103 protein-coding genes and 3 tRNA genes (2 of these 106 cut by a window edge) are annotated in these 115,343 nt (G+C 40.7%); 44 read left to right on the forward strand and 62 right to left on the reverse strand.

Features of this window, described 5'->3' with window-relative positions:
• On the reverse strand, window positions 1-1,502 hold the 5' portion of the coding sequence (locus F565_RS0113555) for a T9SS type A sorting domain-containing protein (RefSeq protein WP_020213783.1). Its footprint begins 781 nt before the window's first position; only the first 1,502 of its 2,283 coding nucleotides appear in the window; it begins with the start codon at window positions 1,500-1,502; its stop codon lies beyond the left edge, outside the window.
• Window positions 1,503-1,625: 123 nt separating this feature from the next.
• On the opposite strand from F565_RS0113555, the gene F565_RS0113560 reads away from it, so the two are divergent.
• Window positions 1,626-2,267 carry an O-methyltransferase gene (locus tag F565_RS0113560; RefSeq protein WP_020213784.1) on the forward strand — a complete coding sequence of 214 codons (642 nt, stop codon included), beginning with the start codon at window positions 1,626-1,628 and terminating at the stop codon, window positions 2,265-2,267.
• Here F565_RS0113560 and F565_RS0113565 read toward each other — a convergent pair.
• From F565_RS0113565 to F565_RS0113600, 8 genes are all read right to left on the reverse strand, one after another.
• Complete coding sequence (locus tag F565_RS0113565; RefSeq protein ID WP_020213785.1) at window positions 2,226-2,840, reverse strand: phosphatase PAP2 family protein; 615 nt, start codon at window positions 2,838-2,840, stop codon at window positions 2,226-2,228. The two genes, F565_RS0113560 and F565_RS0113565, sit on opposite strands and share 42 nt — an antisense overlap.
• Before the next feature lies 1 nt (window position 2,841).
• The gene (locus tag F565_RS0113570; RefSeq protein ID WP_020213786.1) at window positions 2,842-3,135 is read right to left on the reverse strand and encodes a Sec-independent protein translocase subunit TatA/TatB; all 294 of its coding nucleotides are present in this window, start codon (window positions 3,133-3,135) and stop codon (window positions 2,842-2,844) included.
• Window positions 3,136-3,254: 119 nt separating this feature from the next.
• The gene (locus F565_RS0113575) at window positions 3,255-3,551 is read right to left on the reverse strand and encodes a type II toxin-antitoxin system RelE/ParE family toxin (RefSeq protein ID WP_020213787.1); all 297 of its coding nucleotides are present in this window, start codon (window positions 3,549-3,551) and stop codon (window positions 3,255-3,257) included.
• A complete protein-coding gene (locus F565_RS21665; RefSeq protein ID WP_020213788.1) occupies window positions 3,532-3,765 on the reverse strand; it encodes a hypothetical protein in 234 nt (77 codons plus the stop codon). Before F565_RS21665 ends, F565_RS0113575 begins: the two co-directional genes overlap by 20 nt.
• A 58-nt stretch (window positions 3,766-3,823) precedes the next feature.
• Entirely contained in the window at window positions 3,824-4,840 is a 1,017-nt protein-coding gene (locus tag F565_RS0113585; protein WP_020213789.1) for a T9SS type A sorting domain-containing protein, read from the reverse strand.
• A gap of 131 nt (window positions 4,841-4,971) precedes the next feature.
• Entirely contained in the window at window positions 4,972-7,239 is a 2,268-nt protein-coding gene (locus F565_RS0113590; protein WP_020213790.1) for a M1 family metallopeptidase, read from the reverse strand.
• Window positions 7,240-7,244: 5 nt separating this feature from the next.
• Complete coding sequence (locus tag F565_RS0113595) at window positions 7,245-7,748, reverse strand: DUF6702 family protein (RefSeq protein WP_020213791.1); 504 nt, start codon at window positions 7,746-7,748, stop codon at window positions 7,245-7,247.
• A 290-nt stretch (window positions 7,749-8,038) separates the two neighbouring features.
• Window positions 8,039-8,620: a MiaE family protein gene (locus F565_RS0113600; protein WP_020213792.1), complete on the reverse strand. Its 582-nt coding sequence runs from the start codon at window positions 8,618-8,620 to the stop codon at window positions 8,039-8,041.
• 201 nt (window positions 8,621-8,821) lie between these two features.
• On the opposite strand from F565_RS0113600, the gene F565_RS0113605 reads away from it, so the two are divergent.
• Both F565_RS0113605 and F565_RS0113610 read left to right on the forward strand, forming a co-directional pair.
• Window positions 8,822-9,058, forward strand: a complete 237-nt coding sequence (locus F565_RS0113605; protein ID WP_020213793.1) for a hypothetical protein — start codon at window positions 8,822-8,824, stop codon at window positions 9,056-9,058.
• Window positions 9,040-9,339, forward strand: a complete 300-nt coding sequence (locus F565_RS0113610) for a type II toxin-antitoxin system RelE/ParE family toxin (RefSeq protein ID WP_020213794.1) — start codon at window positions 9,040-9,042, stop codon at window positions 9,337-9,339. Before F565_RS0113605 ends, F565_RS0113610 begins: the two co-directional genes overlap by 19 nt.
• A 34-nt stretch (window positions 9,340-9,373) precedes the next feature.
• On the opposite strand, the gene hutF is transcribed toward F565_RS0113610, so the two are convergent.
• The 8 genes from hutF to F565_RS0113655 all read right to left on the reverse strand — a co-directional run bounded on the left by hutF (window position 9,374) and on the right by F565_RS0113655 (window position 16,690).
• On the reverse strand, window positions 9,374-10,756 hold the full coding sequence (gene hutF / locus F565_RS0113615) for a formimidoylglutamate deiminase (protein ID WP_020213795.1): 1,383 nt from the start codon (window positions 10,754-10,756) through the stop codon (window positions 9,374-9,376).
• Entirely contained in the window at window positions 10,756-11,553 is a 798-nt protein-coding gene (locus tag F565_RS0113620) for an N-formylglutamate amidohydrolase (protein ID WP_020213796.1), read from the reverse strand. The genes hutF and F565_RS0113620 overlap by 1 nt, the downstream gene beginning before the upstream one ends.
• Window positions 11,554-11,978: 425 nt before the next feature.
• A complete protein-coding gene (locus F565_RS0113625) occupies window positions 11,979-12,785 on the reverse strand; it encodes a hypothetical protein (RefSeq protein ID WP_026300059.1) in 807 nt (268 codons plus the stop codon).
• Window positions 12,786-12,880: 95 nt separating this feature from the next.
• Entirely contained in the window at window positions 12,881-13,645 is a 765-nt protein-coding gene (locus F565_RS0113630; protein ID WP_020213798.1) for a hypothetical protein, read from the reverse strand.
• Complete coding sequence (locus tag F565_RS21670; protein ID WP_020213799.1) at window positions 13,642-14,382, reverse strand: hypothetical protein; 741 nt, start codon at window positions 14,380-14,382, stop codon at window positions 13,642-13,644. Before F565_RS21670 ends, F565_RS0113630 begins: the two co-directional genes overlap by 4 nt.
• A 134-nt stretch (window positions 14,383-14,516) precedes the next feature.
• The gene (locus F565_RS0113645; RefSeq protein ID WP_020213800.1) at window positions 14,517-15,257 is read right to left on the reverse strand and encodes a hypothetical protein; all 741 of its coding nucleotides are present in this window, start codon (window positions 15,255-15,257) and stop codon (window positions 14,517-14,519) included.
• Window positions 15,250-15,960, reverse strand: coding sequence for a hypothetical protein (locus F565_RS0113650; protein WP_020213801.1), 711 nt, complete (start codon window positions 15,958-15,960; stop codon window positions 15,250-15,252). The genes F565_RS0113645 and F565_RS0113650 overlap by 8 nt, the downstream gene beginning before the upstream one ends.
• Window positions 15,961-15,967: 7 nt before the next feature.
• Entirely contained in the window at window positions 15,968-16,690 is a 723-nt protein-coding gene (locus F565_RS0113655) for a hypothetical protein (protein WP_035642445.1), read from the reverse strand.
• 110 nt (window positions 16,691-16,800) lie between these two features.
• Between F565_RS0113655 and pepE the strand changes: the two genes are divergently transcribed.
• The gene (gene pepE, locus F565_RS0113660) at window positions 16,801-17,508 is read left to right on the forward strand and encodes a dipeptidase PepE (RefSeq protein WP_020213803.1); all 708 of its coding nucleotides are present in this window, start codon (window positions 16,801-16,803) and stop codon (window positions 17,506-17,508) included.
• Window positions 17,509-17,534: 26 nt separating this feature from the next.
• Window positions 17,535-18,083: a 3'-5' exonuclease gene (locus tag F565_RS0113665; protein ID WP_020213804.1), complete on the forward strand. Its 549-nt coding sequence runs from the start codon at window positions 17,535-17,537 to the stop codon at window positions 18,081-18,083.
• 38 nt (window positions 18,084-18,121) lie between these two features.
• Here F565_RS0113665 and F565_RS0113670 read toward each other — a convergent pair whose 3' ends face one another.
• The 5 genes from F565_RS0113670 to F565_RS0113690 all read right to left on the reverse strand — a co-directional run bounded on the left by F565_RS0113670 (window position 18,122) and on the right by F565_RS0113690 (window position 20,276).
• Window positions 18,122-18,421, reverse strand: coding sequence for a hypothetical protein (locus F565_RS0113670; RefSeq protein WP_020213805.1), 300 nt, complete (start codon window positions 18,419-18,421; stop codon window positions 18,122-18,124).
• Between the two features lie 180 nt (window positions 18,422-18,601).
• A complete protein-coding gene (locus F565_RS0113675) occupies window positions 18,602-18,892 on the reverse strand; it encodes a hypothetical protein (protein WP_020213806.1) in 291 nt (96 codons plus the stop codon).
• Window positions 18,893-18,982: 90 nt separating this feature from the next.
• Window positions 18,983-19,489, reverse strand: a complete 507-nt coding sequence (locus F565_RS0113680) for a hypothetical protein (RefSeq protein WP_020213807.1) — start codon at window positions 19,487-19,489, stop codon at window positions 18,983-18,985.
• 14 nt (window positions 19,490-19,503) lie between these two features.
• Window positions 19,504-19,842, reverse strand: coding sequence for a hypothetical protein (locus F565_RS0113685; protein WP_020213808.1), 339 nt, complete (start codon window positions 19,840-19,842; stop codon window positions 19,504-19,506).
• Window positions 19,843-20,205: 363 nt separating this feature from the next.
• Window positions 20,206-20,276: transfer RNA gene (locus tag F565_RS0113690), tRNA-Gln, on the reverse strand.
• Window positions 20,277-20,421: 145 nt separating this feature from the next.
• Between F565_RS0113690 and F565_RS0113695 the strand changes: the two genes are divergently transcribed.
• From F565_RS0113695 to F565_RS0113710, 3 genes are all read left to right on the forward strand, one after another.
• A complete protein-coding gene (locus F565_RS0113695) occupies window positions 20,422-23,700 on the forward strand; it encodes a glycosyltransferase family 117 protein (RefSeq protein ID WP_020213809.1) in 3,279 nt (1,092 codons plus the stop codon).
• A 400-nt stretch (window positions 23,701-24,100) separates the two neighbouring features.
• Window positions 24,101-27,382: a glycosyltransferase family 117 protein gene (locus F565_RS0113705; protein WP_020213811.1), complete on the forward strand. Its 3,282-nt coding sequence runs from the start codon at window positions 24,101-24,103 to the stop codon at window positions 27,380-27,382.
• Between the two features lie 304 nt (window positions 27,383-27,686).
• On the forward strand, window positions 27,687-28,325 hold the full coding sequence (locus F565_RS0113710) for a polysaccharide deacetylase family protein (RefSeq protein ID WP_020213812.1): 639 nt from the start codon (window positions 27,687-27,689) through the stop codon (window positions 28,323-28,325).
• Here the strand turns inward: F565_RS0113710 and F565_RS0113715 are convergent.
• From F565_RS0113715 to F565_RS0113725, 3 genes are all read right to left on the reverse strand, one after another.
• The gene (locus F565_RS0113715; RefSeq protein ID WP_020213813.1) at window positions 28,315-28,617 is read right to left on the reverse strand and encodes a thioredoxin family protein; all 303 of its coding nucleotides are present in this window, start codon (window positions 28,615-28,617) and stop codon (window positions 28,315-28,317) included. The genes F565_RS0113710 and F565_RS0113715 overlap by 11 nt on opposite strands.
• Window positions 28,618-28,705: 88 nt before the next feature.
• Window positions 28,706-29,938 carry a metallophosphoesterase gene (locus tag F565_RS0113720; protein WP_035642468.1) on the reverse strand — a complete coding sequence of 411 codons (1,233 nt, stop codon included), beginning with the start codon at window positions 29,936-29,938 and terminating at the stop codon, window positions 28,706-28,708.
• Between the two features lie 65 nt (window positions 29,939-30,003).
• Window positions 30,004-30,369 carry a winged helix-turn-helix transcriptional regulator gene (locus F565_RS0113725; RefSeq protein WP_020213815.1) on the reverse strand — a complete coding sequence of 122 codons (366 nt, stop codon included), beginning with the start codon at window positions 30,367-30,369 and terminating at the stop codon, window positions 30,004-30,006.
• 349 nt (window positions 30,370-30,718) lie between these two features.
• Here F565_RS0113725 and polA point away from each other — a divergent pair, with 349 nt between their 5' ends.
• Window positions 30,719-33,553 (forward strand): DNA polymerase I, encoded by a 2,835-nt coding sequence (gene polA / locus F565_RS0113730; protein ID WP_020213816.1) that lies wholly within the window; start codon window positions 30,719-30,721, stop codon window positions 33,551-33,553.
• A gap of 254 nt (window positions 33,554-33,807) precedes the next feature.
• The gene (locus tag F565_RS0113735) at window positions 33,808-35,130 is read left to right on the forward strand and encodes a serine hydrolase domain-containing protein (RefSeq protein ID WP_020213817.1); all 1,323 of its coding nucleotides are present in this window, start codon (window positions 33,808-33,810) and stop codon (window positions 35,128-35,130) included.
• 135 nt (window positions 35,131-35,265) lie between these two features.
• Here F565_RS0113735 and F565_RS0113740 read toward each other — a convergent pair whose 3' ends face one another.
• From F565_RS0113740 to F565_RS0113755, 3 genes are all read right to left on the reverse strand, one after another.
• Window positions 35,266-35,601: a DMT family transporter gene (locus F565_RS0113740; protein WP_020213818.1), complete on the reverse strand. Its 336-nt coding sequence runs from the start codon at window positions 35,599-35,601 to the stop codon at window positions 35,266-35,268.
• 576 nt (window positions 35,602-36,177) lie between these two features.
• On the reverse strand, window positions 36,178-36,744 hold the full coding sequence (locus F565_RS0113750) for a Crp/Fnr family transcriptional regulator (protein ID WP_020213819.1): 567 nt from the start codon (window positions 36,742-36,744) through the stop codon (window positions 36,178-36,180).
• Between the two features lie 17 nt (window positions 36,745-36,761).
• Entirely contained in the window at window positions 36,762-37,796 is a 1,035-nt protein-coding gene (locus F565_RS0113755) for a LacI family DNA-binding transcriptional regulator (RefSeq protein ID WP_020213820.1), read from the reverse strand.
• Between the two features lie 474 nt (window positions 37,797-38,270).
• Between F565_RS0113755 and F565_RS0113760 the strand changes: the two genes are divergently transcribed.
• Both F565_RS0113760 and F565_RS0113765 read left to right on the forward strand, forming a co-directional pair.
• Window positions 38,271-39,032, forward strand: coding sequence for a ferritin-like domain-containing protein (locus F565_RS0113760; RefSeq protein WP_020213821.1), 762 nt, complete (start codon window positions 38,271-38,273; stop codon window positions 39,030-39,032).
• A 26-nt stretch (window positions 39,033-39,058) separates the two neighbouring features.
• Entirely contained in the window at window positions 39,059-39,895 is an 837-nt protein-coding gene (locus F565_RS0113765; RefSeq protein ID WP_020213822.1) for a ferritin-like domain-containing protein, read from the forward strand.
• Between the two features lie 264 nt (window positions 39,896-40,159).
• Here F565_RS0113765 and F565_RS0113770 read toward each other — a convergent pair whose 3' ends face one another.
• The 4 genes from F565_RS0113770 to F565_RS0113785 form a co-directional block, all read right to left on the reverse strand.
• Window positions 40,160-40,984, reverse strand: a complete 825-nt coding sequence (locus tag F565_RS0113770; protein ID WP_020213823.1) for a T9SS type A sorting domain-containing protein — start codon at window positions 40,982-40,984, stop codon at window positions 40,160-40,162.
• Window positions 40,985-41,442: 458 nt separating this feature from the next.
• Entirely contained in the window at window positions 41,443-41,916 is a 474-nt protein-coding gene (locus tag F565_RS21675) for a hypothetical protein (protein WP_154652611.1), read from the reverse strand.
• A gap of 189 nt (window positions 41,917-42,105) precedes the next feature.
• A complete protein-coding gene (locus F565_RS0113780; RefSeq protein WP_020213825.1) occupies window positions 42,106-43,431 on the reverse strand; it encodes an HTTM domain-containing protein in 1,326 nt (441 codons plus the stop codon).
• Window positions 43,432-43,437: 6 nt separating this feature from the next.
• Complete coding sequence (locus F565_RS0113785) at window positions 43,438-44,370, reverse strand: bifunctional riboflavin kinase/FAD synthetase (RefSeq protein WP_020213826.1); 933 nt, start codon at window positions 44,368-44,370, stop codon at window positions 43,438-43,440.
• Window positions 44,371-44,562: 192 nt separating this feature from the next.
• Here F565_RS0113785 and F565_RS21680 point away from each other — a divergent pair, with 192 nt between their 5' ends.
• Window positions 44,563-47,244: a T9SS type A sorting domain-containing protein gene (locus F565_RS21680; protein WP_020213827.1), complete on the forward strand. Its 2,682-nt coding sequence runs from the start codon at window positions 44,563-44,565 to the stop codon at window positions 47,242-47,244.
• 335 nt (window positions 47,245-47,579) lie between these two features.
• Here F565_RS21680 and F565_RS0113795 read toward each other — a convergent pair whose 3' ends face one another.
• Together F565_RS0113795 and F565_RS0113800 are read right to left on the reverse strand one after the other, a co-directional pair.
• Window positions 47,580-48,188, reverse strand: coding sequence for a 50S ribosomal protein L25/general stress protein Ctc (locus F565_RS0113795; protein ID WP_020213828.1), 609 nt, complete (start codon window positions 48,186-48,188; stop codon window positions 47,580-47,582).
• A 33-nt stretch (window positions 48,189-48,221) separates the two neighbouring features.
• Entirely contained in the window at window positions 48,222-49,163 is a 942-nt protein-coding gene (locus F565_RS0113800; RefSeq protein WP_020213829.1) for a ribose-phosphate pyrophosphokinase, read from the reverse strand.
• Window positions 49,164-49,321: 158 nt separating this feature from the next.
• Here F565_RS0113800 and F565_RS0113805 point away from each other — a divergent pair.
• Window positions 49,322-49,401 (forward strand) — tRNA-Leu (locus F565_RS0113805).
• Between the two features lie 508 nt (window positions 49,402-49,909).
• Here F565_RS0113805 and F565_RS0113810 read toward each other — a convergent pair.
• A complete protein-coding gene (locus F565_RS0113810; RefSeq protein WP_020213830.1) occupies window positions 49,910-50,350 on the reverse strand; it encodes a hypothetical protein in 441 nt (146 codons plus the stop codon).
• A 326-nt stretch (window positions 50,351-50,676) separates the two neighbouring features.
• Here F565_RS0113810 and bioB point away from each other — a divergent pair, with 326 nt between their 5' ends.
• The 4 genes from bioB to F565_RS0113835 all read left to right on the forward strand — a co-directional run bounded on the left by bioB (window position 50,677) and on the right by F565_RS0113835 (window position 55,946).
• Window positions 50,677-51,786: a biotin synthase BioB gene (gene bioB / locus F565_RS0113815; RefSeq protein ID WP_020213831.1), complete on the forward strand. Its 1,110-nt coding sequence runs from the start codon at window positions 50,677-50,679 to the stop codon at window positions 51,784-51,786.
• Window positions 51,787-52,368: 582 nt separating this feature from the next.
• Complete coding sequence (locus F565_RS0113825) at window positions 52,369-55,041, forward strand: T9SS type A sorting domain-containing protein (protein ID WP_020213833.1); 2,673 nt, start codon at window positions 52,369-52,371, stop codon at window positions 55,039-55,041.
• A gap of 157 nt (window positions 55,042-55,198) precedes the next feature.
• The gene (locus tag F565_RS0113830) at window positions 55,199-55,771 is read left to right on the forward strand and encodes a hypothetical protein (RefSeq protein ID WP_020213834.1); all 573 of its coding nucleotides are present in this window, start codon (window positions 55,199-55,201) and stop codon (window positions 55,769-55,771) included.
• Window positions 55,772-55,872: 101 nt separating this feature from the next.
• A tRNA-Ile gene (locus F565_RS0113835) sits at window positions 55,873-55,946 on the forward strand.
• Between the two features lie 362 nt (window positions 55,947-56,308).
• Here the strand turns inward: F565_RS0113835 and F565_RS0113845 are convergent.
• The 3 genes from F565_RS0113845 to F565_RS0113860 all read right to left on the reverse strand — a co-directional run bounded on the left by F565_RS0113845 (window position 56,309) and on the right by F565_RS0113860 (window position 60,024).
• Complete coding sequence (locus F565_RS0113845) at window positions 56,309-56,749, reverse strand: hypothetical protein (protein ID WP_020213835.1); 441 nt, start codon at window positions 56,747-56,749, stop codon at window positions 56,309-56,311.
• A 372-nt stretch (window positions 56,750-57,121) separates the two neighbouring features.
• On the reverse strand, window positions 57,122-59,020 hold the full coding sequence (locus F565_RS0113855; RefSeq protein WP_020213837.1) for an amidophosphoribosyltransferase: 1,899 nt from the start codon (window positions 59,018-59,020) through the stop codon (window positions 57,122-57,124).
• 74 nt (window positions 59,021-59,094) lie between these two features.
• Window positions 59,095-60,024, reverse strand: coding sequence for a PfkB family carbohydrate kinase (locus F565_RS0113860; RefSeq protein WP_020213838.1), 930 nt, complete (start codon window positions 60,022-60,024; stop codon window positions 59,095-59,097).
• Between the two features lie 159 nt (window positions 60,025-60,183).
• Between F565_RS0113860 and F565_RS0113865 the strand changes: the two genes are divergently transcribed.
• On the forward strand, window positions 60,184-60,960 hold the full coding sequence (locus tag F565_RS0113865) for a DUF1444 family protein (protein ID WP_169336028.1): 777 nt from the start codon (window positions 60,184-60,186) through the stop codon (window positions 60,958-60,960).
• A gap of 2 nt (window positions 60,961-60,962) precedes the next feature.
• Window positions 60,963-61,394: a UPF0158 family protein gene (locus F565_RS0113870; RefSeq protein ID WP_020213840.1), complete on the forward strand. Its 432-nt coding sequence runs from the start codon at window positions 60,963-60,965 to the stop codon at window positions 61,392-61,394.
• Between the two features lie 408 nt (window positions 61,395-61,802).
• Here F565_RS0113870 and rnhA read toward each other — a convergent pair whose 3' ends face one another.
• The 3 genes from rnhA to purN form a co-directional block, all read right to left on the reverse strand.
• Complete coding sequence (gene rnhA, locus F565_RS0113880) at window positions 61,803-62,279, reverse strand: ribonuclease HI (protein ID WP_020213841.1); 477 nt, start codon at window positions 62,277-62,279, stop codon at window positions 61,803-61,805.
• 72 nt (window positions 62,280-62,351) lie between these two features.
• Complete coding sequence (locus F565_RS0113885; protein WP_020213842.1) at window positions 62,352-62,969, reverse strand: hypothetical protein; 618 nt, start codon at window positions 62,967-62,969, stop codon at window positions 62,352-62,354.
• A 24-nt stretch (window positions 62,970-62,993) separates the two neighbouring features.
• A complete protein-coding gene (gene purN / locus F565_RS0113890) occupies window positions 62,994-63,560 on the reverse strand; it encodes a phosphoribosylglycinamide formyltransferase (protein WP_020213843.1) in 567 nt (188 codons plus the stop codon).
• Between the two features lie 176 nt (window positions 63,561-63,736).
• On the opposite strand from purN, the gene F565_RS0113895 reads away from it, so the two are divergent.
• The 7 genes from F565_RS0113895 (at window position 63,737) to F565_RS0113925 (ending at window position 70,209) form a co-directional block, all read left to right on the forward strand.
• The gene (locus F565_RS0113895) at window positions 63,737-63,973 is read left to right on the forward strand and encodes an acyl carrier protein (RefSeq protein ID WP_019037482.1); all 237 of its coding nucleotides are present in this window, start codon (window positions 63,737-63,739) and stop codon (window positions 63,971-63,973) included.
• 206 nt (window positions 63,974-64,179) lie between these two features.
• Window positions 64,180-65,433, forward strand: a complete 1,254-nt coding sequence (fabF, locus tag F565_RS0113900; RefSeq protein WP_020213844.1) for a beta-ketoacyl-ACP synthase II — start codon at window positions 64,180-64,182, stop codon at window positions 65,431-65,433.
• Between the two features lie 15 nt (window positions 65,434-65,448).
• Window positions 65,449-66,195 (forward strand): ribonuclease III, encoded by a 747-nt coding sequence (gene rnc / locus F565_RS0113905; RefSeq protein ID WP_020213845.1) that lies wholly within the window; start codon window positions 65,449-65,451, stop codon window positions 66,193-66,195.
• Between the two features lie 133 nt (window positions 66,196-66,328).
• Window positions 66,329-66,799 (forward strand): IPExxxVDY family protein, encoded by a 471-nt coding sequence (locus tag F565_RS0113910; protein ID WP_169336029.1) that lies wholly within the window; start codon window positions 66,329-66,331, stop codon window positions 66,797-66,799.
• 4 nt (window positions 66,800-66,803) lie between these two features.
• The gene (gene pyk, locus F565_RS0113915) at window positions 66,804-68,234 is read left to right on the forward strand and encodes a pyruvate kinase (protein WP_020213847.1); all 1,431 of its coding nucleotides are present in this window, start codon (window positions 66,804-66,806) and stop codon (window positions 68,232-68,234) included.
• Window positions 68,235-68,554: 320 nt separating this feature from the next.
• Window positions 68,555-69,409: a helix-turn-helix domain-containing protein gene (locus F565_RS0113920; protein WP_020213848.1), complete on the forward strand. Its 855-nt coding sequence runs from the start codon at window positions 68,555-68,557 to the stop codon at window positions 69,407-69,409.
• 302 nt (window positions 69,410-69,711) lie between these two features.
• Window positions 69,712-70,209 (forward strand): DUF2306 domain-containing protein, encoded by a 498-nt coding sequence (locus tag F565_RS0113925; RefSeq protein ID WP_051087094.1) that lies wholly within the window; start codon window positions 69,712-69,714, stop codon window positions 70,207-70,209.
• A gap of 326 nt (window positions 70,210-70,535) precedes the next feature.
• Here F565_RS0113925 and F565_RS0113930 read toward each other — a convergent pair whose 3' ends face one another.
• The 6 genes from F565_RS0113930 to F565_RS0113960 all read right to left on the reverse strand — a co-directional run bounded on the left by F565_RS0113930 (window position 70,536) and on the right by F565_RS0113960 (window position 80,690).
• Window positions 70,536-73,307, reverse strand: a complete 2,772-nt coding sequence (locus tag F565_RS0113930) for a PD-(D/E)XK nuclease family protein (RefSeq protein ID WP_020213850.1) — start codon at window positions 73,305-73,307, stop codon at window positions 70,536-70,538.
• 68 nt (window positions 73,308-73,375) lie between these two features.
• Window positions 73,376-74,767, reverse strand: coding sequence for an OmpA family protein (locus F565_RS0113935; RefSeq protein WP_020213851.1), 1,392 nt, complete (start codon window positions 74,765-74,767; stop codon window positions 73,376-73,378).
• A gap of 110 nt (window positions 74,768-74,877) precedes the next feature.
• Window positions 74,878-76,071 carry a glycine C-acetyltransferase gene (gene kbl / locus F565_RS0113940; RefSeq protein WP_020213852.1) on the reverse strand — a complete coding sequence of 398 codons (1,194 nt, stop codon included), beginning with the start codon at window positions 76,069-76,071 and terminating at the stop codon, window positions 74,878-74,880.
• A 462-nt stretch (window positions 76,072-76,533) separates the two neighbouring features.
• Window positions 76,534-79,671: a UvrD-helicase domain-containing protein gene (locus tag F565_RS0113945; RefSeq protein WP_020213853.1), complete on the reverse strand. Its 3,138-nt coding sequence runs from the start codon at window positions 79,669-79,671 to the stop codon at window positions 76,534-76,536.
• Window positions 79,672-79,704: 33 nt separating this feature from the next.
• Window positions 79,705-80,334, reverse strand: coding sequence for a hypothetical protein (locus F565_RS0113950; protein ID WP_020213854.1), 630 nt, complete (start codon window positions 80,332-80,334; stop codon window positions 79,705-79,707).
• A 116-nt stretch (window positions 80,335-80,450) separates the two neighbouring features.
• On the reverse strand, window positions 80,451-80,690 hold the full coding sequence (locus F565_RS0113960) for a hypothetical protein (protein WP_020213856.1): 240 nt from the start codon (window positions 80,688-80,690) through the stop codon (window positions 80,451-80,453).
• A gap of 207 nt (window positions 80,691-80,897) precedes the next feature.
• Here F565_RS0113960 and F565_RS0113965 point away from each other — a divergent pair, with 207 nt between their 5' ends.
• Together F565_RS0113965 and F565_RS22875 are read left to right on the forward strand one after the other, a co-directional pair.
• The gene (locus F565_RS0113965; protein WP_020213857.1) at window positions 80,898-81,506 is read left to right on the forward strand and encodes a superoxide dismutase; all 609 of its coding nucleotides are present in this window, start codon (window positions 80,898-80,900) and stop codon (window positions 81,504-81,506) included.
• A 423-nt stretch (window positions 81,507-81,929) separates the two neighbouring features.
• Window positions 81,930-82,112, forward strand: coding sequence for a hypothetical protein (locus F565_RS22875; protein WP_154652612.1), 183 nt, complete (start codon window positions 81,930-81,932; stop codon window positions 82,110-82,112).
• 55 nt (window positions 82,113-82,167) lie between these two features.
• On the opposite strand, the gene F565_RS0113970 is transcribed toward F565_RS22875, so the two are convergent.
• Window positions 82,168-82,962: a DUF3298 and DUF4163 domain-containing protein gene (locus F565_RS0113970; protein WP_020213858.1), complete on the reverse strand. Its 795-nt coding sequence runs from the start codon at window positions 82,960-82,962 to the stop codon at window positions 82,168-82,170.
• 106 nt (window positions 82,963-83,068) lie between these two features.
• On the opposite strand from F565_RS0113970, the gene F565_RS0113975 reads away from it, so the two are divergent.
• The 7 genes from F565_RS0113975 to F565_RS0114020 all read left to right on the forward strand — a co-directional run bounded on the left by F565_RS0113975 (window position 83,069) and on the right by F565_RS0114020 (window position 90,359).
• Window positions 83,069-84,214, forward strand: a complete 1,146-nt coding sequence (locus F565_RS0113975; RefSeq protein WP_020213859.1) for a cystathionine gamma-synthase — start codon at window positions 83,069-83,071, stop codon at window positions 84,212-84,214.
• Window positions 84,215-85,662: 1,448 nt separating this feature from the next.
• Complete coding sequence (locus F565_RS0113995; protein WP_020213862.1) at window positions 85,663-86,076, forward strand: response regulator; 414 nt, start codon at window positions 85,663-85,665, stop codon at window positions 86,074-86,076.
• A gap of 18 nt (window positions 86,077-86,094) precedes the next feature.
• On the forward strand, window positions 86,095-86,634 hold the full coding sequence (locus F565_RS0114000) for a heme NO-binding domain-containing protein (RefSeq protein ID WP_020213863.1): 540 nt from the start codon (window positions 86,095-86,097) through the stop codon (window positions 86,632-86,634).
• A gap of 3 nt (window positions 86,635-86,637) precedes the next feature.
• Window positions 86,638-88,560: a PAS domain S-box protein gene (locus F565_RS22420; RefSeq protein WP_020213864.1), complete on the forward strand. Its 1,923-nt coding sequence runs from the start codon at window positions 86,638-86,640 to the stop codon at window positions 88,558-88,560.
• Between the two features lie 76 nt (window positions 88,561-88,636).
• Window positions 88,637-88,954 (forward strand): Hpt domain-containing protein, encoded by a 318-nt coding sequence (locus F565_RS0114010; RefSeq protein WP_020213865.1) that lies wholly within the window; start codon window positions 88,637-88,639, stop codon window positions 88,952-88,954.
• A gap of 13 nt (window positions 88,955-88,967) precedes the next feature.
• Window positions 88,968-89,729, forward strand: coding sequence for a LytR/AlgR family response regulator transcription factor (locus tag F565_RS0114015; RefSeq protein WP_020213866.1), 762 nt, complete (start codon window positions 88,968-88,970; stop codon window positions 89,727-89,729).
• A 216-nt stretch (window positions 89,730-89,945) separates the two neighbouring features.
• Complete coding sequence (locus F565_RS0114020) at window positions 89,946-90,359, forward strand: response regulator (RefSeq protein ID WP_020213867.1); 414 nt, start codon at window positions 89,946-89,948, stop codon at window positions 90,357-90,359.
• A gap of 151 nt (window positions 90,360-90,510) precedes the next feature.
• Here F565_RS0114020 and F565_RS0114025 read toward each other — a convergent pair whose 3' ends face one another.
• The 4 genes from F565_RS0114025 to F565_RS0114040 all read right to left on the reverse strand — a co-directional run bounded on the left by F565_RS0114025 (window position 90,511) and on the right by F565_RS0114040 (window position 93,113).
• The gene (locus F565_RS0114025) at window positions 90,511-90,909 is read right to left on the reverse strand and encodes a DUF805 domain-containing protein (protein WP_020213868.1); all 399 of its coding nucleotides are present in this window, start codon (window positions 90,907-90,909) and stop codon (window positions 90,511-90,513) included.
• A gap of 182 nt (window positions 90,910-91,091) precedes the next feature.
• A complete protein-coding gene (locus F565_RS0114030; protein ID WP_020213869.1) occupies window positions 91,092-91,502 on the reverse strand; it encodes a DUF805 domain-containing protein in 411 nt (136 codons plus the stop codon).
• Window positions 91,503-91,699: 197 nt separating this feature from the next.
• Window positions 91,700-92,089 carry a DUF805 domain-containing protein gene (locus F565_RS0114035; RefSeq protein WP_020213870.1) on the reverse strand — a complete coding sequence of 130 codons (390 nt, stop codon included), beginning with the start codon at window positions 92,087-92,089 and terminating at the stop codon, window positions 91,700-91,702.
• Between the two features lie 70 nt (window positions 92,090-92,159).
• On the reverse strand, window positions 92,160-93,113 hold the full coding sequence (locus F565_RS0114040; protein WP_020213871.1) for a 2-hydroxyacid dehydrogenase: 954 nt from the start codon (window positions 93,111-93,113) through the stop codon (window positions 92,160-92,162).
• Between the two features lie 134 nt (window positions 93,114-93,247).
• On the opposite strand from F565_RS0114040, the gene F565_RS0114045 reads away from it, so the two are divergent.
• A complete protein-coding gene (locus F565_RS0114045; RefSeq protein ID WP_020213872.1) occupies window positions 93,248-94,180 on the forward strand; it encodes a hypothetical protein in 933 nt (310 codons plus the stop codon).
• Window positions 94,181-94,293: 113 nt separating this feature from the next.
• Here the strand turns inward: F565_RS0114045 and F565_RS0114050 are convergent, their stop codons facing one another.
• Complete coding sequence (locus tag F565_RS0114050; protein ID WP_154652613.1) at window positions 94,294-94,692, reverse strand: hypothetical protein; 399 nt, start codon at window positions 94,690-94,692, stop codon at window positions 94,294-94,296.
• Between the two features lie 195 nt (window positions 94,693-94,887).
• Here F565_RS0114050 and F565_RS0114055 point away from each other — a divergent pair, with 195 nt between their 5' ends.
• From F565_RS0114055 to F565_RS0114070, 3 genes are all read left to right on the forward strand, one after another.
• Window positions 94,888-95,268 carry a helix-turn-helix domain-containing protein gene (locus tag F565_RS0114055; protein WP_020213874.1) on the forward strand — a complete coding sequence of 127 codons (381 nt, stop codon included), beginning with the start codon at window positions 94,888-94,890 and terminating at the stop codon, window positions 95,266-95,268.
• 228 nt (window positions 95,269-95,496) lie between these two features.
• Window positions 95,497-97,044 carry an L-piperidine-6-carboxylate dehydrogenase gene (gene amaB, locus F565_RS0114065; RefSeq protein WP_020213875.1) on the forward strand — a complete coding sequence of 516 codons (1,548 nt, stop codon included), beginning with the start codon at window positions 95,497-95,499 and terminating at the stop codon, window positions 97,042-97,044.
• Between the two features lie 234 nt (window positions 97,045-97,278).
• Window positions 97,279-98,007 (forward strand): hypothetical protein, encoded by a 729-nt coding sequence (locus F565_RS0114070; protein ID WP_020213876.1) that lies wholly within the window; start codon window positions 97,279-97,281, stop codon window positions 98,005-98,007.
• A gap of 97 nt (window positions 98,008-98,104) precedes the next feature.
• On the opposite strand, the gene F565_RS0114075 is transcribed toward F565_RS0114070, so the two are convergent.
• The 8 genes from F565_RS0114075 to F565_RS0114115 all read right to left on the reverse strand — a co-directional run bounded on the left by F565_RS0114075 (window position 98,105) and on the right by F565_RS0114115 (window position 108,624).
• A complete protein-coding gene (locus tag F565_RS0114075) occupies window positions 98,105-99,529 on the reverse strand; it encodes an MATE family efflux transporter (RefSeq protein ID WP_020213877.1) in 1,425 nt (474 codons plus the stop codon).
• 257 nt (window positions 99,530-99,786) lie between these two features.
• Window positions 99,787-100,218, reverse strand: coding sequence for a hypothetical protein (locus tag F565_RS0114080; protein ID WP_154652614.1), 432 nt, complete (start codon window positions 100,216-100,218; stop codon window positions 99,787-99,789).
• Window positions 100,219-101,076: 858 nt separating this feature from the next.
• Window positions 101,077-102,720 carry a glucose-6-phosphate isomerase gene (gene pgi / locus F565_RS0114090; RefSeq protein WP_020213880.1) on the reverse strand — a complete coding sequence of 548 codons (1,644 nt, stop codon included), beginning with the start codon at window positions 102,718-102,720 and terminating at the stop codon, window positions 101,077-101,079.
• A gap of 4 nt (window positions 102,721-102,724) precedes the next feature.
• On the reverse strand, window positions 102,725-103,975 hold the full coding sequence (locus F565_RS0114095; protein ID WP_020213881.1) for a M23 family metallopeptidase: 1,251 nt from the start codon (window positions 103,973-103,975) through the stop codon (window positions 102,725-102,727).
• Between the two features lie 20 nt (window positions 103,976-103,995).
• On the reverse strand, window positions 103,996-104,931 hold the full coding sequence (locus tag F565_RS0114100) for a tryptophan 2,3-dioxygenase family protein (RefSeq protein WP_020213882.1): 936 nt from the start codon (window positions 104,929-104,931) through the stop codon (window positions 103,996-103,998).
• A gap of 5 nt (window positions 104,932-104,936) precedes the next feature.
• Window positions 104,937-105,704, reverse strand: coding sequence for a DUF3108 domain-containing protein (locus tag F565_RS0114105; protein ID WP_020213883.1), 768 nt, complete (start codon window positions 105,702-105,704; stop codon window positions 104,937-104,939).
• 302 nt (window positions 105,705-106,006) lie between these two features.
• The gene (hppD, locus tag F565_RS0114110) at window positions 106,007-107,167 is read right to left on the reverse strand and encodes a 4-hydroxyphenylpyruvate dioxygenase (protein WP_020213884.1); all 1,161 of its coding nucleotides are present in this window, start codon (window positions 107,165-107,167) and stop codon (window positions 106,007-106,009) included.
• Between the two features lie 299 nt (window positions 107,168-107,466).
• Window positions 107,467-108,624, reverse strand: coding sequence for a homogentisate 1,2-dioxygenase (locus tag F565_RS0114115; protein ID WP_020213885.1), 1,158 nt, complete (start codon window positions 108,622-108,624; stop codon window positions 107,467-107,469).
• 326 nt (window positions 108,625-108,950) lie between these two features.
• Between F565_RS0114115 and F565_RS0114120 the strand changes: the two genes are divergently transcribed.
• Window positions 108,951-109,868: a hypothetical protein gene (locus tag F565_RS0114120; protein ID WP_154652615.1), complete on the forward strand. Its 918-nt coding sequence runs from the start codon at window positions 108,951-108,953 to the stop codon at window positions 109,866-109,868.
• 95 nt (window positions 109,869-109,963) lie between these two features.
• On the opposite strand, the gene F565_RS0114125 is transcribed toward F565_RS0114120, so the two are convergent.
• Window positions 109,964-110,569, reverse strand: coding sequence for a lipoprotein signal peptidase (locus tag F565_RS0114125; RefSeq protein WP_020213887.1), 606 nt, complete (start codon window positions 110,567-110,569; stop codon window positions 109,964-109,966).
• Between the two features lie 490 nt (window positions 110,570-111,059).
• Between F565_RS0114125 and F565_RS0114130 the strand changes: the two genes are divergently transcribed.
• The 3 genes in view from F565_RS0114130 to F565_RS0114140 are tightly spaced (at most 37 nt apart) and all read left to right on the forward strand, a layout consistent with a single transcriptional unit that may run on beyond the window.
• Window positions 111,060-111,545, forward strand: coding sequence for a GbsR/MarR family transcriptional regulator (locus tag F565_RS0114130; RefSeq protein ID WP_020213888.1), 486 nt, complete (start codon window positions 111,060-111,062; stop codon window positions 111,543-111,545).
• 37 nt (window positions 111,546-111,582) lie between these two features.
• Window positions 111,583-112,749, forward strand: coding sequence for an efflux RND transporter periplasmic adaptor subunit (locus F565_RS0114135; protein ID WP_020213889.1), 1,167 nt, complete (start codon window positions 111,583-111,585; stop codon window positions 112,747-112,749).
• Between the two features lie 3 nt (window positions 112,750-112,752).
• On the forward strand, window positions 112,753-115,343 hold the 5' portion of the coding sequence (locus F565_RS0114140; protein WP_020213890.1) for an efflux RND transporter permease subunit. Its footprint extends 592 nt past the window's final position; only the first 2,591 of its 3,183 coding nucleotides appear in the window; the start codon lies at window positions 112,753-112,755; the stop codon falls past the right edge of the window.

Here is a 115,343-nt window from a genome sequence, read left to right on the forward strand (position 1 = left end):
TTATTAAAAGTATAATTTATTTGTGCAGATGTAAGGTTCTCTGTACCCTTATTATCTATACGTATAATTGGTGTTATGGTACTCCCACATACACCTTGTCCCAAGCCTGCTATTACCGCTTTAGCGTCTACTGCAAAAACTTCGGCCGGCGGATAATAATCAAGGGTTAGTGCCTCCGTTCCCTCAGGGTCCAGCCAGTCGCTAAGCCTTGTGTTTACGGTAGTACCATTATCCCACGACCTTCCAAACCTGCCATAAGCATCATAACCGCCATTGTTTACCAGTCCGGCACAATCAGACGAGCCATAAAAAAGCTGCCCTATTATCCTGCCCTCGTTGTTAAATAATGGAGAACCCGATGATCCACCCTCTGTAACTCCCAGTTCCCAGTTGCCTACTACCCAAACATCTGCCTCACCATCATTCTCTGCCGTTGGGGCATTATCATCTTTACATACCTTCATGATATCGCCCTGTGGGTGGTGTATGCCAAAGGTAGATGGTGGGGCAACATCGCTCCTGTCCCAGCCTGCATAAACAAGGTCCCAGCTGGCAGGCATGTTTGCTGTTATTTGCACAAGGCAAAAATCAGATGCTTCGTTTCTTGCTTTAAGCGATGCGCCACTTGCCGTTTGGTAATAATCAGGTGCGTTTGATGTGCTTGGTGTGTTGCCGGCACACACAGGGTTAGGGCTTATCCAGTTAAAGCGGAATGCCCATTGCGACGGGTTGCTGTAACAATGGTTTGCCGTTAAAAAATAAGGTGTACCGTCGTTACTGGTATTGTTAACTAACGAACCCGTACAAAAACCCGAATTATTTGTAATAATAAGCGCAACCGCTTTTTTATTGATATCCTTTAAATCGTCTATACCGCCCAGGGTACAATTAACGTCGTAGTTGCAATTGCCGGAACCGTTAAGGTCGTCATCGGGCGATTTTAATAACCCTTCGGATGTGCGGTAACCGTGCACCACCTTAAATATTTCCAGTTTCCCCTGGCCTGCAACAGCCGCGGGTTCGTAATATTCTATCCATATATCCTGTCCTTTTACAAGCCAGGTACCCAGTACATGCTCTTCGTTATTTTGCTGTGCATCATAAGCGCCAAGAACATCGGTATGCTCATTATCATACAAATATACTTTTGCACCTGCCGGCATATAAAAATCGCTGAATAAAAAGTTCATGGTCTTAGCCCCGGCAGACTGGTAGCGTATTCTCCACAGCCTGTCGCCATTGGGCAAAGTATGCCAGTTACCACTATTATTAAGGTTATGGTCTACTAAAAACTCGTAGCCAAAACGCCATATCATGTCTTTTTTATTTTCGTTGGCTTTATCCTCGGCCTGCAGGGTTGCAAGGTCAAATTTGGGCATTACCACAGGTGCAACAGCCTCAAGTCCTTGTAATTTCCAGCTTAACGGCTTGCCCTGGTTAGTAACCTGCGCAAAGCCAAATTGCAGGCATAAAAGTAATATTAGGGTAATTTTAAATTTCATATTATAATTTTAAAAGTATGTAAAAGTAATTTATTTTGTTACATATCTGTACGGCAGCTAAAATTATCCGTATTTTTTTAACTAATACTTACGGGTTTGTTACCTTTGCAAAAAAAAATTACCATGCATTTTATATCAGAAGAACTGGAAGATTATGCCGCTAACCACAGCGAAAACGAACCTGCTTTACTGGTTGCCCTTAATCGTGAAACGCACCAAAAGGTATTGCAGCCGCGCATGCTTAGCGGGCACTTTCAGGGCAGGGTGTTAAGCATGATAGCCAAACTGGTTAACCCGCAACATATTTTAGAGATTGGCACTTTTACAGGTTATGCCACCTTAAGCCTTGCCGAAGGGCTGCGCGAAAATGGCACCCTTGATACTATTGATATAAACGAGGAGCTATACGATTTCCAGAAGAAATACTTTGACCTTTCTGACTGGAAAAACCAAATAAAACAGCATCTGGGTAATGCCCTGGATATTATACCCACATTAGGCAAAAAATTTGACCTTGTGTTTATTGATGCTGATAAAGAAAATTACACCAACTATTTTAATATGATTGTACCGCTTATGAATAAAGGAGGTATAATACTAAGCGACAATGTGTTGTGGAGCGGCAAGGTATTAGAGCCTGTAAAGCCTAATGATAAAAGCACAAAAGTTTTACTGGAATATAATAGACTACTTAAAGAAGACCCACGGGTAGAAACCGTTTTGTTACCCATTCGTGACGGGCTCACTGTTAGTAGGGTTATCTAAATCTTCCTGCTGTTTGGGGAAGTAGCGGTCTCTTAAATAAATATACAATTTAAGCACCAGCCAGCCCGTTAACAAACCAAAGGCATAGCCTGTAAGAATATCGCCGGGATAATGCAGCCCAAGGTAAATGCGGCTGTAAGCAAATATAAGCGGCCATATAAAGAAGAAGCCCATGTATTTTATATATGGGTGCAATACCCTGTATAAAAAGAAGGCAACCGCCATAGAGTTAGACGCATGGCCTGATATAAAGCTGAATGATTTACGGTTTTGAACCGATCGTATAAGCCCTGCAAGCTCAGGGTTATTACCGGGGCGCAGCCTTTTAATGGTAAATTTTATAAGGTTTGTAGTCTGGTCTGTAACTAACAGCAACAGGGTGATCATACCAATAATTAAAAAGGCATGTTTAGTGCCCAGCCTTTTAAAGGTAAGGTATAATATTATGGCAAAAATGGGTATCCAGCTTATTTGCTTTGTAATGATTTCCCACATTGGGTCGAAAGTTTCAGATCCTAACCCGTTAAGGTATATAAATACCTGCCTGTCTAATTGCTGCAGTTTTTCGAGCATACTATTTTAAACGTTTTATAGGGCCAGACATATCTTCTATATCCTCTTTTACCTTGGCAATTTCGGTGTGTATGTCATTATGAGCACCTTCGTTGCCTATCTCTGTAAAAGTCTTTTTTAAACCATCTATATCGGCGCTTTTATGTATCTCGCTCTTAATATCGTTGGTAGCGCTTTTAAGCTGCTGCATACCTTTAGCAAGGCCACGTGCAATTTCGGGTATCTTGTCCGATCCGAAAAGCATGAGCACTATCAATATGATCACAAAAAATTCTCCGCCTCCTATTCCAAACATAGCTCTAAATTTTAATACACAAATGTAATTATAAATTACGTGTTTTACCCCGTAGCCGGATGTGCTTTTACTGTAAATTTAAGTTTATTTAACTATTGATTTTTGAACACTCGTTGTTACTAAGGTTTTTTTACAGGATTTTGATGTGTATTAAAAACAGAGAAAACTACAATTTTTGAGTTTGTAAACTGATAAATAATTACAAATGGAAATTTAGAAAGTACAGCTTCCCTATAAGGCTTACGTTTAATTTGATAATGCTCCGGATGAATACTTATTTTTTCGAAATGTCTTTCAAGGATATTTATAAATCTGTCTCCTAATCCCAGCTGCTGTTCTTCATAGTAAAGATAGGCATTAATTATTTCTAAATTGGCAGCGTCCCTGATCTCTAAATCAAATGCCATTTTTTGCATCTCTTACATTTTGTTTTACTTCCTGCCATGTAAATGATTGCCCTTCGCCTCTTTCATATTCTTCCCTTCGTTCGTCGAGCGTTGTATAAAAAGCGTTATTAATCACAAAGTCCTGCTCTTCTTCAAGAATAGCCCTCACCCTGCTCAAAACACTTTCTTTGCTGGTTTGTAAAAGCATTTCTATCAATTCTAATTTCGAAAATTCAAGATCCATCTCAATAAAATTTATATCTAAATGTAATTAAAAAACAAGAACGCTGCAAATACTTTTATTATTGCTTGATCATCTTCTGCACCTCTGTACCATTGGCAGATTGTACCGCCACATAATATACACCGGTGCTTAAATGGCTTACAGCAATATCATTACCTGCTTTGTTTTGCAGCACTACCCTGCCAGATGCATCGGTAATTGTCACACCTGTAATAGCTTTGTCTCCTGCAAAATGCAATACATTAGCAACCGGGTTTGGAGCTATAATGGTTGTGTTGTTCTTAGTAAGCGCGGTGGTACCAAGAGCAGTAGCCGTATAGGATTCGTGGGTTGTTGTAGTCTGATTTACAATGTTTAATATAGGGATGTTTAATGTTGTAGAGATACTCCTAAATACAGGCCCTGTTGTAAGATTTGCACCATAATAGCTATAAATAGTCTGGTTAACCGTCCCTACAGGAAAACCAAGGTAAGTAAGGTCAATATCCTGCACTATTTTAAGTCTTGTTACAGGCGTTGCATTAGCGGTTCCTACATTTACCGTAAGTGTACCATAGGCATCTACAGTTGTTACGCCTGTACCCGTAAAAAAACCTTCTGCTCCCATACCTTCAAAAGTACCGGCAACATCATCGGTATTTGTAAAGCCATAAGAAAGAGGAAAATCGCCTAAAAAACCATTGTTTGAGCTATAATTTAATTCCATTCCACCGGCTTGAAATCCTGTAAGTGAATATCCGCCTGCCGCTGTGGTAGCTAAATAATAGTTTGTAACATTGTTTCCCGCCGTTGTTCTCACTAACATAGTAGATCCCGGAAATGTGTTAACTTCTGCTTCCGTAGGTACAATTACTCTTGTAGAGGATTGCCCTTCGTCAACAAGCTGGTTAAAAATCCAGGCAATGTTAGCACCGGTAGCACTTTGATCAATAGGTGTTGGCGAACTAACAAATGTGTACACGTCTTCTTCAACTCCGCCCGGTGAAGCGTTGAAATTATAAAATGACGGAATAGCTTCCTGCGCAAACGCCGCTCCTGAAATAAACAATGCTGAAAGAAGTAATTTTATTTTCATGGTGTGTTATTTAAATTCTCTCAAAAATATAAATAAAACGCCAACTTACCCCATTAATAATCAGCACATTTAACCAATTATTAATGTTTTTCGTATTTTTTTAAAGTTCAACAGCTTACATACACAGCACATTACCTCTTCTTTGCCTCTATCTTGTCAAATTTGCTTTTAATTTCCTGTTTGGGCCATGTATTGTTAGTTTCGTCAATGTCGGCGGTTTGCTGCTTAGGGTCAACAGTAATTTTCTTAACCTGCTTGTCTGTCGCAAAAACGCGGCTTGCCGTCTGGTTGTTCTTTCTCCATATCTGTACCGGAAAAACAGACGTTTCTGTTGTACCATCTTCAAAAGTCAGCTCGGCAATAACAGGCATCAGCATATCGCCGGGCTTATCAAACGTAACCTCATAAAAATACTTAGGCTGTTTAAGCTTTGCCCTTTCTTCCGGTGTAAATTTCTCCTGAATATAATCGTTAAGCAACTTAACATCAGCTGTAGCCAATGGCTTTTTAAGGTCTTTATTAAAGTCAGGGCCTTCGCTAACCATATAAACAAACGGGCCTTCTTCCTGCCCAAACCTGCCTTTTTTAACTGTGGCATCCTTAAGGTCTGCCGGTTGGGTTTCGGTTACATAATACTGCTTAACATTGGTAATGCCAATATCTACATAATTTGTAGAATAAAACCATCCCCTCCAAAACCAGTCAAGGTCTACCGCCGAGGCATCTTCCATAGTTCGGAAAAAATCCTCCGGCGTTGGGTGTTTAAACTTCCAGCGGTTGGCATAAGTTTTAAAAGCATGGTCAAACAGGTCGTGCCCCATAACAGTTTCCCTAAGAATATTTAAGCCTGTAGCCGGCTTTGCATAAGCATTAGACCCAAATTGGTGTATCGATTCTGAATTGGTCATGATAGGCTCCAAAAACTTCTGGTCGCCGCTCATGTACGGAACTATCTTGGCTGCAGGACCGCGCCTCGACGGATAATCGGGCATGTATTCCTGCTCTGTTAAATATTGAAGAAACGTATTAAGTCCTTCATCCATCCACGTCCACTGCCTCTCGTCGCTGTTAACGATCATAGGGAAGAACGTATGCCCAACCTCGTGAATTATTACGCTGGTCATGCCATATTTTATCTGGTCGCTCAGGTACCCATTTTCATCGGGGCGGCCGTAGTTCCAGCATATCATAGGGTACTCCATTCCCTGGTCTGCTGCCGAGATGGATATTGCTTTAGGGTACGGATAATCGAACGTATATTTAGAATAAGTTTTTAACGTATGTGCCACCACCTTTGTAGAGGTATCGCCCCAAAGCGGGTTACCCTCTTTAGGGTACAGCGATATTGCCATAGCCGTTTTTGTGGCAAGCTGCACCGCCATAGCATCATAAATAAACTTGCGTGAGGTAGAAAAGCCAAAGTCCCTTACGTTAGTTGCCTTAAACTTCCATGTTTTCTTTTTATCGCTAAAGGTTTTTTCGGCAGCCTCGGCTTCTGCCTGAGTTACAATTACCACAGGTTTATCAAATGTTTTGGTAGCCAGTTCATAGCGCTTTAATTGCCCGGCGGTAAGTACGTCTTTCCTGTTTTGCAGGTCGCCTGTTGCTTCCATAATATGGTCGGCAGGCACAGTAATGTTAACCTCAAAATTCCCGAATGGCAGCGCAAACTCCCCCGCTCCCCAAAACTGCATGTTCTGCCAGCCCTCTACATCATTATACACTGCCATGCGCGGGTAAAATTGTGCTATAACATACAGGTTATTATTATCTTTATCAAAATGTTCGTAGCCCGATCGGCCACCAATAATCTGATAGTTATTTATATTGTACCACCATTTTATACTAAAACTAACCGACTCCCCGTGCTTTAACGGCTTAGGCAAATCGATACGCATCATGGTTTGGTTCACGGTATATTTCAGGGGCTTGCCCGCAGCATCTTTTACATACTCCAACTTAAAGCCGCCGTCAAATTCGGCTTCCATATACCTGCGTGCAAAACCGTCAGCTTTGTAAGCCGCGTCCATTTTCTGGCTTTCTATAAGTTTAGATGGTGATTTGGCATCATGCTGGTTCTGGTCGAGCTGTACCCATAAGTAGTCTAAATTTTCGAGCGCGTTGTTATGGTAGGTAATGGTCTCGGTACCGTACAGCTTCGTGTTTTTATCGTCGAGCTCTATATCCATTTTATAGTCGGCCTGCTGCTGATAATAGGCAGGCCCCGGTGCGCCCGATGCTGTGCGAAACATATTAGGCGTAGCCAAAAGGTCATACATCTGGCTAAAAGGATTGCTGTCGGTATGGCCGGGTTCATGCTTTGCGGGTGGCGGTGTTGGCGTTTGGGCTGCTGCCTGTAAAGCTGCTATAAAGGCAAGGGTGTAGAATATTTTTTTCATGCTAATTAAAAATCTAAAGTACCCGAAGGTGTATCGTATGTAAGCATCAGGCTTTTTTTAACGCCGTTTACTTTTGTGTGTATAATGTTTTGCTGTTCGCTGTGGGCTTCAAACAAAAAGGTATTGTTTACTTCGAGCGAATTTATTTTGGCATCTGCCGGAACGGTAAGGTAACAAATAAGAATATCATCTTCGGTCTCACGGTCTAAAAAAGCAATAGGTTTTGCCACGCCATTTACTTTGATGTGCACTTTCTCTGCAAAATATTTTTTGAGGTAATCGGTCGTTTCGGGAATTTCTTTTGGAGTAGTGAGGTATAGCTTTTTGCCGTATTTTTTAGATAATGCGGCCTCAAGGTCGTCTATAAAAACACGAGCTGTTATTTGCAGTTCCTTTTTTTGGGGCGCATACTCCACCTGAAAAACCGACACATAATATTTATGCGCAGCCGCAGAGGTAAGCGTTACCGCCAATAGCAAAAGAAGTAAATACCCACCAGCCTTTTTCATAAACGTACCAAAACACAAACATAATTGTTTTATTAGAAATAAGAAAGTTAAAAAGGTGGATTTAAATAAAAGTGATTATCCGCGGATATTTAAAGGTTTCCTTCTTCAGGTGCTGTCGTTGCAAGGAACGAAGCAATCTTAAAATAGCCGTCGCCATTATTAACTTATATTCACGGCTCTACAGCAACACACCCCCAACCCCTCTCAAAAGGGGAGCCAGCTGCACTCATGCCGGATGATACCACGTGAAGAATAGAATATTTATAAAAGCATAAATATCTATCAATACTTTACCCATGCACTGCCCCACTCTTACCATAACTCTGAATCAGCTGTCCTTCAAAGTCCAGCCATTCTGCCCAGCGCTTGTCTACATCCACATCGGTAGCATACTTGCGGGCAAAGTTTAAAAAGGTGGTATAGTGTGTGGCTTCGCTTACCATAAGGTCATAATAAAACTTAGCCAGTTCTTTATCCTGTATATTTTGGTACAGTACCCTGAAACGCTCGCAGCTCCTTGCCTCTATCATGGCAGCAAAAAGCAGGCGGTCTATAAAAGAGGTGTTGCGGCTGCCGTTCTTTCGGGCAAACTTCATAAGCTCGCTAACGTAATCATCTTTGCGCTCACGACCCAGTGAGTAGCCACGTTGCTTAATAATCTCGACCACCATATTAAAGTGCTCCATTTCTTCAATAGCTATCTCCGCCATTTTCTGGATAAACTCTATGTGTTCCGAATTATTCGAGATTAAATACAGCGCATTAGCCGCAGCCTTCTGTTCGCACCAGGCATGATCGGTAAGTATTTCTTCCAGGTTAGATTCGGCTATATTAGCCCAGCGCGGGTCGGTTAAGAGTTTAAGTCCAAGCATAACGTGTTAATTACGATGCCAAAAATAAGTAATTTAGGGATGTACGCAAAATGGGGGTTCCATTCTGACCGCAGTGCAACGAAGTGGAGGCATCTATTTTTTATTTAGAGATTTTTCTTTCGCCGAAATGGAAAGATTTATATGAATTTTTCACTTGTAAATGCTTAAAAAAAAGTTACTTTTGAAATATAGATTTTTACCATGGATATTTCAGCTCAAATAAAAGACAGCCTGATTTCGAGAATTAAAAACTCAGACAACCTGAATTTTTTAAAAGCACTTCAAACCATATTCGATGCGTCGGAAGAATCATTGTATGAATTGAGTGCAGATCAGGAAAAATCAATCCAAACAGGCAGAGAACAAATTAAAAACGGGCAATTTCATACTAATGAAAATGTAATTTCTGAAATGAAAGAATGGCTTTCAAAGAAATAGTATGGTCCGAACTGGCAAAAATCGAATTTGCCAATATTCTTGATTTCTACCTGCAACGTAATGGCAATGCTAATTATAGCCTTAAATTACTTAATGAAGTTGAAGAACTTATGCTAACTCTGGGTCAAAATGAATTGATTGGAAGGCTAACATCTAATAAATTCACCAGAACAATCCCCATGAAGTATTACGCTGTTTTTTATGAAATAAATGAAAGCAGAATAGAAATCGTTTCCTTTTGGGACAACAGGCAGAATCCGGACAAGAGAAAAGTAAAATAACTTTGCCCAAACCAAAGACGCATTCAATACGTCTCTACACCCTCGTCCCTAACTCCGTCAACACCTTTACAAAATCCTCTACAATTTCTTCCCGTTTTTCAGATTTTCCGTTTTTAGATATCCATTTACCGGAAACAATAGTCCCGGCAATGTCACTAACGTCGGCAGTATACACAAAGGTGTTACACAGGTTTTGTAGCGAAGCTGTAGCTGCCAGTGGCGATGTTGCTTTTAGCACAACCGCATCAAACGGCTGGCCTACGGCAAAGAATTGCTGGCTTGGCGCACCCATAGCCTTGCGCCCTGCCTGCCATGCCATTTTTAGCGCATTAAAACCACTGTTGCCCTGCCCCGGATTTACGAATGTAGTACGCTTGTGCGAAATAAGGCGCTGCCCATAATCTAATATGCGCAACTCTTCGAGCGGGTTTAACCCTACGTGGCTATCGGTACCAATGCTCCAGTTGCCGTTGTATTTTTTGTAATCCTCAAAACGGAAAAGTCCGTCGCCAAGGTTGCCCTCAGTACTTGGGCACAGCACCACGTTAGCACCACTTTGGGCAATGCCTTTTACCTCGCTGTCGTCAAGGTGGGTAGCGTGTACTAAATGGTAGTTACCGTTTACATTGCAATTATCAAGCAGCCATTGTACAGGGCGCTTGCCGTGAAAAGCAACGCAGTCTTCTATCTCTTTTAATTGTTCTGACACATGTATGTGGAACGGCCTGCTGCCATCTAAAGCGTTGCAAACTGCAATAACATCTTCAGGCTTTACCGCGCGCAGCGAGTGTATCCCGATACCCACATTAGCATTTTCATACGCTTTAGCAGCTGCATCGCTGCTTTCAAGAAGCTTATAATAATCTTTAATAGTGTTACTTATAAATCTTTTTTGGCGCTCTACCGGTTCCTGCCCAAAACCGCCCTGCTGGTAAAACATGGGTACCAATGTAATGCGTATTCCTGCAGTTTTTGCAGCAGCAATAAGTCTCGCCCCCATTTCGGCAAGGTTAGCGTAAGGTTTGCCATCTTTATCGTGATGCAGGTAATGAAACTCGGCCACAGCTGTATAACCGTGCCGTGCCATTTCGGTGTAGAGCATTGTTGCAACGGCTTGCATTTGCTCTGGCGACAGGGTTAATGCCAGCCCGTACATGGCGTTACGCCAGCTCCAGAAATCATCGGCTAACCCGGTATCGGTGTGCAATTCTGCAAGCCCCGCCATAGCGTACTGAAAGGCATGCGAATGTGCATTCTGGAAACCCGGCAGCGCGTAGCCATTTATAATTTCTCCATCGGGTTTTTCGCTTTCGCTTATGGAAAGTATGTTGCCCGAAGCATCAAGTTTTACAACAGCATTGGCAATCCAGCCATCCTCGGTAAGGAGGCCTTTAAAAGTATAGGTAGTGGCAGTCATTACGCCTGTAAAGTTTTAATAAGTTGGGTAAAAACGTTGGTTAGCACTTCGCGTATGTGTGCCGCATTCTCTTCAGAATAATTAGTTTCGGAGGCATCCATATAATTGGTCTTCGCCATCTCTAACTGTAACGCATGCACATTATTTTGCGGTTTACCAAAACTGCGCGTTATGTGTCCGCCCTTAAACGGGTGGTTATGTTCAGCATTGTACTTATCGGTTTGCAATGCATCCCACGCTGCTTTTATAACATCGGCAGAGGCCGATGTGCCGTCGTTATCCCCTAAAATAAGATCCGGGAACGCCTCTTTTTGAATACCCGGAACCACCTTGCGTATGGAGTGCGCATCAAAAAGTAGTGCCGTGCCAAACTGCGTTTTGGTTTGTTCCAGCAGTTGCTCTATCTGCTCGTGGTAGGGTATGTAATATTGGTGTATCCTTTCGGCAATTTCATGTTCGTCCGGCTCGCTTGCCTGGTACAATGGCTCACCGTTAAAGTTAGTTAGCGGAACCAGCCCGGTTATTACGCGACCATCGGTATACAACGGTTTACTTTCGGGGTCGCGGTTAAGGTCTATTACCCAGCGGCTGTAGTTTGCCTTTATAACCGTGATGCCCATTGCCGGTGCAAAGTCATACAGGCGGTCTATAAACCAGTCGGTATCGTCGGGCGTTTCTGCCTTATCAGGAAAAAGACGCGAGGCAATTTCGGGTGGAAAAAAAGTGCCGGAGTGCGGCGAACTCAATATAATGGGAACCTTTGGGGCAGTGGGCTGTGTAATGTGAAAAACGTCCATAACGGGTTTGGTTTTTTATAGAAACTACAACAAAGATACGTTTTGAGGATAAATTTTTCAACCACGAAGTAAAGGAAGTTGTATTTGAACTTTATCAAACTTACTAATTATAATAATAATCTGGTTTCTTAGTCTATTTAAATGATTTAAAATCTAACCACAAAGTACACAAGGTTTTTCACTAAGAACACTAAAGCGTATGTATAAAGGTCTGTTCCAGACTACAAAGACACAAAGCTTTGTGCCCTTCAATCCCGATAGGGATTGGAATCTTCTACAAGATTGCCTTGTGTTCTTAGTGAAAAACCTTGTGTACTTTGTGGTAAATACTTGGAGGTTATTTACCAGGACTCATTTAGCGGTTAGATGAGTAATAAAATGACGTGTTACCACTATCTATATAATCATGACAAACCAACAAACAGCTATTTCTTCTGCTCTAAGTATTCTTTGCTTTTAGTAACCAAATAATCAGTAAGCTCAAATTCTTTTTTAGGATCCAGCAATGCCTGGCTGCCGGCACCTGTATCGCAATAGGTTAGGAAAAGCCCTATATCATCTTTGGGGATTTGCAGTAACTGTGTAAAAAAATTGTAGGTATAACGAGCTTTAACCGTTTCCGGAAAAGACCCTGCGGTATCTAACGAATATATTTCGCCCTTGTCTTTCTTTTTATTTTTCTTTTTAAAGAATGATTCATAAATGCGTACAAAATTTACACCTACCAACTGACTTCCCTGTGCTTGTGTGGGCAACGCGCCATTTAGGTTTTTGTCGTATTTGTTGCGCTCTGTCCTAAATTTATTTTGCTCTGCTACCCCTGTCATACCGGAGGTAACTGCCAGTGTTTTCACTTTTTTGCTGTCGCCGGCTAAATCGCCTGTCAATACCGTTGGTTTTATAATAACCTCATCAAGCACCTTGACATCTATGTTTAACTTTATAACTAACGGATCCTGCAAAAAGTGACTCTCCTTTATTACAATATATGCAGTACGAAAGCCTACGCCCGAAAAAGAAAGCGTATCTGCAGCACGGGCATAAATGGTAAACATGCCGCGGGTATCTGTAACGGCACTAATGCGCGATGTATTATTTTTTATGGTAAGATTGTCTATAGCAAGCGAGTCGGCTATAACCATACCATGCAATATCTGGCGTGGATTTAACTTTTGACTAAAGCCGAAAAGCGGTAGTAAAAGCAGTAGTGCGAAAAGGAGTTTGCGAGTCATAATAAGGTTGGTTGTTACTGCAATTTACCACAAAAAACGGTAGCTTATTGCAAAAAAAATGTGTTAACAAATTTATAACAACACAACGGCAATTTTTACTTTTTAGTGTCAGTCCCGTCAGAAATTACATCGGGTTTAATGCCGCCCTGAGAAAGTAGTGTATTGTATTTTTTAGACAGATCTATAAGTAAAAGCCGTGCAAGCTCTTTATTATTATTTTTTAATGCGGTTACAAAATCAGCATCTTCCACCACATAAAACATGAACCCGTGTACATATTCTTTAGGCACTTTAAGTTCGCTTTCTATCTGGTCTTCCACATAAATGCCGTCTATTTTTTGCATGGAAAATTCCTTCCTTTCGGTTTCCATGGCTTTACGCAGCATCTTCATGCGGCCGGATATAATATTAAGTATAGCATCTAAGCTAAGTGTAAAACCGCCATCCAGTTCTCCGCCAGCCGCCTTTAAACGCCTTTCGGCAGGAGTATACTGGGGTTGTTTTGCAGGCACAAGCCCTAAAGACTCCGGGTTTATATGGCTTATTACAACCTCTTTAAGCTCTGTCGATTTTGGCTTTACCTCCATTATATAAGGCACTTCTTTATAAGACAGTTCGTTTACAGCAAATTCCCTCACCTCTATTTTATCGCTGTATACCACAAGCTGGTCGCCGGTTTTTGCCGCAATAGTAAATAATCCGCCTGAGTCTGACTTTGCCTCGGCTCCGGTAACTTTATTTATTACAAAAACATTATTCACAATATAATCCCCGGCTGTTATTTTACCATGCAACGGCTTGCGCTCCTGGCAAAATACCGAAACGCCTACAAATAAGATAATACAGGTTAGCCATTTCATTTATCGGCAATAAGTTTATTATATTTTACAGCAAGGCCAATAAGCTTAAACTTTGCCAACTCGTTATTTTTAGTCTTTAATGCTGCGGCACAATCGGCATCTTCTACAGCGTAGAACAAAAATCCCTGCACATATTCCGCCGGAATTTTAAGTTCGTTTACAATTTGCTCTTCGGTATAAATACCATTAAGCTTTTGTATGGCAAATTCCTTCTTTTCTGTTTCTAATGCTTTTTTAAGCATTTTGGTTCGCCCGCTTATAGCATTTATAATGGCATCTGCCGATACAGATACTCCTGCCATAGTGCCTATACCCATTTGCGGATCCAGGTCGCTGGCTGTTTTCAGGCGCCTTTCGGCAGGGGTATATTGCTTTTGGTTTTTAGGCACAAGCCCTAAAGATTCGGGCGTGATTTTATCAATCACTATTTCCTTAAGCTCGTAGGCATTAACAACAACCTCCATAATGTAAGGCTGTTCTGCAAAAGTAGCAGCACTAACGGCAAAATCTCTTGTAGTTATACCGGTACCGTAAACCGCAAGCATATCGCCCTCGCGCGCCGGCATGGTAAAGTTGCCGGCAGCATTTGTTTTAACCTCTGTTCCTGTAGCTTTATTAATAACAAATATCCCTACAACAGCACTTTCGCCCGACACAATTTGGCCCTGTAACGGTTTGCGATCCTGGCAAAATGCCGAAATGCTTATGCACAGTAGTAAATAAAGTAGCCTGTTCATTAATATATTTTATTGTTACCCCGGTGTGTGGTGTTATTTGTATAATTTAAATGCTGTAAATGTAAAAAATTACTGCGCACTAACATGCAGCAAAAGGCACGCCAGTTTTTCTTATTCTGTACTTTACAAATTATCTATTCCTCTTTTATAAGTGCCAGATATTTTTGTGCCAGCTCTGTAACCCTGAATTTTGCCAGGCTTTCGTTTTTAGCATCAATATGGGCAGCAACATCTTTATCTTCAATCACAAAGTAGAGAAAGCCGTCTATATGTTCTTCCGGTACTTTAAAAGTATCGGTAATTTCTGTAGCAGTGCAAATATTGTGTAGTTTTTCGAGCAGCAATTCGCGCTTTTCCTGCGCGACAAGTTTTTTCATACGCTTTGTCCTACCGTTTATGGCGTTTAATACAGGATCGAAAGGCATGGAGCCTCCTATTAAGCCTAACAAGCTAATAAATTTAAAATCTCCGGTAGTATATAATTTTCTTTCGGCGGGAGTATATTGTTTTTGGCCAACGGGCACTATACCCAGCTTTTCGGCGGTAATGCTGCCATCTACCACAACCTCATCAAGCTCTAAAGACGATGCCTCAACCTCAACCACATAAGGATTTTCGGCAAACGATTTATCGCTCACGGCAAATTCCCGGATGGTTACCCGTGGGCTGTATACCACGAGTATATCGCCATTTTTAGATGCAATTGTAAAATTGCCCACTGCATTGGTTTTAATCTCCAGTCCGGTCGCCTTGTTAATTACAAAAACATCTGCCACACCATTGCCATCAGAAACTACTTTACCCTGCAACGGCTTTCGCTCCTGGCAAAAAGCCGTTGCAGTAATAAATAACACTATAGCAATCAGCTTATTCATCTTTTATAACTTCAAGATATTTTAAACCCAGTTCGTTCATTAACAGCTTTGCGCCACCCGTATCTTTTACCTTAATCAGGTCTGCTAACTGTTGATTGTCGGCGGCATAATATAAAAATCCTTTTGCATATTCTTTAGGCACACCACATTCGGCCGTAATTTCATCTTCGGTATAAATGTTGCCAAGATTTTGTATCAGCACCTCTTTCTCGGCATATTTAGCGGCGAGTCTCAGCATGTATAAATTGCCGCTCAGGGCATTTATTACATAGCTTATACCAAACCCGGGCACAGCCGCCGCATAACGTTTTGCCCTGCGTTCGGCAGGTGTGGGAAATTTATAATTCTTGGGCACAAGCCCTAAGGACTGGCTGGTTACCTTAGCTTCTACCACTACCTCTTTAAGTTCGGTTCCCTTAAGGTCTACCTCTACCACATAAGGAATTTCTATAAACGACTTTTCGCTTATGGCAAAATCGCGGGCTTCTATAGTATTACTGTAAACGGCAATTTTATCGCCGGGTTTGGCAGGTATAGCAAAGCCACCAAGAGCATCGGTCTTTACCTCTGCGCCGGTGGCTTTATTAATTACAAAAATATTGCTTATGCCTGTATTGCCTGTTATAACTTTACCCTGCAGCGGTTTGCGCTCCTGGCAAAAAGCTGTGGTACAAACCAGTAATATAAAAAGCCATTTTTTCATGCAAAGGTTATTCGTTCAAAAGCTTAATGTATTTTTCGGCGAGGCCGGTAAGTAAAAATCTGGCCATATTTTCATTTTTGTCTTTAATGGCATTGGCAAAATATTTATTCTCTACAATGTAAAACACAAAACCCCGCACGTAGTCTACCGGAATTTTGAATTTATTTACTAAATCATCTTCAGTATAAATGTAGTTTATTTTTTGCATCAGGTCTTCCTTTTTCTCAATTTCTGCCGCTTTTTGCAGCATAGCAGTACGCCCGGAGAACATATTGATTATAGGGTCCAGACCCAACGGGTTCATTTTAAAAGACGATGCCGTGGCAAGCTTACGCTCGGCAGGGGTATATTGTTTCTGGCCGCGTGGCACCAGCCCAAGCGACTCGGCATTTATATGGCTGTAGTCTATAATAACCAGCTCGTCCAGCTCATGGTTACGGGTGGCAAGCGGAACAAAGAAGAGGTTGTCGCAAAAATCGGCCTCATGCACTGTAATGTCACGCGCTTCAAATTGCACCGCGCTAAAAATAAGGGTGTCGGTAGCCCTGGCATTTATGGTAAAGTAGCCGCCGCGGGTGGTAGTTACAGATGTTTCGGCAGATTTATTGATGACGTAAATACCTTCTAACGTATCAAAATCAGAGGTAACTTTACCGCTAAGGGGTTTGCGCTCCTGGGCGAAAAGAGCAGCCGAAACTAAAACCAGCAATAGTAATAAACGTTGTTTCAAAACAATTAGGGTTTGATGATTGATGATTATAAGAAAGCTAAGGTTGCCAGGATTTTTACTGCCGCACAAAAATCTTTGTAACTTTACCTTTTCTTACACTACTTAAACGAATGAAAAAATTAATTATTGCAAGCACATCCACTTTGCACGGCGGCGAATATCTTGACTATCTTACCCCTGCGTTACAGGAGCATTTTGCAGGGTGCAGCACACTGGTGTTTATACCCTTTGCAAGGCCGGGCGGCATAAGCCACGACGACTATACAAAAAAGGCTGCAGCCTGGTTTACAAAATTAAACATAACCGTAAAAGGATTGCACGAATTTGACGATGCCGCACAGGCGTTAACCGACGCTGAAGCCGTGTTTACCGGAGGTGGCAACACGTTCGTGCTCGTATCTCAGCTTTATAAAACCGGGGCAATGGCAGCCTTAGAGCAGGCTATTAAAACCGGGACGCCCTATCTGGGATGCAGTGCAGGCAGCAATATTTGCGGCCTTACCATGCAAACCACTAACGATATGCCTATAGTATACCCACCCAGTTTTAAAACACTTGGCGCGATACCCTTTAACCTTAACCCACATTATTTAGACCCCATTCCCGGATCGCTGCACATGGGCGAAACCCGCGAAACCCGTATTAAGGAGTTTCATGCGTTTAACACGCCTCCGGTGCTTGGCCTGCGCGAAGGCAGCTGGCTACAGGTAAACGGCAAACAGGTAATATTAAAAGGTAATTTGCAGGCACGGTTATTCCGTCAGGGTAAGGAACCGGAAGAACTTGAGGCGGGGAGTGATTTGAGTGGGTTGAAGTAAACATTCGGCCTTATAACAAAACAACAATGGCAAAGAAACTTGATAAAATACTGGTAGTAGATATAGAAGCTACCTGCTGGGATGGCCCTAACCCCGAGGGGATGGAAAACGATATTATAGAGATAGGCATAGCCCTGCTTGATGTACAAACCGGCGAAATCACCCATAATCGTGGCATTATTGTATTACCCGAACGATCTACTGTTAGCGCGTTTTGTACTAAACTAACAACCATAACGCCGGAGATGGTAGCATCTGAAGGTATCTCGTTTAAAGAAGCGTGTGCCATCCTTAAAAAAGAATACCTATCGCAAAGCCGTGCGTGGGCAAGCTTTGGCGCTTACGACCAAAAGCAGTTTCAGCGGCAGTGCGCGGCATTGGGCATAGGATATCCTTTTGGCCCATCACACATTAATGTAAAAACGCTGTTTGCATTAAAGCATCAATTGGGCCATGAAGAAGGTATGGCGGGAGCACTTGCATTATTGCAAATTCCGCTAGAGGGTACGCATCACAGAGGAGTTGACGATGCAAGGAACATTGCAAAGGTATTGAACAGGGTATTGAGGGGTTGATGTACATTTTCAAATATTCTATTTATTGAAATTGCTAACTACCATTCATCTTTTAAATAAATAAGCTTATCTATTATTTCATTAATTTCTGATGAACGATCGACCCCGGATTTTTTTTGATTTGGCAAAATAAAAAGGAAACGATTTAAGATATTATTGATTATACTGATGTATAACAGACCCTCAACCTTATTGTTACCCTTGTAGTCAAAATTTATCTTTAAAGGATTTACATTGAAATCAATTTTAGTTATCTCTATTTCTCCTAAATCAAAGATAAAACTCTTATAGTTTTCCAGTGTAATAACTTCATCTGATGAATTAAGTTTATTAGACATAAGATAGGAATATCTGCTTGACTAAATTTATATCCGTCTATCCACGTTCTTTCTTCGTGAATAGTTTTGTAGATTGATACCTCATTATCTTTTGGAACTTTCCAACTGTAAAATTTACTTTTTACAATGTCTTGAGCTTGCAGAACCGAGAAAAGCATTAGGAAATTAATAATTATTAATTTACGCATAAAAAAGCCTTCTAAATATTTTCATAATAAAACATCCGATATTAAAATTTATCCAAGTCATAACTGCAAATAGAAAAACTACGAGGGGTGAAAATAAGATCATGATTACAACGGCTTTTATTCCATAAATCTTACTATCGTTATAATTAACCGGAATAATTTCAGTGACATTTAATATTATCTGCAATATTAAAAATGGAATGTAAGCAAAGTAATAAACCACAAAAATACGTTTAAATAATTGTGTTGGTTTTACCGAATATTCATCTAATAATTTTTTCATGTATAAAGTTTTAATTACCAAGGTTTTCCGAATAAGTAGAAAATAAATCTTTCATCGCCCTGTATAAATACAGCGTTGAAGAGATTGCTATTATTTATATAAGACCTTCATAAATTGTTTGTCCCTAATTATCTGCTTATACAACTCTCCATTATTTGTGATATCAAAAACAATATACGTATCAGAAAGTTTACCAGCTGAAATTTGCAGAACTATGCCCAATTGGTCGTTTACAAATAAATTATCTAAATCGGCCGAGACATATTTCTTTACAGTTATATTTTTTCCATTATATATGAAATTCCTAATTTCAGCAAACCTTGCAATCTCATTATTATATAATAGTGAATCATTGCGTTTGTTCAATATTACAGAATCGTTTTTATTATCAAAATGGTAATTAAATATATTTTTATCGTCACATGCTTTTAATTTGAACTTGCATGGAGTTATTATACCATTATCTGGATGTTTTAACTTATAGTATTTTAACTGTATTGTTTTCTCCGATATTGCACAATTTGAGGTATTATGACAAGATATTATTAAATTGAAGGCTGCAAAGATTAGCAAGTAATTATATAATCTGTTTTTCATGTTACTGTGATTAATTATTTATAAATTTTCCCTTCACATTCCCCCCAATCAAATTTTAAAACAGTATCTTTTTTATGAACTGAAAAAAATAATTCTCCTTTTTTCTTTATTAATGTATCCCCGATATCCATATGATTTTGATACAAGCCGTACCATCTAAAACTATCCTTGCAATCACACTCTTCACCTGTAAACGGATTTTTCCCTGCAAATAATTCTATACCTCCCGAGTTGTTGGAAATTAGGAGAGAGCATTCCTTATTTTTATAATAATATGCTAAACTTTCACAATCAGTACAGGAAACTACTAAACTAAATACAAAAAGTGATACTATAATATTCTTTATACTCATGATTTGCAGTTTATTATTTTAGAACAATTGACTTTATTGTTAAAGAATATCTATTAAACATCCACATTAAAAGAAATACATCCAGGGTTAAACCTTCGCATTTTCAATACTTTATTTCGCCGTAGGTTAATCGAAGGTTAATACCCTCAATCCTAATTTTAAAGCCAAAAAGTTATGCTACTTTTGAGATAACGGCTACACGAAGAACAACGCTTTAGTCTACAGGTATAAATATAGCAATTAAAAAATATGTGGGAAAAGATTTAAATTTAACCAGAACAAATTGTAACTTTTTAAACAATAAACATTTAAAACCAAATGGATGTAAAACAAAAAAACCTCCTGAAATTAGGAGGTTTATTGTTGGTCCACAAGGACTCGAACCTTGAACGACTGCACCAAAAACAGTAGTGTTACCATTACACCATAGACCAATAGTGCGTTATTGCGAGTGCAAATGTAACACATATTTTAAATTACACAAACTTTCAAATAAAAAATTTTAAAAAAATTTTTTCGCCGTTGCAGGAATCATTTAAACCATTTTCTTTGCACGACAATAACACCCTGCTTATCAATATGAACCAGACTTCTTTTAAAAAATGGAATACCATTACCGGATGGTGCCTCTTTGCCATCGCCTTTGTGGTATTTACCCTTACTGTAGAACCCTCTCTTAGTTTTTGGGACTGCGGCGAGTATATTTCTACCTCAGCAAAGCTGCAGGTAGGCCATCCGCCGGGCGCACCCTTTTTCCAGATGGCAGGTGCATTCTTCTCGTTATTTGCCACGAGCCCGCAAAAGGTTGCTTTTATGGTAAACATGCTGTCGGTAACTTCGAGTGCGCTTACCATACTGTTCATGTTCTGGTCGCTCACCATATTGCTTAAAAACCTTGTAACCGGCTTTACCGATTTTACTAAAGAAAACGCCGTTATGATCCTGGGCGCATCGGCAGTGGGGTCGCTGGCATTTTTATTTTCAGATAGCTTTTGGTTTAACGCTACCGAAGCCGAGGTATATGCTATGGCATCCTTATTCATTTCATTGTTATTATGGGCAGGCCTGCGCTGGGGAGAAGAAATGCATACCCCGCGTGGCAATAAATGGCTGCTCATTATATCGCTGCTTATAGGCTTATCTTTTGGCGTGCATTTTATGGCACTGCTTACCATACCGTCTATAGGGCTTATTTACTTTTTTAAAAATTACAAGACTGTTACGGTAAAAAATTTTATAATAGCCAACATTGTTATGGTACTGGTGCTGTTCTTTGTGTTCGGCTTCCTGTTGCCGTATACACTGGCACTTTTTGGCAAGACCGAGATCTTTATGGTAAACACCTTTGGGATGCCATTTAACTCAGGTACCATACTTGTTTTTGTGTGTATCGCAGCCTTCTTTTACTTTGGCCTTGGCTATACAAAAAAGAAAAACCTGCCTTTTTACAACACGCTGCTATTATGTGTGCTCTTTGTACTTATAGGCTTTAGTACCTGGTTAATGCTTCCCATTCGTGCCAATGCCAATGTGGTTATTAACGAGAACAAACCCGGTGATGCCGCCGATGTACTGGCGTACTACAACCGCGAGCAATACCCGCAGCAGCGCACTTTTTATGGCCCTATGTATACAGAGGGCTACGCAGGCCTTGATAAAGACAAACCGTTTGAAGACTCTAAACCCAACTACGAACGCAACCTTGCTACCGGCAAATATGAAATTGTAAACAATTACCACAATGCCAAGCAAAACAGCGACGAGAGGCAGAGCGGTTTCCTGCCAAGAATGGGCAGCGAGAAGCATGCTGTAAATTATATGGCCTTTGAGGGTGTGCCAAAATTCAGGCTCGACCCTAATTATGATTATAGCGAAGACCTTGCCCGTTATGGTATAGACCTTAACAGCATTAGCGAAGAGCAGGCGGCACAGGCTATGGCACAGGCTCGCGGGCAAATAGAAAAAGTTGTGGGCGAATTTAGGGCAGCGTATGCGCAGGGCGAAATAGGCAACGAAGAATACGACAAGTTTTTAAAATCGTATAAAGATTACCTCATTGTAGAGAAGCCTACTTTTGGGCAAAACATGAGCTTTATGTTCGAGTTTCAGTTTGGGTACATGTACTGGCGCTACCTTATGTGGAATTTTACCGGCCGCCAAAACGATGAGCAGGGTAAATATACTAACGTAAACGGCAACTGGATAAGCGGCATTAAATTTATAGATGCCATGCGCCTGGGTCCGCAGGACGACCTTAGCGACGACATGAAAAACAACAAAGCCCGCAACACTTACTATTTCCTGCCGTTTTTACTTGGGGTTATTGGTATGGTGTACCATGCCCGTAAAGATTTAAAAAGCTTTTATGTACTGCTGGCATTATTCCTGTTTACGGGTATTGCCCTTAAAATATTCCTAAACGAGGGGCCGTTTGAAGTTCGGGAGCGCGATTATGCCCTTGTAGGTTCCTTTTATGTATTTGCCATGTGGATAGCCTTTGGGGTATTTGCAATTTACGATGGGCTTAAAAAATACATTAACCCTAAAACTGCAGGGCCGGTAGTACTGGCAGTAACGCTACTTGCCGCACCGGCACTTATGGCTAAAGAAAACTGGGACGACCACGACCGCAGTAACCGTTACACGGCAATTGCCATGGCAAAAGCTTACCTTGACTCGTGCGAGCCTAACGCCATACTGTTTACCATAGGCGATAACGACACGTTCCCGCTGTGGTACGCCCAGGAAATTGAAGGCTACCGTACCGATATTCGTATTGTATGCTCTACCCTGTTGCCTACCGACTGGTATATAGACCAGATGAAGCTGCAATCATATAAATCGGCACCGTTGCCCATATCGTTTACCCATAAGCAGTATGTAGATGGTACCCGCGATTTTATACTTTATGACCCACGTACTGATGACCGCATCCCGATAAACGATTTTATGAAGTTTGTAAAGGCAGATGACCCAAGGGCAATGGTAGAGCTCAGGAGCGGACAGATGGTTAATGTGTACCCGTCTAACAAAATACGCATCCCTGTAGATAAAGAGGCCGTGATTAAAAGCAAAACGGTTTCACCACAGCGTTACGATTCTATTGTTCCTTACATAGACCTTGATTTGCCTAAAAGTGCTATTTACAAGCATAACCTTATCATGCTCGATATTGTTAAGAACAATAACTGGAAACGCCCCATATATTTTTCCGGCGGGAGTTTTGATGACGAAAATTACCTGTGGATGAAAGACTATCTTCAGCTACAGGGGCTTGTGTTAAAGCTGGTTCCGGTAAAAACCCCGTTAGGCAAAGACGACAGCACGCTTGATATGGGCTATATTGATACCAACAGTATGTATGATATTGTCATGAAGTGGGAATGGGGCAACAGCGGTGGTAACATATACCACGACCCGCAAACCCGTATAAACGGCATTAGCTACCGTACCAATCTGGCGCGCCTTATGAATGCACTAATATTAGAGAACAAATTAGACAAAGCCCGTAAGGTTATAGACCTTGCCATGAAGAACATGCCGGTAGAGTCGTTTAATTTTTACACCATTGCAGAACCGTTTGCCGGTGGATACTACCAGGTGGGCAATAAACAGGCCGCGCGCGATTTATTAAGGCAACTTATTGCCAAGTACCGCGGGAGCCTTACCTACTACAAATCGCAGCCGGTAAGCAGCCAGAACGACTCCTTTAGGGATATTGTAGGCGAAATAGAACGCTACAGGAGCCTCCTGCTTGTTATGCAGGAAAATAACGACTTAGAGTTTTATAACCAGTCTAAGCCTGCATTTAATACCTGTAATGGGTGGTTTAAACAGTTTGAGAGGGAGAATGAGTAAAGCGGTTTAAGAGTTGAGTTTCTCGTTATAAAGCTTTAGTCCTCTCCCCCAACCCCTCTCTGAAGGAGAGGGGAGCAGCTACACTAATATCAATAAAAAAATTGTTCATTAGACTTTTTAAAATCAAGATTTACATCAAGTTTTCAGATGAGATACCCGTCATCGGCTCCCCTCTCCCTCGGAGAGGGGCTGGGGGAGAGGACAACCGGTTAAAACATCATCAGTAATCAGCACAATCCCTCTTTAAAAACATAAAATACAATCTATAAAAAGCGGCAATTGCAAAAAGCATTGCCGCTTTTGCATTTTTGTGCTTTTTAAAGCCTCTTAGCATTTTACCCATCGGAAAAAAAATAGTTTCTTTGCATAACAATTCAATTTCAGGAACAATTCATCATACATGATAACATTCAATTACAAAAAATGGAATACCATCCTCGGGTGGGCCGTTTTTGCCATTGCACTTCTTGTTTACTCGCTAACTGTAGAGCCCACCCTTAGTTTTTGGGACTGTGGCGAGTATATACCCACTGCCGCAAAACTTGAGGTAGGCCACCCGCCGGGAGCCCCACTGTACCAAATGGTAGGTGCATTTTTTGCCATGTTTGCCCCAAGCCCCGATAAAATAGCCCTCATGGTAAACATGATGTCGGTATTTTCGAGTGCTTTTACAATATTGTTCATGTTCTGGTCGTCTACAATAGTACTAAAGAACTTAATTGCAAAGTTTTCTGAAGTTAACACAAACAACGCCGTAGCCATACTTGGCGCATCGGCTGTAGGCAGTCTTGCCTACACATTTTCAGATAGTTTTTGGTTTAACGCAGTAGAAGCCGAGGTATATGCCATGGCATCATTATTCATTGCCCTGCTGCTTTGGCTTGGCCTTCGCTGGGAGCAGGAAATGCACACCCCGCGCGGTAACAAGTGGCTGCTTATTATATCACTGGTAATAGGTTTATCATTTGGTGTTCACTTTATGGCACTATTGGCACTGCCATCTATAGGCTTTATTTACTTCTTTAAAAATTACAAGACCGTTACGGTTAAAAACTTCATTATTGCTAATGTTGTTATTGTAGCTATACTGTTGTTTATCTTTAAGTTCCTGTTGCCTTACACCATGGCACTTTTCCGTATTGCAGAGATATTTATGGTAAACACCATTGGGTTACCTTTTAACTCGGGCACTATTTTTATTTTCCTTGCCATTATTGCGTTCTTTTACTTTGGCCTTAGCTATACCCGTAAAAAGGAACTGCCGCTATACAATACCATTTTACTGGTTACACTGTTTATCCTTATAGGTTTTTCTACCTGGATCATGCTGCCTATTCGTGCCAATGCCAATGTAGTTATTAACGAGAACAAACCCAGCGATGCTGCCGAGGTTCTTGCTTACTACAACAGGGAGCAGTATGGTGAGCAAAAATTATTTTACGGCCCTATGTACAGTGATACCTACAGCGGCCTTGATGCAGAGCACCCTTATGAAGATGAAAAACCCAACTATCAGAGGGATTATAAAACCGGCAAGTACGTTATTGTAAATAATTACAAGAACGCCAAACAAAATACTGACGACCGCCAGAAAGGCTTTATGCCAAGAATGTGGAGTGCAGACCATGCTGCTAACTATATGAGGTTTACCAAACCTTTAGCCTTTAGGCTGGACCCTGCCTACGATTTTACCGAAGACCTTGCACGTATGGGCTTGCCTATTGATAAGCTTACCGAAGAAGACCTTGGAAAAGCATCTGCCGAGGCAAGGGATAATATACAAACCAACATTAACGAGTTTAAACAGGCCTATGCCACCGGGCAGATGGACCTTGACGATTACAATAAATTCCTGAACAACTACAGCCGTTACCTGATTATAGAGAAGCCTTCTTTTGGCGACAATATGCAGTATATGGTAGAGTTCCAGTTTGGGTATATGTATGGCCGCTACCTTATGTGGAATTTCGCCGGAAGGCAGAATGATAACCAGGGACGTTATGACAACCTTGACGGTAACTGGCTAAGCGGCATTAAATTTATAGACGAAATGAGGCTGGGCTCTCAGGATAACCTGTCGCCCGACCAGTTGAATAACAGGGGCAGGAATTTATATTTCTTCCTTCCGTTCCTGCTTGGGTTGCTTGGGCTTATTTACCATGCTAAAAAAGACCCTAAAAGCTTTTATGTATTGCTTACACTATTCCTGTTTACAGGTATTGCGCTAAAAATATACCTTAACGAGAGGCCGTTCGAACCCCGCGAAAGGGATTATGCCCTTGTAGGTTCGTTCTACGTATTTGCCATGTGGATAGGCATTGGCGTTTATGCCATTTACGACGGGCTTAAAGACTACCTTAATGCTAAAATTGCAGGTCCTGTGGTTATTGCAGTTACCCTGCTTGCTGCACCGGTACTTATGGCTGCCCAAAACTGGGATGACCATGACAGGAGCGACCGTTATACTGCATTGGCTATGGCTAAGGCCTACTTATCGTCGTGTGACAAAAATGCCATTCTTTATACCATTGGTGATAATGACACCTTCCCGTTATGGTATGCACAGGAGGTTGAAGGTTTCCGTACCGATGTGCGTATTGTAAACACCAGCCTGTTCATGACCGACTGGTACATAGACCAGATGAAAGCCAAAGCTTATGAAAGTGAGCCAATGCCGATAAGCTTTATCCATGAGCAATACCAGCAGGGTACACGAGATTATATGCTGCATGTACCGGGTACTGAGGCACGTTGGGATCTTGCTGACCTGCTTAAGTTTATAGGATCTGAAGACCCAAGGGCTAAAAAGGAACTTAATAACGGGCATTTTGTAAACTTTTACCCTACTAACAAGGTTAGGCTTAAAGTAAACAGGGAAGAGGTTATTAAAAACAAGATCGTTTCTCCTAAGCTGTACGACTCTATTGTACCGTATATAGATATAGACATTAAAGGTGACGCATTGTACAAAAACCGCCTTATGATGCTGGATATATTGCAGAACAATAACTGGAAAAGGCCTATTTACTTTACCGGTGGCAGTTTTGGCGATGATGATTACCTGTGGATGAAAGATTACCTGCAGCTGGATGGTATGGTGTATAAACTGGTTCCTGTAAGGACCCCTATACCTAAAGATGGCAGCCCGCTGGATATGGGCCATATAGATACACAAAAAATGTACGATATTGTTATGAAATGGAACTGGGGTAACAGCGGAAGCCCTAAAATATACCATGACCCGGAAACGCGTAAAAACAGTATTACCTACCGCACCAACCTTGCCCGACTTACAGAAGCACTTATTAACGAAGGCGATAAGGTAAGGGCTAAACAAATTATAGACCTGGCCATGAAAGAAATGCCGGTAGACTATTTTGGCTACTACACATTACTGGAGCCTTTTGCAGCCGGTTATTATGAACTGGGTGAAAAAGATAAAGCAAGGCAGCTGTTAGGCCAGCTTATTAAAAAATACCAGGAAGAGCTTACTTATTTTAGTGGCCTTTCTCAAAGCGGGCAGGCAAACTTAAGAATAGATATTATTACAGATATTGAGCGTTACCGCAGCCTGTTGCTTATCATGAAAGAGAACAACGATATAGAATCGTACAACAAAGCCCGTGCAGCGTTTAACGCCTACAACCAAAAATTTGGCAGGTATAAACGCGATGCTGAGTAGTTTATCACACGATATTTTTTTAACTTTGGGATGCAGCTTTACGGCTGCATCTCTTGTTTAAGGTACTATGATTTGGCAAGTATTAATTTAACCACTAAGTACACAACGGTTTTCACCAAGACACAACTCTAATACTATAATTGGTGCTAAAGACAACAATCCTGATTATCAGTATTAAAGGACACAACGCTTTGCGTAACAGCATTGTGTCCTTAATAGCCTGGAACAGACCTCTACTTATACAGCTTGGTGTTCTTAGTGAAAAACCTTGAGCCCTCTGTGGTAAAAAACATTTAGCAGTAAAATGAAACTGTACTGGGTAAAGACACACAAGCTTATCAAGAAGCTATTTAGAGGTTTTGTATGGGATATTCCCGGCAGGATTAAAACCGTGTACCTTACTTTTGATGATGGCCCCATACCCGAAGCTACCCCGTGGGTGCTTGACGTTTTAAGAGAGCACAACATTAAAGCCACCTTTTTTTGCATAGGCGATAACATACAAAAACACCCCGATACATTCAGGCAGGTTATTGCCGATGGGCATACCATAGGCAACCATACCTTTAACCACTTTAACGGATGGAATACTGATAACGAAACGTATGTGGCAAATTTTGAAAAATGTGAAAAAGCTATAGAGGAAAGGTATAGCGGTACCGCAAAATTATTTCGTCCGCCGTATGGCAAAATAAAAAATGCGCAGGCTAAAGTAGTGAGGCTGCGGGGATATAGAATAATTATGTGGGATGTGCTGAGTGCTGATTTTGATCAGAGTATTACGCCGGAACAATGCCTCCAAAACGTAACTAACAATGTAAGTAATGGAAGTGTAATAATATTTCATGACAGCATAAAGGCATCGGCTAACTTAAGGTATGCGCTGCCCGAAGCCATAAAATACTTAAAGAAAAATAATTACGAATTTGGGGTTATAACCTAAATTGCTCATGCACCAGGCCGATAATAGTATTGGCATCCAGCTCTCCTGATTGCCTCCATACCATTTGCCCGTCTTTATAAATCATGAGTGTAGGCAGGCCTTTAATCCTTAGGGCTTCGGCCAGTTCCTGGTTTTTATCAACATCTATTTTTATAACCTTAGCCTTATCGCCAAGCGCAGCTGCTACATCCCTTATTACGGGGTGCATTGATACCGATGGCTCATTCCACTCTGTATAAAAATCTATTAACACCGGAACATGCGAGCTTATTAGTTCTCCGAATTTTGACATAAAATGGGTACTTTAACTGTCTATAAAAACCTTTTTATTACGGTAAATTTCATACAAATATAGCATTTTTAAGATATGATGCTATGTTTTAACCTTTTTTTAGTGTGATAACAGTAATCTCAGGCCAAATACCTGTCCTTCCGGCATAGCCATGAAAGCCAAAACCACGGTTTACATACACATAGCGCTTTGCATTATTGTATAAACCTGCCCATTGTTTGTATACATACTGCACAGGGCTCCACTTAAGGAAACCCGGAATTTCTATACCAAACTGCATACCGTGCGTGTGCCCGCTAAGTGTAAGGTGATAGTTGTTAGGGTGGTGCTGCACCTCATATTCCCAGTGCGATGGGTCGTGGCTCATAAGTATTTTAAAATCATCCTTATCTACCCCTACAGATGCTTTTATAAGGTCGCCCGCCTTTTTAAAATTGTGCCCCCAGTTCTCTACCCCTATCAGTGCAATATGCTGGTCGCCTTTTGTAAGTTTTATATTTTCGTTAAGCATCAGCTTAAAGTTTATCTGGCGGTGCAGGTCTTTAATGGCAGCAAAATTATCGTCTTTAGCTTTCGCCGATGGCCACTCTACATACTCGCCATAATCATGGTTGCCTAAAACCGAATATTTACCCATAGGCGGAGTTTCAATTCGCTTAAAGGTCTCTATCCAGGGATGCAGCTCGGTGGCATGGGTATTTACAATATCCCCTGTAAAAAGAATAATGTCCGATTTTTGCTCATTAATAAGATCGATAGCGTATTCTATTTTTTCCACATTATCAAGGCTGCCGCTGTGCACATCAGATATTTGCGTGATTGTCATACCGTCAAAATTATCGGGCAGGTCGGGGTATATAATGGTTTGCTTGCGCACCTTAAAGTTGTATTTGCCTATTGTCATGCCATACAGCAACGAGAAAAAAGGAATGGCCGCCAGTGCCAGTGCCGTTAAGCTTACAAACCTGCGCCTGTCCTGCAGGAACGGCTGTTTGTTATCGCCCAGAAACATACGGATAAGCCCGCCGAAGAACCTTATAATATCTTCACCCAGCATTACTATGGTAATAATTATTTTAGGCAAAAAGGTAATGAGCAACAGCCCCATGGCAAGCAGGCTTTGCTTGTTCTGGCCTTCCTTCCTGTCAAAATGCATAAAGGAGTAAACTATGTATGCTATAATAAGCAGCGAAATAACGAGGTATACCCAGGGTGCCCACCGCGATTTTGTAGCTGCCCTAACGGCCTGAAAAGTATATATCTCGGCAAGGATAGCGACAACGCCGGTGATAAAGAGAATGAGCGGAAGGAACGGACGCATTAAATGTGTTTTTTTGGTAAAAATAAAGGCAGCATAAAACATGCCACAAAGCGGGGCGGTAAAATTTAGTACACTTTGTCAGGTTCGGCGTAGCGCTCACGGTGCTTAACGCCCCAGTCGCGCAGTTCGTGAATAACCTTATCTAAAGAGTGGCCGTACTCTGTAAGCGAATATTCTACAAAGACAGGAACAGAATCGTGCACCCTGCGTTGCACAAGCCCATTTACTTCGAGGTCGCGCAGCTCTTTAGATAGCATACGGTCGGTTATTTTAGGGATATCGCGGGTCATTTGCCCAAAGCGCTTGTTACCAAAACTAAGGGAGATAAGTATGGGAATTTTCCATTTTCCGCTTAAAACATCAAGGGCATCGCGCACCGGGCGAATCATGCCCATACAGGCTTCAAGGGTTACGGGGCAGTCTTTATTCATTTATAATAATATTATCACTATACATTAGTATAGTACTTACTGTAGTATAGCAAAGGTACAGTATAAATGAATTGACTGTTAAAATAGCTTCAATTTATATTACACAGCTAAGGTTGATTTCACCGCATAGAAACATAGGCTTAACAGATATAAGGTGACAGAGAAATATTTTGCACATAGCAACAACAAGAAGCGGAGCTTTATCTTCGAGTACCTATTGATTCTTTTAAACTGAATGCCCTATGTATCTATGTGGTAAAATTTAAGACCTGTGTTTGTTTGTAAAACATCACTCGCCGTTTTCAATTGTCCACCCGTTTGCTTATTTTTACGGCAAATACATTTTTACATGTCTGCACAAAAACGACTTTTCCTTCTCGATGCTTATGCGCTAATATTCCGTGGTTATTATGCTTTTATAAAAAACCCAAGGATAAATTCTAAAGGCATGGATACATCTGCTATTATGGGTTTTATGAACTCTTTGCTTGATGTTATTAAGCGCGAAAGGCCAGACCATCTTGCAGTGGCATTTGATAAGGAAGGCAGTACGGTGCGTACCGAAATGTTTGCCGAATATAAAGGGAACCGCAGCGCCACTCCCGAAGCTATTGTTATAGCGATACCCTACATACAGGCTCTTTTAAAGGCAATGCATATTCCCATTATTGAGTTGGCAGGCTGCGAGGCAGACGACCTTATAGGCACCGTTGCCAAGCAGGCAGAAAAACAGGGCTACCAGGTTTTTATGGTAACGCCCGATAAAGATTTTGCGCAGCTTGTAAGCGAAAATGTGTTTATGTACCGCCCTGCACGTATGGGCAATGGAATAGAAATATGGGGCGTGCCCGAGGTACTGGCGCGTTTTGAGATAGACCGCCCGGAGCAGGTTATAGATTATCTGGGCATGATGGGCGATGCGGTAGACAACATACCCGGGTTACCGGGCGTAGGCGAAAAGACCGCCAAAAAACTGCTGAAAGATTATGGCACTATGGAAAACCTCCTTGCCAATACCCATGAGCTAAAGGGTAAAATGCGCGAAAATATTGAAGCCAATAAGGAAAAGGGCATCATGTCTAAAAAACTGGCGACCATTATTATTGACTGCGATGTTACTTTTAATGAAGTGGATTATGAACTTACTGCGCCTGATACCCCAAAGGTTGAGGAGCTGTTTAACGAACTTGAATTTCGCCGAATGGCAGACCAGTTTCATAAACTGTTTGCTCCGGGCGAAAGCTATGAGGATATCCCTTCGCAGGGCTTCTCCCCTACGCAGACCATTACAAAGCCTACGCAGCAATTTGACTTATTTAACATAGGTGCTGCCGATCCTGAAACCGCGGCAGATACACCGGCATTTTATAAAACACTCGAAAATACCGACCACCACTACCAGCTGGCCGAAAGCCCTATGGCGATTAACTTCCTGCTACGAGACCTTTTAAAACAAACAACAGTGAGCTTTGATACAGAAACTACTGATATAGACGCGCTTACAGCAGAGCTTGTGGGCTTATCATTTTCATGGGAAAAAGGAAAAGGGTTTTACGTGCCTGTATCTGCTAACCGCGATGAGGCACAGGAGCTGGTAAACAAATTTATTCCGTTTTTTGAAGATGAGAATATAGAAAAGGTAGGTCAGAATTTAAAATACGACCTTGAAATACTGGCTAATTATGGCATTACCGTAAAAGGTAAATTTTTTGATACCATGATAGCTCATTACCTTATAAACCCCGATATGCGCCACGGTATGGATATTCTTGCCGAAACGTATCTTAAGTACAGCCCTATGCCTATAGAGGCACTTATAGGTAAAAAAGGTAAAGGCCAGAAAACCATGCGCGATGTAGATGTGGAGACGGTTAAGGAATATGCAGTTGAAGATGCCGATATTACTTTACAGCTTAAAGAAATTTTTGCCCCGGAGCTGGAACGTACCGAAACCCGCAAATTATTCGACGAGATAGAAATTCCGCTTATGCCGGTACTGGCTTATATGGAGCAGGAAGGCATTAACCTTGATACCGCTTACCTTAAAGAACTTTCGGGCGAACTGGCAACCGACAGTAAAGCATTAGAATTAAGGATATACGAAACCGCAGGCCAGAGTTTTAACTTAGGTTCTCCAAAACAGTTAGGTGAGATATTATTCGACAAGCTGAAGATAGGTGGCAATAAAATAAAGAAAACCAAAACCGGACAATATGCCACCGGCGAAGAGGTGCTGTCGTACCTTGCTACAGAACACCAGATCGTTGCAGATATATTAGAGTGGAGGCAGCTTGTAAAACTGCAAAACACCTATGTAGATGCGCTGCCACTACAGGTTAAGCCTGCAACCGGCCGTGTACATACTGATTATATGCAAACTGTAGCCGCAACCGGCAGGCTAAGCAGCAACAACCCTAACCTGCAAAACATCCCTATACGAACTACAAGGGGCAGGCAGATACGTAAGGCATTTATTGCCCGGGATGAGAATTACACTATAGTAAGCGCGGATTACTCGCAAATAGAACTGCGCATAATTGCAGCCCTAAGCGGCGATCCTGAAATGATTCGCTCGTTCCAGAATGGGGAGGATATTCACGCCTCTACAGCCGCAAAAGTATTTAACATTGCGCTGGAAGAAGTTACCCGCGAGCAACGCAGCCATGCCAAGACGGTAAACTTTGGTATAGTTTATGGAGTATCGGCATTTGGGTTAAGCAACCAGACGTCGTTAAGCCGTGGCGAATCTAAAGACCTTATTGAGGCGTATTATAAAACATATCCGCGCCTTAAGCAATACATACAGGAACAGGTAGAACTGGCACGCGAACAGGGCTATGTACGTACTATAACCGGGCGCAGGAGGTATTTAAAAGATATTAACTCGCAAAACCAGGTAGTGCGCGGCGGTGCCGAGCGTAATGCCGTGAACGCCCCTATACAGGGCAGCGCTGCCGATATTATTAAGATTGCGATGATAAACATCCATAAAAGGCTTATAAGCGAGAACTGGAAAAGTAAAATGCTACTGCAGGTACACGATGAGCTTGTTTTTGACGTTCATAATACAGAGCTCGACCGTATTAAACCAATGATCAAGGAAGAAATGGAGAATGCCTTTAAACTTGATGTGCCTCTTGAGGTAGATCTTGGTGAGGGTGTGAGCTGGCTTGAAGCGCATTAATGGCTTTAGATTTTACCACATAGATACATAGGCCAATTATTGATTTAAGGTGAGATAGAAATAAATTTTTCACATAGACATGACAGAAGCGAAGCTTCAGCTATATGTTTCTTAAAACCCAATTACTGTTCTAAATCTATGTTTCTATGTGGTAAATAATTAGGCAGGAGTGTAGCTGGTTCCCCTCTTTAGAGGGGTTAGGGGTGTGTTATTGATATTCTTACTTAAAACGTAATAACTGACTTATATAATATATGAAAAAAGCGTTATTAATTTTACTTGCCTTTGTACTTACCGTGCCGGTTATGGCTCAAAATGAGGGTGCAAAGTTTCGCAAAATTGACAGCCTGCTCACCTATTATTATGCTAATAAAAAGTTTATGGGCGCGGTTAGCATACGCGAAAAAAACCAGGTTGTATTTGAAAAAGCGTATGGCTATGCCGATATAACCAATAAACTACCGCTGGCTAACGATACTAAATTTAAGATAGGCGCAATTACAGAGGTATTTACTGCGGCAATGGTTTTTCAATTAATTGAGGAGAAAAAGCTTAAGCCCGACACTAAGCTTGATGCGTTTTTCCCTAAAATAAAAAATGCTGACAAGATTACCATAAGCGCCATGCTTAACCATAAAAGCGGCATTTATGATTTGGCTAATGATGCAAATTTTGAGCAGTTTAAAACCAAACTTCAAACCCGTAAAGATGTACTGGACAGGATGTATGGCTACGAACCTGCTTTCGTAACTGATAGCCTTGCACAGGCAAGCAGCTCTAACTACCTGCTGTTGGGCTACATAATTCAGGAAATTACGAAAAAAACGTTTAAAGAAAATGTTACTGCCCGCATTATAAAACCAGCCGGGCTTACCCACACCCAGTATTTTAATAAAATAAACTCGAAGAAAAACGAGGCGCTCTCCTACACCTTTATTGATGGTTATTGGGAAAAGGAGCCGGAACTGCACGAAACTACATTAGGGGCATCGGGCGGGTTGCAAAGCACACCGGGCGACCTTACCAAATTTATCAAAGCGCTGTATGATGGCAAATTAGTCAAACCGGAATCATTAGCTGAGATGGCTAAAATAGATAGTGGTTTTGGCAAAGGGCTATTTAACTTTATGTTTGCCGAACGCAAATTTACAGGGCACAACGGCAGTGTAGAAGGTTTCAGGTCGGTTGTGGGGTATTACCCTAAAGACCAATTGGGATTTTCGCTTATTTTAAACGGCGAGAACTGCAACTTTAACGATCTTGTGCTGGGCATACTCAGCTGCTATTATAAAATACCCTACCGTTTTCCTGATTTTACTAACTTTAAAGTTGCCGATAATGTTCTTAAAAGCTATGAAGGCTTTTACACCAACCCTAACATGCCGGTAAAAATTGAAATTAAGGCAGTAAACGGACAATTGCGTGTGCATGCCGAGGAGCAGGGCACGTTTTATGTTATTGCAAAAACCAATACCGAGTTTAGGCACGATGCATCGGGTGTGGTAATGGTGTTTAGCCCCACTGGTTTTATTTTAAAACAAAACGGTACATCGACCACGTTTACCAAAGAGAAATAGAGGTTTTTACATAATTGCGTAAGGAATATTAAAATTCAAAAGAACACATCCCAACCCCTCTCAAAAGGGGAGCCAGCTACACTCCTTCCGAAACCGGGACTACGTTTGCATTATTAGTGCTTCCAAATTCCTTATTTATGAAGCCTGTGCAGATGGCTCCCCTAAAAATTTAAGGCCTACTATAGATAGTATAAGCGTGGCAATAAAAAATATCCTCCAGAAGTTAGCCGGCTCGTTAAAGAAAAGGATGCCCATTAGCACAGTACCCACCGCGCCTATACCTGTCCATACAGCATAAGCAGTTCCTAAAGGTATGGTTGCAGTTGCTTTATTAACAAAGTAAAAGCTAATTACTATACAGGCTATAAACCCGGCAGTCCATTTTATATTGGTAAAATTGTTAGATAGTTTCATGCATGTGGTAAAGCCAATTTCTAAAAATCCGGCAAGGATAAGGTACATCCAGTTCATTGTGTATCATTTAATAGTGAGGCACAAAATTACGGCCTCAATAATGGGCAATACTTTACAAATGTTAACTAATAAACTTTATTTAGGAATTTTACCACTGAGTTCGGAATTTAAACATGATGTTTAAGCAATCGCCCAAAGAATTTTACCACTAAGATCACGGAGGTAAAATGCACAAAGGCCACGAGGAAAAACGCTTTGCTTCAGGACACAAGGCTGAGCGGAATTACTTTGTAGAATAATCGTAATAACTCTAAATACTTTAAAACATGACATTTAAGCAATCGCCCAAAGAATTTTACCACTAAGATCACGGAGGTACATGCACAAAGGCCACGAGGAAAAACGCTTTGCTTCAGGACACAAGGCTGAGCGGAATTACTTTGTAAAAAATGCAAACACATAATCTCAAGCAATTTAAAAACATGATGTCTTAAAGTAATCATCCGAAGAATTTTTACCGCTAAGTTCACTAAGGTAAAACATGCAAAGGCCTCAAAGAAAAAATGCTTTGCTTCAGGACACAAAAATTTGCAGAATAGCTTTGTTAGAAACGTTATTATGCTACGCTACATATTACTTTATCTCGGCCCTAATGCGGCTTAGGCTTACCTGGCTTATGCCGAGATATGATGCAATATGCTTAAGCGGAACCCTTTGCAGCAGTGTTGGATTATTCTCTAAAATATCGGCATACATTTGTGCAGCAGTTTTAAATTGCCTGAAAATAAACCGCTGTTCCAGTTTAATAAGTTCATGTTCGGCAAGTTTACGGCTCCAGTTGGCCAGCTCTATATCGCTCTCAAAAAGGGCTATCATGGCGGCAGAATCTATTTCATACAAAACACTGTCTTCCAGCACCTCTATGGTTTCGTAACCGGGCTTATTATTTATAAGGCTTTGCGCAGATATTATATAATCGCCTTCGGCACCAAGCCAAAAGGTAAGCTCCTGGGTAGGCAAATCAGAGTAAGCGCGGGCAATGCCTTTTTCTATAAAAAAAACCGATCTTTCTATGCGCCCCTCTTTAAGTATAAGTTCGCCTTTTTTAAAGTGCCTTTTATAAAATAACCCGGTAAGCTTAGCAAGTGCGCTATCGCTTAACGGGTATAATGATTTTATTTTAGTAAGTGTATTTTCCAATAGGTGTTATTGGATAACTATTGTAATTTCCTGGTAGATTCTCTTTGCCTAAGCTCGGTTTTAATAACCCTTGTAGAAAACGGCGGCTCTTCTTCATCTTTATTTAACAGCCTGTCTATAAGCATGTCGGCAGCAGCCTCGCCTATCTCAGGCGCGTGCTGGCTTACTGTGCTAAGGCTTGGCGTTAACCTGCGCGACCACACACCATCTGCAAAGCCTATTATAGAAAGTTGTTCCGGTATTTTAATACCTTTTTTAAGGGCTGCTTTCATGGTAGACACGGCACTGTGCTCGTCTATAGCAAAAACACCATCAATATCGCCGCTTTTAGACTCAAAGAACGGAATAAACTTATCGTCAAATTCATCTGTACTTTCTGTACGTATAATTATAGACTCGTCTATGGCTATGCCATGATCCTGCAACGCCTTGTAATACCCTTCATCGCGCAGCTTAGCCACACTAATATTATCTAAAGACGAGAACAAGGCTATTTTTTTACAGCCTGTTTTAATAAGGTGGGTAACTGCATGTACGGCCGAATCGAAATCGTCTACAATTACCTTATCGCAATTTACATCTTCAGATATCCTGTCGAACATTACAATAGGAATATCATCGGCAATAGCATCTTTAAAGTGTTTTACCTCGTGCTCTTTTTGGGTTTCTTCGGATATTGAAAGTATAAAGCCATCTATAGTACCATTGCTAAGCATATCCATAGCATAAATTTCTTTTTCCAGAGATTCGTTAGATATAGATGTAATAACATTATATCCGCGCTTGTTAGCCTGTTTTTCTATACCGCTAAATACTTTGGCAAAAAATGGGTTTAAAATATTAGGCAAAACAACGCCTATGGTTTTAGAACGCTTGCTCTTTAGATTTACAGCTATATTATTAGGCTTGTAATTTTTAAGTTTTGCAAACTCCTGCACCTTTATTTTGGTAGGTTCGCTAATTTCAGGACTGTTGCTTAACGCTTTAGAAACTGTTGAAACTGATACATTAAGTTCTTTTGCAATTTGTTTTAAAGTGGCTCTTACTCTCATATCCTAAAATGATTTATACGGGTAAAGTAACGAAAAAATTACGAAATTATAGTAGTTGTTTTTAAGAAAAAACGATTTTTTAAACCAGAAGCTACAATTTAGTTACAGTATGTTTAAAATTATAGTAGCGTATATCTTACAACTAATTGTAAGTTCTTTTATTATTTTTTCACACTGCATGTTAATTAAATTATAAAAATAAAAATAAACACTTCTTAAATTTAAAAGATTTACAATTAAGCAATTAGTAGCATCCCCTTTAACTATAAGGTTTGATAAAATAACAAATTGTTAAAAAAATTGCCAAAGTTGTGTTAAGACTCAAAAAATAAGGATAGAACCCAAAAACCATTAACAATTTATTGGCGTATGTAAAATTAACTTTGAGATTCGGAAGTGATAAAAAATTACGATTCTACATAAGAGACCACACCGTTTTAAAAATACAATTATTAACCCATTAATGTTATTACAATGAAAAACACAGCAGTAAACGTTAAGCCAGTTACCACACCGGGACCTAACGGCAGAAGGAATTTTCTTAAAATGAGCGGCCTTGCCCTTGCAGGTACAGGACTATTGATTGCAGGATGTAGCGACGACGATTTAGAAACACCGGCAGTAGACCCGAATGCTCAGTTACCGGGCGTAAGGAACGGTAAATTTGACCTTGGCGGAGGCGATGCAGGCATACTTACTTATGCTTATGCATTAGAGCAGCTTGAAGCAGATTTTTATACCCGTGTAGTAAACAACAGTGCCTTTAGAACTGCCTTTGGCGAAGAAGAGCAGGCAGTGCTTGTAGACCTTTACAACCATGAGGTTATACACAGAGAATTTTTCAGGACTGCCATAACAGGCGCATTAGCAGGAACAAGCGGTACATTGCTGCCAGACCTTGCTTTTAACTACGGCAACTTAAATTTCGCAAACAAAACTGCCATATTACAAACAGCAATGGCTCTTGAAGATACCGGAGTTAGAGCTTACAACGGTGCTGGGCAATACATAACAAATGCTGATTATTTAGTTATTGCCGGTAAAATTGTATCGGTAGAGGCAAGACATGCTTCTGCAATCAGGGATTTGCTTAACGGCGGAACTTCTTTTGCAGGCGATGATGCTGTAGATCCTGTTACAGGACTTGATAAAGCAGAAAATCCTTCTGCAATAATCCGTCAGGTATCTTCACTAAACATTATCCAGACACCTTTTACTGCACAATTCCTTCAATAATCAACTAACAATTAATTCTCTACGTTATGAACATATTAAAATTTTTAGAATCGTTTACAAACGAAGGCGTATTAGAAAGCCTAAACAGTAAAGGATCAAGAAGAGATAGTTTTACCCAGTTTGGTAAAGCAGGCGCTACTGCCGCAATGGCTGCTGTGCCGTTTAGCATGTTATTTTCTCAAAAAGCAAGTGCTGCAACTTCTATGGCAGCAGCTGCAGATACCCCGTTAAGTGCTTTACAACTTGCACTTACACTTGAATACCTTGAAGACGAATTTTACGATATGGGCCTTGCCGCCAATGGTTTAATACCGGCTGCCGACCGTGATGTTATTGCACAGATATCTAAACACGAGCAATCGCATGTTACATTACTTAAAAATGCTCTTGGAGCTGATGCACCGGCAAAACCTACGTTTGACTTTACAGGAGGACGCAATGCTAATGGTGGAGGGCCGTTTGACACCTTTACCAATTACCAAACATTCCTTGCAGTAGCTCAGGCATTTGAAGACACAGGTGTACGTGCTTACAAAGGCCAGGCAGGAAATCTTATCAGTAATAAAGCATTACTTACAACTGCGCTACAAATACACTCTGTAGAGGCACGCCATGCTTCTCAAATCCGTAGGATGAGAGGTTTAAAAGGATGGATCGTAGGCAATCAGCGTGGTGAAGGCATGCCTGCACAAACACAGGCTGTTTATGACGGCGAAGAAAATGTAAACCAGGCAGGCTTTATGACTAATGCCGTTCGTGGAACATTTACTCCTACGCTATCGGCTACCGGAGGTACAGAATCTTTTGACGAGCCTATTACAGGTGCAACTGCTACATCAATTGCAAGCTTGTTTATAGTGTGATAGTCATATAAAAATAAGTTGATTATTTATTGTATCAGCCCGCATAACACTTGTTATGCGGGCTGATTTTTTAAGGTGATCCATCTGCCATTTAGGCTGGACATATCATACAATAATAACTAAGCAACAAAAAATATCCCGTATATTTTGCACAATACACGGGATAAATATAGAAGCAAATTTATTTTCGCGGAGAAGAATATAACGCAGCCTGCTAAAAAAACTAAAAGAAAAAAGCAGGCCATATCTTTACATAAATTGCTTTTAGTTTTTTATAACCCTGATAGTTTGTATGGCAGTACCCGATGTTATTTTTGCAAAATACAGCCCGTTAGAAAAACTAGAAGCATCTACAGATAGTTTATCTGATGTTACATTTTTAGTAAATACTATTTTACCTAAAGCATCAATAATTTGTACACCGGTTAAATTTTGGCCATGAGCAGCTTCAAAGTTCCATAAATTTGTAGTAGGGTTAGGATATGTTTTTACCACAGTATTATGTGCAAACGCATTTGTACCCGCTGTTAAGTCAAAAGGGGTTTCGCTGTCATTAAGCACAATTTCATCAATGTAGGCAAACGAGTCGGTATTGTTCAATACGTTTACAGATGCATCTGCAAAAAACAAAAACTGTGAGGGATTAACTCCCGTTTCTCCACCATCTATTCTAAAAACCATATCCTGCCATGCTCCCGGAGTGGTATAGTCCATAGTAGGGTGTACATCTGCACTACCATCGTTATCAGCTGCCGCATCTATACGTACAGACATGTTAGGGATTACTGAAGATGTATACATTGCACGCAAATGAACATATTTAGATGTATTTGCAGGTACATTAAAGGAAGTGGCAAACCTTACAATTTCGTACCAGGCACCTGAAGTTCTTTTTATTTGTCCACTATTGGCAGACGCATTGCCCACAGCTACAGGGTTTGGCACAATGGCAAACTCTGCCCCATAGGTTGCAGTAACTACCGGCGAGCCTTCTTCAAAATCGTTTATGTAAGTGTTTTGTGCATGCACGCATGCCGGAATAAAGGCTGTTAAGGCAAAAAACCCTAATGTAAGTAGTTTTGTTTTCATAATAGTACTGTTATAGATTTGGTTTAAAAAACTTCGCAATCGTTATAGTGAATAAAGCGTAATTATTCCTGAACCAACTTATACATTATCAATACCATAAAGTTTTATTGATAAATATGTTATTTTAAAGACATACAGCTTAAATACTTCGATTATTCAAATGTATAATCAAAAAATGCCGGATAAATGGACTTTAATTTTAGAAATATGGACAATAATATTTTAAGTAACTTTAGGTAAATGCCATAAAAAAAGCCCCTGTTAAAGGAGCTTAATAATTTATGTAGTAAATGAACTCATCCTGACTTTTTTCACTTGGCTGCAAAATGATCTTTTCGCCCCATATTTTACCTGTTTTATTATTCCGTAGCACTGCTATGCAATGCAAAAAAGCCAAAATCTGAAACAAAAATCTCTATTTTTCGCTTTAATCAAAAAAGTCAGGACGAGTTTTAGTATTAATGAGGGTTGTGTGCCCTGTCATCTACCGTATTAATTTTTTCGAGTTTATCTTTCCAAAACTGCATTAAAGCAAACGATACTATTACCGATGATGCAAGGCCTTCTATAAACAATCCTACACCAAACTGGTACGGAGATGGATTACCACCACCAAAAATATAATCAGAGGCAAAATTTTGCAGGTACTCTTCGCCACCCTTATATTCGGCATACAGCATAAATGCAAATACACAAAGTACAAGGCTAACTACACCTGTAAGTATTGCCGACCCAATATTGGTAAAATATCCATTAAGGTTATCGTTAAAGTTAGATTTAATAGTTCTGTTAATACCCCATATTACAAATACAAAATTTACAAGCCTTAAGTAAATAATATGCGACAGGTTTAGGGCATCCATAAGCAGGAAAAACAGGCCAATGGCTATAAAAATAAGTAAACCGTTAGTAATAATTCTGGAAGCTTTCATAATCTTAAAATTTTGTGTTTTTATTCCGTTAGTGTTAGTTTTATAAGCTATTGCAAAAGATACTACACATGGCAATACAGCCTTTGCTAATATCTTTATCTAATTTAGCCATATTACAGGACAACTAAACAGGGTTTAGTAAAATTTTAATAAAAGAAATAGTATAAAACAAAGATATTGTTAAAATACTTATTTAATAGGATTATCTTTACTATCATACAGTAAAATCCATGTGCAATGCCCGTAGTAATTCCATGATACGGCTGCAAGATCTGTAGTGGGGTCTATGAGCGCTTTATAAGGATCGTTGTTAACAGATACATTTGTTATAGCATAAACAGCCACATCCTGTTCCCTTGTTTTAAACTCCTGTTTTATACGCTGCGCCATTTGCCAAATCATGTCGGGGCGTGTACCCATGGCAGCCTCCTGTTTAGGGGTAAGGTCGCTGTAAGCATCATAAAACAAATCTTTATGGGTAGCTTTTTCTACCACTCTAAAACGTGTACCGCCATTACGGGTGCGCAGCATCATGCGCCAGCTAAGGCGGTGGCCTTCCTCCGTCCACAATACATCACCTTTAATTAAATAATGCCTTAGCGGCAGCAAAAGCTGTATTATAAGGAACGGTATAAAAAAATAAGCAAGCGCACCGGCCCCATCTTTAGAAAAGCCATAATTTAAAACAACAGGTTTTTTACGAAAAAAAATGCTCCGTATCTTTTCCGGAGGGAAAAAGAACACGGCAAAGCTTAATGCAAAAAAAGGGAAGATACCTATTTGCAGCGTAATGGAATTAAAGATATGGAAGATGAGCGATGCAATAAAAGCTATGGTACGTGTGCGCTTAAAGAGTAATAGCGGCACAACAAGCAAATCGAACACAATGCCGGAATATGTAATAAACAGGTAAAACCATTTTTGGGTCATTACCGCACGCAACGCATCGTTTTTAACAGAGCCGTTAAGCAACTGGCGGGCAAAGGTACCATTAAGCCAACCCGGGTAAAACTTTGCCAGTGTTGCATAAAAGTATACAATGCTTACCATAACTATCATAACCCAGGAGCACCACGCCGGCATGGTAAGTTTTTTTAGCGCCGGATTTACCTTTACATCTGCGGATGCATACCGGTTTGCCGGCAAAAAGCACATCATGAGGCACACCAGCACTAATAAATAATAATGGTTATTGTAAGATGTTTTTTGCATAAAATATACCGCTGCCCACATAACTGTAAACAACCCCATGCTATAACGGTACTTATAGCCCGCCATTATAAGCATGCCCAGCACACCCATTACCGCAAAATAATAGTACATGCCACTACCCGGCAATGGCTGCAGCCACTCCATGCCTATATGCGAAAATGTAAACTTTGGTACTATAAAATTATCGCGCACCCACCCTGTGGCAATAGCACCAAAGGTTTCGCAGGCAAGCAAAAAGCCAAAAAAGATCCTGAATAAAACCAGGGGCGCATTGTCTATCTCTTTAAACAGGCGTTCTTTCATGCAGCGTTACTGTTGTTGCTCAAAATATTTTAAAGAATCGTCCTTATCTTTAGCAAGCTGTGCTTTTAACGCATCGAGCCCTTCAAATTTTTGCTCGCTGCGCAGGCGGTGGTGCAGGCTTATTTTTAATTCGGCACCATAAATATCAGCATCAAAATTAAAAAAGTTAACCTCTATAGTCTGGTTTGTGCCATTTACAGTAGGGCGTGTTCCTATATTCATCATGCCATAAACGGTAATCCCGTTTATTACAGATGATACCGCATATACCCCCTGTGCAGGTATAAGCTTGTAGCTTTCGGGCACATTAATGTTTGCCGTTGGGTAACCTATAGTGCGGCCCAGCTGTTTGCCTGTGGTAACAGTACCGGTTATATAATAAGGATAACCCAGGTAATTATTTGCTGTAACAAGATCTCCTTCAAAAAGGGCATTGCGTATTTTTGTAGAGCTTACTGCTACATCATCTACCGCCATTGCCGATATTTGCTCTACCTCAAACCCAAGCTCCTGCCCCATACGCACAAGATCTTGTGTTGTGGCAGTACGGTTACGGCCAAAACGGTGGTCGTGCCCTATAATTATTTTACGGGCATTAAGCCTTTTTACCAGTATATCTTTTACAAAATCTTCTGCCGTAAGACGCGAAAATTCATGGCTAAAAGGGTGTATAATAAGGTTATTTACCCCAAAATCTTCTAATAAGGCTGCTTTTTCGGCCATGGTATTGAGCAGTTTTACATCGGCATCAGGCTGCAGTACCATTCGCGGATGCGGAAAAAAAGTGAGCACCACCGTTTCATACCCTAATTCTTTACCGCTGCCTATAAGCTTATCAAGCAGGCTTTTATGCCCTTTATGCACTCCGTCGAAAGTACCAAGGGTTACTATGGTTCCGTTAGGAGAAGAAAACTCCTGTATAGCATTAAAAATTTTCAAACCTTATTATTAAAAGTTATGCAAAGTTAAATTATCTGCGTCCTAAATAAAATAAAGTAGCATAATTTTTAGTGTTTTATAACTGTAATTAAGTTTACAACAGTTTTTTTTTGAGGTGCATATAAATATTAACTAAAAAACCTCACTATTTGTTTATTTAGCAATTACCTTTGCGTTTTACCTATAACAATTATGAAAAACTCATTACTTTTAGTTGCCTCCCTTTTTATTTTTGGCATTGGGAACGCCCAAACAAACTGGAAGCCTGCTAATGAAGGCAGCCTGGCATCATTACAAAAAACAGACAGGGCCTCTGTGCCAACCGCCTTTAACCTTTTTACTACAAACCTTGCGCAGCTAAAACAGTCTCTTGTGCTGGCACCTGCCCGTGCAACCGGTGTAACATCTACCCTTATTATCCCTTTTCCTGATGCGCAGGGAAAAATACAACATTACCGCGTGTATGAAGCCAGCGTTTTACAGCCCGGCATTGCTGCTGCACACCCGGAGCTAAAATCATACATAGGCCAGGGTATAGAAATGCCACAAGCTATTGTGCGCTTTAGCATTACTCCTTTTGGGCTTCATGCCATGATGCTTACCCCACAGGGAACTGCTTACATAGATCCTTACACTAAAGACCTTAACAACTATATGGTATATGCAAAATCGAGCCTTAACAGCCCGAGAGATTTTACATGCGAGGTTGTTGCTAACGAAAACGCACACCGCAATAATGGCCAGCCTGCAGAAAGGGCATCTTTTGTTAACGATGGCAATTTAAGGACGTACCGCCTTGCAATGGCATGTACTATAGAGTATGCAGCTTTTCATATAAATGCAGCAGGGTTAAGTGCCGGTACTATAGAACAAAAAACAGCAGCGGTACTTGCGGCTATGGTAGTTACCGTAACCCGTGTAGATGCTGTTTATGAAAGAGAGCTTGCCGTAACCATGCAACTTATTGATAATAATGAAGATATTATTTTTATAACCCGCGATGATTTTAATAATAACAGCTCCGGGCAGCTTTTAAGCCAGTCTCAAAGGATAATTACAAATACCATAGGCGAAGAAAACTTCGACATAGGCCATACCGTTAGTACCGGTGGTGGTGGCCTAGCAGGATTGGGTATTATATGCGATTCTGAACAAAAAGCCAGAGGTATTACTGGTAGTCCAAACCCCGTGGGCGACCCGTATGATATAGACTATGTAGCACACGAAATGGGCCACCAGTTTGGTGCTAACCACACATTTAACGGTGCAGATGGCAGCTGTCTTCCTAATGTTAACAGCGCTACAGCTGTAGAGCCGGGAAGTGGCACAACAATTATGGGCTATGCAGGTATATGCGGCGCAGCCGATGTTCAGCTGCATTCTGATGCTTACTTTAACGCTGTAAGCCTTGACGAAATTGGCACTATATTGCAAAACACAAATTGCGCTGTGCTTACGCCTATTAACAATAGTGAGCCGGTAGTACCAACTGTTACACGCAAAACGATACCTAAAGGCACCGCCTTTATACTTAAAGGCAGCGAAGCAACCGATGCCGATAATGATGCACTTACATATTGCTGGGAACAGGCAAATGGTACATCTAACCCTCAAAATCAGCCATCGTCTGTAAATACATCGGGGCCTAACTTCAGGTCTGTACCGCCAGGCACAAGCAGGAACCGTTATATACCACAACTATCAGACGTATTAGACAACAATCTTTACCCTACCTGGGAAATAATACCGGATGTAGGGCGTACACTTACATTTGCCTACACCGTAAGAGACAATAATATACTGGGCGGGCAAACAACCTCCAGGAGCACAACCGTAGTGGTTAACGCTACGGCAGGGCCATTTGTGGTAACATCTCAGGGAGATAATGGCAGCACGGCATGGGAGCAGGGCACACAGCAAACCATAACATGGAATGTTGCAGGCACAACAGCAAACAGTGTTAACACAGCTAAGGTAAATATTCTTCTATCTACAGATGGCGGACTTACCTTTACAACCGCACTTGCAACAAATACAGATAATGATGGTACAGAAGATATAACAGTACCTAACATTATGGCCCGCAATTGCCGCATAATGGTAGAGCCTGTAAATAATATATACTATGCCGTAAATACAACACCATTTACTATAGGCTATGTAGTAACAGATGAATGCAACACTTACACAAACACAACAGCAATTGCAATACCGGATAATACTGCTACGTTTACATCGTCTCCTATAAACGTAAGTGCGGTAGACAACATTACATCTGTAACAATTAATGTAAACGCAACGCACCCTTATGTGGGCAATTTTGTAATTAATGCCGTTAGCCCCGATGCTACCGAGGTAATTTTATGGCAACGCCAGTGCAGCAGTAATGACGATATGAATATTACTTTTGACGATAACGGCAATACATTATCCTGCGCTAATACAGAGGTGGGCAACACATACAGGCCTTACCGCCCCCTTGTTGCTTTTGCAGAAAAAAATGCTATAGGCACCTGGAACCTTAACATAGCAGATTTAGCTGCAAACAACACAGGTACATTAAACTCATGGAGTATAACTGTATGCGGGCAGGTGTATACACCGCTTAGCGCAGCACAATTTACCCTTAAAAACTTTACATTGTACCCTAACCCTAACAGCGGTAGCTTTACGGTTCAGTTCGAGTCGCAATCGCAAAACAATATAGGCGTAACAGTACACGATATTACAGGCCGCGAGGTGTTTAACAACAGCTTTGCTAACACAGGTATGTTCTCGCACAACATTAGCCTGCAAAATGTACAGGGCGGAATTTATATGGTAACTGTACAGGATGGCAACCGTAAAGAGGTAAGAAAAGTAGTGGTTAAATAATCACTTCTAATTTATATTATTAAAGAGCGCTTAACGGCGCTCTTTTTTTATTGGTACAACCAAAATTGAAATTATACCAAATGTAATCTATTAGCCTAAATATTTTGCCTCGCAAAGGCGCGAGGCGCAAAGTTTTTACCCTAAATCAGTATCTTTTCCTGTATTAGTATATTTATTCCCTACTTTGCGGCTCTGCGATTTTGCAAAATATTTTTAAACACATTGAACATACTATTCTATATAGTGGTATAATATCCAAAAAAATCTAACAGTCCTATATCCATAAAAAAAGCGTCCCTTGTGAGGACGCTTTTTGAATATCGAAAATAACAGAATTATTTTTTCTTTCCTTTTGCAGGTGCTTTTGCAGCTTTTGCAGCTTCCTGAGCAGCTTTCATAGCAGCACGAGAAATACGAACCTGAGCAACCACAGTATTATCCGGGTTAAGCAGTTTAAAGTTGTTAGCCTCTAACTTAGTAATGTAAAGTTTGTTACCCATCTCAAGTTCAGAGATGTTAGCCTCAACAAAGTCAGGAAGGTTTGCAGGCAAAGCTCTAACTTTAAGTTTACGCTGGTTAACACGCAGTACACCACCACCAAGTACGCCCGGAGATGTTCCTGTAATTTTAACAGGTACTTCCATAGTAATTTCTTTGTCGTCTTTTAACTGGTAAAAGTCGATGTGAAGAATTTTGTCGCTTACCGGGTGAAACTGGATATCCTGCAGGATAGCGCTGTAAGTACCGCTTGGAAGCTCAATTACAACAGTGTGCACGTTTGGAGTGTAAACAAGGTTTTTAAATGCAATTTCTTCTGCAGCAAAATGTACTGGCTGATCTCCTCCGTATAACACGCAAGGAACCATTCCAGCATTACGTGCTGTACGCGTTGCCGCTTTACCCACGCTTTCTCTTTCAGATCCTTTAATCGTAATCGATTTCATTTGAATAATATAATAGTTAATAAATAAAAAATTCTACATTAAAAATTTGCCGCTTATAGAGTTATTGTTTTGCACCATGTGCATAACCTCTGCAAACAAATCGGCACAGCTAACAACCTTAATTTTGTCAGTTTGCTTTTTTAGCGGAATACTATCTGTAACAATAAGTTCAGATAGTTGTGATCTTTCGATCTTTTCGTACGCATCGCCACTTAATATGGCGTGTGTACAAATGGCGCGCACGCTAAGCGCACCTTTTTCTATCATCAGGTCGGCCGCTTTTGCAAGGGTACCTCCTGTATCTATCATGTCGTCTATCAGTATAATGTTACGGCCCACAACTTCGCCTATAAGCTCCATTGTTTCTATAACATTAGCTTCTTTGCGCTGCTTGTAGCATATTACTACATCGCTGCCAAGAAACTTAGAATATGCATAAGCCCTTTTAGAGCCGCCCATATCCGGCGAAGCTATAGTAAGGTTCTCCAGGTTAAGGCTTTTTACATACGGCAGGAATATGGTTGATGCAAACAGGTGGTCTACCGGTTTCTCAAAAAATCCCTGAATCTGGTCGGCATGCAGGTCCATCGTCATTATACGTGTGGCACCGGCGCTTTCCAATAGTTTTGCAACCAGCTTAGCCCCTATGGGTACGCGTGGTTTATCTTTACGGTCCTGTCTTGCCCAGCCAAAGTAAGGTATAACCGCGGTTATATGCCTTGCAGAGGCTCTTTTAGCAGCGTCTATCATAAGCAGCAGCTCCATAAGGTTATCTGCGCTTGGGAAGGTAGAGCATACTAAAAATACGCGTATACCTCTTATAGACTCTTCAAACGACGGCTGAAATTCGCCATCGCTATAGTGGGCCAGTGTTACTTTGCCCAGCGGTATCCCATAGCGTTCTGCTATTTTCTCGGCCAGGTAAGTGCTTTTAGAACATGAAAAAATCTTGGCTTCCGGTTCTGTGTGCAGCATTTTAATTAGTTGCTTAGTAGTTAGTTAGTGTTGTTGTGTGTAACGAGGGTGCAAATTTAGAAATTTAATTTTACACAGACGGCAAATTATCCTGTATTTTTAATGAAATTAAATAATATTTTCTAAATTTGCACTCAGATTAAAACTGCATACTACATGCCTGGATGGCGGAATTGGTAGACGCGCGCGACTCAAACTCGCGTACTTCGGTGTGTGGGTTCGATTCCCACTCTAGGTACTAAACCTCTCAGCAATGGGAGGTTTTTGTTTTTTAAAATTATTTTTACACGGTATCTCAATTGCTGGTAATATTAGGCGAGAATTGAAGATTTTTTAGGGACAATAGCTTATTCGTCAGACAAACTTTTTAAAAACTCATTACTCCCGGTGTATTGAATTAGTTTCAGTTCAACATTTCAACATTAAGTAAATTACCTGCCGAACAGGGTATAGCACCGTCCGAGTTATCTTTTATACAATTATATATTACCCGTGATAACATCTCCTTGTTTTACTACATCTGTTACAGCAACATCTTTATTGAGAATTTTTTCAGTCAAATATTTTACGGCGTCAAGATTAATTTACTAATTATCAGAGAGCTTGGTAGCTTGCAAGGTGACATTATATTGTTTCTCACCACTAAAAATATTGAAGCTATTTGCAGAATTAATCTTATTTACATTGCCAACTAACTTACCTGAGCAGTACTACAATAGTTAATGCAAAATATAAAAATGAGTACATTAATTAATTTCTTTAGAGCTATCCCACATACTGGAATCGAGCCATTTATTACGCCATTCTCTGGGGAAATTTTTATTGCTTCGTGTTTCATAAGATAATTTTGTATAAAAGAATTTCTTTATATTACCATTACTGCTTAAAAATATATAATTTTCGTTGGCCGGCTTATATAAGCTGTCACCAACGGCAGCAACATCCACTAAATCCGGATTAGGACTGATTGTTATTATACTATCATATTTTATTAATACCTTTAAATGAGTAGGTTCAGTATTTCTTACAGCAAACTTCTCAATTATTTTGCCTTTAAAACTATATTTAATTTCATTTACTTTAATCGATACATTATTCGGAATCGTTACAAATACATCAATCAGGTACATTGACAAAAATATAAGTAAGATAGATATAACACCTTTAATAAAAAATTTTGATTTCATTATTTCTTTTATTTTTTTAACTTAAAAAGAATAAAATATAAAAAGTTAATCCTGTCGATTGGATATATTTTACTTATCAGGATAGCGAATGCTTATGAACATTGTCGGCTTTAATAACGTAACCGTGTTTACAGCATGTTACCGCTACTAATACCCTACCACAAAAATATAGTTTTAAACTCAGGTTTAAATTGCTAAACTAAAATACGCTACAATAAAAACTCACGTATACTATATAGGAGTATAGCCCAAAACTAAACTTTACTGCCATAAAGCACTACTTTGGTATAAATTAATTACTTTTGGAGCGATAATACTTTACCAATATGAGCATAAAAAGGCACGACTGGACCAGGGATGAAATTATAGCGCTGTACAACAAGCCGTTGATGGATTTACTGTATGAAGCCGCAAGCATACACCGTGAGCACCACGACCCTAACGTAGTACAGGTAAGCACCCTGCTATCTATAAAAACAGGGGGCTGCCCCGAAGATTGCGGCTATTGCCCGCAGGCTGCACGTTACCATACTAAGGTAGAAGGCAACGACCTTATGAGCGTACAACAGGTTAAAGCACAGGCATTGCGCGCTAAAAGCAGCGGCAGCAGCCGTGTATGTATGGGCGCTGCATGGCGTAACGTTAAAGATGGCCCTGAGTTTGACCAGGTGCTGGAAATGGTACGCACAATAAACAAACTGGATATGGAGGTTTGCTGTACTCTTGGGATGATTACCGAGAATCAGGCGAAGCGCCTTGCCGAAGCCGGTTTGTATGCCTACAACCACAACCTTGACACATCTGAAGAATATTATAAAGAGGTAATTTCTACCCGTGGTTTTGAAGACCGTTTGCAAACCATAGAAAATGTAAGGAAAACGAATGTTACTGTGTGCAGCGGGGGTATTATAGGTATGGGCGAAAGTGTAGAAGACCGTGCAGGCATGCTTGTGGCACTGGCATCGCTTAGTCCGCAGCCCGAATCGGTGCCTATTAATGCACTTGTGGCTGTAGAGGGCACCCCTATGGAGAATGAAAAACCTGTAGAGATATGGGAAATGATACGCATGGTAGCCACTACCCGTATCGTGATGCCGGAAACTCAGGTAAGGCTGTCTGCAGGACGTACAGAGATGAGCCGTGAAGGCCAGGCCATGTGCTTTTTTGCGGGAGCCAATTCTATTTTTGCAGGCGATAAACTGCTTACCACACCAAACCCAAATGTAGACGACGACATGAAAATGTTCGAAATGTTGGGGCTTAAGCCACAAAAACCATTCACTAAAGTATCGCAGCCTAAAACTGTAGAAGCAGAAGATTCGGAATTTACACCACTGGGCGAAAAACCAAGATGGTCGCGACCGGGACATAAAATAGAACGTAACCTGCAGGCTCAGGCTACAGGCAAAGTAGAAGCTGAAGCTGACTCTATTTAATTACACCTATTTATATGATATACTAAACTCCGCAATTGCGGAGTTTTTTTGTGCCTTATCTTAACAAAACTTCGTTTGGCAACTTTACGTTTTTGGCTGCAAACTAACAATCTCAGGAATTTAACACTGTAGCTTTTTTATAAAATTCAATTTTATGTCCAATACTCCGCTCATACATAAGGCTATTCCCCTTCATCAAAATTAATTTTGCAAAGATTAACTTACAAGTAAACATTACCAAATTTCATTTGTAAAAACAATTAGTCTATTTTACAGCAAAGAGACTAATTGCGAAATTCAAACAAAAAATCTCAACATTCAATATAAGCTTCTTTATTACCAAAACTAAGGGTTACTACAACCATTTCGTAAATCAAACAGTTTAATTTTTAGAGCATTACACTTTTATACAGTAAAAAAGGGATTTATACTAAATAACAATATCTCATAAAAACACATGTATTATTATAAGTAAATAAATTTAACACCTAAATATTTTTAGTATCGCTATTTTTTGTATTATTGTATGATAGTATAGTATAGAACAACAACCCTCTTTAATTAATACTTAAACAAACATTTATGTATGCTAAAAAAACTATTTTAATGGGCATGCGCAGCAAAAATATATTTGCAGCAGCAATGCTATTTTTAGGCCTGACCGGTTTTGCACAAACCTATGAGGCCGAGAACGGAACCCGCGAGGGCAATGCAGATGTACAAACCTGCGACTCCTGCTCCGGCTCTATTGTGGGCAACCTGAGCGACACCAGCACTGTAACTATTGCGGTAAATACTTCTGCCGCAGGCTGGTACAACATGCAGGTATTTTACTGCACCGGCGACCCGCGAACTTTTAAAATCACACCGGGCAATGGCCCTGCGCTTATTGTACCGGTGCCGGCATCTGGCGGGTGGAGCACTGCCGCCTCTCAAAATGTTAGCATTTACCTTAATGCAGGTAATACTAACATAGTGTTTGCAAGCCCGTCTTATGGACCAAACCTTGATAAAATAGTAATATCGCCCATAACCGAAACACAACTGCAAACCATAAACTTTGGTACCAATAACCAGATAGTGTACAACACTACCAGCAAAACCTACAGCCTGGTTTTTGATGGTGTTACAGCAATAAGTGGCGCATCGGCATTTGCAAAAGGTAACGAATCTAATGTAAGTACAGCTTACAGCAATGTAACGTATGCCTCTGAAAGTTTTACAGATAACATAGGCAGCGGAACCAAGCATACGTTTACCCTTACAGGTGGCTTTAATACTAACATGCAGCAAATGTTTTATACTTATAACGGCAGCGAATATGTTGCCGTACAGGTAGCCTTAGCAGGCAGCGGCGCTAACTGCTACAGTATGTCTCCGCTTACAAGCTATAACGTAAGCCCTGATTTGGGCGGTGGCGATACACGCGCTCTTTTAGTTCCTTATGATAATGACGCCTGGGTGCGATACAATGCAGTAAACCTTGGCGGGGCAGATTTTACCGGTAGTGAGGTTACAAACATATACAGCAACGATACCCGCCACGGCCTTGTAATAGGATCTGTAGATAACAGCCGCTGGAAAACCGGTATTAATGTACTTGGCGCAGGGGCATCATCGGCTTACGTATCTGTAATTAATGGATATACAAACAATAACCTTACCCGCGATGGCCGTGGCCACGGATGGGTAAACATAGGCCTTGACTACTGCGATTCGCCAAAGGTTTTAATAACCGCAAATAACGACTGGAGAGCCGCATTTGATACTTATGGCGAAGTTAGTGCACTTTCTCAGCCTAAATACACCTACGACTGGACAGCAGGCAAACCTATGGGCTGGAACAGCTGGGGTGCCATACAACAACAAATTAACCTTGTAAAAGCCAAGGCCGTTACCGATTTTTTCCAGAATGATGTACCCACTTTCCGTACCGAAGACAACACATTATATATTGACCTTGACTCCTACTGGGATAATATGACCGATGCACAGTTAGCCGAATTTGCCGCTTACTGCACTGCACGCGGAATGAAACCGGGTATTTACTGGGCTCCGTTTGTAGATTGGGGCATGTTTGCCCGCCCTATAGAAGGCAGCTCTTACAACTACTCGCAAACATGGACAAGAATTAACGATGCTACTTTTACATTAGACGGTTCTTATGCCATGGACCCTACCCACCCTGCCACACAGGCAAGGATAACATACTTTATAAACCGCTTTATAAATGCTGGTTTTAAAATGGTGAAATTTGACTTTTTAACACATGCCAGTCTTGAAGCTGACAGTTATTATGACTGGGAAGTACACACCGGTATGGAAGCCTACCACCAGGGAATGAAATTTCTTACCGATGCTGTGGGCAACCACATGATGATAGAAGCTTCTATATGCCCTAACATGTCTACAGGCCCATACGCCCACATGCGCCGTATTGCCTGCGACGGTTATGGTAGTATAGGCGATACAGAGTATACGCTTAACAGCACCACATACGCATGGTGGCAAAATAAAATGTATGATTATATGGATGCCGATAATGTAGTTTTTGGCAACTATTCTGAAGGGGTTAACCGTGCACGTTATACATCGAGCATTGTAACCGGCACCATTACTGTAGGAGATGATTATTCTACTACCGGGCCATGGGTGGCAAGAGCACAGTCTTTATTGCAAAATCCGGAGGTGCTTGCCGTAGCACAAGGCGATATGCATTTTAAACCTGCCGACGGAAACACAGGTAATACAGCTTCGCAAATATTTTACACCACGCAAAACAACATTACTTATGTTGCGGTATTTAACTACAGCAACAGTAATGCAGATATGAATATAGACCTTGCGCGCCTGGGCCTTACAGGCAGCTATACAGCAACAGAGCTGTACTCTGGCACCATTACCACAGGCTCAGGGTCATTAAGTTTTACACTCCCTGCATCAGATGCGCACATTTATAAAATTACCGGCGCAACTGCAGGTACAGACGGAAATGTTTTAGCAAAGGCTACCAGTTCTTTATTCCCTAACCCGGCAACAAGCAGCTTTAAAATTAAATTTGCAGCCCCTGTAAGCGGCAATGCAGCCATTACCGTGAGCGATCTTGGCGGCAAGCAGCTATGGAGCACTAACATTAGTGTTAACGGTAACACAAGCCCAGAAATACCTGTTAGCAACCTTGCAAAAGGTTTTTACCTTGTTACAGTTACCACAGCACAGCAGGGCACATTAAACTTTAAATTTATTAAGCAATAATAGTTTTCTCAGATTAATTTTGTGGAATGTCCGGGTCGCAAGGCCCGGATATTTTTTTTGTATCAATAATTTGCCATACCCTACAACAATTATGGCAAACCATACCAATATTTTGAGCTAACCATTTATATTTGCTGCAACAAATTATCATAATACAATGAAATTAAAACTGCTACTATTAGTACTTGCCTGCCAGGGGGTTTTTGCGCAAACCATACAAATGAACAGTGTAGACAAAAATACCGGCACAAGGACAATTATTACCAATAACCATAAAACAGGCGAACTTGCCCCGGACGATAGTATTGTGCGCAACGGACTGGTTTTTTTTTCGGCAGGGTACCAACATATAAATAAATCAGGCAACAATACCGACGTGTATTTTATAGAGCTTAACATTGTGCACAAAGACAACACCATGGGTTGCCTTAAAGATGGTGAGGGCAAAATAATTATTACGTTTGAAGATGGCACTACAGCAGAATGTTCGCAGATATCTGAAACAGATTGCGACCCTGTAGGCTACAATACAGCCTTTGCTTTGATGCCTAAAAAAGGTACATCGGCAATTATGAAGCAAAATTTTGACAAGCTTTTAACCACCGAAATTAAAACGATCAAGGTTTTTACCACCGAAAAGTCGCCTTCGTTTACCGTAAAAACAGTTTCGAAACCTTACATCATGAAGCATTTTGCCCTTTTAGACAAGACAATAAAGGCTTCTTTATAAAATATCACTTTAAACAAAACTGTGTTTCAGCCACTTAAAAAAAACATGAAATTTTATTTGGAAACATTGAAGGAATGCCGTAATATTGCACTCAGAAAACCGGTCCTATAGCTCAGCTGGTTAGAGCACCTGACTCATAATCAGGTGGTCCCTGGTTCGAGCCCAGGTGGGACCACTGGAATTACCAAAAGCCTTCACAGCAATGTGGAGGCTTTTTTTTACTATTGTATCCTGAAACGATATTTAATTAATTCCTTAGTGAGCCCGGGAATATCTTTTTTAGCTATTGCATTCCTTACTATTTTTACTGTTGGCAATATACTATACCGTTTATATAGCCTTAAGAAAAAGTACAGACTTGATACATCCACATTAAAAAAGAGATTTATAATTTTCTATAAGCTTTTTACAATAACTTATTTTATAGCCGCTGCATTACTCACTGTACTCGTAACCCTTGTTATAGTGGCTGATACTGATTAAGCTGCTAAAACATCCTATATTATTATTTGTCTATAAATTATTACATTACAGAATTTACTTAGTTTCGTGCAATAAACTATCGATGTCAACTGTCCAATTAATTCTATTTAGAGAAGTTAAAGAAAATTTACTTTTAGAATATAATTTCTTCCTACATATTATTTCCCACTTATTATGCTGAATAACTGTAGAGTCAATAACAAAAAAATACATTTGTTCATTTAAAGAAGACTTAACAAATCTTGGCCAGGCGTCAGATCCGTAAAGCTCTAATTCACTTAACGTTTGTTTAGTAAAATCTCTGGTGAAGTTGTACTTTTCGCTAGTTCCGTCGTAAGAAATCTGTTGAGCATGCTCTATTAATGAATCCTTTGATATAGCTACAAATATTGACTCATTTGTATTATTATTAACTTTTAATCTTGTGTCATATACTTCACGACAGGCAAAAGCCGTAAATATTAAAATAACGCAACATATTTTAATTTTTCTCATAGTTAATTATTATATGCAAGACGCTGTATAATGAAATTTATAAAGGACAAATAAAGTTTAAATGCGGCATGCTCCGGCTTAAGTATGCTGTAAGATAAATAGTTTTGTAAAGGTACATTTACCTTGTTCTACAACCAGGAATAAAATAAAAAAGGGAAAATTTATATAAATTTTCCCTTTTTTGGCCCCCAAAAATACCGTAAAATTTAATTTTACTAATGCTATTTTGGGTAAATATAAAAGCATTTAACGTACCCTGCAAGGTTTTCAGACATAATACACGATTAAATCGGTAAAATGCACGTTTTTAACTAAATTTCAATTTCAGCATATAACCCTGCATGCAATAATTGTAAGAATCGATGTGCTTAATTAATAAGCACGGGCATCGTTACCTTCATAAAAATTAATAAAGGCTTTGTTTACCACACGGTTACCGCCCGGTGTAGGGTAATCTCCGGTAAAATACCAGTCGCCTAAGTTTTTAGGACAGGCAATGTGCAGGTTCTCTACCGTCTGGAAGATAATCTTAACCTCTGCCTTTGTATCTTTAGTAACCAGCAGCTGCGCTATTTTATCGCTAACCTCCTGGTCTGTAAACGGAGCATAAAACTCGGTTACATAGTTTACCACCTCTGTATCGGGCAGGTTTTCCTGCGCTTTACATTTGTTGTACACATCGTGTATAATATGCTCTAAGCCGCGCTCTTTAAGCAACGCAAGCGTAGCCTGAAATGCCACCAAACCTTCCAGCTTGGCCATATCTATACCATAACAGTCAGGGTACCTTATTTGCGGTGCAGATGATACCACAACAATACGTTTAGGGTTTAGCCTGTCCATCATTTTAATGATACTCATTTTTAGCGTGGTACCGCGCACAATAGAGTCGTCTATAATAACAAGGTTGTCTTCGGGCTTTATAACACCATAGGTAACATCATACACGTGTGCCACAAGGTCGTCGCGGCTGCTGTCCTCTGTAATAAAGGTGCGCAGCTTGGCATCTTTAATAGCGATCTTCTCGGTACGAATCTTTACTTTAAGAAGCTCCTCAAGAGTTTCCTCTGTAAGGGTATGGCGGTTTTCTAATATATGTTTGTTCTTGCGCTGGTTAAGGAAATCCTGCGCCGCCTCTACCATACCGTAAAAAGATGTTTCGGCGGTATTTGGTATGTACGAGAACACAGCATTATCGGTATCATTATCAATCGCCTTAAGCACCTGTGGCAATACAAGTTTACCAAGGTCTTTGCGTTCCTGGTATATCTCTGCATCGCTGCCGCGTGAAAAGTAAATACGTTCAAACGAACAGGCCTTTTTAACCGTAGGGGTAATAATTTCTTCTACAGATATTTTCCCGTTCTTTTTAATGATAATGGCATGGCCCGGATCGAGCTCCTGCACGTCTTCAAAATTTACGTTGAAAACCGTTTGTATCACAGGGCGTTCAGATGCTACAACAGCAATTTCATCATCCTGGTAGTAATATGCCGGGCGTATACCTGCCGGGTCGCGGAACACGAACGAGTCGCCGTGGCCTAACATACCCGCCATTGCATAGCCACCATCCCACTGCTTAGAAGCACGCTTAAGGATGCGGGCTATATTAAGCCTGTCGGAAATTTCGGGAGAAGCCTCCTGCTTGCTAAAGCCTTCGTTCTTGCACTGCTGGTACAGGTCAGAAACTTCATCATCTAAGAAATGGCCTATTTTTTCCATTACCGTAACGGTATCTGCAAGCTCTTTAGGGTGCTGGCCAAGCTCTACAAGGCTATCAAAAAGCTGCTTAACATTAGTCATGTTAAAGTTACCGGCTACAATAAGGTTACGGTGCATCCAGTTGTTCTGGCGAAGGAAAGGGTGCACACTCTCTATACTGTTCTTACCAAAGGTACCGTAGCGCACGTGGCCTAAAAATACTTCGCCCAGGTACGGTATCTGGTCTTTTTGTGCCTGCACATCATCTGCATATTCCGGATGATTTGTCATCTCCTCGTTAATGCGGTCGTTTATTTGTGCAAAAACATCCTGTATGGGCTGCTGCTGGTTAGAGCGCACGCGGCTTATGTAGCGCTGGCCGGGTTTAACATCAAGCTTTATGCTTGCAAAGCCTGCACCGTCCTGCCCGCGGTTGTGCTGCTTTTCCATAAGGAGGTACATTTTTTGTATGCCATAAAAAGCTGTACCGTACTTTTCTTTATAATATTCTAATGGCTTTAATAATCGTAACAAAGCAATACCGCATTCGTGTTTTAAAGCGTCGCTCATAATAGTGTGTGTTGTTGTGTGTAATGTAGTTGTATTAAAAAAAGCCCCGCAATGAGGCCTTAGTATTCTTACTTTTAGTCTTCCAGTTCAATATCAAACTGGGTTAGTGTTTTAAACTGTTGCAGGCGTTCGTGCACTTCGCTTTTTTGCAGGCGTTCCATGCGCTGGGTGCCAAACTCCTCTACGCAAAAGGATGCCAGGTTAGAGCCATATATAATTGCATTCTTCATATTATCAAATGATAAGTTTTCACTCTGTGCAATATATCCTGTAAAACCACCGGCAAAGGTATCTCCTGCCCCGGTAGGGTCAAACACTTCTTCTAACGGAAGCGCCGGTGCATAAAACACCTTTTTATCATGAAACAGCAATGCGCCGTGTTCTCCTTTTTTAATTACCACATAAGCAGGGCCCATGGTGTGTATTTTTGCAGCCGCTTTAACCAGGCTATATTCGCCGGTTAGCTGGCGTGCCTCTTCGTCGTTTACAGTAATAACGTCTACACGTTTTATAACCTGCAATAAGTCTGCCAAAGCACAGTCCATCCAAAAGTTCATGGTGTCCAGCACCACAAGCTTAGGCTTAACTGTCATTTGGTCTAACACACCTGTTTGTACAATGGGGTGCAGGTTGCCCAGCATAACCACATCGGCATCGGTAAAGTTAACCGGTACTTTCGGCTGAAAATCGGCCAGTACATTAAGCTGTGTATCCAGTGTATCGCGACTGTTAAGGTCGTTATGGTAACGGCCGCTCCAAAAAAACGTTTTGCCGCCTTTTACAATTTCTATAGCAGATATATCAATACCCCTGTTGGTTAAAAGGTCAAGGTATTCCTGTGGGAAATCTTCGCCTACAACTGACACAATGGCCGACTGTACATTAAAAAATGAAGCCGAAAGGCCTATGTAAGTAGCAGCACCACCAAGTATTTTATCGGTCTTGCCAAAAGGCGTCTCTATAGCATCAAAAGCTACAGTACCCACAATGAGTAATTTGTTCATAAACTGGAGTCGGTTTTAAAGGCGCAAAGATAATGCATTAGTTGCACAGAAGCAATATGCAAACTATCAATTTAAATTATGGCGGGATAGAGGCTGATAATGTATTTTTTATACATTTACTTTTACATATATAGTATTATGTTTTTTAAACGAAAGAAATTGAGTGAGATTGAGTTTGCTGCCAAATTCCTTATTGCGCTACAGAAAAAAATTAAAGGAATCGAAGTTATTTTAATAAATGACCTTGAGATTACAACAAAGTATAAAGGAGATCAGAGCATGCACTTTCTTGATAATGCATATAGCGAATATAGCAGGGAAAGTAAAGATTTGAAAAATATAATAAATAAATATGTTGATGCTTCAGCTGCAATGTACACTGATAGAGAAAGAAAGATTAGCATAGAGCAAATAGTCCCTATCATTAAAGACAAACGTTTTATAGCGGGCTTAAAAGAACTTAACCCTAATTTTGAAACCAAGCATATTTATGAGCCGTACAATAGCGAACTATATATTTTTTATGCAGCAGACACAGAATACAATATTCATTACCTACAGCCGAATGAATTAGCCGAATTAGGAATTAAAAAGGATGAATTAAGACAGATTGCCACAACGAATCTTAAAAATCTTCTTGAAATTAAACGACATGGAAGCGAAACATTATTTATGATTATTGCCGGCGGCACTTATGAAGCCAGTGTAATTCTAATGGATATTTGGGATAAAGAAACATTTCCTGTTTACGGCAATGTTGTTATTGGCATACCTTCCAGAGATATGCTGCTAATTACTGGCTCACAAGATTCAGAAGGCCTGCACAAATTATATGATATGGTAGCACGTACAAATGAAGAAGGTGATCACTTAGTGTCTGAACAGCTTTTCGAATTAAAAGATGGAAAATTTGAATTATTGACTTTAAATAATTAACCATGACCCAACTAACAAGCGAACAAATAAAAGAAATTGCAGATGAGCTGCACACCGGCATGCAATGCTACCTTAATACTAAAACAGGCGAACTTATTTTTGTACCTAACGAAGATCTTATTGATGATGTGGCACCGTGGAAAGACGCTTATAAAAAACTGGAAAACAACTACAGCTACCAGGAAATAGAAAGGCCGGGATCTAAAGAGCAGTTTACCATTATGGAAGATTTTGCCATTGCCCTGCCCGACGGAAAATTTAAACAGGAATTGTATGATATACTGGACGACGAAAAGCCTTTCAGGAATTTTAAAAAAGCGATCGAAAGATCGGAGGTACGCAATGACTGGTTTGCCTTTAACAACCAGAAGCTTATAGAATGGGTTGAAGAAGAGGTAAGGACTATTTTAGAGCGTGCCCACGACGAAGGTTAAAGCATGCAGCACACTGTTATGCCAAAGCTAATTTTTGATTAACCTAAAAAACAAATATTGTAAGAAATTATATCTTTTTTTATGCAGATTACAAAAAAGAGCGTAAATATTTAATATTCAAATGTTAAATATGACCATTACAGTAATTTTGTATGTACTATAACGTTATATTTAACGCAGCATTCACACTGCTTCACTCAAATTAATATTAACTTTAAGTACACCTTAAAAAAATCGACTATGTTACCTTACATCAAAACACAGAAAGAGAGTAATGAGATTTCTAACAAATTATTCATAATAATACTGGCAAGTAGTGTATTACCTGCTATAGCAGTTGGTGCTTTTGTATTATATGTTGTTGGAATCTAAAAAAGTACAGTTGTTTTTTATGAGCAGGCCAGATAGCTATATGTGCCTTCCCTCCTGCTCATAAAAAGCATCTATATTAAGCACCGGCTGCATAGATGCCATAACGGCAAGCTGGTCGCACCTTTCGTTTTGCGGGTGGTTGTTATGCCCTTTTATCCACTTAAAATCTACCTTATGCTGGCGGTATATTTTAAGGAAACGCTTCCACAGGTCGGGGTTCTTTCTCCCCACAAAACCTTTTTTCTCCCAGCCTAATACCCACTTTTTTTCTACCGAGTCTACCACATACTTAGAGTCGCTTACCACAAGCACGCTCATTCCGGGTGCCTTTAATTTTTCAAGCCCTACAATTACGGCAAGCAGCTCCATACGGTTGTTTGTAGTAAGCCTGAAGCCCTCGTAAAACTCTTTACGGTAGGCCTGCCCCACAAGCTCCATGACCACGCCATAGCCCCCGGGACCGGGATTACCCTTGGCAGCGCCATCTGTATATATATGTATTTGATGAGACATTTAGATTTGTTGGATTTCAGATTTTAGATTTTAGATTTCAGATTGAACTTCACTCGTATGTTAAGTTTATTACTACTCCCTTAAAGGAACCGCTGTAAGTTTTATACTTTTAATTACTTCGTTAAACAATACAGAATTATCCTCTTTGTTCACTTGCTCTACAAAAAAGAGCGAAATGTAATATTCTCCTCTATAGATATATACAATCTTGTTATGCATTTTAATGTGCTCTTTTTCATTTAGGTCAATATCATAAGTAGCTGTCAAAACCCAAACTTTTGTGTTATCTACATTCATTATCTCTGGCTCTGTAGCTGTATAGGTTTTCATAACTTCTTTTATCTTTTCGGATGAATGGAGTATGTAAAACTTAAAATCATCAAAACTCTTTACTTTAGCAGGTCTTAAGGCTACGTTAATTGTAGGTGAAAAACCTTGAACTACTTGCGGATCGTATTTATAAAACCCTACAAATTTAGATGCTCCATTTAAACTTTTAAGAAAAGCTTCCATCTGATCTTTAGAAAATTTATCATTGTCAATGTTTTTTATGACTTCACCATCCTGGCTTTTAAACCATCCTTTAGGCGCATCCATTGCAAACCCTAAAGACTTTAACTCTAAATGTTCCTGTGCAAAAACCGTAGTAGCCGCTAAAAATAGCAGCACTAAAAAATAAGTTGTTTTCATACTTTGTATCTAACAGTCTAAAATCTAATTACCTAACAACAACTCCTCAATAACCCTCGGGAAATGTTCATGCTCCAGCGCAAGTACTTTTAGCGATACCTCTTCGGGCGACAGGCACTCCTCAATAGCTACTGTTTTTTGATAGATCACGTTGCCTTCATCATAATTATCGTTTACATAATGTATGGTAATGCCGCTTTCCTTCTCTTTATTTTCATGAACGGCGCGGTGCACGTGTATACCATACATACCCTTGCCGCCATAGTGTGGCAAAAGCGCAGGGTGAATGTTTATTACCCGCCCCGGGTATGCCGCAATAATATCTGCAGGGAATTTTAAAAGGAAGCCTGCCAGCACAATAAGGTGCGGGTTAAATGCCTGCACATGGCGCAGCACAAAGCCGTTGCTTAGTTCCTCTTTAGTAAACACCAGCGTGGGCACGTTGTATTGTGCCGCTTTTTGCAAAACACCGGCGTTTGCATTGTTTGTAAGCACTAATGCGACGTTTACCGTTTTACTTTGTAAGAAATAACTCATAATTTGTTCGGCATTCGAGCCTCCGCCCGATGCAAAAAGCACTATATTTTTCATTTGAAAGTCGATTTCATTTTGCAAAAAAAAGAATAATATCCTGCAAAATAACGCTCTTTTCACATTAATGTAAAATTAATTTTTTACTTTAGTACTCACATTTTTTAGTAACCATGCGGTTTTAAGATAAAGTTTTTTATTTTTGCCGTTCAATTTAAATTCTAAAATTAAAGATTATGTCAGACATTGCATCAAGAGTAAAAGCGATTATCGTAGACAAATTAGGTGTTGACGAAAACGAAGTTGTAACAGAAGCAAGCTTCACAAACGATTTAGGGGCTGATTCATTAGACACTGTTGAGCTTATTATGGAGTTTGAAAAAGAATTTGATATTCAGATTCCGGATGATCAGGCTGAGAACATCTCTACTGTTGGTCAGGCTATTTCTTACATAGAAGAAGCAAAAAAATAATAAATACCTAACATCCATGTAGCCTTAAAATTACATGGATGTTATTATTTATTAGGCTCTTATACAGCCTTTTACTGTTAAAATACAAAATGCCGGGCATTGCCACAGGCTTTATACTATACAAGTGCCCATGTTTTCTTAACTTATTACTGTTTAAAGAGATGCATGGGTATTGTTTTATAATTTAAAACTATAAAATTAACTTTATGAAATTAAGGAGAGTTGTGGTTACCGGTCTGGGCGCGCTAACCCCTATAGGCAATACCGTACAGGAGTACTGGGATAGCCTTATAAACGGTGTGAGCGGTGCAGCACCCATTACATATTTTGACACCACTAACTTTAAAACCAAATTTGCCTGCGAAGTTAAAAATTTCAATGTTGAAGATTTTATAGACCGTAAGGAAGCACGCAAAATGGACCGTTATGCACAATATGCCGTTGTTGCTACCGAAGAAGCCGTAAAAGATGCCGCTTTTGACTTTGAAACTCTTGACAAAGACAGGGTAGGCGTTATTTGGGGTTCTGGTATAGGTGGGTTAGAAACATTTCAGGACGAGGTTGTAAACTGGTCTAACGGTAATGGAACGCCTAAGTTTAACCCGTTCTTTATACCTAAAATGATCGCCGATATTGCAGGAGGCCACATCTCTATAAAATATGGTTTCCGCGGGCCTAACTTTACTACGGTATCTGCCTGTGCATCATCTACAAATGCTATGATAGATGCGTTTAACTATATTCGCCTTGGCCATGCCGATGTTATTGTAACCGGCGGCAGCGAGGCTGCTGTAACCATTGCAGGTATGGGCGGCTTTAACGCCATGCACGCACTATCTACCCGTAACGACGACCCTGCTACGGCAAGCCGCCCTATGGATAAAGACCGCGAAGGTTTTGTACTGGGCGAAGGTGCAGGCTCACTTATTCTTGAAGAGTATGAGCACGCCATTGCAAGGGGAGCAAAAATATACTGCGAAGTAGGCGGTGGTGGTATGAGCGCAGATGCGCACCATATTACTGCACCACACCCCGAAGGCCTTGGCGCGCGCAACGTTATGCGCAACTGCCTTAGGGATGCAGGGCTTAACCCGGAAGATGTAGATGCTGTAAACATGCATGGTACAAGCACACCCCTTGGCGATATTGCAGAGAGTAAGGCTATTATAGAGGTTTTTGGCGAGCATGCTTACAAGCTTAACCTTAACTCTACAAAATCTATGACGGGGCACCTTCTTGGTGCAGCAGGCGCTATAGAAACCATATCGTGCATATTATCTATTAAGCATGGTATTGTACCGCCTACCATTAACCATTTTACAGATGACGAGAACATAGACCCTAAGCTTAACTTTACCTTTAACAAAGCCCAAAAAAGGGATGTTAAGGTAGTAATGAGCAATACATTTGGGTTTGGAGGCCACAATGCCTGCGTACTTATCAAAAAACTTGAAGCATAATATACAATCCTTATTATGGGCTTCTTTAAAAATATATTCTCTAAATCCCGCCATACCCCTCAGGAAGGCGGGATTTTTTTTACAGAAATGCAAAATATCCTTGGCTTTGCCCCACTGGATATAAACCATTATATAAAGGCATTTACCCACCGGTCGTCTAACAAACTGGATGATAAAGGCTTTCCTATAAACTACGAAAGGCTGGAGTTTTTAGGCGATGCCATGTTAGGATCTGTAATTGCGGCGCACCTGTTTAACGAGGTACCTACCGGCGACGAAGGTTACCTTACCAAGATGCGCTCTAAAATTGTAAGCCGCGAGCATCTTAATGAGCTGGGCCGCGACCTTAACCTTATAAAATGGGTAGAGAGCAAAGTATCTACACAACACTTTGGCGAGAACATACACGGCAACCTTTTTGAGGCTTTAATAGGCGCTATATACTTAGACCGTGGCTTTGAGGGCTGCGAGCAGTTTATAAAGAAAAAAGTTATTGTACCCTATGTAGACATCCCTAAACTGGAGGGCAAGGTTATAAGCTACAAAAGCCTTGTAATAGAGTGGTGCCAAAAAGAGAAAAAAACATTTCACTTTGAGGTTTATGAAGATAACGGTATAGAGGGGCAAAAGCATTTTGGCGTTAAATTAAAAATAGACGGCGAGATTATAGCCCGTGCCCGTGCCACCTCTAAAAAGAAAGCCGAAGAAAAAGCAGCCCAAAGAGCATTTTTCGCATTTCAGGAAAAAATTAACAAAAAATAAATCAACCCTGTTGATTACTACAACGTTTTCGAGAAAAAAATAGCGTTAACTTAATTTTAAGACTATACATTCTAAGTTATAAATACTATATTTACATCTTATTTGGATGTAAGTTATGGCTATACACAAATTAATGATTGACGATTTTGTTAGTGTCGATTATACGTTAATCGCCATTCATTCGTCTTTAGAAGATTACCGCCTGGCTTATTTTATAAACCGTGAGTTAGAAATAAGGCTGCAAAAATGCCCAAAAGGTATTAGCTTTAAGCAAAAGGAACATGAAAGCACCGCTTATTTTTCCAGGTATATTTTTGAAGACGATGACAACGATGCTGCCTGGAACCTCATCCAAAATAAAAACAGTATAGTAAGCACACAAACAACTACTATATCATCGCTTTTTTCGGGAGAAGAGCATGCCGGTTTTACCAGCGTTTACTTCCTGCCCGAACTTAAAACAGTAGATTACATACTTAAGGTAGAAAATACTGAAACAGAAGATGATGATGTAATTAACGGTCTGCTGGCTATAAAACATATTGCTATAGCCTATAAAATAGACCACTATAAACTTAAATCGAAAAATAACTTAATTTTTTAAGAGAATGCCGACAAAAAAGAAAACTAAAATTGTAGCCACGTTAGGCCCTGCATGCAGCACTAAAGAAGTCATTAAAGATATGATAGAAGCTGGTGTAAACGTGTTCAGGATAAACTTTTCCCATGCTGATTATACCGATGTTAAAGAGCGTATAGACATCATTAGAGGCCTTAACGAAGAGTTTGGTTACAATGCCTCTATACTTGCCGACTTACAGGGACCTAAACTTCGTGTAGGTGTTATGACAGAAGGTGTGGTTGTAAACAAAGGTGACATTATTACCTTTCAGACTGCCGAGGATGTTATAGGTACTGCTGATAGAGTTTATATGAACTACAAACAGTTTCCTAACGATGTAAACCCTGGCGAAAGAATTCTTCTTGATGACGGTAAACTTATGTTTGAGGTTATTGAGACTAACAAAATAGACGAGGTTAAAACTGTAGTTGTACAGGGCGGCCCGCTTAAATCTAAAAAAGGAGTTAACCTGCCTAACACAAAAGTATCTTTACCGGCACTTACAGAGAAAGATATAAGGGATGCTATCTTTGCCATTGGCGAAAAAGTAGACTGGTTAGCACTTTCTTTTGTACGTACTCCAAGAGACTTACAGGACCTGCAGGAATTAATTGCTGAACATACAGACGTTAAAATTCCTATTATTGCTAAAATAGAGAAACCGGAAGCGGTAGAGAACATAGACAAAATTGTTGCTTTTTGCGATGGCCTTATGGTAGCGCGTGGCGACCTTGGTGTAGAGGTTCCTGCACAGGAAGTACCACTTATACAAAAATTACTTATTAACCGTGCTAAAACGGCACGTATACCGGTAATTGTTGCTACACAAATGATGGAGACCATGATTACAAGCCTTACGCCTACAAGGGCAGAGGTTAATGACGTGGCTAACTCTGTTATGGATGGTGCCGATGCGGTAATGCTATCCGGCGAAACATCTGTAGGTATGTACCCTGTAGAGGTTATCGAGAAAATGTCTCAGATAATTCTTGCTGTAGAAGATTCTCCGCTTATCACGGTGCCTCAAAACACACCACAGGTGCGTACAAAACGTTTCATTACAAAATCTATATGCTACCACGCTGCCCAAATGGCAAACGTTATTAAGGCTAAAGCTATATCTACACTTACTAACAGTGGTTATACAGCTTTCCAGATATCGGCATGGAGGCCGTCTGCAGATATTTTAGTATTTACAGATAACAAAAGGATCGTTACACAAATGAGCCTTTTATGGGGTGTTACCGCTTTTTATTATGACAAAGCCCTTAGTACTGACGAAACTGTAGACGATGTTAACGCTATAGCACAGGAAAAAGGTTATGTACAAAAAGGAGATATCCTTATTAACCTTGCCGCAATGCCAGTTACAGAGCGCGGTATGGTTAACACACTTAGGGTATCTGAAATAGCATAAGTTTATTACCTATCCGTTTTATATAGTAGAAGCTGTCCCGTAAAAAGGACAGCTTTTTTTGTATACTTTTTGTACTTAACTACTTTTTCAAACCCCTATCTTTATCACAGGTATTATAGTTCAATGTATTTAAGTATGTAACGCAAAGTCGCAGAGCCGCAAAGCAGGGAATGAACACATTTCAGTCGCTGTAAAACATACCGGTTTGGGATACAAACTTTACGGCTCTGCGACTTTGCATGACAAAATATTGGACTATTAATATTCATAATTGGTAGTATTCTTTATAACCTATTTTTACAATCGCATTATTTAAAAAAATGATTACCGACTATAGAAAAATTGATTTGTACGGAAAGACCATGATACAAAAGGTGGTTTTGCAGGCTCCTTTTGAATTTGCTTTCCCTGTATCAGACTACGCATGCTTTTTATTTTCGTTAGAGGGCGATATGCTTTTTCATGTTAATGAAGAACAGATGCTTATCCCAACCAATTATTCTTTATTGCTAAATTGCTTAAACACTAATAAAAAAATAAGCAGCCCTGTTGCAGGCGGCAAAAACGAGATTATAGTTATTAACTTTCATCCGGAAATTTTAAAGAAAATTTACGATCGCGAGGTTCCGCTGCTGCTGCAGCAGCCACGAAATAATATAACCAACCAGTCGAGCGAAAAAATAAACAATGACTTCCTGATACAAAAGTATATTGAGGGCGTTCTGTTTTATTTTGAGAACCCCACTTTGGTGCATGATGATATGCTGGTTTTAAAACTAAAGGAAATCATCCTGTTACTATCGCAAACGCGAAATGCCGAAACCATACAGGTAATACTATCCCAACTCTTTTCGCCCACTACCTACACCTTTAAACAAATAGTAGAAGCCCATTTGTTTTTACAGGTTGGCATTGAAGAATTGGCACAAAAAAATAACCTAAGCATCTCTTCCTTTAAAAGAGAATTTACAAAGTTGTATAACGATTCTCCTGCCAATTATATTAAGAACAAAAGGCTTGAAAAAGCTGCTGAACTTTTACTGGCTTCGGATGAACGCATTACAAATATTGCCTTTGATTGTGGCTTTAACGACCTGGCTAATTTTACCAAAAGCTTTAGCGATAAATATAGCGTTACCCCTACAAAGTACCGTTTAAGACAAGCCAATAAATAACTGTTTTAATTTTTCATTACAACTTAAATTTTCCTTTTACCACAAAGAACACCAGCCTTTACACAAAGGACACCAAGCTATATAAAAAGAGGCATGTCGCATTCCGCCATACAAAGCAGCCGTTTCACATAGCTTAGTGGTTAAAGCTTTGGTAAATAAATCTGCTATATATCCAAAACGGTAGAATGAATTTTTATGTGAGCCAAATTGCCAAATAAATGAGCGGATCTACAAAATCCACCTGCTTATTGCCGATTAGTTTTGTAATGCCAATTATGGCACATAAAACTAAAATTAAAATCATGGCATTATCAGCATTAGGAATTTTTCATACAGTAATAGGCGTTGTTGCCATAATTGCTGCTCTAACAGCCTTTATAAAATATGGCAAAATAGATTTAAGCCAACTTACAGGGAAACTTTATTTTTACTGCACACTGGTTACTTCATTAACGGCATTGGGCATATCTAAACATGGAGGCTTTAATCCGGGGCATGCTTTTTCTATCTTCATTGTGCTTTTAATTGTAGAAGCCTACATACTATATTCAAGAAAAAAAGGGAATGTCAGGGCACGTTATTTCGAAAATTTCTGCCTGTCGTTTAGCTTTTTCCTGTCGTTAGTCCCTACTGTTAACGAAACCTTTACCCGTGTTCCTGTAGGTCATCCCTTAGCAAAAGATATTAAAGACCCCATAATTGGCAATACCCTTTTAATCCTTTTACTACTGTTTATTGCAGGCTCTGTATATCAGTTTAAAAAACAGAAAAAAATCAATAGATCTGTATTACCGGTATAACACCAATATTAATATACGATAGTTTAATTCACAGGTTTCAATTATTTACCACAAGGCATACGAGGTTTTCCACAAAGCACACTAAGCTAAGTTTGATATTTCGGATAAGATTACACTATTGGCAAGGGTATTGAAGCACACAAGGCTTTGCGTATTAGCTTTGTGCCCTCCCGCCTACGGCGGAATATGAACACACTTTATTCATATAGCCTTGTGTCTCTTTTGGAAAACCTCGTGTCCCTTGTGGTAAACTCCCCGGAAACGTAAGACGCATTCAATGCGTCTCTACCCGAATACTGCGCCTGATACTGAACACTGATCACTAATTATCTAACCTCCTCTGTAAAAGGCAATTCAGGATTTAGTATTTCATTAATAAGCACAATAAGCTGCGACTTAAACTCTTCTAAAACAGCAGCATCTACAACATCTAATACGGCGGCACTTTTATCAAAACCGTCTTTAAAATTAAAGCCCATAAAACCGCTTTTCATATTTTTAAACGATATAATGCCGGCCTCGATCTCCATACCCTTAGCTTCGGGTTCATACATAAACACGTAGCACAGCAGCTGTATTATCTTGTCGTTCTTAATTTCGGCAGTAAGGCCGTCCCAGTTTTTAAGCACCACATTGCTTTTTTCTACCTTTCCGGTTTTATAATCGGTAATACGAATGCGGCCGTTGCGCTCCTCTATCCTGTCTATATTACCCGATATCATAATTGGGTAAGGGAGGCGGCTGTCTTCCAGAACGCGCTCAAACTTATGTTCAAGATAAAGCACCTTTACAGCATCTCCGGTGGTTATGGCGGCTTTTTCCTGTTTAAGGAAATTGTGCACATTGCGCTTGGCAACTTCAAAAGCCAGGAGGTTACGCCCTTTTTTAATTTCGCCCTCTTTATAAACCGTTACAAACTGGCGCATAACCTCATCATCGGCAAGGGCAGCCATAGCCTCAATATCCTGAACGGTAAGAAATTTACCTGTAAGCGGCTTGTAAAGCTCCTCTAGCGCACCGTGAATAATAGTACCCAGCGTATTAAGTGCAATGCTCTCCTCTACCTCATCGGCCTCACTAATGCGGAGTATGCGCTGGTAGTAAAACTGTATAGGGTTGCGTAAATAACCCGTTAATGCCGATGGCGAGAACCCTTTTACCGTGGCAATTTCGCGCAGCCTCGCCATAACGCTTTCGGTCTTTGGCACTTCCATAGGTTCATACGCCTTGGGCGGAAGCACCGCATTATACACATCTACCGTAAGGTTGTGATTGGGTTTCTTTTCTATTTCAAGCTGGGTTAAAAAACGGCTGCGTTCTCCGGCATCAAGCCCCTCGCTCTCTGTATTGTAAAGCAGGTACACATTTTTAGCCCTTAGCAATAAGTGGTAAAAGTGGTAGCTGTATATAGCATCTTTTTCTTTAAAGGTGGGCAGGCCAAGTTCGCGCTTTACATCATAAGGTATAAAGGAGTTCTGGCTTTTACCCGCCGGAAATTTACCCTCGTTCATAGAGGTAATTATCACATTCTCAAAATCGAGTACGCGACTTTCCAGGACTCCCATTATCTGAAGCCCTGATAAAGGTTCCCCTTCAAACGAAACCTCGGCAAGGTCTATTACCTGCTTGTATATGGCATGAAGTACCGGGAGGCTGTCCATTTGCGGATGGCTCTCATAGTAATTAGTTAGCTTATTGATTACTTTAAATATAGAATACAGGAAGGCTTTTGATATCTTATCTTCTTCGTCATCATTACTTAAAAACGATTTTAGTGCCAGTAAAATATCGGTAAACCTACCCAGTATTTCGCCGCCATTGTTTTCCCAGCGGGTAAACAGCAGCGTGAAGAACGGGCTTGCCTCTCCCTGTATCTCAAACAGTTTATTAAGCGAAAAAAAGGTAATGTTGTTCCTGTTTATAGTATCAACCAGTTTAGATGCCCCGGCATACGGCTCTACCAGCGGATGTGTAAGTATATCGAGCACTTCCCTGTAATACAGCGTATAGCTCTTTTCGTTACGGCCAAGTGCATTGGTGTGCATCTTGAACAATTTTTGCACCAGTATTTGCGCAGGATTGTTGCGGCTGCTGTAACCCATAGTTATATTAAGGCTGCCCACATTTGAAGGGAGGCTGTACAGTAAAGGTATCAGCAGGCTTTCTTCGCCCAGTACCAATGCCGTTTTATCAAGGCTGTGGCCTTCGCTTTGCAGCCGCTCTACAATCTCGCCGGCTATTTTTGCCTGACCTACTGTTTTTGGAGTGCCTATAATATGAATGTTCTTTGGTTGGCTAAACTCGTCTGTAAGCCACTCAAAGTTATGCGATGCATATTGTTTCCACTCTTTCTTAAAACGCCTTATAAAGAGCCCTGCATCATGGTAGGGGTCATTAAGGAATGCATAATCTATATCCCAGTACACCCGTGCCTGCGCCATAGAGAGCAGGTGTTGTATAATTTTTTCTTCGGCGGCATTAAGCGCATTAAAGCCTGCAAACACCAGTTCGCCTTTATTGGCATTGCTAAAGTGGTTAATGTTGCGCACGGCCTCGCGGTATATAAGCCCCTGGTAGCCCACACCCTTGTCTAAAAGGTGCGCATAAAGTGTATTGTAGTAGGATGGTAAAAGCTTCCAGAATTCCAGATACGCCTCTATCATGCTCGTACGGTTATCAACATCTACCGCCCAGTGCTCTATTTCCTGAATGTTCTCTAAATAGGTAAGTACATGTGCAGGGTTAAGCAGGTAGCGGTCTATCTCGTTAAAATCCTGCAACAGGGTTTTGCCCCAGTTTGCAAAGGTTTCAAACGGCTGTTGTTTTTCTTTTGGGGTAAGGCTCAGGTAAACATTGTAAAACTCAAAGAGCAGCTCTATGGCATCTATAGAGCGAATGCCAGCCACATCCTGCACAAAATCTTCTATACTGGTTATGTTTGGGGCAAACACGGTGCCGGTAAGTTTCTTTTTTAAGGCTTCGAGCAAAAAAATACGTGCCCGCTTATTGGGCAGTACAATGGTTATGTTACTCAGGTTGCTGCCGTAGCTGCTTATTATTTGTGTACTTAGCTTATCTAAAAAAGTGGTATCTGCCATGGTATAAAAATAAAAAACGCCCCCGATAAATCGGGGGCGTTTCCTTAATTATTTTGAGAAATTAAAACTTACTCTCTTTTGATAAGTTTTACTTCTACCCTTCTGTTTTGAGCTTTACCTTTTGCAGTCTTGTTAGATACAATTGGTTTAGTTTCACCAAAACCGATAGATGTTAACCTGTCTGCAGCGATACCGTTTTCAACTAAGAAAGTTTTAACAGCACCAGCCCTGTTTTCAGATAACGTTTGGTTAAGAGCGTTGCTACCATCGCTGTCTGTGTGACCTTCGATGCTAAAGCTTGCGTTAGGGTATTCTTTGAATATTGAAAGCATTGAAGCTAATACAGGAAGAGTTTCTTCTTTGAAAGTAGCTTTACCACTGTTAAACAGGATAGTTCTTGCATACTCGTTAAGACGTTTCATAACTTCTTCAGTTACTTCAGGACATCCACGGTTAGCAGCAGTACCTTTAACTGATGGGCAAAGATCGTCTTTATCAAGAACGCCGTCTCCATCTGTATCTGGCCATGGGCAACCACCGTTTTCTTTAGGACCTGCAACTGTAGGACATTTGTCATCTTTATCAGCTACACCATCACCATCACCGTCTGGGCAACCAGCAAGTTCTTTAAGACCAGCAACTGTAGGACAAGCATCTTCTGCATCTGTAATACCGTCACCGTCTGTATCAGGACAACCTTTAAATTCTGCAAGACCAGCAACTTCAGGACAAGCATCATCTTTGTCTGGAATACCGTCACCGTCTGTATCAGGACAACCCTGGAATTGTTTTAAACCTGGAGTTTCAGGACAAGCATCGTCTTTATCATAAATTCCGTCGCCGTCTGTATCTTTTCCACCAAATTTAAATGTAAGACCTGCAAAGTGCTGAATGTGCTTAGGTACATTAGCTTCTGCCTGATCTTCAAATGTATGTTTGTAAGTAGACTGTAGTGTAAGACCTACGTTTTCTGTAAACCAGAAGTTAACACCAATACCACCATTAAGTGTACCGTTGCCTTTTTCGTCTAACCATGTGTAACCTCCACCAACGTGAACGTATGGGTTAAACCAGCTTTTAGCAAGGAAACCGTATTTAACGATCGCATCTGCAGAGTAGTAAGTTACATCTCCCGGATCTGTAATAACGTAATCGTTAGTACCAGGAGTACGGCTTACAACTTTATCAATTTTGTTTACAGTACCTGTAATACCAACTGAAAGGTTGTTACCAATAGCTCTTGAAACTGTTAGGTAAGATACTGACGGAAGGATGTTCCACTGATCTTTAGCATTGAAATATTGACCAAACTGGTCTTCTACTTTTGAAGCAGCACCAAATCTTGTGCTTACTGCATTAACACCGAAGCCAATAGCCCACGGGTTGTCTTCGTCCTGAGCGTGGACATTAAGTCCAACTACCAACAGGGCAGCAACGAATAATTTGTTAAGATGTTTCATACTTTTTTGTTTAAATTACATATAGGTTATATAGGACAAAATTAGTGTGTTAAAATAGAACAGCAAAACGTTTTAATACAAAATGTCTTACGAAACTACCTAAAATATAGTTAAATTACACTTAATGCTTTGCCAACTTCTGTAAATGAGGCTATTGCAGCATCTAAATGTGCCTGCGAATGTGCCGCCGAAAGCTGTACTCTTATTCTTGCTTTTCCTTTAGGAACCACAGGAAAGAAAAATCCTATAACGTAGATGCCTTTCTTTAAAAGTTCGTCGGCCATGGTTTGCGAAAGCTGCGCGTCATACAGCATTACCGGTACAATTGCCGAATCTCCCTCTACAATATCAAACCCTGCCGCCTTCATGCCTGCCTTAAAGTAATTGGTGTTCCACTCCAGCTTATCGCGCAGGCTTGTATCTTTCTCTAAAAGCTCAAAAACCTTAAGCGAAGCCCCTACTATTGAAGGTGCCAGCGAATTAGAGAACAAATACGGCCTTGAACGCTGCCTTAACAGCTCTATAATTTCTTTTTTGGCCGTTGTATAACCTCCCATAGCGCCGCCTAATGCCTTGCCAAAGGTTCCTGTTATAATATCTACACGGCCCATAACGCCTTTAGCTTCCAGCGTTCCTTTGCCTGTTGCGCCTATAAATCCGGCAGCGTGGCACTCATCTACCATTACCAGTGCATCATACTTATCGGCCAGGTCGCATATTTTATCAAGCGGGGCTACTACGCCATCCATAGAGAAAACACCATCGGTTACAATTATCTTAAACCTGTGGCCTGCCTCGTTAGCTTTTATAAGCTGCTGCTCCAGGTCGTCCATATTGCTGTTTTCATAACGGTAGCGTGCCGCTTTACACAGGCGCACACCATCTATAATAGATGCGTGATTTAAACTATCAGATATTATTGCGTCTTCTTCGCCCAATAAGGGTTCGAAAACCCCACCGTTTGCATCAAAGGCAGCCGCATATAATATAGTGTCTTCCGTACCATAAAATTTAGCAACTGCTTTTTCCAGTTCTTTGTGTATATCCTGCGTGCCGCATATAAAACGTACCGATGACATACCAAAGCCGTGGCTGTCCAGCGCATCTTTAGCTGCCTGCACCACTTCCGGGTGCGACGACAAACCTAAATAGTTATTGGCACAAAAGTTTAAAACCTTCTGCCCGCTTTCAAGTGTTATCTCTGCATCCTGTGGCGATGCTATTATGCGTTCTTTTTTGTACAGCCCGTTGTCTTTAATAGTTTCTAACTCGGCTGCAAGGTGTTGTTGGATTTTTCCGTACATAAAAAAAGTTTTCAGTCGCAGTCGCAGTGGTCAGTTTCCGGGAAACCCTAAAGTTTTCAGTAGCAGCCACCATTCTCTGCATGGTTTATATTAGTTTGTTGTTTTGAATTTGTTTTAAGTAGATCTATTCTCTTGAAGAGACAGAATGATCTGTTTAATTTAATTATTGTTAGTGCAAAGTTACAAAAGCTGCCCTAACTTATATTATCCTTAATAAATCTTGCTATAATTATATTTTACCACAAAGGGCACCAGGTTTTTCACTAAGAGCACGAAGCTGCATGAATAATGCTTGTTTCAAGCTAAAAGCACACAACGCTATACGCCAAAGCCTTGTGCTCTTCAACCCGAAAATCGGGTTGGTATCTTTGTGCTTACTGCTATAAATTTAGGCCTTGTGTTCCTTGTGAAAAACTTCGTGTACTTAGTGGTTAAATTTTTCATTAAACACTAAGACTGAGACTAAATTTCCACCACTTCAATATCTTCTCCTATATATACAATAGTTTTTCGCTCTACCACAAGCCCCATCTGCCGTAACGAAAACTCATATCCCTGCAACTGCTTGGCATATTTATCGAGGTGCTGCCCGGTTTTATAATCCAGCAGGTAGGCTTTACCATCGCGAATAGCCACACGGTCGGGTATTACGGTTTGGGTATCAAAGCTTATAATGCTTTGCTCGTTAAAGATGGTATTGCCCTCGGCAAAAAAGACAGTAAGCTCCGGATGAAAAACAACATCTTTAAGCGTTTGCTCTACAGCTTCTTTCTGGGCATGTACAATGAGTCCGTTCTCTATGGCTTTCATGATGGCAATAGGGATATCGTTCTCCGTTTTAATATAGGAGAGAATTTCGTGGGTTACGTTACCAAACTCTATAGCCTGCGCCTGATTGCTGCCCCACATAAGACTTTCACGCTGCGCGATCTTTACCTTACGCGGGTCGAAATGCTCTTTAACCACCTTAATAGTGTGCTGGTCTTTAACGTGCTTTTCTACAGCCGAGATGCGCTGTGGGTCGCCAAACTCATATTGCGCCACACTATTATTAAACACCCCTTTGTTCATGAGGTATTTTATAAAGTAGCTCGACATATTATTGGTAAGTTCTCCCTTAGATGTAAAATTGCGGTTGCTTATAATGTACAACTGCTCTTCGGCACGGGTAAGCGCTACATAAAGGATGTTGATATTATCCAGCAGTTCTTCCTGGCTTTTTATAAAGTACAGTTCGGCGGCTTTTTCGCCATATTCGGCAACGGCTTTGTTAGTATCAATTAATGCCTTTTGGAATTCGAACGTATCATCATCCAGTTCCAGCCACATCTTGTCGCGGCGGGCACGGGCATAATCTTCTTCGGCAAAAGGGAAAATCACAACCGGAAATTCCAGTCCCTTACTTTTATGGATGGTCATTATCCGCACCGCATCGTTACCTTCGGGCGACGGAATGCTAAACCGCGAACCGTTAGTATCCCAGTACTCTAAAAAGTCGGATATGCCGCTTTGTGTACGGATATCCCTTTCTAAAATCAGGTCGAGAAAATACTGTACATAACTCTGGTTGCTTTTGGCTTTTATAAAAGCTTCCACAATAGTTTCTACTGCTTCGTACAACGATTTTTTACGGCAGTTTTTAAACGATATCTGTATGCCGTGTTTGGCAAGGAATTTTTCGAGGGCATCTTCGGTGGGCTGCTCCATCCCTTCGGCAATAAAATCGTGAATGCCAAAGCTGGTTTGCGTAGCCGCAAAATATAAAAAGTGCGCCTTAGCCTCTTTGTTCTCGTTGCTCTTAAGGTAGCGCAGCAGGTTAATGATAAGTTTTACCTCGGTGGCATTCTCTATCAGCAAAGTTTCCGATGATAATATCGGGATGCCATTCTCGGTAAGGTAATTGGCAAGCAAAATCCCTGGCTGCCGCCTTCGCGAAAGCAGCACAATATCTTTATTCTGAAAGCCGTGGCTCTTTGCTTTTTCTATAGCCCTTAATGTAGCCTCAAGGTACAGCTCGTTTTTGTCAACCTCCTCTGCTTCGGGGTCCTGCTGAATTTCCGGCAGGAACGATATGTTTACATAGCCACCCTCTTTAGGGTTAAGCTCCTGCACGCTTTCGGTATACATTTGCTTATAATCTGCATTGGCAAACTCATCGGCAATACCCGAAAAGAAGCCGTTGTTAAAACCTATCACCTCGCTAAAGCTACGGTAGTTGGTAGCGAGCTGCATGGTGCCTTTATCGGGGTTAGAGAAGGGGTTAAACCCGTCCTTACCCAGTTCTATAAACTGCTCTGCCTTACCCCCACGCCAGCGGTAAATAGATTGTTTAGGGTCGCCCACCAGCATCAGCGAGCCGGGGCCGGCAAGGGGGTCTTCGCCCGCAAGGGCATTATCTATAAGCGGAATAAGGTTGTGCCACTGCATTTGCGAAGTATCCTGAAACTCGTCTATAAAAAAGTGGCGGTAGCGCTCGCCCAGCCTTTCATATATAAAAGGTGCAGGCTGGTTTTGTATCTCGCGGTGAATAATGGCGTTAAACTCGGATATCGAGAGTACGTTCTGTTCTTTTTGTATGCGCTCCAACTCCTGCCCTATGGAGTTAAGGAGCGATAGCGGTGTTATGTTTTTTAGGAAAGCGGTATAAAAATTACGCTTCTCGTAGTTTTTGTACACCTTAGCCAGTAGTACTAACAGCGGCTGAAGCAGCCCCTCTATAACAAGCCTGTCTTTCGCGGTTTTATTGATCTTTATATCTTCCGGCTCATGGTATTTTTTATGTGCCGATGTAAGCTTTCCGTTTTTTATGTAGCCAATGTGGTTAGGGAAATGCCCCGCCGAAAATGATTTTGGGTCTACCCCGCTACCCTCCAGCAACGCTTCCATTTCGTGGCCCAGTTGCGAACATTCTTCTTCTAATGAGGCAACCGTTTCCTTTAGCTTTTCGCGAATGAAGAGAAACTCCTCGATGCTTTTGTCTTTAAACTGCGCCAGCTCGTTACGGTTGTTTTCGTCTACGAGTAAACGTCCGGTTTCAAAGAGCTCGCGGGTTACGTCCCAGCTTTTATCGTTATCGGTTTTATCTAACGAGAAATCTACCAGTAACGACGTTAGCACCTCATCATCGCCCGCTTTGGCAACAATGGCATCTACCGCTTCCTGCAACAGGCTGTCGGTTTCCAGCGATACATCGAATGTGACGGACAGGTTAAGGTCGTGTGCAAAGGCACGGATAACCTTATGCGTAAACCTGTCGATGGTACTAATATCAAACGAAGCATAGTTGTGAATGATGTTCTTGATAATGGCGCGCGACTTGTCTTTTATAGTAGCAAGGGACAGCCCTGTTTCTGCCGACAGCACTTTCATGAGCGACTCTGCCTTATCGCCCGGCTCATCCTTTGCAAATTCAGAAAGGTTCAGGATGATGCGGCTTTTCATTTCCTGCACGGCCTTATTGGTAAAGGTTATGGCCAGGATGCGGCGGTAGGCATCATCTGTACCGGCCTGCAACAATATGCGCAGGTATTCTTTAACAAGGGTATAGGTTTTACCGGAACCTGCCGAGGCATTGTAAATAGAAAAGGCTGTTTTTTGCATAAACAAATATAAAAAAAAGGAGTTGCATAGCTACTACCTTACCACCCATTCATTACGCTCATTTTGGGTAATTATAGCCATAGCAGTTTTGTAGCGTTTATGCCCGGTGTGGGTATAGTAATGCATCGATATAGACAGGTGGCCGTTTTTGTTGTAAATATCCTGTAGTACATCTGTACCTTCCGCAAGCCTGCTTGTAAAGCCAATAGCACTAACAGCATCAGGATCTGTAATATCAATAAGACAATAAAAATAAACGTTTAACGGGCCAACACTAAACTGGTGCTTATTAAAAACACATAAAATATAACTGCGTTTACCAAATTCAATTATGCATGAAGTACTAAGCTGATACTGTGTAGGATCGGCGGTAAAATATTCCAAATCCAGATCATAATTGCGAACCAATTCACCTGATTTTTGAATCATCGCTTTGGTGTAAAAGATATCGGAAATATTTTTATGGTAATTGTTTCCGTAGGTAATGGCAGATGTAGTACTATCTGAAAAATTAAACTGCAACAGCATATTTGCAAATGTATACCTGCGCCACGTTACGTCATCGTTAGTCTGGTGTATTACAGTACTGTCTACAGGCGTTAAAACAGGTATGTCTCCTGTCATATTTTCTACAACAATCCTGTCACAACCTGTAGCTGCCATTACCAAAAAAATGAGAATGCAACTTATAAAACGCACCATATTTAGACCTTTTTTGCACAGGCAAGATATAAAAAAAGCAGCAGCATTATCATTTATGCTGCCGCCTCATAGTATAATTACTTAAAGTAAAGTTGCTTAAAGTATTTTACACTTAAAAATGGGGTAAATAATTGCCACTGGTCATTTTTAGATATTGCACCGCTGTTTATTAGTTTATTAGCATCGGTAACCATTCGGTAAAAAATGTATACAAGGAGCGATCCCCAAAAGTACGTACTGCACTCATACAAGCCTGCCCAGATTATTGCCGGCAGTGGTATAAGAATTTGCAGGTAGTAAGAAACCAAGGTATTCATTATAGCTGATATATTGGTTCTTAATAAAGATAACTCATTATCAGGCAATTAGTGTTAATATTAAGCCATCTTTACGTAAAAGGGGCTAATTAACAGCACTTTATAAGGTTTTGGGTTAAATAATAACAAATTCTTATTTTTTATAAAGCATTAAATCTGTAAATTTGGTTTAAAATTTTAATACTAATCTTTTAAATCAGGATAACTATGGCTTTTGAATTACCAAAATTACCTTATGCATACGATGCCCTTGAGCCTTATATAGATGCTAAAACTATGGAGATTCACCATACTAAGCACCATAACGCTTATACAACAAACCTTAATGCAGCTATTGCAGGCACCGATCTTGAAGGTAAAACTATAGAAAATATACTTTTAAACCTTGATACTACTAATGCCCCCCTAAGAAACAACGGTGGCGGTTACTATAACCACAACCTGTTCTGGACGATACTTTCGCCAAAAGGCGGAGGCGAGCCTACAGGCGAACTTGAAGAAGCTATAGATAAATCTTTTGGCTCTTTTGAAGAGTTTAAAGCAAAATTTGCTAAAGCTGCCGCTACACAATTTGGCTCAGGCTGGGCATGGCTTACCGTACAAAAAGGCGGCAAGCTGGAAGTTGTAGGCACACCTAACCAGGACAACCCGCTAATGCCCGAAATAGGCGGCGAAGGAACACCTATTCTTGGCCTTGACGTTTGGGAACACGCGTATTACTTAAATTACCAAAACAGAAGGCCTGATTATATTGAGGCGTTCTTTAGCATTGTTAACTGGGAAGAGGTTACAAGGCGTTTTGCCCTTGAAAAATAGTCTTTATAAAGATATAGAACGGGCGCTGAGAGGTGCCCGTTTTTTTTGTTCTCTGCTTAATCATATTGTTTCCGTTGCTGTCATTGTGAGGCACGAAGCAATCTAATTATTAAGGCAGGAAAACAGTAAGATTACAAAAAAGTTATCTGTAACACACCCCTAACCCCTCTCAAGAGGGGAACAGCTTCACTCATACTTCTAAACCGCATTTTATTCAGTATATTTCAGTTGTTAGAGGATGGCTCCTTTCTCAAGATAGAAACAGCATCACTCAGAGTTTTAAGCCGCACAGTTATTCAGGATATTCCCGGCGTTGGGGGCGGGCTTCCCTCTTGAGAGGGGTTGGGGGTGTGTTACTGTAATAATGTTTTCCTATAAAAAATTTGAAATCACAGAATCCTGAGCTCCAAAGGAGCGGCATATATGCCGCTCCTTTGGAGCTCTATAGTATACGCATACCTGATTGCTATAAACATACCGCCCCGCCGGGACGCACATATTGTAACCAAAGGCGCCATGACAACGCACGAAGAGCCATTATTATTCAGGCAGAAAAATAATAAGGCTTACAAATCAGGTGTGAGTGTCCTGCTTGTTCAGAAATAAACAGACTGCGTATTTATTATTTTAAGAGTGGAAATCGTGACAGATGACTAAACAATTACTTCATCTTTAAGTAGGCATCAGCTTCGCTATACGGTATAAGCACTTCTTTTTGCTGCTCTGCATAAGCGGCAACTTCATAAGCATTATAAAAAAGGAGCAGTCCGTTTTCTTTAAAGAAAATATTTTGTGGCAGTACAAATTTATTTTCTTCAAACATCAGGCCAGTCGAATTTATCGATTTACCTGCAGGAATCTTATACTTAGCCCTGAATTTCTTTTCGGCGAATGCCGTAAATGCTTTCTCGTCTTTAAAAATATCTGAGTATTGTAAAGACCTGCCCGTTTTAGCGTTAAACAGTAACGACCTGTCGCCCGCATAACCGTGGGCACCACCGGTAAACATATAGTTATTAAGCTTAATACCAATAATGCTGTCGGTTTTATAATCAACCGTGCCTTTTATCTTAGCTTCCCATGCCATGGCGTCTTTCGGGAATTTTTTAGCCAGCTCATCATACGATTCTATAAAAGACGTCATTAATTCCTTGTAGCTGGTAGCATCTGTAGGTTTTTCGCCAAAGTACACAATGCTTCTTACTGTCCTGAATATTTTATTGTTAATGCTGTCTCCCGCAACCGGAATTCCAGATGCATCCGGCACATTAATATCTACATAAGTACGGGGTTCCGGGCCGGCCAGCATGGTTTTTTTGCTGTACACCTTATCTGTAAAGGTAAGTACTGCGGGTTTCTCTGTAGTGGTGGTATACTCTGTAGTGGTTTCTTCTTTGTCTTTTTTGCATGAGGTAAGCAAAAGAACAGACAGTATAAGGGTTAGGCAATATTTCATAAATAAGTAAAGTGTTATTGTTTTGTAAAAGTGGCCTGTGTTGTTACACACCTAACCAATTTACAGTAAATTTGCCTATATTTTTATGACATTGAACAATCTTTATATGAAATTTAACACAAAAACCATACATGGCGGTCAGCAAAACGACCCCAGCACCGGCGCGGTAATGCCCCCGGTATACCAAACAAGTACCTTTGCACAAAGCAGCCCGGGCGTACACCAGGGTTATGAGTACAGCCGTGCGGCAAACCCTACACGCACTGCCTTAGAGAATGCTCTGGCAAGTATAGAAAATGGCGTGCGCGGCCTTGCATTTTCGTCGGGACTGGCGGCGACCGATACCGTTTTAAAATTGCTTAAACCGGGTGATGAGGTTATTGCCATGGATGACCTTTATGGCGGTACTTACCGCATGTTTACCCGCATTTACCAGGATTATGGCATCATCTTCCATTTTGTGGATATGAACGACACGGAAAAATTTGAGTCGTTGATAAACGATAAAACAAAACTGGTTTGGGTAGAAACGCCTACTAACCCGTTAATGAAACTTGCCGATATTGAGGCTATTGGAAAAATTACCAAAGCTAAAAATATACTCTTTGCGGTAGATAATACTTTTGCTACCCCTTACCTGCAACAGCCTCTTAACCTGGGTGCCGATATTGTTATGCACAGCGCAACAAAATACTTAAACGGCCATAGCGATGTTATTGCCGGGGCACTTGTTGTTAAAGACGAAGCCCTGGGCGAAAAGCTGCATTTTGCACAATTTGCTACAGGGGGTACACTGGGTCCTCAGGATTCTTTTTTGGTACTTCGTGGTATTAAAACACTACACCTGCGCATGCAACGCCATTGCGAAAACGGTGTTAAAGTTGCCGAATACCTTAGCAACCACCCTAAAATTAAAACGGTTTATTACCCCGGCTTAGAGAGCCACCCGCGCCACGAAATTGCTAAAAAGCAAATGAAGGGCGGTTACGGCGGTATGGTATCGTTTACATTTGCATCGGGTGCAAAGGCAGAGGCTATTACCTTTCTTGAAAACCTGGAGGTGTTTACCCTGGCAGAATCTTTAGGTGGTGTAGAGTCTTTAGCTAATCATCCTGCATTAATGACGCACGCCTCTATACCCGAAGCGAAACGTAAAGAACTTGGCATTACCGATGATATGGTGCGCCTTAGTGTAGGTGTAGAAGATGTTGATGACCTTATTGCCGATATAGAGCAGGCTCTTTCTAAGTAGGCAGTGTTTGGTAAGCAGTGTACAGTGTTCAGTCGCAGTATTCAGAAAGACACACCCTAACCCCTTTAAGAGGGGAACACTAATACCTTTAACCTCTCCTGCTTAGCATCAGAGTGTAGCTGGTTCTCCTCTCATATAAGGTTTGGGGTATGTTTTGTAGAACATATAGTATTACAATTAAATTTCTCACTAATATAAAAGCAACCTGTCCGGGGCATTGGGCAGGTTGCTTTTTGTTTTGGCATTAGTAAGTGTAGTAGTTTAGGATATTCTTTTTTCAGGGGGCCAAAAAAGGAAAAGTCGCCAATATGTTGTAGTAGGATATATTTTAATTTGCTTTAAGCATTGCTGCCCTGTGCAAATAGTGTTTCTTAATTACAAAGCAAAGATAGCGTGGCTTTACAGGCAATTTTTAATATTTAGATAACCGGAAGTTTTGTCCTGATGAATGGCATATAAGTTTAGGTGGGGTAATTCTTACGTGGCAATAGTCAGGCAAAATACATTGTACAAAATAATTGCGCAGCAAAGCAGCCTGCCTGGGGGCCAGCAGGCTGCTTATATAAACAGCATAAACTATTTACGGTAAATTTTTAGGGAACCAAAAAGGGGAATCGTTAATAACGGCAAACTTGATTTACGAAAATTCTACTTCTGTAAAAGCAATCGTTATTGTAAGGCAAATATAAGCAGGGTTGTAAGGGTTGTGTTAATTTTAAGCAAACTGTAACATTTGTTTAAGTTTTTACAAATGCATTATATACATAAAACGGCAATTTTTTTAACTCCATAACATTATAATAACGAGCAATATATAAGTAAGGCCAAGTATATAGACAGTTTAAGGATGTAAGATTACAATTACTAATCCTTAAACAAAATTAAACGTATAAAAAAAACCTGCCGTGGGGAGTGGCAGGTTAATTTTTTAGTTATGGCACCAGTTAAGGTAGTGTGGTATATGTCTTTTATGGAGTGGGGGCCAAAAAAGGGAAACTGCGCCAATAGTAGTAGTAAAGTATTTTTATTTTTTTGCCCGGGTGCGTAGTCCGGTTGCAAATGTTTTTATTATTAACACTACAAATGTAAACAGCATTGTAAGGTTATTTGCATTAATTAGCCTAACGGTAACATTTGTTTAGGCAGACTGCAGGTATGTATCGACAAACTACAACCATGTAGTTAAAGGTTTCCCTATTAATATTGGTATACAGGTATTTATTGCGAACTTTAAACAATTGTAGCAAATTTTGTTAATGTATGTATATACTTACAGTCAATCAACGCTCTATTTTGCATGTTTACCGATAAAAAAACCATTCGTCGAAGCCAAACAACCATTTACCGTACTTTAACGCCACCTAAACGAAAAACACCGGCGCAGGTACTATATAAAAGTACATTTGTATATTAACAAACAACCATCAATTTTACACACCTTTACCATAATGCCAAAACCATTAAACATATTATTAATTGAAGATGATACCATAGAGGTAATGAAATTCAACAGAGTTTTAAAATCTATGGATATCGTGCACAAAATAATAGAAGCTAACAATGGCGAAGAGGCATTAGAGATACTTAAAGACAGGGATGTTATTCCTGACATTATAGTGCTCGACCTTAATATGCCAAAAATAAACGGTATAGAATTTTTAACGATCTTAAAAGAAGATGAAGTTTTAAAATACATACCGGCAATAATACTTACCACCAGTAACAACCATAAAGACGTTATGGAGTGTTACAGGCTGGGTATAGCGGGTTATATTATTAAACCGCTTAAGTATGATGAATATGTTTTCAGGATTAAAAAACTTATTGAATACTGGAGCACTAACGAACTGATATCGCAATAATATTAACAATTACACGCCATGTACGGAATTATTAACGTAGCCATACAGGATTTTGCCGTAGAAAATTATGGCCCCGAAAAATGGGAAGCTATAAAGGAACAAAGCGGTGTTGATGTTGATTATTCGCTTACAGACAGCCCTTATAACGATACCATAGCATACATTGTAGCAAAGGCAGCATCTAAAGAGATGAATCTTGATATAGAAGATGTGCTTAACGACCTTGGCGAAAGCATAATACCTACCACAAACAAAAAATTTAACAGCTTTATAGATTCGCGCGGCGATACCCTTAGGGATTATTTAATAAATTTGCCTAACTTTCATAACAGGATTGCCATGATATACCCAGAGCTTACCCCGCCACAGTTTAGGGTAAGCCATTTAGGAAACAGCAGTATGCACTTGCATTATTTTTCTAAAACAAAAGGTATAACAGCATTTATAAAAGGCTATCTTAAAGGCCTGGTATCTATGTTTAATGAAAGTGCAACCGTAGAGTTTTTGCAAAGCAGGGATAATGGTAATCCGCAGGAAATTTTTAAAATAAGCTGGTAGTTTATGAGCAATTTTACGTTTAGTTTTAACGAGGAAAATTTTAGCCAGATATTTCCATTTTACATATTACTGGATAATACCTTAACTATACAATCTCAGGGAAAAAGCCTGTCTAAATTTCATTCAAAATTACTGCCGGGCGCAAAACTTGACGATCATTTTAGAGTTAAGCGGCCGTATATAGACGAGTTTACTGCCGATTGTGTGGTAGAAATACTAAACCAGCTTACCATTTTAGAGTGCAATACCCAGCCCGATGTGGTGCTGCGCGGGCAGTTTGAAATCATGGATGGCAAATTTTTATTTGTAGGTTCGCCGTGGCTGTCATCTGTAGAAGAGGTTAAGCAGCGTAACCTCAACATTTTTGATTTTGCCAACTACGATCCCCAACTCGATTTATTGCAAATACTACGCAAGCAGGAACTTACAACCCTGGAGTTTAAAGAGCAGCTAAAAATAAATACCGAACAAAAAGAAGAGTTAAAGCGCGACCGCGAAGAGCTTAACAGGCTGTCGCTCGTGGCGAGCAATAACGATAATGCCATTATATTTACCCACCCCAATGCCGAGATCTTTTGGTGCAATGATGCTTATGTAAAGCTTACCGGCTTTACTATAGAGGAAATTATTGGCAAAACTCCGGTAGAGATAGGCCGCACCCACCTTACCGATGATGAGGCACTTACCGAAATGGTGGGCCATTTTTACAAAGGCGAATCGTTTGACGTTGAGATTGCCCATGGTAAAAAAGACGGTAGCTACTTCTGGACGCGGGCACAAGGACAGCCTATTTATGACGAAAATGGAAAAGTAGTACAATACTTTGCCATGATACAGGACATGACCGATGAGAAAGAGCGTGAAGAACAGCTTGTTATCCTGTCGCTTATTGCCCAGAAAAACATGAATGCCGTTATTATTTGCAATAGTGATGGCACAACAGAGTGGGTAAACCCAAGCCTTAACCTGCTTACCGGCTACAGCAATAAAGAACTTATTGGCATTAACCCATCTACGCTTTTAAGCGGGCCCGATACCAATCCAGAAACATTAGCCTATGTTTATGACCAGCTAAGCAAGGGAGAACCCTTTAATTGCGAGATTGTTAACTACCATAAATCGGGCAGGAAATACTGGATACGCGTGCAGGGCCAGGGGCTTTATAATGCCAATGGCGAGCTTACCCGCTTTTTTGCCATAGAAGAAGATATTACCAATAAAAAATCGCTTGAGGAACAAAAGGAAGAACTTTTGCGAAGCCTTGAAAAAAGTAACCGCGAGCTCGAAGATTATGCCCAGATAGTATCGCACGACCTTAAGTCGCCGCTGCGAAGCATAAACTCGCTTATTGCCTGGATAAAAGAAGAGAATGAGGGCAACCTTGCAGAATCTACACTGGAGTATTTTGGCATGATAGACAATAAGCTCGAAAAAATGGAACACCTTATACAGGGTGTACTTACCTATTCTAAAATAGACAAGACCGATATTGCTAAAGAAAATGTTGACACTCACGAAATTATAAGCAACATTATTAGCATGATACACATACCGGCTAACATACTTGTATCTATAAACGGGCCACTGCCGGTAATACGTGCAGACCGTTTCAGGACGCAGCAGTTATTCCAGAATCTTATAAGCAATGCCGTTGCCTATATAGACAAGACAGAAGGTTATGTAGAGGTAGGCGCAAAAGAGACAGACGATGCCGTAACCTTTTATGTTAGCGATAACGGAATGGGCATTGCAAAAGAAAATCACGAAAAAGTTTTTAAGATTTTCCAGTCGCTTGCCAAAAACGAAAAATCTACCGGATTAGGGCTTTCGATAGTTAAAAAAATCATCGAAAATTACAAAGGAAAGATATGGATTGAGAGTGAAAAAGGGAAAGGAACAACTTTTTACGTCGAAATACCAAAATAATCGTTGATTAACATAATTTAGGTATGTTATAATTCTGTTAAAATATATATTTTTACAGAACATATAGCTACATAACATGGAAGAGCCTAATCTTAATTACATTAATGAGCTTGCCGGAGATGATAACGATTTTCGTGCAGTGCTAATTGGCGTTATAAAAAACGAGCTGCCTGCAGAAATTAATGAGTACCAGGATAACCTTGCTGCTCAGAATTTTAACGCAGCCGCTGATAACGTGCATAAGTTAAAACACAAAATTAGCGTTATGGGTATGGAGCAAAGTTATTATCTTGCAGAAAAGTTTGAGAATAACCTAAAAGAACGCTCTACACAATTACAGGCCGAGTTTGGCCAGCTGCTTATGGCCATGCAGGGCTTTGCGGCGTCATTATAAACCCATTAAGGATATGAATTGTATTATAATTGATGATGAAGCGATGGCACGGGCAATTATTACCCAAATGATATCTAAAGACCCGGAGCTAAAACTGGCACAGGAATTTAGCAATGCAATACCAGCCATAAAATTTTTAAATCAGGACAGTGCAGGCACCGACCTGATTTTTCTTGATATACACATGCCCGATTTTACAGGCTTTGATTTTATTCAAACCATAAAAAACCCTCCGGCAGTTATACTTATAACATCCGATAAAAATTTTGCAACCGATGCCTTTGAGTACGATTGTATTGTTGATTATATTGTAAAACCCATTACCGAAGACCGTTTTTTAAGGGCTATACGAAAAGCAAAGGCACATCGCGTGCCAGAGCCTGCCGGTGCTGCAACAGCTTCTGTTGCCGCTGTACCTGCACCCGCTGCCGCACCGGTGCCCCAGGACCAGCCTAAAGATACCGCTACAGAGTTTTATGTAAACATAGACCGAAGGCTTATTAAAATAGAAATAGCATCTATAAATGTGGTAGAGGCTAAAGGCGACTACATACATATTAAAACAGAACAAAAAAACTACATAGTACACTCTACCCTAAAAAAGATAGAAGAAAAACTACCGGACACTCTCTTTTTAAAAGTACACCGCACCTATATTATTAATACCAAAAAAATTATAGATATAGAAGACAATAGTGTGCTTATAGGTAAAGATGTTATACCGGTAAGCCGTGCCAACAGGCCAGAGCTTATAAAACGTTTAAACATGCTGTAAAGGGGTTTTGCAAGCATTTTATTTACTATTTGATTTTATATAAAGCCTGCTAACGCAGGCTTTTGCTATTTATACCGCTTACCGTAATTAAAAAACAGCTATTTACCGTTCATACCCATAATACGGTATTTGAACGACGGTAGCCGTTTAGTAATCGAAAAAGCCAAATGCAGCGATTAAACCCGCCTTACATTTGCAGTATAAATAATCAGCCACATGTCTCAGTTACTAAATATATTACTTGTTGAAGACGATACTATCGAAGTGATGAAGTTTCACCGCGTACTAAAAGCAATGGGGATAAACCACAAGATTACTGAAGCAGCAAATGGCGAAGAGGCATTGTTTACCCTAAAAGACAGAGAAGTAAATACAGATATTATTATCCTGGACCTTAATATGCCCAAGCTAAACGGACTGGAATTTTTAAACATAATAAAAAGAGATGAAGCATTGCGCTACATTCCTACAGTAATATTAACAACGAGCAATAACCACCATGATGTTGCAGCGTGTTATAAAAATGGCATATCGGGTTATTTTGTAAAACCCCTTAAATATGCCGACTATGAAGATAATATTAAAAAACTTATTGGGTACTGGAGCAAAAATGAGCTTATGTACCAATAAGAACAATAAATGCACAGCAATGTGCTGGTGATGGTTTTTTGATTGGTTTTGTGTAACCTTCTGCGGGGATGAGGCCCTGCAGAAGGTTTTTTTATTTTAAAGAAGTGGTACATCATATAAAAAAAGCCTCCGTTAAGAGGCTTTAAAATTTTTAAAATACATCTGGTTTTCCTATATCGTCAAACTCACCATAGTGTGGGTTTTTAGGGTCGGCACCATATTCGTTAGGGCCATGGTCACCCTCTGTGCATACTAAAACCAATAGCCATATCCAGCCTATAACAATAAACAGCAACAGCAATGCATACCAGCCACTTTTACCGGTATCATGCAGCCTGCGTACTAATACAGCAAGGGTGGGTATTAATACAGCAAGGCTGTAAATACTGCCCACAATACCTATATCTGTACCTATAAGGTAATCTACTCCTTGTAATATAAGGCCAATTATAGTATTAAACAGGTAAAAATACCAGTATTCGGCCCTGCGGGCCCTGCCTTCAAAATTTGCGTAGTTATCTCTAACCACCTTAAGGTAATAATCAAACATAATTTTTATTGATTTGGTTGGCCTACTCTTTTACCGGATTTTCGGGTTCTCCGCTTGTATGTTATCTTTATATTTTTCTAAAAATAATTATTTATTTAGAAACATTAAAATTAATTAACGCCAAACAAAATATATTTTAAAATGTTGCATTAAAAAAGCCTCATATAGAGGCTTTTAATTTTTTAGTATACATCCGGTTTTCCTATCTCGTCAAACTCTCCGTAGTTAGGGTTTTTAGGGTCGGCACCATATTGGTTAGGTCCGTGGTCACCTTCTTTGCATAACAGTACAAGTAGCCATATACCACCGGCGATAGGTATAAAGACTACAAAAAAGTACCAGCCGCTTTTGCCTATATCATGTAATCTTCTTACAAGCACAGCAAGTCCGGGAACCAGAACAGCAACGCTGTAAATAAGGCGTAATATACCTAAGTTAGGCCCAATGTCAGACCCTATAGCATAATCTATAATTCCTAAAACAATAGATATAAGCACGTTAACAAGCGTAAAATACCAGTATTCGCTTCTGCGTGCCCTGCCTGTAAAATTTGCGTAATTTTCTTTAACTACTTTTAAGTACCAGTTAAACATATTTCTTCTTTTTTTTGTTGGCCCTACTCTATTATCGGATTTTCGGATACTCCGTTGATTGGTTTTATTTGTTATAAAAATAGGTATTTATTTTATACACCGTTGTAGTAATTATGTATTATATAACACATTTGCGTGTAATTGTAACTAAATTTCTTAAAACCACGGCATTAAAAAAGCCCTTAAGGGGCTTTAACTTAGTATTTTTCTTCCTGTCCTATCTGGTCAAATTCATCATAAGGATTGCCTTTAGGGTTGTGCCCATATTGGTTACGCCCGTGCTCGCCTTCGGTAACAAGTACTACAAACAACCAGATACTGCCTATTAAAGGTATAAACCGCACAAGTATAAACCAACCGCTTTTGCCCACATCGTGCAGTCGCCTTACAACAACGGCAAGCGTTGGCAAAAAGGTTGCAACCGCATAAATACCAATAGCATAAAAATTTTCAAGACTGATAGATATTCCTGCCAGTACAACACAGGCAATTACATGAAAAAGGATAAACATCCAGTATTCCTGCCGGCGTGCCCTGCCGCTAAAGTTTACATAATTATCGCGCAATACAGATATGTACCAGTTCATAAAGTTGTTTGTTGTTGATTATTTGTTAAAATTAACAAATAACCCGAACCGGAAAAGCATTTATAAATAATTATTTATTGTAAAGCGATTTAATTTTATCTACAATAACCTGCGCCAGCCTTTGGTGGCTTTCAAACGTCCATCCGGCTATGTGCGGAGAGAGCAAAACATTATCAGCTTGCAGCAGGTAAGCAAAAGCTTCGGGCATGGTTTCATCGGTAAACAAATGTTCAAAAGACAATTGCTCATACTCCAGCACATCCAGCGCAGCGCCTAAAACCTTACCGGTTTTTAGAGCCGTTGCTAAATCATCTGTAACTACTGCTTTGCCACGGGCGGTATTAATAAGCCATATTGGTTTTGCAAAGGCATTAATAAAATCGGCTGTAATCATACCATCCGTCTCCTGGGTAGAGGGGGTGTGCAGGCTAAGTACATCGGCTTTAGCCCTAAGTTCTTCAAGAGATACCTGTTTTGCATTGCCGTCGCCTACATTGGGCTTAATATCATAACATAACACCTCGGTATCAAAACCCTTTAGCTTTTTTGCAAACGATTTGCCCATATTGCCATAACCTATAAGCCCTACTGTTTTGCCCTCCAGCTCGTGGCCGCGGTTACCTTCGCGAATCCATTCGCCCTGGCGTATCTGCCTGTCGGCACGGTTAAGGTTATTAAATAACGAGAGCAGCATGCCCAGTGCCTGCTCGCCCACAGCATTTCGATTACCCTCTGGCGCGGCAATAAGCGCAATACCTTTGCTTTCGGCATAAGCGGTATCTATACTTTCTAACCCGGCACCCACGCGGGCTATAAATTGCAGGTTTACCGCTTTATCTATAAACGCCCTGTCTATCTTAAAACGGCTGCGAATAACAATACCGTTGTACTCGTGTATTTTAGCTTCAACCTCAGTTTTAGATGATCTATAGTCGGCTTCATTAGTAAATGCGGCCTGCTCCAGTTGTTCCCATAATGTGGGGTGGTTGCTGTCTATGTGCAGTATTTTTATGGTGTGTGGCATAGTGTAATAATTGATGTGCAAAGTTACATAATCATTACATGTGTAGCGCGGGCTGTGGTGTACAAACATTTACCTGTACTATTTATACTATGGCTGCAACTATTTAGTTATATTTATATACAAACCAGCCTTTTATGAAACACCTTTTACTTATACTATTGCTGTTTTGCACGTTGTGCCGGGCGCAGGATACCTACGGAAATTATACTAAAGTTACTGCTTATCGCCTGACAGATGAGTACGAAGATGGTCCATGCAGCGTACTATCGTACATACAGCAGGAACGCAAGACCGGCAAATACATACAGGCTGCCGAAAGCTATGATGCAAAGCTTGCTTACAGCCTGCTTAAATATAAAAAAGAAGCTGCCTTACAATGGACAAAAAATGAACTGAAATGCAGCAACAAAGAGGCAATACCAAACATGTTTGTGGTAGAGATTAATAAATTTAAGGATACTGTTTTTACTACAGCCAATAATTGTTCTTTGTTTTTACCAAAGGAAGAGGCCGGTTATTTTGATGGGCATAACAGTATAACAGCATCTTTTACACCGGAGATGGCTGCATTTTTTGACCGTGATTACAAATCGGAATTTGCCAACCGAAGAATAGACTCTATACCGTATGCCCAGGTACTAATAAATAACACGCCCTTATATAAAAAGACACGAAAAAGTTTTGAAAAAGCAATACACAAATTTCAGCTGATAAAGACCGACTCTGTTTTTAACCCCGATAATTCTCATAAGGAGTATTGGCTTAACGATATGCAAATACAGTTTGATGGTAACGACGGTATAATATCGCAGCTTACGGCAACTAAGGTTAGCTACAACTTTCCCGAAAAATACACCCTTAGCATAAATGGTGTTTTACTGGGCGACGAGGAGGAGAAATTATATGAAAAATTTCCGGAGTCTACTAAGTACCGTAACTGGGGAGCAGCCTTTAACGACCTTAATGACAACTATGCGTATGAGGTAGGCCTTAAAAATTCGTTTAACGGGTACGTGACTTTTTATATAAAAAAGAAGCGCATTGCCATGATAGAAGTAAACTTTTAAATAAGCCTAAAGAAGGGAACCGGCTCATACATATTATTCATTAGTAAGCCGTTTTATGTTCCCGTCTTAAGGCTCCCCTGCCGGAGAGAAGCAGGGTTTGTGTTTTTATTAAATTATGCAGTCATGGCATTAAAGGTCTTGTACATAAAATGATGATTTAAAAAAGCGGTAATATCTTTTAAAACCTTAAGCCTGTGCTTTGCATTAATTTTTATGCGGTGGCGGGTTACGGTAGTTTGTACCACAATATAATAATCATACGGCTGTGCGGGAGTAGTATACACTATATAACAGGCAATTAAAAAAGGTATTAGATATAATGATGTGTGGCGCATTGCAGGAAATAAAGATGCAACTGCCAGCGCATACAACCCCGCTGCAAGCCATAAATTTTTCTTCTTACTCTCTTTTTCTAAGTACATGGCTTTTATATCTTCCATGTTATACACCCACGTTCTAAAACTATAGTGTATGCGCACATCATGATCATTTATAATAATGAACTGCTTCACAATTGTTATAATTACTGGGTTTTTTAGCTAATCTTTTTAAAATAATGCAAATAATTAAATTATTTATACCGTATTTAAATATTAAATACGATTAATTTGTATATTCTTTAGCAATTTTACAAATAATGTATTTCCTAAAGATTATATTTGTGGTTATAGTAAAGTCGGGTTTGTAATAATAAAGTCGGAAATGTCATGGAAGTAGTTATAGAAAAAATAAGGAACATAAGAGAGCTTAAAAACCTTACACAGGAACATTTAGCCGATAAACTGGGCATTACGCAGGCCGGTTACAGCAAAATAGAAAAAGGCACAACCATGCTTACGTATACCAAGCTGCGCGATATAGCGGTTATACTGGGCGTTCGCATAGAAGATATCCTGGCCTTTAACAACCGTGGCGATTTTGATAGTCTTACACCATCTCAAACTCCTGATTCGGTATCTGCCGAGGCTAATGAGCGCTACCTGCTTTACAAATTGTATGAAGACAAGCTTACCCTTTATAAATCGCTGCTGGACAAAACCGAGACCGAACTCAGGATGTATAAAGATAAATATGGGCCGTTGTTGTAAACGGGCAACCTAAATTATTAATACTTAAAAAACCACCTGCTTTTTAATACTTTATAATACATCTGCCCATCACCTGAATATTAGACGCGTGCTTTAACATCATCATATTCAAAAAATTACCCCATTGCTAAAATTGATGCTATTTATGCAATTTGGGACAAAAATTCGCCAGTTGCCAAAAAAGCTTATATTTGTGTATTATAACAACAAACAGCAAAAAAGTTACAAATGGCAACATTAACCGATACCTTCGGCGTACAAAAAGCCTTAACCCAACTGGGCATAACTGCAATTAATGATGGCACATCTACAGGCCTTAACAGCTTTGCCAATGGCGAGCTTATATCGTCTTACTCACCGGTAGACGGATCGTTAATAGCACAGGTAAAAACATCTACACCCGATGATTACCAAACCGTAATGGCTAAGGCCGAAGAAGCTTTTAAAGTATGGAGGCTGGTACCTGCCCCAAAACGTGGCGACATAGTGCGCCAAATGGCCGAAGAACTGCGTAAGTTTAAAGAGCCTCTTGGGCAGCTTGTATCTTTCGAGATGGGCAAGAGCCTGCAGGAAGGCCTTGGCGAAGTGCAGGAAATGATAGACATTTGCGACTTTGCAGTAGGTTTATCGCGCCAGCTATATGGCCTTACCATGCACAGCGAAAGACCCTTGCACCGCATGTATGAGCAGTGGCACCCGCTTGGTATTGTAGGTATTATATCTGCCTTTAACTTTCCGGTTGCGGTATGGAGCTGGAACTCTATGCTTGCCCTTGTATGTGGCGACGTGTATGTATGGAAACCAAGCTCTAAAGCACCTATATGTGCTATTGCCTGCCAGAACATTATAAAAACCGTACTGGAACGCAACAACCTGCCGGAAGGCATAAGCGGACTTGTTACGGGCGAAGCCTGCAACGAATTACTAAATAACGACAAACGCATTCCGCTTGTTTCGTTCACGGGTTCTACACGTGTAGGCCGCCATGTGAGCAAAACTGTAGCAGAGCGTTTTGGTAAAACCATACTGGAACTTGGTGGTAACAATGCCATCATCGTGTCTGAACATTCAGATATTTCTATGGTACTTGTAGGTGCCGTGTTTGGCGCCGTGGGTACTGCCGGGCAGCGTTGTACCTCTACACGCAGGCTTATCATCCATGAAAGTGTGTACGACAAAACCGTTGCCGTGCTTAAAAGTGCGTATGCCCAGCTTAAAATAGGCAACCCTCTGGATAGTAACAACCACGTAGGCCCGCTTATAGACAAAATGGCCGTAGAGAGTTTCCTTAATGCTATTGAAAAAGCTAAAGCTGAAGGCGGTACTGTAGTTACCGGCGGTGGTGTGGTACAGGGCGAAGGCTATGAAAGTGGCTGCTACGTTAACCCTTGTATTATTGAAGCCGAAAACCACTACACAGTTGTACAGGAAGAGACCTTTGCACCTATTTTATACTTAATGAAATACAGCACTATCGAAGAGGCTATCGCCTTGCAAAATGGCGTGCCACAGGGATTATCATCGTCTATATTTACAAACAGCATGAGAGAGATGGAATTATTCCTGTCGCAATCAGGATCAGACTGTGGTATTGCCAATGTAAACATAGGAACATCGGGTGCCGAGATAGGTGGCGCCTTTGGTGGTGAAAAAGAAACCGGTGGCGGCCGCGAGAGTGGCAGCGATGCCTGGAGGGCTTACATGCGCCGCCAGACGAATACCATAAACTACGGAACCCAGTTGCCACTGGCACAGGGAATCCGCTTTGACTTGTAATTATTTCTTCTTACTATAAAGTGTTTAATATGGAACTGCCTCTTTACCGGAGGCAGTTTTTTTTGTGCATTCATTACATAAAATACTTTGCCGCTTTTTTTATAATTATAGCTTAAAGTCAGGGTTTACCCTTTTTAATTATTCCCATATATTATTTTTGACAATAAAGGGTTTTCGCATACAACTAATAATTTTTTTTAGTAACTTGTATCACAGCTAATTAACCAAAATGATATGAAAACACTTTACTTAAAAATTTGCCTGTTTACGTTACTAACAGGTTTTTACTCTTTTAGTTTTGCAGCGGTTACAAGCACAAATAAGGTGTTGAATAAGCCATCATATAACAAAGCATCTGAGGTTACTACCCCGCTTTACTCATATACAGGCAATGTAGAATTCAGGTTGTTTGCGGCCGGAAATGAATTATCTGCCTATTTTACCGATGGGCAGCGCATAAATTTTATTATACTGCAACAAAATACGCTTACGGCAGTTCCGGAAAACGGTAAATATCAGGTAGATGTGTACGAAGGCGGTGTGTCGCTGCGCAGCCATACCGGTAAAGCAACACTTTTTTTAGGAGCAGATGTAAAGGCATCTAAAGACCTGGCAAAGGCACTGGGCGGCAAAGCCCGTTTTGGGATAATAAATACGGGAGCAGCCGGATTTATATATAGTTATGGCACAACACAATCGTACAATGGGGCTACACTAAGTACCATAACTGCAAAAGGTATTGGGGTTATAGATTTTATAGCAACATTAGGCGGGGCAAAACCATCTAAAGATTGTAATTCGGGCGGTGTGGGCTCTGTTTCATCAAGTGTAAATGCAGGAAGTAAACCGCAGCAAAGCCACGGATGTGCCGTTACCTGTAAAACCGGATATTATTCCTGCTGTAAAGACACCACAACAGCCACAACACAATCCTGTAAATGCATAAAAGAAAATAGTTTGTAAAATATTGGGCAAGAATAAATACAAACCTGATATGCACTAATATAATTAATGAAATAGTTTTGTGGCACCCAATGGCAATTGTGACTGTGACTGAAATTTATACCACTACCCTCTTCCACCTGCCGCGTTTAAACAGGATAATACTTGCAACAGCCATACACGTTTCTGCAATTGGTATTGCCATGAATACACCTGTGGGGCCAAAACTAAAATGTTTAGCCAGTAAAAATGCCATAGGTATCTGGAACAGCCAGAACCCAAAAAGGTTTACAAGCGTTGGGGTGCGGGTATCGCCGGCACCGTTAAAGGCGTTAATAAGCACCATGCCAATACCGTAAAAAACGTAGCCTGCACTAAGTATGCGGATGGCCTGCACGGCAATATCGTGCACCTGTGCATTATTGGTAAAAAACCACATAAGCGGGTCGGCGGCAAGGAGTGTAACTATCATAATTACTGCCATATAAATAACATTAAACTTTGCCGTAACCAGTGCAGACCTCTCTGCACGCTGCTCCTGCTTCGCTCCCAGATTCTGACCTACAAGTGTAGCCGCGGCATTGCTTAACCCCCATGCGGGCAGCATAAAGAACATCATAATGCGCAGCGCACTCTGGTATCCCGCAGACCCTTCGTCGCCACCTGTGGTAGCCACAAGTTCGGCAAGAAATATCCAGCTGCATGAGGCAATTACAAACTGTAGTATACCGGGCGCAGCTATTTTTACAAGCGCTTTAATTTGTTGCCAGTCGGGTATAAAGTACGAGGCTGCCACCTTAAGCATCCCTTTACCGTTAAAGAGGTTATACATTTGGTACAGCACCCCAATACCGCGCCCCACCGTTGTAGCAATAGCCGCACCGGTAAGCCCAAAGGCAGGTACAAAACCCCAGCCATTTATAAGCAGCGGGCACAACAGGCAGTTGCATATATTAGCTATCCACAGGCTTTTCATGGCAATGGCAGCATTGCCCGCACCGCGAAATATTCCGTTAAATAAAAAAATGAGGATAATTACAAAGCTACCACCCAGGGTAATGCGTATAAAAGGCGTACCATATATAGCCGACTCTAAAGACGACCCCATAAGCACTAAAATATCTGTAGCATAAATAAAGCCCAGGGTTGCCAGCACCACATTTAGCAACAGTGCTACTATAATGGCCTGCATGCCTGCTTTGGCGGCAGCCACAGGGTCTTTTTCTCCCACGCGGCGCGCAACAGTTGCCGTTGCCGCCATGCTCATGCCTATGGCAATAGAGTATAGTATGGTAAGCACGCTTTCGGTTAGCCCTACGGTTTGCACGGCATAGCTGCTGTTTTCCAGGTGGCCCACAAAATACAGGTCTACCAGCGCGAATACCGATTCCATCATCATTTCGAGCATCATGGGTATAGCAAGCAACAGCACCGCACGGCGTATGCTGCCCGTAGTAAAATCGACGCTCTCACCGCTAAGAGATTGCTTTAATAATGCGAAAAAGCGTGAGGCACCACTTGCCTGCGCACTGTTTTGTGACATAATTTACGCTTTAATTGTTATGGCTAAAGCCGATTAATGCTTTAGGGTTATCAAGTAAAAGTATAAAATTTAATTGAGTGGAATTTTAAAATAACAGTAAGAGATTCTTCGACTGCGTTGCGCTCAAAATGATAATAGCCTTCCCTTCTTGTGGCTTTCTATAAACATGCCGTTCCTCCGGGACTGTGCAAGGTTTTTTTAACCTTATAGGTTTTATCGGTATATTCCTAAATAGCAATACAGGATTGATATTAATTTTACTCTGCTTTAATTATATTAAAAGTCATTCTGTCAAAACGGGAATCGTAATACCAAAAAACTCTATATAGAGATAATTTTTTTTCGGAAATAATTCCGGAAAAGTTAACACCATTGTCTATCTCATATCGCAATTTTTCAGTGTTATTGTAATTCACTTTATGAAATGGGGTTGATTCATCGTAAGAATATTTATAATTAATTAACGTAAAAGAAAGGGTATCTTTTTGATTGTACTTATCAAACTTTAAATCTGTAACATAGTGAATATTATTTTCATTGCCGTAGTATCTCCCTTTAACAATGGAATCTTTTTCAAAAACTAATTCTATGTAATCTGCCGGATTTTTACTTTCATTTGAAGCATGCTCAAATTTATATGTTTTTACTGTAACCAAATCAGTATTAGTTTGCCCTTTAGAAAAAAGCATAACAAGGATGTATAATAAAATGTTACTCATTGTATATAATTAGTGGTTACGCTGTAAAAATACTAATACGACGACTACTAATGATATACTTTACTAACAAAATTTGATAATACACAACACAAAAAAATTTCCAAACAGAATAACACAAATGTTTTGAGCTTTGGAGAGGCGGCATGTAATACAGTTTAAATAAATTGTTACGCGAAGTCGCAAAGACGCAAAGCTGTATACTAAATTAGGTTTCGATACAGCGACTGGTAAGTCGCAAAGCTTTGCGACTTAACAGTCGCTTGTGTGTATGCATAATATGTCTTCGCGTCTTGGCGCCTATGCGTGACATAAAATAGAATAGGAAATATCAGGCTAAGATATATGCAGAAATAATATATACCAATTTTCTTTTTTACCACAAAGAACACAAAGCAAAGCTTGACATTTTGCTCAAAGATTTCAATCCCGCAACCGTGATAAAAGGGCACATGGCTATACGTACCGGCTTTGTGCCTTTCCGCCTATGGCGGAATATGCATGTGCTTACCATATTGCCTTGTGTTCTTTGTGAAAGACTTCGTGCTCTTTGTGGTAAATAATTTTGTGGATTATCAACTAGGGTTTAAAAAACAAAAAAATCCCCAAAACAAACTTGCTTTGGGGATTTATTTTTTATTTCCTGTCGAATCTATCGTGTGATATTTTTTGTCCTCTCCCAGCCCTCTCCAAAGGAGAGGGGGAAGCTACTCTTGCAGTCGAACTGTACCCGTTCATTAGCTCCCCTCTCCTTCGGAGAGGGGTTGGGGGAGAGGACTCTTTGACAGAATTCTTTATTTAATGTGCCAAAGGCCATTGGAGTTACAGAACTTATTTCTGTTTCAAGAACTCGCCTACTAAGAACGAGGTAGAACTGTCGTGTTGTTTTACAGTACCGCTCACAATTTCGTCGAGGATAGAGTTAGCAAGCTGCTTGCCCAGCTCTACACCCCATTGGTCGTAGCTGAATATATTCCAGATAACGCCTTGTACAAATATTTTGTGCTCGTATAAAGCTACAAGAGCACCAAGGGTTTCCGGTGTAAGTTTTTTAATCAAGAAGGTATTTGTAGGCTTGTTGCCTGTAAATACTTTAAACGGGGTAAGATAGTCTGCTTTTTCCTGAGCAACGCCTGCTTTAGTAAACTCGGCGCGAACGGTAGCCTCGGTCTTGCCGCTAAGCAACGCCTCAGTCTGGGCAAAAAAGTTAGACATTAATTTATCGTGATGGTCCTGGTTGCCATATAGTGGCTGTACAAAACCGATAAAATCGGTAGGGATAAGTTTAGTGCCCTGGTGTATAAGCTGAAAGAATGCATGCTGCGAGTTAGTACCCGGCTCGCCCCATATAATAGTACCTGTCTGGTAATTTACAGGGTTACCATCGCGGCCTACGCTCTTGCCGTTACTCTCCATAATACCCTGCTGCAGGTAAGGCGCAAGTTTACTCAGGTACTGTGTGTACGGGATAAGGGCTTCGCTTTCGGCACCAAAAAAGTTGTTGTACCAAATGCTAAGCAATGCTAAAACCACCGGAAGGTTCTCTTCAAACGGGGTAGTTTTAAAATGCTCATCCATATCGTTAGCACCTTTAAGCAGCTTATCAAAATTATCAAAGCCTACTGCCAGCGCAATAGATAAACCAACGGCACTCCATAGAGAGAAACGTCCGCCTACCCAGTCCCACATCGGGAAAATGTTAGCCTCGTCTATACCAAATTCGGTAACCTTTTTAATATTGGTAGATACCGCCACAAAGTGCTTGGCAACATCGGCCTGTGTAGCATGCTTAAGGAACCACTCTCGTGCCGTTTCGGCATTGGTAAGGGTTTCCTGTGTGGTAAAGGTTTTAGATGCTATAACAAAAAGCGTGGTTTCAGGATCTAAACCCTTAAGGCTTTCGGTAACGTGGTCGCCATCTACGTTAGAGATAAACTTAACGTTAAGCTGGTTCTTGTAGTACTTAAGTGCCTCTACCACCATGTGCGGACCAAGGTCGCTGCCGCCTATGCCTATGTTTACCACAGTGGTAAATGGCTTACCGGTGTAACCTGTTTTAGTACCGCCTATAATTTCTTCTGTAAACTGTTTTATCTTGTTTTTAACGGCATACACTTCGGGTATAACATTAACACCTTCAAACCTAATATCGGCAGTTTCCGGCGCGCGAAGTGCAGTGTGCAGTACGGCCCTGTCTTCGGTACGGTTTATGGCATCGCCTTCAAAATAGCTTTGTATAGCACCTTTAAGGTCTGTCTCTTTAGCAAGGTCCTGAAGTAATGCTAACGTTTCTTCGTTAATAATGTTCTTAGAATAATCTACCAAAAAGTCATTCCATTTAATGTGGAATTTCTGTGCTCTTTGGGTATCGGCAGCAAACATTTCCTGCATAGAGGCATTTTGCATTTCGGTATAATGGTCGCGAAGTGCCTGCCAGGCGGCTGTGCCCGATGGATTAGTGTTTTGTAATGCCATTGTGTTAGTTTTTTTGGTTAAATTTTATTTCAGATATACTGTCAAGTTCTTTTTTAAGCGGGGTCATGTAAGCAATAAAGCGCGGTTTATGCTTAGGGCTCATAGGCTCAGAGTTAGGTAGTTTTTGCCTTAAGGCATCTACCTGCACGCCGTTTTTCCAGAAGCGGTAACATACATGCGGCCCTGTGGCAAGGCCTGTACTGCCCACACGCCCTATAACGTCGCCCTGTGTAACGCGCTGCCCCTGGCGCACCAGTATTTTGCTCATGTGCAGGTACTGCGTGGCATACATACCACTGTGTTTTACCTTAACAAAATTACCGTTGCCCGATGTGTAGCCTGTGCGCTCTACCACGCCGCTGGCAGTTGTCATGATGGGTGTGCCGCTTGGTGCGGCATAATCGGTACCGTTATGGGCTTTCCACTGCATTTGCACGGGGTGAAAACGCCTGCCCGAAAAGCGCGAGGTAATATGGCTGAATTTAAGCGGGGCTTTTAAGAACATGTTTTTAAGCACCTTGCCCTCCTCATCATAATACTCCCTTGTTTTAGACCGCGATGTGCTGTCCTGCTTAAACGGAAATGCGTATATTTTTTTGCCTTTATACTCAAAGTACGACGCTTCTATGCTCTCTATACCGCCATAAATGCTGTCGCTTATGTAACGTTCGTTTACGGTAACGGCAAACTTATCGCCCTTTTGTATCTTAAAAAAGTCAATACTCCAGGCATACATTTCGCTTAGCTCATGTGCCAGTGCCGGGCCTGCGCCTGCTTTGTTAAGCGTTTCGGCAAGAGATCCTTCTATGGCACCCGCAATAATACGCCTTTTAATAGTTATAGGCTTTACCGTTTTGTTAACCCTTGGTATAGAATCTCTAAGGTCTATTACATAATAGCTAAGATTATCGGGCTGGTACACAAATGCCTTAAGGGCGTTGGGTGCTTTTTTATCTTTAAACAAGGTAAAAGGCCTGCCCACGCGAATGTCCCTTAAATCAAAGGTATCCTTAATATGTTCTGTAATGTTATGAATTGCCGATGCATCAAAACCCTCTTTGCCCAATATACCGCCAAAGGTATCGCCGCTTGCAATAGTATCGTGCACTACGGTATAATCGCTGGTTATAAAGCCAAACTCTTTTACAATGGGTGCTTTTTTTACTACTGTTTTTTTAGGCTCTTCTTGTTGTTGCTCTTTATTGTTGCAGGCTATGAGGGTTAAAAATGTAAGTATGGCTACAAGATATCTCAAAAGTGTGTTTGTTTTGTGTGTTATACATTTTCGCCCCAGTTGCGCAGCTCATCTTCTGTCCATAATTCGGGGAAAAATATCCTTCGTTGGTATTTAGGATGCATGTATTTTTTCCAGTCGCTGCCGCCGGTAGCTTCCTGCGGCCCCGCAGAGCTTTCTATATACTTCCTGGCAGCATTAAGGTGGCCCATAACCCAGGTAACATTTACCGTATGGTCATAATGGCGCATAGCAGCCACAAGCTCCGGGTTAGCCTGGCTTTCGGCAGGGAGCTGTTTAAATTTCCTCCAGATGTTTATGGTGTTGTACTCTTCCATGTGGCGTAAAAATTCGGCTTTGTACTTTTTCTCAAAAGCATTAAGCAGGTACGATTTTTCGCCCGTTTTGTGGTCTTTGCCTGCCGCCTGCCAGTACAAATGCTCAAAGGCATGCGTGTATGGCGTGTTACGGTCTATAGTGGCACGAAAACGGTAGTCTATAAGGTTTATAAGGTCTGTGCTTGCAAATTCTATAAGGCGGTACTGCGCGCTCTGAAAACCGCTTGCCGGGGTAAGGGTGTTGCGGAATTTCATGTACTGGTCTATCTCCATGCCATCGCCCATAATATCAAACGATGTGGTAAGCATATCAAAATAGCGGCTTATGCGCATTAACCTTTCGGTAAAAAACGCAGTGGTAAGCGTTTCGGCATGGCATAGCTGGTTGGTTTCCCACAGTATCATTTTAAAAAGCAGCTCGTTTACCTGGTGGTACATTATAAAAACCATCTCATCGGGCAGGGTGGTTCTTTGTATCTGCAGGTTAAGGAGCGCATCTGTATTAATGTAATCCCAGTATGTTATGGGGGTAGACCATAGTAAACCCTCTAAATGCGTAGCCGTTTTCTGGCCTATGGCCGAGAATTTTTTATCAAGTTCATCCAGCTTTTCAGCTATTGGGGATGTGTGTTCTGTCATCTTTTTTATTTCGATTTAATGGCAAGGGTGTGCGCAAGGCCCCTGTATTCATCCAGGTCTGCCTTAAGCGACCCTACGGCAAGGCTTGCTTTAATTCTTACCGGCACTTTGTTTTCATCGTCTGATATCCAAACGGTTAAACTTTCCTCTTCCTTAAAAACCCTGCCTGCCTGTACCAGCGGCCTGAATATCATGGTAGAGATGGTGCCAAATTTAGTGCTTAAATCTTCCCTGCCAATGAATTTGAGTTTAAATTTTGTAACCTCATCATCAAAAAACATATCTACCGCAATAGCCTCGCCCACTTTAAGCTTATCTACGTTAGGATGGTTCCTTAAATAGTAAAATACCGATACGATATCCTGCACATTCTCTGTAACCGATATGGTTTTTTCTGATTTATGCTTGTAGTCTTTTACAAGCACCGTGTTTTTATCCTGGTTAAAAAAACCTTCCTGGTCTTTTTTATAACCGCCTTCGTCTATTTTGCGCACATACTGGTAGGGCTTGCCGGTATTTTTATCAAAATAGCTTTCGTAATTATCGTTAACCTTAAAAAAGAATTTTGTCATACCCGTAGTGTAGCCATTGCCCACTACGTGGTGTACTTTTTTATTGTTTCTTACAGCATCTTTAATTTCCAGCGTGGCATACCCCGCATTTACAACCCCGTAGTGAATCCTGAATTTAAAGAACTCTCCGGTCTTAAACGCGTCCTGTGAAAATGCATCGCCTAATGCAAAAAACATAATAATGGCAAGTAATTTTTTCATAGTAATTTTGTTGGGCGTGGTGTTTTAGAAGGCATAAATGCAATTTCTGTTCCAAAAGTAAGAAAACAAAAAAACCCAGTCAAAAATAAGACCGGGTTTTTATGCTATTAACCAACCAAAAACTATAAATTATGAAAATTTTACCTGCATCGAGAAAAATGTTTACCACTTTCTTTTTTGCGAGTGCAAAGGTACTATGTTTTTAAACTTTTATTTAATAAATTTCAGGTTTAACATAGATAATTCAAACAATGGCTATTGGTGTGGGTTAAAATTATGATATCTTTAAAAATAAGGTTGTTTTACAGTGTACCCCTTAACTCCTGTTCGCGCTCTATGCTCTCAAACAGGGCTTTAAAGTTACCTGCGCCAAAACCGCGTGCACCCATTCTTTGTATAATTTCAAAAAACAGTGTAGGGCGGTCTTCAACCGGTTTGGTAAATATCTGTAACAGGTATCCTTCCTCATCGGCATCAACCATAATGGCAAGTTTTTGTATCTCTTTAATGTCTTCTTTAAAGGCATCTTTATGTGCACCAAGGCGCGACGGAATGGCATCATAATAAGCCTGCGGTGGTGCCGAAAGGAACTCTACGCCACGGCTCTTAAGGTCGCTCACGGTTTTAACAATATCATCTGTAGCAATAGCAATGTGCTGTACGCCGGGACCACCGTAAAAATCAAGGTATTCCTCAATTTGGGATTTCTTCATACCCTCTGCCGGCTCGTTAATAGGGAATTTAATCCTGCCGTTGCCGTTGCTCATTACCTTACTCATTAACGCCGAATATTCGGTATTGATCTGCTTATCATCAAACGATAAAAAGTTTACAAAGCCCATAACGTCTTCATACCATTTTACCCATGTGTTCATTTCGTTCCAGCCCACGTTGCCCACCATGTGGTCTACATACTTAAGGCCTGTAGGTGCAGGATTGTAATCGCTTTTCCACTCCCTGTAGCCCGGCAGGAACGTACCGTTGTAGTTTTTACGCTCTACAAACATGTGTACGGTTTCGCCATACGTGTAGATGCCGGAACGTACCACTTCGCCAAACTCATCTGTCTCAACAGTGGGCTCCATGTAAGGCCTTGCACCGCGAGATGTAGTTTCTTCAAATGATTTGCGTGCATCTTCTACCCAAAGGGCTACTATTTTTACGGCATCGCCATGTTTTACAATGTGGTCGTTAAGCGGAGAATCTGCTACGAGCGGCGTAGTAAGCACCAGGCGAATTTTACCCTGCTGCAATACATAACTGGCACGGTCGCGCACTCCGGTTTCAAGCCCTGCATAAGCTAACGACTGGTAGCCAAAAGCGGTTTTATAATAATGGGCAGCCTGCTTGGCATTACCCACATAAAATTCTACATAATCGGTTCCCATAAGGGGAAGGAAATCCTGTGCGCCTTCAAATATTTTTTCAAGGCCGTATTCTACATTTTTAATTTCGTTGCTCATAGTTGTATGTTTTTGTAGGAGCCTCACCCCAACCCCTCTCCAAAGGAGAGGGGCCAGCTTCACTCCTGATTTTAGTTTTTGTTTTTTCCTCACCCTAACCCTCTCCAAAGGAGAGGGGATAGCTACACTCAAACTTGCCTACTCATTGTTATATCGTAGAGTGTAGCTGGTTCCCCTCTTGAGAGGGGTTAGGGGTGTGTTGTTTTTATTAGAGTATAACAATACGACTATACTCTGTTATTAGCTTTTTTTTTGACCTCACCCCCTCCCGATAGCTATCGGGAGGGGGTGAGGTTTACTTACTCCACCCAGCTTTTATAATACTGCCCATCGTCAAGGCCCATAGCTTCTTCGGTTACCATAAGCGGGCGGAACGTGTCTACCATTACAGCAAGCTCTTCGGTTATGGTCTTGCCTATGCTGCGTTCCATAGCACCCGGTGCAGGGCCGTGTGGTATGCCTTTAGGGTGCAGGGTTATGTGGCCCTGCTCTATGTTATTGCGGCTCATAAAGTCGCCATCTACATAGTACAGTACCTCGTCGCTGTCTATATTACTGTGGTTGTATGGTGCCGGTATACTTTTAGGGTGGTAGTCGTACAGCCTTGGGCAAAACGAGCATACCACAAAAGTATCGGTTTCAAAGGTTTGGTGTACCGGTGGCGGCTGGTGAACACGCCCCGTTATAGGCTCAAAGTTATGAATGCTAAACGCGTATGGAAAGTTGTACCCATCCCACCCTATAACGTCAAACGGGTGCGTGGCATAGACCACATCGTGCATCATGCCTTCTTTTTTTATCTTAACAAGAAAATCGCCTTTTTCGTCGTGCGTTTCCAGTACGGTGGGCAGTTTAAAGTCGCGCTCGCAAAACGGCGAATGCTCCAGGTGCTGCCCGCTCTGATTTTTGTAACGCTTAGGCGTATAAATAGGCGAATGGCTCTCTACATAAAAGAGGCGGTTATCTATAGTGTCAAAATCGATCTGGTAGATCATGCCGCGCGGAATAATGAGGTAATCGCCATACTCAAACGGTATGTTGCCCATAAGGGTGCGCAGCGTGCCGGTACCTTTATGGATGAAGATCATCTCGTCGCTGTCGGCATTTTTGTAAAAGTAGGTGCGCAGCGATTGTTGCGGTGCGGCAAGCCCTATAATACAGTCGCGGTTAACAAGAAGAGCCTTGCGGCTGTCCAGGAAATCGGCTTCGGGCTTCAGCTCAAAACCTTTTAGCAACAGCGATTTTATATTTTTATCTATGGCTATTTTAGGCTCTACCGAATAGGATTTAAGTATCTCCTTAACCTGCGTGGGCCTGTGTGTGTGGTACAGCAGTGCCGAGTGGCCATGAAAACCCTCTGTGCCAAAAAGCTGCTCGTAGTACAAACCGCCATTGGGCTTTTCGAACTGTGTGTGTCGTTTTTGAGGGAAATCCCCCAGTTTGTGGTATAAAGGCATGATGATTATCTATTAAATTATAAAAATAAAATGGCATAGCACCGTAGCCTCATTCCGGGTTGCGTTTAATGAGGAATTTTAAATAGCTTAATAAACCCTGCCATTGCGTAGTCATAGAACAAATATCGTAAAAATTTAATTTTAGGCGGTATTTTTTGAAGAAAAATGAAAACGATTGAGAAAAATGGAAGTTACATTGTGAGATAAAAGACGCAAATGTTTAAATATTATATTAGGGCACACAATAATGTTTTATTTTTTTGTTCACCTTTACAAATACTATAATTGCAAACTATAAAGTTAACCATTGTAAAGCCCTCTGTTTTATGAAATACATTTTACTATTCATGCTTGTCAGTATGTTTTGCCATGCACAGGATTATAATAAGGTTACGGCTTATAGGTTGATTGACGAAATGGACGATGGGCCTTGTTCTCTTGTTACTTATTTTAAAGCAGGCGATTCTTCTTTTGTTTATTCTGCCAGATCTATTGATGCAGTAATGATAAAAAAATTATTAAGCATAAAGAAGAAAGCTAAAAAATGGAAGAAAACAGGTTTTTGGTGCAGAAAAGGATATATTGGCGGCGACATGATATATAATATGTTCGTTTTTGAAGGAGCTAAAGTAAATGACACTCTTTTTACATCAGATGATATTGTGATATTTCCGTCTAAACAAGTAGCATACACAGACAAAAACAAGGAAGTATATAAAGCGTTTAACAATCATTTTAAAGCCTTTTTTGACAGAGATTTCAAAGAAGAGAATGAGAATCGTATATTACAAGGAAGAGCAGTTTTAGATTCTATAGGGGTAGATAAAATAGTATATAAAGGCAAAGCCGTTACACAATTAAATTTTCAGGACATCAAAAATCAAACGCAATCTTTAAAAGAGATTGATGTATTTGAATCTGAAGAGGATTCTATAACAGACTATCTCTATACCTATGAGGCAGACCGCGATATAATTGAAACGAAAAATAACAAGTCGATAGAGTCTGTATTAATAAATAACCCAGGCACATTTTCTATAGATGGTATTAAAGTGGGAGATAGCGAGGATTTGGTTGTTTATAAATATCCGCAATCTGCAAAGCATACCTATGCTGTCTCGACAAAATTTGAAGAAATGGAGTATAAGTATGACTACGAAATTACTTTTATAAATAACAAAGGCGGGGCTGTTATAACCGTAGACAAAAAAGTAGTAAGCAGTATAGTAATCAGACTCGACTGATTTTTTATGACAATAGTGTAAGACGCATTCAATGCGTCTCTACCTGAAAACTGCGACTGCGACTGATCACTGACCACTAACCACTGCCAACTAAACTACTCCCCTTTTGGGAATGCCTTTTTGTTAAACACGATAAGGATACCTACAGCTACAGATATGGCAGCATCGGCAACATTAAAGATGGCATTAAAGAACGAGAATTCTTTACCGCCTATGCCGGGAATCCATTGCGGAAAATGGGCATCCTTAATAATAGGGAAGTAAAGCATATCTACCACTTTGCCATGAAGGAACGTACCGTAATGATTTGCCGTATTAAATGTAGCAACCTGGTTAGGCATGCTATGGTCAAAAATTAATCCATAAATAACAGAGTCTATAATGTTACCAAAAGCACCGGCAAGTATAAGCGCTATAGATACTATAAGGTAAGGCGATTGCTTTTTCTTAACCGCATCCCACAGCCACCAGCCTATACCGCCCACGGCCACGATCCTGAAAAGGGTAAGTATAAGCTTACCGTACGATCCCGGAATCTCTGCACCCCACGCCATACCGTCGTTCTCTATAAATTGTATATAAAACCAGCTAAAAACCTCTTTGGCTTCGCCTAACCTAAAATGGGTCTTTACGTATATTTTAGATATCTGGTCTACCAGCAATACAAGGATTACAATTAAGTAGGCTTTCTTTAGCGACATTTTTTAAATTTTACGGCAAAAATAAATTAAATTATTAAACTATCGTCATCACATTGGTGTTAATGAAATGTTTAATGTTATTATTGCCTCACTTTTTATTTTTAGTTTTGGTTGCCGGTGTTTATTTTATTATTACTACAAAGTTTTTCACGAAGCGCACAAGGTATTGTAAACAGTAGTGTTGTGTATGCCGCTTTAAGCGGAAGGACACAAAGCTGGCACGTAAAGCCTTGTGTTCTCCAATCATGATAATCAGGATTGCTACCTTTATCAAAATTGAGCATGGCTTAGTGTGCTTTGTGAAAAACTTTGTGCATTTTGTGGTAAAAATCAGACTATTGTAATTACCAATACTATTGTGTTTTAAATCCTATCGTTTTAAACGCTCATTTTCTTAACAAAACTTTAACCGCACTTTAGTTCGTTTGGTTCGGTTATATCCGAACTAACAATGTATCTTTGTCTAAATTTTTCAGAAAGAAGCAATGATATGGATGTTATAAAAGAACGGGAAGAACTAATAGAAATGTTTGGTGTTCATTTTGAGAATGTACACCACCTGCCACCATTGGGTTCCCGCATATTGGCCACACTTATTATAGATACCTGCAGCCGCAAAACTACGTTTGAAGATATTATAGAACTTACCGGAGCCAGCAAAAGTTCGGTTTCTACAAATCTTAACCTGCTGCTTAAAATTGGCAAGATTACCTATTATACCCTGCCGGGCGACCGCAAAAAATACTACAAGCCTTCTCCCTTTAGCGAACGTTTTGACAACTACATGAAAATGATAGCGTTCGAAAAACAAATTATAGACCGCATGGTACATTACCGCGAGGTGCACAGGGGCTGCCCCGAAGAAGAACTGGAACTGCAGCGCACACGCACGTATAAGGAACATGTACTGCAAATGGAAGAGATACTGCAATCTACCATTAACAAGTTTAAGGCACTGGAGGAACTCGAAAACTAAAAAATCATCATACATACATAAACAAACAGGCAAATCAATGAAGAATACAATTTTTACAGGAGCTATAGCGGCACTTATACTGCTTAGCAGTTGTGGCAAGAGCAAAGAGGAGACAGATGCGGCAGCAACGGCAGCAGCAGCCCCAAAGGCATATAAAACGGTAGAGGTACAGCCCATGTCGGCTACGTTAAATAACGATTATCCCGCCAGTATACAGGGGCAGCAAAATATAGAAATTCGCCCAAGGGTAGAAGGCTATATCGATAAAATATTTGTAGATGAAGGTGCCGTAGTTAAGGCAGGACAGCCTTTATTTAAAATCAGTGCCCCGCAGTATGAGCAGGAAGTGCGCACGGCAACGGCAAGCATTAAGAGTGCACAGGCCGATGTTAGCGCAGCAAGGCTTGCCGTTAATAAGGTTAAGCCACTGGTAGACAAAGAAATTGTAAGTAAGTACGAGTTAGAGTCGGCGCAGTTTAACTACGAGGCGGCAATGGCTACACTGGCACAGGCTAATGCAGCCCTTGCCAATGCTAAGACCAACCTGGGCTATACTACGGTAACCAGCCCGGTAAACGGTGTTGTCGGTTCTATACCTTTCCGTTTAGGTAGTTTGGTAAGCTCTGCCAATGCGGAGCCACTAACTACAGTATCGAGCATTGGTAATGTATATGCTTATTTCGCCTTTAACGAAAAACAATTGCTTGCCCTTACTAAAGACAGCACCAATGTATCGTTAGCCGCAAAAATTAAAGAGATACCTGCCGTAAGCCTGTTACTTGCAGATGGTACGGAGTATGGCGAAAAAGGTAAGATAGAAACTATAAACGGTTTGATAAACACAGCAACAGGATCTGTAAACCTGCGTGCACGTTTTCCTAACAGCAAAGGCATTATACGTAGTGGGAGCAGTACTAAGGTAAGGATTCCTCAGGATGTAAAAAACAAGATCATCGTGCCGCAAAGTGCTACCTTCGAGCTTCAGGATAAACGTTTTGCAGCGATAGTGGGTAAAGACGGTAAAACGCAAAATGCAGTTATAACAATAAACGAAAATGCTGTAGGCAACTATTATGTGGTAGAAAGCGGCCTTAAGGCAGGCGACCAGATTGTTATAGAGGGTGTGGCTAACCTTAAAGAAGGTACCCAGATTAAGGCTACCCCGGAGAGTGCCGAGAAAGTTTATGCAAACCTAAATAAATAGTACATGTTTAAAATATTCATCCAGAGGCCGGTACTCTCTACCGTTATCTCTGTAATCATAGTAATATTGGGTATACTGGGCCTTACCGCCCTGCCCATAGCGCAATATCCGGATATTGCCCCGCCTACTGTTGTGGTGGCGGCAAGCTATACGGGTGCCAACGCCGATGTGGTACTTAAAAGTATTAACGTACCGCTGGAGGAGCAGATAAATGGTGTAGAGAACATGACCTACATGACATCTACCGCTACAAATGATGGCTCTGCGAGTATTAAGGTATTCTTTAAAGTGGGTACCAACCCCGATCTTGCTGCGGTAAACGTGCAAAACAGGGTGTCGCGTGCTACATCGCTTTTACCACAGGAGGTTACCCAGGCGGGTGTTACCGTTACTAAAAGCCAGAGTAGTAACCTGCTTATAACATCGCTCTACAGTGATGAAAAGGGTTATGACCAAACGTTCCTGCAAAACTATATAAAAATTAACCTTATACCCCAAATACAACGTGTTACGGGTGTGGGCGAGGTTACGGTTTTTGGTAGTAAAGATTACTCTATGCGTATATGGCTTAAGCCCGATGTTATGCAGCAGTACAGCCTTATACCCAGCGATATTACCGCAGCCCTTGCAGAGCAGAATATAGAGGCTGCACCGGGCAGGTTTGGTGAGCAGGGCAACCAGGCATTTCAGTATGTAATAAAATACAAAGGCCGCCTTGTAACCGAGACAGAGTTTGAAAACATCATTATAAAATCGGCCGGTAATGGCCAGTTCTTAAGGCTAAAAGATGTTGCCAGGATACAGCTCGATGCGTTATCTTACACCAGTGTGAGTACTACTAACGGTAATCCATCGGTAGGTTTTGCGGTAAGCCAAACGCCGGGAAGTAACGCCCGAGACGTTATCAACCAGTCTAAAGCTATTATAGAAGAAGCTTCTAAAACATTTCCTAAAGGGGTAAAATATACCACCCTTATTAATATTAACGACAACCTTGATGCCTCTATAGAGAAGGTTATACACACCCTTATAGAAGCTTTTATACTGGTATTTATAGTGGTGTTCCTTTTCCTTCAGGATTTCAGGTCTACACTTATCCCGGCCATATCGGTTCCGGTGGCTATTGTGGGTACGTTCTTTTTCCTAAATTTATTTGGCTATACCATTAACCTCCTTACATTGTTTGCATTAGTGCTTGCCATTGGTATTGTGGTAGATGATGCCATTGTGGTAGTAGAGGCCGTACACGCCAAGCTCGACGAAGGCTATAAATCGTCTAAAAAAGCCACCATAGATGCTATGGACGAGATATCGGGTGCCATTATATCTATTACACTGGTAATGGCAGCGGTATTTATACCGGTAACGTTTATTACAGGTTCTACCGGGGTGTTTTACAAGCAGTTTGGTGTAACCCTTGCGGTATCTATTATCCTTTCGGCGGTAAATGCACTAACACTAAGCCCTGCGCTGTGTGCCATATTGCTTAAACCCCATAAGGACGACCACAAGCACAAAAACTTTTTACAGCGTTTTTACACCGCCTTTAACGTAGGTTTCGACAGGGTTACGGGCAAATACAAAAAATCGGTCAGCTTCCTTTCGCGTACAAAATGGCTTGTTGCCGTATTTATACTTGTAGCAGGTGGTGGTTTGTATTATATGATGAAAACCACGCCATCTGCCTTTGTACCGGCAGAAGACCAGGGTGTACTTTTTGCTAACATCAGCCTGCCGCCATCGGCATCTATGGAGCGTTCTACCGTAATTGCAAAACAGGTAGACAGCATTGCAAAATCTATCCCCGAGGTGCAAAATACACTGCGTATTGTAGGGCAAAACTTTACCGCAGGTGCCGGTAGTGCCTACAGTATGGTAATTGTACGATTAAAATCTTGGGAAGACCGCGAGCGCACGGTAGATGATATCATTGGCGAATTGTTTGGCAAAACTGCCGGCATCCGCGAAGCGAGTATCTTCTTTATATCTCCGCCTACGCTACAGGGCTTTGGCCAGAGTGGTGGTTTTGAGTTCCAGTTACAGGATAAGGGCGGACACAGCACTGCCGAATTTTATAAAGTAAATACTGATTTTCTTGCAGAGCTTGCTAAAAGGCCGGAGGTGCAGTATGCCACCACATCGTTTAACCCTAACTTCCCGCAGTACATGATGGATGTTAACCTGGAAAAAACGAAAGAAGCCGGTGTTACCGTGAACAGTTTGCTAAACACTATGCAGGGTTACTTTGGGGGTATATATGCGTCTAACTTTAATAAGTTTGGTAAACAATACCGTGTAATGATACAGGCCCCGCCGGAGTTTCGTAAAAACCCCGAAGACCTTAATAACATTTTTGTACGCAATGCTGCCGGCACTATGGCGCCTATTACAGAGTTTATAAAAATGAGAAGGGTTTTTGGCCCCGAACAAATATCAAGGTTTAACCTGTTTACCTCTATAGCCATTACAGGTGCTCCAAATCCGGGCTTCAGTTCGGGAGACGCCATTAAGGCCATCCAGGAGGTAGCTGCAGAGAAACTGCCTACGGGTTACGGTTATGAGTTTTCGGGCTTAACGCGCGAGGAGCTTGCATC

This window comes from Flavobacterium rivuli WB 3.3-2 = DSM 21788, from assembly GCF_000378485.1.
In the GTDB taxonomy this organism is placed as follows: domain Bacteria; phylum Bacteroidota; class Bacteroidia; order Flavobacteriales; family Flavobacteriaceae; genus Flavobacterium; species Flavobacterium rivuli.

What these genes read in the sequence shown, in the direction of transcription:
- F565_RS0113560 (WP_020213784.1), top strand. Translation starts at nt 1,626, where the DNA reads ATGCATTTTATATCAGAAGAACTGGAAGATTATGCCGCTAACCACAGC.
- F565_RS0113565 (WP_020213785.1), bottom strand. Translation starts at nt 2,840, where the DNA reads ATGCTCGAAAAACTGCAGCAATTAGACAGGCAGGTATTTATATACCTT.
- F565_RS0113570 (WP_020213786.1), bottom strand. Translation starts at nt 3,135, where the DNA reads ATGTTTGGAATAGGAGGCGGAGAATTTTTTGTGATCATATTGATAGTG.
- F565_RS0113575 (WP_020213787.1), bottom strand. Translation starts at nt 3,551, where the DNA reads ATGCAAAAAATGGCATTTGATTTAGAGATCAGGGACGCTGCCAATTTA.
- F565_RS21665 (WP_020213788.1), bottom strand. Translation starts at nt 3,765, where the DNA reads ATGGATCTTGAATTTTCGAAATTAGAATTGATAGAAATGCTTTTACAA.
- F565_RS0113585 (WP_020213789.1), bottom strand. Translation starts at nt 4,840, where the DNA reads ATGAAAATAAAATTACTTCTTTCAGCATTGTTTATTTCAGGAGCGGCG.
- F565_RS0113590 (WP_020213790.1), bottom strand. Translation starts at nt 7,239, where the DNA reads ATGAAAAAAATATTCTACACCCTTGCCTTTATAGCAGCTTTACAGGCA.
- F565_RS0113595 (WP_020213791.1), bottom strand. Translation starts at nt 7,748, where the DNA reads ATGAAAAAGGCTGGTGGGTATTTACTTCTTTTGCTATTGGCGGTAACG.
- F565_RS0113600 (WP_020213792.1), bottom strand. Translation starts at nt 8,620, where the DNA reads ATGCTTGGACTTAAACTCTTAACCGACCCGCGCTGGGCTAATATAGCC.
- F565_RS0113605 (WP_020213793.1), top strand. Translation starts at nt 8,822, where the DNA reads ATGGATATTTCAGCTCAAATAAAAGACAGCCTGATTTCGAGAATTAAA.
- F565_RS0113610 (WP_020213794.1), top strand. Translation starts at nt 9,040, where the DNA reads ATGGCTTTCAAAGAAATAGTATGGTCCGAACTGGCAAAAATCGAATTT.
- hutF (WP_020213795.1), bottom strand. Translation starts at nt 10,756, where the DNA reads ATGACTGCCACTACCTATACTTTTAAAGGCCTCCTTACCGAGGATGGC.
- F565_RS0113620 (WP_020213796.1), bottom strand. Translation starts at nt 11,553, where the DNA reads ATGGACGTTTTTCACATTACACAGCCCACTGCCCCAAAGGTTCCCATT.
- F565_RS0113625 (WP_026300059.1), bottom strand. Translation starts at nt 12,785, where the DNA reads ATGACTCGCAAACTCCTTTTCGCACTACTGCTTTTACTACCGCTTTTC.
- F565_RS0113630 (WP_020213798.1), bottom strand. Translation starts at nt 13,645, where the DNA reads ATGAAATGGCTAACCTGTATTATCTTATTTGTAGGCGTTTCGGTATTT.
- F565_RS21670 (WP_020213799.1), bottom strand. Translation starts at nt 14,382, where the DNA reads ATGAACAGGCTACTTTATTTACTACTGTGCATAAGCATTTCGGCATTT.
- F565_RS0113645 (WP_020213800.1), bottom strand. Translation starts at nt 15,257, where the DNA reads ATGAATAAGCTGATTGCTATAGTGTTATTTATTACTGCAACGGCTTTT.
- F565_RS0113650 (WP_020213801.1), bottom strand. Translation starts at nt 15,960, where the DNA reads ATGAAAAAATGGCTTTTTATATTACTGGTTTGTACCACAGCTTTTTGC.
- pepE (WP_020213803.1), top strand. Translation starts at nt 16,801, where the DNA reads ATGAAAAAATTAATTATTGCAAGCACATCCACTTTGCACGGCGGCGAA.
- F565_RS0113665 (WP_020213804.1), top strand. Translation starts at nt 17,535, where the DNA reads ATGGCAAAGAAACTTGATAAAATACTGGTAGTAGATATAGAAGCTACC.
- F565_RS0113670 (WP_020213805.1), bottom strand. Translation starts at nt 18,421, where the DNA reads ATGTCTAATAAACTTAATTCATCAGATGAAGTTATTACACTGGAAAAC.
- F565_RS0113675 (WP_020213806.1), bottom strand. Translation starts at nt 18,892, where the DNA reads ATGAAAAAATTATTAGATGAATATTCGGTAAAACCAACACAATTATTT.
- F565_RS0113680 (WP_020213807.1), bottom strand. Translation starts at nt 19,489, where the DNA reads ATGAAAAACAGATTATATAATTACTTGCTAATCTTTGCAGCCTTCAAT.
- F565_RS0113685 (WP_020213808.1), bottom strand. Translation starts at nt 19,842, where the DNA reads ATGAGTATAAAGAATATTATAGTATCACTTTTTGTATTTAGTTTAGTA.
- F565_RS0113695 (WP_020213809.1), top strand. Translation starts at nt 20,422, where the DNA reads ATGAACCAGACTTCTTTTAAAAAATGGAATACCATTACCGGATGGTGC.
- F565_RS0113705 (WP_020213811.1), top strand. Translation starts at nt 24,101, where the DNA reads ATGATAACATTCAATTACAAAAAATGGAATACCATCCTCGGGTGGGCC.
- F565_RS0113710 (WP_020213812.1), top strand. Translation starts at nt 27,687, where the DNA reads ATGAAACTGTACTGGGTAAAGACACACAAGCTTATCAAGAAGCTATTT.
- F565_RS0113715 (WP_020213813.1), bottom strand. Translation starts at nt 28,617, where the DNA reads ATGTCAAAATTCGGAGAACTAATAAGCTCGCATGTTCCGGTGTTAATA.
- F565_RS0113720 (WP_035642468.1), bottom strand. Translation starts at nt 29,938, where the DNA reads ATGCGTCCGTTCCTTCCGCTCATTCTCTTTATCACCGGCGTTGTCGCT.
- F565_RS0113725 (WP_020213815.1), bottom strand. Translation starts at nt 30,369, where the DNA reads ATGAATAAAGACTGCCCCGTAACCCTTGAAGCCTGTATGGGCATGATT.
- polA (WP_020213816.1), top strand. Translation starts at nt 30,719, where the DNA reads ATGTCTGCACAAAAACGACTTTTCCTTCTCGATGCTTATGCGCTAATA.
- F565_RS0113735 (WP_020213817.1), top strand. Translation starts at nt 33,808, where the DNA reads ATGAAAAAAGCGTTATTAATTTTACTTGCCTTTGTACTTACCGTGCCG.
- F565_RS0113740 (WP_020213818.1), bottom strand. Translation starts at nt 35,601, where the DNA reads ATGAACTGGATGTACCTTATCCTTGCCGGATTTTTAGAAATTGGCTTT.
- F565_RS0113755 (WP_020213820.1), bottom strand. Translation starts at nt 37,796, where the DNA reads ATGAGAGTAAGAGCCACTTTAAAACAAATTGCAAAAGAACTTAATGTA.
- F565_RS0113760 (WP_020213821.1), top strand. Translation starts at nt 38,271, where the DNA reads ATGAAAAACACAGCAGTAAACGTTAAGCCAGTTACCACACCGGGACCT.
- F565_RS0113765 (WP_020213822.1), top strand. Translation starts at nt 39,059, where the DNA reads ATGAACATATTAAAATTTTTAGAATCGTTTACAAACGAAGGCGTATTA.
- F565_RS0113770 (WP_020213823.1), bottom strand. Translation starts at nt 40,984, where the DNA reads ATGAAAACAAAACTACTTACATTAGGGTTTTTTGCCTTAACAGCCTTT.
- F565_RS21675 (WP_154652611.1), bottom strand. Translation starts at nt 41,916, where the DNA reads ATGAAAGCTTCCAGAATTATTACTAACGGTTTACTTATTTTTATAGCC.
- F565_RS0113780 (WP_020213825.1), bottom strand. Translation starts at nt 43,431, where the DNA reads ATGAAAGAACGCCTGTTTAAAGAGATAGACAATGCGCCCCTGGTTTTA.
- F565_RS21680 (WP_020213827.1), top strand. Translation starts at nt 44,563, where the DNA reads ATGAAAAACTCATTACTTTTAGTTGCCTCCCTTTTTATTTTTGGCATT.
- F565_RS0113795 (WP_020213828.1), bottom strand. Translation starts at nt 48,188, where the DNA reads ATGAAATCGATTACGATTAAAGGATCTGAAAGAGAAAGCGTGGGTAAA.
- F565_RS0113800 (WP_020213829.1), bottom strand. Translation starts at nt 49,163, where the DNA reads ATGCTGCACACAGAACCGGAAGCCAAGATTTTTTCATGTTCTAAAAGC.
- F565_RS0113810 (WP_020213830.1), bottom strand. Translation starts at nt 50,350, where the DNA reads ATGAAATCAAAATTTTTTATTAAAGGTGTTATATCTATCTTACTTATA.
- bioB (WP_020213831.1), top strand. Translation starts at nt 50,677, where the DNA reads ATGAGCATAAAAAGGCACGACTGGACCAGGGATGAAATTATAGCGCTG.
- F565_RS0113825 (WP_020213833.1), top strand. Translation starts at nt 52,369, where the DNA reads ATGTATGCTAAAAAAACTATTTTAATGGGCATGCGCAGCAAAAATATA.
- F565_RS0113830 (WP_020213834.1), top strand. Translation starts at nt 55,199, where the DNA reads ATGAAATTAAAACTGCTACTATTAGTACTTGCCTGCCAGGGGGTTTTT.
- F565_RS0113845 (WP_020213835.1), bottom strand. Translation starts at nt 56,749, where the DNA reads ATGAGAAAAATTAAAATATGTTGCGTTATTTTAATATTTACGGCTTTT.
- F565_RS0113855 (WP_020213837.1), bottom strand. Translation starts at nt 59,020, where the DNA reads ATGAGCGACGCTTTAAAACACGAATGCGGTATTGCTTTGTTACGATTA.
- F565_RS0113860 (WP_020213838.1), bottom strand. Translation starts at nt 60,024, where the DNA reads ATGAACAAATTACTCATTGTGGGTACTGTAGCTTTTGATGCTATAGAG.
- F565_RS0113870 (WP_020213840.1), top strand. Translation starts at nt 60,963, where the DNA reads ATGACCCAACTAACAAGCGAACAAATAAAAGAAATTGCAGATGAGCTG.
- rnhA (WP_020213841.1), bottom strand. Translation starts at nt 62,279, where the DNA reads ATGTCTCATCAAATACATATATATACAGATGGCGCTGCCAAGGGTAAT.
- F565_RS0113885 (WP_020213842.1), bottom strand. Translation starts at nt 62,969, where the DNA reads ATGAAAACAACTTATTTTTTAGTGCTGCTATTTTTAGCGGCTACTACG.
- purN (WP_020213843.1), bottom strand. Translation starts at nt 63,560, where the DNA reads ATGAAAAATATAGTGCTTTTTGCATCGGGCGGAGGCTCGAATGCCGAA.
- F565_RS0113895 (WP_019037482.1), top strand. Translation starts at nt 63,737, where the DNA reads ATGTCAGACATTGCATCAAGAGTAAAAGCGATTATCGTAGACAAATTA.
- fabF (WP_020213844.1), top strand. Translation starts at nt 64,180, where the DNA reads ATGAAATTAAGGAGAGTTGTGGTTACCGGTCTGGGCGCGCTAACCCCT.
- rnc (WP_020213845.1), top strand. Translation starts at nt 65,449, where the DNA reads ATGGGCTTCTTTAAAAATATATTCTCTAAATCCCGCCATACCCCTCAG.
- F565_RS0113910 (WP_169336029.1), top strand. Translation starts at nt 66,329, where the DNA reads ATGATTGACGATTTTGTTAGTGTCGATTATACGTTAATCGCCATTCAT.
- pyk (WP_020213847.1), top strand. Translation starts at nt 66,804, where the DNA reads ATGCCGACAAAAAAGAAAACTAAAATTGTAGCCACGTTAGGCCCTGCA.
- F565_RS0113920 (WP_020213848.1), top strand. Translation starts at nt 68,555, where the DNA reads ATGATTACCGACTATAGAAAAATTGATTTGTACGGAAAGACCATGATA.
- F565_RS0113925 (WP_051087094.1), top strand. Translation starts at nt 69,712, where the DNA reads ATGGCATTATCAGCATTAGGAATTTTTCATACAGTAATAGGCGTTGTT.
- F565_RS0113930 (WP_020213850.1), bottom strand. Translation starts at nt 73,307, where the DNA reads ATGGCAGATACCACTTTTTTAGATAAGCTAAGTACACAAATAATAAGC.
- F565_RS0113935 (WP_020213851.1), bottom strand. Translation starts at nt 74,767, where the DNA reads ATGAAACATCTTAACAAATTATTCGTTGCTGCCCTGTTGGTAGTTGGA.
- kbl (WP_020213852.1), bottom strand. Translation starts at nt 76,071, where the DNA reads ATGTACGGAAAAATCCAACAACACCTTGCAGCCGAGTTAGAAACTATT.
- F565_RS0113945 (WP_020213853.1), bottom strand. Translation starts at nt 79,671, where the DNA reads ATGCAAAAAACAGCCTTTTCTATTTACAATGCCTCGGCAGGTTCCGGT.
- F565_RS0113950 (WP_020213854.1), bottom strand. Translation starts at nt 80,334, where the DNA reads ATGGCAGCTACAGGTTGTGACAGGATTGTTGTAGAAAATATGACAGGA.
- F565_RS0113960 (WP_020213856.1), bottom strand. Translation starts at nt 80,690, where the DNA reads ATGAATACCTTGGTTTCTTACTACCTGCAAATTCTTATACCACTGCCG.
- F565_RS0113965 (WP_020213857.1), top strand. Translation starts at nt 80,898, where the DNA reads ATGGCTTTTGAATTACCAAAATTACCTTATGCATACGATGCCCTTGAG.
- F565_RS22875 (WP_154652612.1), top strand. Translation starts at nt 81,930, where the DNA reads ATGCCGCTCCTTTGGAGCTCTATAGTATACGCATACCTGATTGCTATA.
- F565_RS0113970 (WP_020213858.1), bottom strand. Translation starts at nt 82,962, where the DNA reads ATGAAATATTGCCTAACCCTTATACTGTCTGTTCTTTTGCTTACCTCA.
- F565_RS0113975 (WP_020213859.1), top strand. Translation starts at nt 83,069, where the DNA reads ATGAAATTTAACACAAAAACCATACATGGCGGTCAGCAAAACGACCCC.
- F565_RS0113995 (WP_020213862.1), top strand. Translation starts at nt 85,663, where the DNA reads ATGCCAAAACCATTAAACATATTATTAATTGAAGATGATACCATAGAG.
- F565_RS0114000 (WP_020213863.1), top strand. Translation starts at nt 86,095, where the DNA reads ATGTACGGAATTATTAACGTAGCCATACAGGATTTTGCCGTAGAAAAT.
- F565_RS22420 (WP_020213864.1), top strand. Translation starts at nt 86,638, where the DNA reads ATGAGCAATTTTACGTTTAGTTTTAACGAGGAAAATTTTAGCCAGATA.
- F565_RS0114010 (WP_020213865.1), top strand. Translation starts at nt 88,637, where the DNA reads ATGGAAGAGCCTAATCTTAATTACATTAATGAGCTTGCCGGAGATGAT.
- F565_RS0114015 (WP_020213866.1), top strand. Translation starts at nt 88,968, where the DNA reads ATGAATTGTATTATAATTGATGATGAAGCGATGGCACGGGCAATTATT.
- F565_RS0114020 (WP_020213867.1), top strand. Translation starts at nt 89,946, where the DNA reads ATGTCTCAGTTACTAAATATATTACTTGTTGAAGACGATACTATCGAA.
- F565_RS0114025 (WP_020213868.1), bottom strand. Translation starts at nt 90,909, where the DNA reads ATGTTTGATTATTACCTTAAGGTGGTTAGAGATAACTACGCAAATTTT.
- F565_RS0114030 (WP_020213869.1), bottom strand. Translation starts at nt 91,502, where the DNA reads ATGTTTAACTGGTACTTAAAAGTAGTTAAAGAAAATTACGCAAATTTT.
- F565_RS0114035 (WP_020213870.1), bottom strand. Translation starts at nt 92,089, where the DNA reads ATGAACTGGTACATATCTGTATTGCGCGATAATTATGTAAACTTTAGC.
- F565_RS0114040 (WP_020213871.1), bottom strand. Translation starts at nt 93,113, where the DNA reads ATGCCACACACCATAAAAATACTGCACATAGACAGCAACCACCCCACA.
- F565_RS0114045 (WP_020213872.1), top strand. Translation starts at nt 93,248, where the DNA reads ATGAAACACCTTTTACTTATACTATTGCTGTTTTGCACGTTGTGCCGG.
- F565_RS0114055 (WP_020213874.1), top strand. Translation starts at nt 94,888, where the DNA reads ATGGAAGTAGTTATAGAAAAAATAAGGAACATAAGAGAGCTTAAAAAC.
- amaB (WP_020213875.1), top strand. Translation starts at nt 95,497, where the DNA reads ATGGCAACATTAACCGATACCTTCGGCGTACAAAAAGCCTTAACCCAA.
- F565_RS0114070 (WP_020213876.1), top strand. Translation starts at nt 97,279, where the DNA reads ATGAAAACACTTTACTTAAAAATTTGCCTGTTTACGTTACTAACAGGT.
- F565_RS0114075 (WP_020213877.1), bottom strand. Translation starts at nt 99,529, where the DNA reads ATGTCACAAAACAGTGCGCAGGCAAGTGGTGCCTCACGCTTTTTCGCA.
- F565_RS0114080 (WP_154652614.1), bottom strand. Translation starts at nt 100,218, where the DNA reads ATGCTTTTTTCTAAAGGGCAAACTAATACTGATTTGGTTACAGTAAAA.
- pgi (WP_020213880.1), bottom strand. Translation starts at nt 102,720, where the DNA reads ATGGCATTACAAAACACTAATCCATCGGGCACAGCCGCCTGGCAGGCA.
- F565_RS0114100 (WP_020213882.1), bottom strand. Translation starts at nt 104,931, where the DNA reads ATGACAGAACACACATCCCCAATAGCTGAAAAGCTGGATGAACTTGAT.
- F565_RS0114105 (WP_020213883.1), bottom strand. Translation starts at nt 105,704, where the DNA reads ATGAAAAAATTACTTGCCATTATTATGTTTTTTGCATTAGGCGATGCA.
- hppD (WP_020213884.1), bottom strand. Translation starts at nt 107,167, where the DNA reads ATGAGCAACGAAATTAAAAATGTAGAATACGGCCTTGAAAAAATATTT.
- F565_RS0114115 (WP_020213885.1), bottom strand. Translation starts at nt 108,624, where the DNA reads ATGCCTTTATACCACAAACTGGGGGATTTCCCTCAAAAACGACACACA.
- F565_RS0114120 (WP_154652615.1), top strand. Translation starts at nt 108,951, where the DNA reads ATGAAATACATTTTACTATTCATGCTTGTCAGTATGTTTTGCCATGCA.
- F565_RS0114125 (WP_020213887.1), bottom strand. Translation starts at nt 110,569, where the DNA reads ATGTCGCTAAAGAAAGCCTACTTAATTGTAATCCTTGTATTGCTGGTA.
- F565_RS0114130 (WP_020213888.1), top strand. Translation starts at nt 111,060, where the DNA reads ATGGATGTTATAAAAGAACGGGAAGAACTAATAGAAATGTTTGGTGTT.
- F565_RS0114135 (WP_020213889.1), top strand. Translation starts at nt 111,583, where the DNA reads ATGAAGAATACAATTTTTACAGGAGCTATAGCGGCACTTATACTGCTT.